Genomic DNA, 115,343 nt, shown 5'->3' with positions numbered 1-115,343 from the left:
TGCAATGCTCTGAAAAATTTCCGGATCTCCTGTACAGAAAAATTGATGCACCGGCCCTTCCATGCTGCTCGCGAGTTGGCCTTTATCGTACAGAATCGTGCTGACTTCGCGTGCCGTTTCATCGGCGGAGCTGATCAGCTTCACATTCGGCCCCATGACGGTTTGAATCGTATTCATGAGAAACGGATAGTGGGTACAACCCAGGATCAGGCAATCAATGGAGGTATCCTTGATGCCTCGTAGCGATCGCTCCACCACCTGCAGGGAATCCTTGGACCGGAACAATCCGTGTTCGACGAGCGGTACCAATTCGGGGCAGGCTTGACTCTCTACCCCGATATATGGTGACAGCTGTTTCAGAGCCGCTGTATACGCTCCGCTGCCAATGGTTCCGACCGTACCGATCACGCCGACGTGTCCGGTCTTCGTAGCGCTTATGGCGGCTCGTGCCCCTGGATGAATGACACCGATGACCGGCACGGGCACTTTGGACGAAATATAATCAAGCGCCGCCGCCGTTGCCGTATTACAGGCGATAACGATCATTTTGGGATCATATTGAATTAAATAATCTACGATTTGCTCCGTAAATAAACGGACTTCTTCCGGTGTACGGGGTCCGTAGGGTGCGCGAGCTGTATCTCCGAAATAAATAATCTTCTCTCTCGGGAGCTGTCTCATCACTTCTTTGGCGACAGTCAGCCCGCCCACACCCGAGTCTAGTATTGCGATTGCTTGCTGCACGAACCCACCGCTTCCTTCTTGTCAAATTCATGGTTTACAGTGATACCATATGTCATTTCGGATCGAAATGTACCTTAAATCTTACCCCAATTCCCCCCTATCTTCAACAAGGGCGCCGTTGTGAAAAACCTTGGATACGATGTTCAAGCAATTGTAGGACTCTTGCTCCAGATGTGGAGCTTAGGTAGTTTATACTATAGTAAGCGCGCGTATAGAAAAGGAGAATCTCACGTGAATGACAGCATACATCGCACGGGCCTTTTTCAGGCTGCGGAGCAGTTTATCGGGCTCTGTTATGCAGAGTTAAACCGGACCGGGGAAGAAGTGCAGTCCCGGATCCGCGACATCCGCTCACAGATCGAGCGGACAGGTACATATGAACATACGATAGAGGAACTGACGCACGGGGCCAAAATGGCCTGGCGAAACAGCAACCGCTGTATCGGGAGACTGTTTTGGGATCGCCTGAAGGTCATTGATGCCAGACACTTAACGAAGACCTCCGACATCTTTTCGGCGCTTCTCCACCATATCGAGAGTGCCACCCATGGCGGAAAGATCATACCTACGATTACCATTTTCAGAGCTGCGCGTCCCGGGGAAGCTCCCCTAATGATCAAAAACCATCAATTGATTCGGTATGCGGGTTACGAAACGCCGGACGGCACGATTGGCGACCCGGCTTCGATCGCCTTCACGAAGGAATGCATGGAGATGGGTTGGCAGGGTGACTTGACCGCCCATGATGTGCTGCCGCTGGTGGTGCAGCAGGGGAATGAGCCGCCCGAGTGGCTGCCGATACCGAAATCCTCCGTGCTGGAGGTCTGCCTGGAGCATCCTGATCTTCCGGAGCTTAAAGAGGAAGGGTTAAAATGGTACGGGGTGCCTCTCATCTCGGACATGCTGCTTGAGATCGGGGGCGTTACGTATACGGCCGCTCCGTTCAACGGATGGTATATGGGAACCGAAATCGGTGCCCGCAACCTCGCAGATGAGGCCCGTTACAACAAGCTTCCGCTCATCGCCAAGCTGATGGGACTGGAGACTTCAAGCGAAGCCACCTTGTGGAGGGATCGTGCCCTGGTCGAACTCAATGTGGCCGTGCTCTATTCCTACAAAAAGGCGGGCGTCAGCATCGTGGACCATCACTCGGCTGCAGCCCAGTTCGGTCTGTTCGAACGGCGTGAAGCGCAGGCCGGGCGCGAGCTTACCGGAGACTGGAGCTGGCTGATTCCTCCGGTTTCGCCGGCCACCACGCATATTTTTCATGCATCCTATCATAATGACATGCATTCGCCGAATTTCCATTATAGGAACAAGGGACAATAATCCCGCCTGACCATGCTAAACACCTAAACGCAGCAAAGCCGGGGCGTTTGGCGCCGCCCCGGCTTTTCATGTATTTTGGCGTGATCCTTATTCCCGTAATCGATGTGCTGAAGACTGATGATCCTGGTTTTAATCGTTGATCTTCTCTTCCGAAACAGAGGGCACATACGCCTCTTCTTCAAAATCCTCATCAAACGAGGACACCTGTGCGATTTCCTCTTCTGCCAGCCAGCTCTCCTGCCGGTTCCGCCAGGACTGAATGTCGGAGATGACATGCTCGGCACGATCCGTCATGATGCCGATCAGATTAACTCCCTGCTCTCCTACCTTCTCCGCTGCCTCCTGCACCTTAGCACCGATTCCGCGTGCGCCGTCAGCAATGTCATCCCGAAGCTCTTTGCCGGATTTCGGAGCCAGAAGAAGTGCGGTAATAGAACCTGCAACACTGCCGATCAATACTCCCCAGAGGAGTCCTTTGCTCTTCTCTTTCATATCCCATCTCTCCTTCTATTTGGCTTGCCCTTCGCCGGACTTGGAGGCATATTTGTTCCAGGAATGCCAGAGCGTCATCCCGGCATCCACCCAACGGAACATCTCCCCGATCTGCCGTTCATTATCGAGGCGAGCACGTTCCAGATGCTCAATGGCCGTTATGGAAGCTTTTTTCCCAACAGCATGAACCGCATCGGCCGTCTTGGCTAAGGCTGTCGCTGCACTGGACATGGAAGCGGCAAAAGCTTCGCCGGCTGCCAGCTGACGCTGTATCATCTCCAAAGAGACGGAAGCCTGCTCAAGCACTTGCGAAGCCTCCTGTGCCAATCGGGCGCTGTCTTCTTCAAGCCGGCCCAGCATGGTCTCAGCCCGCCGCATCAGCTTTCTAATCGACAGCATCATGACCACCGCGGCAACCGCGATCAGCACGATGCCGGCGGCAGCGGCCAGCGCACTCCATTCTGTCATCGGGAACTCCTCCTTTCGTCCGACCGGGCGAATGCCTAGTCGCTTGATGCATTATAAGCAGGTTGGGCTTGTCTTGACACAACATCGGCGATCTTTTTATTTCGGCCAGAGAACAACGAATATTCCCGTCCGCTCAAGGAACATGCCGGCAACGGTACGAATTCAACAAAAAACAGACCGTTCAGAGGATTCCCTGAAGGTCTGTTCTTCCATGAGTCATATAGATGAGAGAGCCCATGCGGGCATGGGAGAAATCATTCAAGCTAAGCTAAGCAGCCATCAGTACAGTTCGTTCTTTAAATATTCGCGAACGTTTCCCGCAAACTGCTCCAGCACATCGGGAAGTACGGGCGTTAAAGAATGCAACGCCTGCCGGTCCCAATCATAGTAGTCCTGTACGAGCGGCTTACGTAAACGAACCAGCTCCATCAGAACCTTATGAACCTCTTGCGGAAACACCTTTTCCTCATGATTGATATCCATGATATCTTCGTAACTGCTGGCATCCCGCATAATAAATCCGTCGATCAGGTAGCTGCCCACATCCGTGACGACCTCGATCGCCAGATGAAGCGCACGCTCCTGAACCAGGCCCAGCACCAGGCCTCCGTCCCAAGATTGCGCCGCGGCCCGCAAACCTTCCGCAATGTCCGGAATTGCGTTCAGCCGCCGTTCAATTTGCTCTTGATTCACATAATACACCGCAAATCTCCTCCAGCCTGTTGTTGTAAGTCTATCTACGCCTACACTTCAAAATCAACGCTAAGCGTATGATCTTTCACCGTATTGATGTATTGGATCACTTCCTGGTGTACGGGGTGAACGGCATAAGCCTGCAAATCTTCAAGATTGTCCACTTCAACGATCAAAGCCAAATCATAAGAGCGCTCGGAGCGGATCACATCGGCACCCGCTTCAAGGGATTTCAGCATCGGAATTTTCCCGTCCATGTCACGCAGCACCTGCACGGTTTTCTCAATATTCTCTGCGGTTGGATCCTTCAATTTAAAAAAAACAATATGTTTAATCATCGTCCGTTCCTCCATCTCTAGCATATATGTAAAACTAAAACTCTCGTATCTATCATACCCCGTTCGACCGGAAAAAGAAATCGCTCCCACGTACATGAGGAACATACAAGGCTCTCCAGTTATAACCAAACAGGAGCATCGACTGGACGGCGCCAGAACGTGCTCCTGAATGAACATCCTATTAAAAAAGCCGGTCATTTGGATTTATGCGCTAAATATGGTTCAGCATGTTCCGGGCAATCCAGACCCCGGCGGCTCCTGCCTGAGCAAGCCCTCGGGTAATTCCGGCGCCATCCCCGCCGCAATACAGCCCCTTGATCTCCGTCTCGAAGGAATCCGACAGCTTCGGCCTTGCGGAGTAAAACTTGGCCTCGACGCCATAGAACAACGTGTGCTCCGACGCGATCCCCGGCGTGACTTGATCAAGCGCTTCAACCATCTCGATCAGACTTTTCATCGTGTTGTAAGGCAGCACCAAGCCAAGATCGCCTGGAACGGCTTCCTTCAGCGTCGGCTCAAGAAACCCTTCGCGGATTCTGCCCTCGGTGGATCTCCGGCCGCGAAGCACGTCGCCGAATTTCTGCACGATGACCCCGCCGCTGGACAGATCATTCGCCCGCTTGCATATTTCGCGCGCGTATTCGTTAGGCTTATCAAACGGCTCCGTAAACTTATGGGATACCAGCAGCGCAAAGTTCGTATTGGCCGAGCCCAACGCCGGATCCTTGTAGGAATGGCCGTTGGCGGCCATGACGCCGCTGTGGTTTTCCACCACGACATGGCCGGAAGGATTACTGCAGAATGTCCGCACGCGGGTCCCGACCGAAGTGTTGAAGATGAATTTGCCTTCATACAAATGCTCGTTGATTTCACGCATGACCACATCCGAGGTTTCGACGCGCACGCCGACATCCACTTGGTTATTATGCATTTTCAATCTGCGTTTTTTAAGAATGCCGGTCAACCAGGCAGACCCGTCGCGGCCGGGGGCAACCATCACCAGATTCGCCTCATGGACCTCTCCGCCCTTCATCGCGATGCCGGTGACGCGGTGGGTGCCGTCCTCCTTGACGGTGACGATGTCCTCGACCTCCGCCCGGAATGCCATATCAATCCTTGTCTTTAAATATTCATAAATCGACTTCAGGATTTCCAAATTCTGCTCGGTTCCAAGATGCCTTACCTGTGCACGAAGCAGCTTAAGGCCTGCTGCGTATCCTCGCTGTTCAATATCGCGGATCGCATGGATCGTCGGATCTGTAATGGCAGGCGTCGCCCCATGCTCCAGGTTGATGGCGTCCACATATTGAATGAGCTCCATGACTTTGGATCCGGGCAAATAATCGGTCATCCAGCCGCCAAACTCTGTGGTTATGTTGAATTTGCCGTCACTGTATGCCCCGGCTCCACCAAATCCGGCCGTAATCGAGCAGGCCGGCAGGCAACCGGCGAATTCCTTCCGGCCTACCGCCGGAGGACACAGCTTAATCTTCTCCTCCAGAATCGGACAGCTTCTCCGGTAAATATCATGTCCCTTGTCAACCAGCAGCACCCTGCTGCCCGGTGATTTCAATGTCAGCTCATAACATGCAAAAATTCCCGCAGGACCGGCACCAACAACGATAACATCATATTTGCTCATCATATCCCCCTGTGTGTTTGACTGTCGTTTGCGCACACCGATTTCAGGCACAAAAAAATCCTGCTCCGAATAGGTATGCTTGCGCACCCTATTCGTAGTCAGGAATTTAAGGTCCCTTGTAGAAACCCCTGAACCTTATTTTCAGGGATATACGAATAAGCCTATTTTTCTCTTCAACAACCATAGTTAATATAAAACGGAATTACGAATGAGTCAATACGAATATTTGAAATTGTTCGTCTTTTGCGATAAATTTCGATTTATACAGGGGAATGATCGTTAATTTTTATATAAATACGAACAATGTTCCAACAAGACCAAATACACATTGTAGGTCTATCGAACCACCGCACCGGCTCCATAAATCATGTAACAACGAAATGGAAACAAATGTTTAGTGATTGGCTATTGAAAAGCTAGTGTCGAATATTGTAGTATTGTGTTAAAAAAATCGGAGGAATTATGCCTACACAACTGCAGCAAGAAAAACACTCCATTGAGGCGTGGTCCCTGATCAACCGTAAATATTTGGGGAAAGGCGTGCGAGTCAAGCGCTTTCGTCGGCCGACCCGCTGCCAAATTCGTAACCGCGTCCTGCTAGCCGTACTTATGGCCAACGATATCAAATTGTCGCAATTGGCCGAGGAACTGGGAGTATCCTCCCGTAGCGTCAGCGCCTGGGTATATGAGGGACGCGTTCCCGGAAAAAACAACCTGGAGAAAGCCTGCGACTACTTGGGTTATCCCCGCCACATTCTCTTCAGAGAAGAATTGCTGGACAAGTCGCCCTTGATCTGTCAGCCAGCGCCTTCCCGATTCATGAAACGCACCCTGACACGCTCTCCGGTCAGCAATCGGATTCTGACAGGCCTGTGCATGGTTCATGATTTGTCGGTGAGCGATGTCAGCCGCTGGATCGGCGTGCATCCCGGCACGTTCCGCAAATGGCTGCACCAAGGCACCGTACCTTCAGCAGCATTTCAGGAGAAAGCGGAACAGTTCTTTCGAATCCCTAAGTCTGTGTTATTCGCAGATTGCGCACTGAAGCAAGAGTCCCGATAAAACTAGCCGTTAAACCAATAACCATACTTATGATCTCACACAAATGCTCTGCTTGCCGGACTCCATTCGGCCAAGCCGGGCTTATTTTGTGTCATGGCATAGTTCGAGGTTTTCAGGGAATACAAGTAACATCGGGCGTACGAAAGCATCCAGGAATGAGGTGACTGACCAATGAAGCTGCGTCAGAAGGAAATTGGCGCTTCACTGGGATTGCTGGCTGGAACGACCATGGGAAGCGGCATCGGATTCCTGCTCGGATGGCACTCCTACAATCTGATGATCCTGGTTTCCCTCTTCGGTTTTTTCGGTATTGCAGCCGGTCTTTGGGCAGGCTCCCGAAGAATATTCAAAGAACTCCCTTAAAAACCATGTGAGGCTCGTCGTTCTGCCTGATTCTTGCTGAACGTTCAGGCATAAGCTCAAAAAAAGCAGGCCGGTAATGTTCCGGTCTGCTTTGTTATGATTAGTTATGGGTCTTCGTCTCGTTTATAACGTACCATTTCCCAGGCTTAACGCCATCGTTTGTGAAATGTTGAACGACTCCGTCAATGGCGGCTCTTTGGTCATGGCCTCGGGTGGTCGTATCCGGCATATCCTGAATGCTCCAGGTCTTGCCTCCGTCCTCGGTTTTGGCTTGACCGCTGAATCCCGTTTCGGGCGAGATAAAATGGAGAAAGCCGGCATTCGGCGTGCTTCCTATCCGGTTCCATGTTTCTCCGCCATCCGTTGTACGGTACAGATCGTTATTCTCCATCACGGTCCAGGCCTGCTTTCCGTTCAGCGCAAAGATTTGGCGTACTGTGCCCTTCAGTTGAGCTTGAACCTCCCATTCGGTGCCTCCGTCATCACTAAAAGCAATCCAGCCTTCTCCGCCGATCCAGCCTGAGTTATGATTAACGAGCCGGACTGCCGTCACATCCGATAAATCCACATCGGGTTCGGCCGCTGGATCTTCTTGCGTGTCTGCTGCGGAACCGTTTCCTGCGCTGCCATCCGTATGGCCTGAGGTTTTATCCGTGCCGGAAGGCGGCGTTGTCTCAGGAATATCTCCCTTGAGGGAGTTTCCCAATGCCTCAGTCGGCAAAGACCCGGCCCCATTCCCTTTATCCGATGGCTGACATCCGACAGCTACGCTGACTGCGATCAACATCATCAGCATAAAGCCCATCCTGTTTCGAGGTTTTATCATGCGATCACACCCCTTATGTTCTAAATACCAAAACGGCTATTTACGCTATTCGTCCCATTCCATCACCCTCATACGGAACGGTACTCCTATTCAGTATAACGCGATTTCCACATGAAGAGGAACGAAAAAAGCTGTTTTTCAAGTCGAATTCCACTTGAAAAACAGCTTTGCTTCATAGATGCGGTCGAGAGGACTCGAACCTCCACGGGGGTAAGCCCACACGGACCTGAACCGTGCGCGTCTGCCAATTCCGCCACGACCGCATATTATGTAAGTCGTGATCGTGTTGATCACCGTAATTAAGAGTATATTACGCCCCAAGCTAAAAAGCAAGCATTTTTTCAAAAAAAAAAAATGTCGAAACCATCATTTCATCATGGTTTCGACTAATCAGGCCAGTCTCAGATCGTCCATTGATCATGTATGATGCCGGACAATACCCAACGATCCTCATACCGCTCAAACACTAGCCGCAGGCTTTCCCAGTCCATGCCCGCATAATCAGGATCAACTCCATCATAATAATACTCCACGATGCCGGCCTCACTGTACTGGCTGCTGGCATTGTTCACCGTATTTCCTTCGCTCTTCGATTGGTTATATCCGATCCACGGCGCCTTCGCAAAGTCCAGCGAATAAATGAATTTCTTGTAATAGCCATCAAGAGTCATCGAAATCGGTTCTCCGCTGCCGTCAAACTCACCCCATCGGTAAACGGCGTCGTTGTTCAATCCCTGCCGCAGCTGCTGCTTGCTGAGCGTTACGTCCTTCTGCCGGTCGACGTAAGCATACGGAGAGAAGGTGATTCCGTCTGGATGAGCGAGTTCGGCCAGCTTCTCAAAATCCTTGTTTTTCAAAAATGCGATCGCTTCAGCACTGATTTTGGACAGGGCGGCTTCTGCTTCTTTCGGCGTGAGCAGCGGATAAATCATAGCTTCTTTAGCCTTGTTATCCCAGGATACCTTGCCTCCAAGCCCTTCAGCCGAGAAACGGAGCGGGATGTAAACCCGTCCCTCCCTGAGAAGAGGCGGAGCATCCAGGGTCACGACCTTGCCGTCCTTCACGGCACGGGTATGCCCAACGGTATAACTCGTCGTATGTTTGCCATTGCTCACGATCGCCGTCCGATCGGCTTGATTCCAACGCACCTCGGCACCCATAGCTTCAGAAATGCCGCGGAATGGCACCATCACCCTCCCTTGATGAATAAAAGCAGGCGAATCCAGCAGCAATTTGCCGCCATTCACCCTAATTTCAATAGGTTTGTCTGAAGATGTGCCCGAAGCCCAAACTTCTTCTCCTCCAAACAGGAAACCGGCGATCCCTATCGCTGCCGCCATCATACCGGCCAGCAGCTTTTTCACTCCTTGACGTTTCTTCATCACAAACTATCCCCTCCTTCTGCTCAGTTCACTATCTCTTTTTCCATTTCCATTATAAAATGTCTATAACCCATAGACCCATCCATAAAGCAATTGCCGATTACTCCGTGCAGCCACTGGATATGCACTCCCCTCACGCCCCAGGTTCGCTATGCCTAACCCCCCATTTATATTTACTCAACATACCTTTTATACAGTCAAGGATCAGGAAAGAGGAATTGAGTCGCTGAGGAAGAACTTGTCTAAGCATGAGATTATATTTCTACCGGGGGGATTCTTATTGAAACGATATCTGCTGCCATTATTCATCCTGATCATGAGTCTGCTTTACATTTTCTTCATTCCTTCCGAGCCCATGCTCGTCAAACTGCTGTTCAAGCTCATCCCCATGTGGCTCATCATCCTGTTTGCATATCGGCAATTCCCGCCCCGTGCCACGAAAGTTCACTATCTTCTGTTATCGGGACTGTTCTTCTGCATGATCGGTGACGGTACGCTGATCTGGTTTGTCGTCGGCCTTACCTTTTTTCTGATCGGTCACCTGTTCTATACGGCCGGCTTTCTGGGACAATGGCGATATTCGCTTCCCCGCCTCCTCAGCATCGTTCCGATTGCGGCCTATTCCGTCTGGATGGGCATTCAATTGGTGACCTCTCTCAACTCAAATGGGGAGCAGGCTTTGATATTTCCCGTCATCGCTTATATTGCGGTCATTTCGACCATGCTCTGGACCTCCGTCATGACCGGAAACCGGTTAGCCATGCTTGGAAGTCTGCTCTTTGTCATCTCGGACTCGATCCTGTCCTGGAACATGTTTGTTTCCGATATCCTTTATTCGAACGTATGGATCATGACCACGTATTATGCAGCCCAGTTTCTGATAGCCAAAAGCATCTCGGCTTTTAACCGGACGAAAGCGCGGAGCAGGGGCGACTCGTCGCTCAATGCTTCCGCCATCCGTTAGAAAACCAAAAAAAGCCGAGTCCGGGTTCCCCCCCGGGCTCAGCTTTTACAGGACATTTCACCGCTTCATGTTCCATGATATGTCGGTCCATAACTCCCCTATCAAGCAACGAAGCAACGCCGAGTCCTCAATCACGCCAGTTCATGCGAACCTGCTTAATCCCCTCTACCTGCCACAACTGCTCGAACAATCCGTTAATTCCCTTGCTGTTGAACGAGTATACCCGGAATTCCATTGTGACCTTGGTCGAATCGTCTTCCGTCGTGTCATTGTTCACGATCATGCCTTCCACCGTCATATTGGCCTTTTGCAGCAATTCCGTAATCGTGCTCACATGTACCGGACGGTCACCCGCCTCGATGATAATCTTTAAGCTGCCGGACTTTTTGATAAAGAGAAACCTCGATTCCAATTTATTCAGCACCAGCGTGCTGACCAGAACGATCGCTGTCGTGATGATCGCAGGCCAGTAAAAACCGGAGCCCACGCTTAAACCGATAGCCGCTGCCACCCATAAAGTGGCGGCCGTGGTCAGACCTGAAATGATATGATTGGAACGCCGCAATATGGCTCCGGCACCAAGAAAACCGATACCGCTTACAACTTGTGCCGCCAGCCGGGCAGGATCAAACCTCGCATTGGGATGATTGATCAGTGCAGAATCAAACCCGTAGATGGAAGTCAGCATAATCAGCGTCGATCCGACGGCCACCAAGAGATGGGTTTTTAACCCGGCCTGCTTATTCCGGCGTTCCCGCTCCCAACCGATCAAACCGCCGAGCAATGCAGCGAACAGCAGCCGCATCAGCATGGTCTCCGTATCCAGTTGAAACACATCCATTCCTAATCTCCACCCATCTTCATCATGTAAGGCGGCTCTTCGTTATGCCATATGTTCATCCTGCCAGCGCCATAACTCTTTGCTGGAGGTGGATATGCCGATTACACCGCTCTTTAGAGCCGTATCAAAATCCTCCAAATCGATCATGAGCCCCCCAGCAATGACAGGCACGTCCACCTCTGCGCGAATACGTTCCATAATCCGCTGGCACACCATGCCCGGGAGCACTTCAATGGCATCGGGATTGGAGGCCTTAATCATCTTGATCCCGTTGTCCAGGGAGACGGAGTCAAATACGAACAGACGCTGAACCGTTAACAAGCCCAGCTTCTTTGCTTCCACAATCGCCGTGTTTTTTGTCGTGACAATCCCGTCGATGCCAACCTTCTCAGCCAAGTACTTAACTCCCGTCTTATCTTTGCCGATCCCTTCAATCAGATCAAAATGCACAAACGAAAGCTTGCCTGCCTCGCGAATCTCCTCGACGATCGATTCAATGATAAAAATATCGGTCTTGAGAATAAATACGATGTTCGATTCGGTCGCTAACACGGCAGGAAGTTCATCCGCATTCATTAATGAAGTAATAATGGGTTTACGCTTCAAGCAATACGAAATTCGTTGTGCACCTTCAACACTGGTTTTCATGTCTTCACCTCGTTGCCGCCGCAACCTCTCCAATTCTCCCGTTGCCCCGGCATATTTTTGTAGATACTCGTCATTGCGCTTCGTTTGCCTGCTGCAAGGCAGTACCGCTGAGATAAATATCGTGAACCGAATTCAGCACATAGGTGGGCTTCACGCTGCTGTCCATCAGATCCTCCTTGGTCGACACCCCGGTCAGCACCAAAGCCGTGCTCATTCCCGCCTGATTGCCCATCTTGATATCCGTCTCCAGCCGATCCCCCGACATCAGGCAATCCTCGGCCTTCACTCCCAAAATATCAAGAGCCGTCAATGCCGTCAAGACGGAGGGTTTGCCCATGACCGTCGTAATGGTAATGCCGGCAGTGCCTTCGATGGCACCAATCATGCCGCCGCAATCCGGAACATCGCCGCCAGGCATCGGACATGTTCGATCCGGGTGGGTAGCAATAACCTCAGCGCCCCCCTTGATCGCCTGATAAGCAAAATCCAGATGACGATAGTGAAAATCCCGATCCCACGATACGACCACGACGTCGGTTTCCTCCGGGGATGAGGCGAATCGTATCCCATTGTCCAGCAGCTCATCCTTCAATATATCCTCGCCAATGACGTACACTTTTGCGTCCGGATGATGCTTCTGAAGATAATGAATCGTAACAAGCGCGGGATTCAGAATATGATTCAATTCAACCTGAATGCCAAGCTTCGCTAATTTCTTCAAATAATTCTCCCTAGAGTCTATCGTTTTGTTGGTCAAAAACAACAGCCTCTTATCCAATCCCTGCAAGTAATGAATGGTCTCCACCGCACCGTCGATGGCCTCGGCCCCAAGATAAATCGTACCGTCCAAATCAAAAATATACCCTGCAAAATGATCCATACTTCGTTCTCCTCTGCATGTTCAATCTGTAATTTCGCCTGCAAACGTCATGGGACAGGTCCGGTCAAATATCTCTGTTATATCTCCAGCCCTTGTCCGTAAGGTATACATATGACAGCGCCATGTCCTTTAGTCCCTGGACCGGCGGTCCCTTGCGGATACAAAAAAATGAGAAGCGCTTTGCATGGAAGAAACCTTCATTCATGACAAATGAAAGATTCTCGTTATGCAAAGGGCTTCTCATCATCTCTGCCCGCTCTATAACTTTATATGGTTATACTACATCCACATTTTACATTTGACAAGATCATCATGATGATAAACCTTATCGGTTTATCGCCGACACGGCCGATGGATGCCCGGCTTCTTCTTTGGAGACCGCATCATTGACGTGTTCCCGATCCGTCGGAGCTGCAGTCAGCTCCATTCTGCTGCCTTCCGCTACTCCCCATGCCGCCTGCAATTGGTCCTGCAGCAGCTCCCATTGCCTGTCGACTTCCTCATGATCCCACTCTAAGTATTCTCCCATCAAGCTCATGACCGAAGCAATGACTCGCTCGGTTTTGGGCCGGTCGAATAACATCCAGCCTGTTCTTCTTAACAGAAAATCCACGGCACTCATCGTCATTTCGCATTCGATGGAATACTCGATTTCGGCACGCAGCAATCTAAATCCGACAGCTTCTGTTTTGTCGGAAGCAGCCTTGATCCGTTTAAACAGTTCAAGGGTATCGGTACCGTACCTGGTCATAAGGCTCCTCACGTCATCGTGCCTGATGCCGAGGGATTCGCCCTGTTTAATAAGCTTCTCCTGAGCTTCCATATAGGTGAGTCCGTTCAAGTCTCCTCCGTTTATCGGAACCCGATCCGTAGTACAAGGAGGATAGATAGTGCCATCGGCGTCCTGAAGCTGTCTGGCAGCAAGGTTAACGACCTTTTCGGCCATTCTCCGGAATCCGGTCAGCTTTCCGCCTGCAATCGTGATCAAACCGGAATCGGATATAAACAACTCATCTTTTCGTGATATCTCCGAAGGACCTTTTCCTTCCTCTCGAACGAGCGGCCGCAGTCCCGCCCATCCGGATTCGATATCGCTTGGCTTCAGCCCTGCTTCCGGAAACGCATGATTGACCGCATCGATGAGATAGCGCCGGTCTTCCTCGGTAATGCCGGGCGTCTCAATCGACCCTTTATAGACGGTATCAGTCGTTCCGATATACGTCTTGCCCTCCCGCGGAATGGCAAAAATCATACGCCCGCCCGGCACATCAAAATAAGCGGCCTGTCGTACGGGAAGCTTGGCATGATCCACCACCAGGTGAACGCCCTTTGTTAAGAGCAGCTGCTTGCCCTTGAGCGAATGATCCTTCAGCCTGACCTGATCCACCCATGGACCAGCGGCGTTTATGATTTTTTTGGCGTATATCGCATAGGTCTCCCCGCTCAATTGGTCTTCCACCTGTGCTCCTGCTACTTTTCCTCCTCGATAAATGAATTCACGAACCTTGGCGTAATTCGCGATGTGCGCTCCCTTAGCCCTTGCAGACTTTACCACTTCGACCGTCAAACGAGCATCATCGGTGCGGTATTCGTAATAATAACCGGAACCTTTCAATCCCTCCTTCCGAAAGAGCGGTTCAAGGGCCAGGGTGCTCTCCCTCCGAAACATCTTCCGCCGTTCGCTGCGTTTGACACCCGCCAGCCAGTCATACAGATACAACCCGACGCAGCTGGCAAAATAACCATAGGTGCCTTTTTTATAAATAGGGAGCAGCATGGGGATCGGCTCCACCAGATGCGGAGCGCTGCGGTGAAGCAGCGCCCGTTCGGAGCCCACCTCCCGTACCAGGCCGATTTCCCCTTGCTTCAAATACCGGAGTCCCCCGTGGATCAGCTTCGTTGATCTGCCGCTCGTTCCCGAAGCAAAATCATTCATCTCCACCAAGCCCACGCTCATCCCTCTGCAGCTGGCGTCCCAAGCAATGCCCGCCCCCGTGATACCGCCGCCAATCACCAGCACATCCAGCTTTTTTGCCGACATGTCCTGTAAATAACGGGTCCGCATCTTGGCGGATAAGCTTGTGTCCACCTGACATTCTCCTCTCTCAACATATAATAAGAAAAACATCTATCGACGTACCTTCACAGAAGACAGACCGCATTTAGTGGACGTTTTTCTTGCGATTATCGAATGGGTTCAGCTTCGCTGAAAACTTTTACATTCATAATCTAAAAAAAAGAACCGCTTCTGCTCGGAATGCATACCAAATACGGTATGCATGTAAGCAAAAGGGTTCTCCGTCGTCTCCGCCGCTTTATGCAATCAATATGATTACTCATTATATGTCGCTTTTATATTTATGTCTATATGGAACCTGATAGAACCGCAAAACCTCGGGATCACTTTTTCCGCAAAGCCGATGGAGCCATCCGCTTATATTTCTTGAAGGTCCGGCTGAAATAATAAATATCGTTGAATCCGGTAGCAGCCGCGATTTCCGATACCGTAAGCGGGCTTTCGCGGAGCAGGTAATCCGCCCGGTTGAGCCTGGTTTCATTCACGTACTCCGTTACGGTCCGGCCGCTGATTTCCTTGAACAACCGGCTGAAATGAAAACGGCTGAGGCCGGCCATGCCGGATAACTGCTCCACCGACAGATCCTCCCGGTAATGCTCCTCGATATACTTGAATATCGGCGCAAACCGCTCGACGTTCTTCATCCGCTCGACGTATTCATCCTGCGTCAGAACCGTTGCGACATAACCTCGAAGCAGGAGCGTAAGCAATCGGTACAGCTCCGATTTGATAGCCAGCTCATAACCGAATTCCTGCCGTTCCAGCTCCTTGATAATGGATAGCATGGGCGCCAGCGCATCATCCCCGCTGATTCGGTTCTCGAAGATCAGCCGGTTCTGGGTGATCGGCGTGATGAATTTCATCTCGGGCGCATCCAGGGAATGGCTCTGCAGCAGCGAGAAATCTGCGATTAACGCATAATAAAACAAATGGTCCGACTGGCTGAGGCCATAATGCAGTTCATTTCGGTTAATGACGATCATATCGCCTTCCTTGGCGGTAAAGGTGGTCGAGCCGCATTCCAGCGTCGCTTCCCCCGAAACAAAATATAATATTTCAAGATGCTCATGCCAGTGATGATTAAATAATACCTGTCCCCGGCCATCAAACTCGCAACGATGAACCTTGATCGGAAACTGAGGATCCGGCATCGTCATCGGTTCTCGCAGTGTTTTGTCCAATGCTCTGATCTCCTTCCAGTAAGACAGCACAATTGTACAAACAAACAGCACGGTTTATCATGGTGTCTTCCTCTAAAAGCATTATAATACGAAAGTGTAATGCAGTAAATTCAGAGGAGTGAACTCATGAAATCTATTAATGTTGGCGTCATTGGCACTGGATCAATCTCTGCTATGCATTTGCAATCCTATCAAAAACATGCGAACGCGAATTTGCTCGCCGTGTGCGATTTAAACGAAGAAAGAGCACAGCGCGCAGCTGAAAAATACGGCGCTACCAAAGTCTACACGGACTATAAAGAACTTCTGGCCGATCCGGAAATCGATGCGGTAAGCATCTGTACCTGGAACAATACGCATGCCGAAATCAGCATTGCGGCACTGAATGCCGGCAAACACGTTCTGGTTGAGAAACCGCTTTGCCGCACCGTTGAGGAAGCGCTTCAAGTACAGGAGGCCGTGAAATCCTCCGGCAAGATGCTCCAGGTCGGTTTCGTAAGACGCTATGACCCTAACGCTCAAATGCTCCGCGAGTTTGCAGACAAGGGTGAATTCGGGGAGATCTACTTCGCGAAGGCTTCCTCCATTCGCCGCCTCGGCAATCCGGGCGGCTGGTTCTCCGACATCGAACGTTCCGGCGGCGGACCGCTCATCGATATCGGCGTGCACGTCATCGATCTGTGCTGGTACATGATGGGCCGTCCGAAGCCGGTTGCCGTCAGTGCCAATACATACCGGAAGCTGGGCAATCGCTCAAACGTGCGCAACCTGTCCTTCTATAAAGCAGCTGATTATGATGCTGAGAAGAACACCGTCGAGGATATGGCGAATGCAATGATCCGTTTTGAAAACGGCGCCTCTTTGTTGGTGGACGTAAGCTTCACGCTGCACTCGAAGGAAAATCTGCAATCCGTTAAATTGTATGGAGACAAGGGCGGATTCGAGATCGACCCCGAGGTTTCCATCGTAACCGAGAAGCACGATACCATCATCAACATCCAGCCGCAAACCGACAACAAGGGATTCGACTTCGATGCTGCTTTCCAAAGCGAGGTCAATCACTTCATTTCCTGTATCGAGAACGGCACAACACCGCTCAGCCCGGTTGAAGACGGCGTTGAGATCATGAAGATTCTGTGCGGCATCTATGAATCCGCCGAGAAAGGGGCTGAAGTTCTCCTATGAAACTCGGAATAAGCTCGTACAGCCTGTACCAGGCCATGAACAAAGGCGAAATGACCATTACCGACGTCATCGACTACGTTGCGGAGATCGGCGGAGAGCATATCGAGATCGTTCCGCTCGGCTTTAACCTCAAGGAAACGCCGGAGCTGATCGATACGATCAAATCCCGTGCCGCCTCCAAAGGGCTTGAAATCTCCAACTACGCCATCGGCGCCAATTTTGCGGAATTGGATGACGCTGCTTATGAAGCGGAGATTGAACGAGTTAAAGGCGAAGTGGACATTGCGGCTGCGCTTGGCGTCAAGCTGATGCGCCATGACGTAGGCTCTTCCAAGGACTTGTCCATCACGCATTTCCTGGAGGAACTTCCGCGGCTGGCCAATGCATGCCGCATCATTGCCGATTACGCGGCAGAACGCGGCATTACCACCAGCGTGGAGAACCATGGTTACTTCATTCAGCATAGCGACCGCGTCAAAGCTCTGGTTCAGACCGTGAACCACCCTAATTTCAAAACAACCCTGGACATCGGAAACTTCCTCTGTGCAGACGAGGTATCCACCGTGGCTGTCGCGAACAACATCGGCCTCGCGTCCATGGTTCACTTCAAGGACTTCTACTATCGTCCGGCTAACCGCGCGCCCGGATCCGGCTGGTTTAACACCTCCAGCGGCAACTGGCTGCGTGGCGCGATTGTCGGCCAAGGCGATATCGATATGCCGGAAGTCGTTCGCATCGTGAAGGAATCCGGTTACGACGGCTATATCTCGATTGAATTCGAAGGGATGGAAGATTGCCGCACGGGTGCTAAATTTGGTTTGGAATATGTCCGTAAAGCCTGGAACGAAGCTTAAGGCAGAAGGCTTATGGATCACATAAGGATGATATAAGGGGGATATTAGGATGTCGAAGCCTATCATGCCTAACAAAATTGGCGTTATCGTTGACAGCTTTCGGGTTGGCGTAAGAGAAGGTCTTGTCAAAGCGCGGGAGGTCGGCGCGGACGGCGTTCAGATCTATGCCGTTCACGGCGAAATGGATCCAGCCAACCTCTCCGCTTCCGCTCGAAAAGAATTGAAGGATTATATCGATTCCCTGGGACTTGAAATTTCCGCCCTCGTCGGTGACCTTGGCGGACACGGCTTTCAGGATCCTGCCGAAAATGCGGCCAAAATCGAAAAATCCAAGCGGATCATGGAGCTCGGTTTGGAGCTTGGAACCAATATCATTACGACCCATATCGGTATCGTGCCGCAGGATCACAACGGCCGCGTATACGAAACGATGCATAAGGCCTGCGTAGAGCTCAGCACCTTCGCAAACTCGATGAACGCGTTTTTTGCCATCGAGACAGGGCCGGAGCCTTCGGCTCACTTGAAATCATTCCTGGACAGCCTGGGTTCCAACGGCGTATCCGTTAACTTTGACCCGGCCAACATGGTCATGGTCACCGGGGACGATCCAGTACAGGGCGTATACAACCTGAAGGATTATATCGTTCATACGCACGCGAAGGACGGAATCAAGCTGGCAGACTACATCGATCCTCGTGACGTATACGGCGATTTCGGATATGAAGCACCCGCGCTTGACCATGACAAAATTGCCGATATGGCGGAATCCGGCGAAAAGTTCCGTGAGGTTCCGCTTGGCGAAGGCGGCGTTAACTGGAATGCTTACCTGCAAGCCCTTAAAGATATCGGCTATACCGGGTATTTGACAATCGAACGCGAAGTGAAGACCAATCCGGAAGCGGACATCAAGCTTGCCGTGGACTTCTTGAAAACGTTCAGAGCATAAACCGACGCAAGCTTTGAGACCGTTCCAAGCAAACCGCAACGTTCGCTTGGAACGGACTTGATAAACACAAACAACAGGCCGATCAGGAAATTTCCTGATCGGCCTGTTCATTGTCGCACCATGATGTATGTTGGAACTTGAAACTTGTATACCTTAAGATACCGCTTGTTTCCCCGTCACAGTCTCCAAAGCCCCGTTCGCTCTCGCTGAACGGATCTCGGCTTCGATAATTTCCAGCGATCCTGCCGCGCTGTCTGGCGTACATACCGTTACCGGCTTTCCTTGCGCAACATGCTCGATGAAATACTGAAGCTCGCGGTAGTAGCCGGAATCTCCGGACAGTTCGGCTGTAAAGCCCGGTGCGTCTTCAGGATACACCTTCAATTCATTATTCTCGAACACCAGGGTAGCCTCCTCGAAATTTACCCGGTATCCCATATGGAAGCCATGTTCGCCGTGCAGCGTCCAATCCGCATGGGCGTTAATCACTTTCCCGTCAGGGTAAGTGTAATGGGTGGATACGATATCGTACGAGCTTCCTTCAATGATCGTTTTGGCGAATGTGGACACCCGCTCCGGTTTGCCCATCAGCCAGTGGATCATGTCCGCGTCATGCACATGCATGTCCGTGATGCAGCCTCCGCTTTTCTCCCCTTCCAGGAACCAGCCCTTAGGAGGCTCCGATCCCCGGAAGAATTCGCCCGCAACGATGCTGCCGTAGCGGCCGTCCTCCACGCATTCTTTCAAATATTCATAAGCCGGCCAGAAACGCAGGCATTGTCCGATCATCAGCGTTTTGCCCGTGCGTTCCGCTGTTTTCACCATGCGCCAGGCTTCTTCCGAGCTGCCCGCAACAGGTTTCTCGCACAGGACGTGAATGCCGCGCTCCAGCAGCATGCAGGACATATCCGCATGCAAATACGTTGGCAGGCACACATCCACGATATCCAGATCTTCATGCTCGAGCATTTTGTCCACATGGTCGTAAAGACGATAGGGCTCCAGGTCGTAGACATCCCGCTCGGTCGCCATATTCCCGTTGGCTTTGCTGTCTTTAAGCTCATCGATGAGGAGATCGCAAATCGCCACCAGCTCGATGTCCGCGCCTTCTTGAGCCAAACGAAGATAATTGTCGAAATGCATGCGGCCCATGAAACCAAAACCCAATATTCCGATCTTAAGCATTCTCATTCCCTCCGTATCCCTTATGATTATGATTGTCCTTGATGCTGCCGCGCGTCCGGCTTGCGCAAAGACGGCGTCCGTCCAAGAATCGCATCCATCGCATTGGATGTGTTAAATATGATCTGCTCCGAATAATGGGTGTAGGCCGGGATCATCTCTGCCGTGACATAGTTGTCGTAGCCGATCAGGCGCAGAGCTTCCACCACTGCGGGATAATTGACGTCTCCTGCCAGCAGGTCGACAAAGCCGTGCAATCCGCCTGCCTGCCTGCGGTAATCCTTGAAATGGACTTTCTTGATCCGCTCGCCCAAAATCCGAATCCAATGCTCCGGATAACCGTTGTGCACGACGTTGCCTACATCAAAATATGAGCCGACATAGTCGGAACCGATCTCGTCAATGAAGGTCCGCAATTCCAGCGGGGACAACAGGAATTTGTTCCATACATTCTCGAGCGCGATCGAAACGCCGGCGCTTTCCGCGTACGGAACCAGCTTGCGAATGGATTCTTGAGCCCGCTCGTAAGCATATTCGTAATCGATGACTGCCGAACCGGGAACAAAATCGACGCCGACCGCCCCTGGTATCACAAGAATGGCATCCACACCGAATGCAGCCGCGAGCTCCAGCTGCTTTTTGCAAACGTCCATGGCCTTTTCACGGATGGCCGGGTCGTCGCTGGTCATCGGATAGTCCCAATACAAGCCTGTCGCCAATCCTGCAATATCGAGGTCTGCGTCCTTCAGCTGTGCCGTTATGTTCTGCACTTCCTTATCGCCTGCCTGGAGCCCGAGCTCCCCCGTTTGGTTCAGCGACAATTCGATTCCGTCAAAGCCCGCTTCTTTTGCCAATCGGATACAGTCGGAGATGGAAGCCTCTCCCGGGAACGACCAGATATTAATCCCTTTTTTCATCGCAAATCCCTCCTAAAATTCATAGGTTGATGATGTTACAAATGTTTTCTGAAACGCATCATTTGACTTTTTCCGTCAAGTTGTAAATAAACCAATTGGATGTAATAATACTTATATAATAAATAAACATTCCAAGAAATGATTTAGAAAGAAAAGCGATTATTTGGACAATTCCGTTCTATTCTCTTAATAACATTTGGGAGTGAATCTACGATGGCCGATATGGACCCCGATTATCCGGTAAAACGCGAAGCGCCTTTCCGCGAATGGTCGCCCAGCATTCATTATGCACAGTTTCAACGCATGGCGACGGGAGCTCTCCCGCAGCGCAGGTTATATGATTTCGAACTGCTCTATGTATGCCATGGGGAAGCCGTTACCACCATGTACGGGAACCGGCATGTCGTCGAAGCAGGCCAGCTGATCTTTCTGCCGTCCGGCGTTTACCACCAAAATGAGGTGGTTTCCCATCCCGACGCGCGTTTTCTGGGTATCCATTTTGATTTTTTCGATGAGTTGGACATCCAGACGGAAGCCGATATGATCGTGAACGAAGCCGTGGTGGATACGGATAAGTTCGCGCATGAAGCCGTGTCATCCGCCTTCCCTCCCCTTTCTTCCCGGATTATCTATACGCCTCCCCTGCCATGCGTACAGATGATGGAACGCATCGTAGAGGAATTTACCCTGCGTCCCGCCGGCTACGAGCTTGCCTGCAAGGGTCTGATGCTGGATGTGCTGGTTCAACTGTTTCGGACGCACCCCTCCCGGGCATTGACGGAAACGTCGCCGCACGAGGCCAAGCTGATCGAGCTGATGGCTCAAATCGAAAAAGCTCCAGCCAAAGACTGGAGCAACAAAGTCATCGCGGAGCATTTGATGTTAAGCGCGGATCATACCGCCAAATTGTTTAAGCGCCTTGCCGGGATGCCGCCGAGCGAATTCGTGCAATCCGTTCGTCACCGGGAAGCGCGCCGGCTGCTCCGGGAATCCGACATCTCGATCGAGATGGTTGGCGAAGGCGTCGGATACCCGGACATTCATTATTTCAGCCGCATCTTCCGGAGGCTGGAGGGGATTACCGCTACCGATTACCGGAAGCTGTCAAGAATTCTGTAAGGCATGAAGACCTTCGACACGTACATGCGTTTGAAGCCAGCGTTCCATTCGTTCGAGCGCTTCGCAGAGTCGAGCGGACGAAGCAGCATACGAGCAGCGGATGAAGCCTTCGCCCCCGGCACCGAATACATGGCCCGGCACAACGGCTACTTTGGCCTCCCGAAGCAATCGCTCCGCGAACTGCTGCGAGCCGAGGCCGGTTCCGGTTATGCTGGGGAATGCATAGAAGGCTCCCTGAGGATCGCGGCAGCTCAGGCCGATATCGCTCAGTCCCTGCACAAACATTTGTCGGCGCTCATCGTAAGCCTGCCTCATCACGTCCCGATCCCCGAGCCCGTTCTTTAAACATTCTATGGCCGCAATCTGTCCCATGATGGGCGCGCAGAGCGCGGTATACTGATGGATCTTGACCATAGCGCCCACCAGCCCGGCATCGCCGCAGAGGTAGCCGACCCGCCAGCCCGTCATGGCGAAGGCTTTGGAGAATCCGCCGATGATGACGGTCCGCTCCCGCATCCCCGGCAGGGAAGCGACGCTCGTATGCGTGCCGCTATAAGTAAGCTCGGCATACATCTCGTCTGATATCACCACCAAATTGTGCTCGACCGCAAGGCGCGCGATCGGAAGCCAATCCTCATGGGTCATGACGGCTCCTGTCGGATTGCTCGGAAAGTTAACAACGATCGCTTTCGTCCGGGGCGTGATCGCCTGCTGCAGGGCATCCGCCGTCAACTTGAAGCCATGCTCGGCGGATAGCTCCAGCTCGACGACGGTGCCGCCGTTCAATTGCACAAGAGGAGCATAGGCGACATATCCCGGTACGGGAATGATAATTTCATCGCCCGGCGAGATGAGCGCCCGCAGCGCAAGATCAATCGCTTCGCTGCCGCCGACCGTGACCAGGACTTCCCTCGACGGCTCGTATTGCAGCTGGAAGCCGGCATGCAGATAGTCTGCAATTCCTTCCCTCAGCTCCATCAGCCCCTCATTCGGCGTGTACATCGTGCGCCCATGCTCCAGCGCCTGTTTGCATGCATCGATCGCACACTGGGGCGTCACGAAATCCGGTTCGCCCACGCCGAGCGAAATGACCTCGTCATCCGCTTCCGCAGCATTAAAAAATTGCCGGATGCCGGATGGCGGCATGACTTGCACCGTCGATGTTAGAAAGCTGCTCGTTGTCTTCATATCCTTCTACTCCTTGCCTTCGCTTTTTCGTTCCGATAATGAGATTTCAATCAAGGCATCCAAAAGTCCGCTGAACGAATATCCCGCCGCTTCCGCGCTTCTTGGCAGCAGACTGGTCTTCGTTAAACCCGGAAGCGTGTTGACCTCCAAAATATAAGGAATCTTTCCCTTCAGGATGATATCGATCCGGGCATATACACTGCACTTCATCGCCTTATAGCATCGAAGCGCGGCTGTGCGCACCTGCTCCTGAAATTCTGCGGGAAGCTCGATCACCTGCTCATCCGCTTCACCTTCTTCGTATTTGGATGCATAATCGAAAAACTCCGAGTTCGGCTTGATCGACACAATCGGAAGCATATCGCCGTTCAGGACCGGGCAGGTGATTTCTTCTCCCTCGATCCATTGCTCGATCATGACGGAGCGGTCCCACCGCAGCGCCTCTTCGACGGCGGATGCAAGGTCAGCCGAGTCGCGCACGATCCGGGTACCGATGCTGGATCCGCCCGCATTCGGCTTCACCACAACGGGAAAACCGAGCCCCTCCACGTCGGCGGCCGCCAGCTCTTCCATGCAGCTGACCATGATCCAGTCAGCCGTATGCAATCCTTCGTAACGCAGCAGCTTCTTGCTCAAATCTTTATCCATGCAGAGACTGCTGGCCAGAACGCCGCTGCCGGTATACGGAATCCCCAGCGTATCGAGGGTGCCCTGCACCGTGCCGTCTTCCCCGAACGTGCCGTGCAGGGCGAGCAGCGCAATATCGATGCCTTCGGTTTTGCTGATCAGCTCCCGTTTATCGTGAATCTCGATCGGATAGACTTCGTAGCGGCTTTTATCCAAATGAGCGATCATCTCTTTGCCGGTCATGAGTGAAACTTCCCTCTCGGAGGATACGCCTCCCATGATGACGCCAACCTTCATGATGTAGACCTCCTAAATAAATTTCTTCAAGCTGATTGCCTGTACATCACTCCGCATGCGGATTATTCCTCCGATCTCTGTTGCACCCCGATCACACCAGCTTCCTCGCCGCCTCGCCAATAATGCGAATCCCCTTCTCGATGTTCTCGTCGGAGACGCGGGAGAATCCAAGACGCATGGTGTGCTGGCCGCCGCCATCGGTATAGAAAATATCCCCCGGCGTAAACACCACGCCCTGGGCGGAACAGGCCTCCAGCAGCTCCCGCGTCCGGAAGTCCGGACCGAATTCAACGAACAGGTGAAGCCCGCCGTCACCGGACAGCCGTTCCATCGGAATCCACTCCTCGCAGCAGCGGATCGCAAGCTCATATTTTCGCTTGTACTCGGCCTTCGCTCTCTTTAAATACTTCTCGAAGTTGCCATTGTACAGATATTGAAAGAGCAAGGACTGATCCAGAGTCGACGTATGAATGCTGCGGGCCCGCTTCACGCTTTCCAGATAATGAATCAGGGTCTTGTCGGCCAGCACCCATCCGACTCGCAGGCCGGGAAACAGAATCTTGGAGAAGCTGCCCAGGTAAATCACGCTGTTGTTCTCCCCCCCTGCACATGCAACGAGAGGCGCGATGTGGGAGCCCGAATAACGCAGCTCCTCGTTGAAGCCGTCTTCGATCACGGGAATCTCATGCTCGTTCAGCAGCCGCAGCGCTTCCAGCCGCTTCTGGTGGGACATCACGATTCCGGTAGGATTATGATAGGAAGGCACAAGGTACGCCATGTCGTACGACCGCTCCGACAGCTCGCGTGCGAGCCCTGTCAGGCTGATGCCGTCTTGCTCCATCTCGACGCCGGTAATGGCGTACCCGTGCATTTTAAAATTTTTAATGGCGGTATGATGGGTGGGATTCTCGCATAGAATGCGGCCATGCCCTTGGTTCAAGGCGGATAGCACCAGACTTAAGCCTTCCGTAAAACCGCTGGTGATCAGCATATCTTTGCCCTGAACATTCACCCCTTTGTTCTCCATGTAACGGAGAAGATAATCAATAAGCGGTTTATAGCCTTTGGCGTAACCGTAATTTAGTAGGATATCGCCTTCAAGCGACATCCGGTCCAGGAATGCACGCTTGACATTGGGCAGGTCGAACAGCTTCTCGTCGGGAGCGATGCTTGTAAACGATATGGAGCCCTTCTCAGCACGGATCCCGTGCTTCATCAGATCGTTCGCTTCCGCAAGCCTGGCATACTCGTTCAGGCGAGGACCCCAGTCCAGCCGCTTGCCTTCCGGCTGTGCGGATGCCCCGCTGATCGAAGGGGAAACAAAGTGTCCTTGCCCTTTAACCGCGTAGATATAGCCTTCATCCTCCAAATCGGAGTATGCGCTCAGCACCGTATTGCGGCCCACTCGAAACAGCGCGCTTAGCTCACGCGTGGAGGGAAGCTTCTGATCGGCTTGCAGCGCCCCGGTTGTCATCAAGCGCTTCATGTAATCCTTGACTTGAATATACGCCGGGCGGTCATTCGCCAACTTGAAATCCAAATACATCGTTCATTTCCCCCTTGCTCTTATGATGGCATAATTTCGGCGGCACCACTAGAACCACAGCAGGCCTCTTTCGCCACGGGCGTGGTTTGCCGATATCGTTGGCAGAATCCCGGCCATCTCATCCCTAGGATTGGACTGCCCTTTGCGCCGGTATACCTTGATGACATGCACGTTCTCTATATCATGGAACCATACGGGATCATGCACAAGCAAGAATGAAACATTCTTGGTACCCATCTGGCGAAAAAACAGATCGGAAAATCAAAAACTGCCCCACCTTCTCAAAGGAAGATGGGGCAGTGTTATGCAGGATTCGTTCGGCCTAAAAAGGCCCTGATTCGTCTAAATAAGCCGTACGTCCGGCCCGCTTACTTCACAGCCAAGCTTTCCCTGATCTTATCATTGATCCACTGCCGCTTCGACAGCAGCCATTCCGGATCCCTTGGGTACGTCTTGAAGGTGATCGGCTCTTCAAGCCCTTCTTCCAGCGCCTGCAGAACTGCCTCCCTGCCGATCTGGGTTTCCAGCAGTTGAAGCGCTCTCAAATCCTGAAGCGCTTCCTGGAATACCTTCAGCCGAATGGATTCGATCGGCCCTTCTTCACCGGGATATACCACAAAAGCATCTCCGGAAGGAAAACCGCAATCCGCATCCGTCACCTTGAACGGATCAATGGCGCGTTTCGAGTATTGCGAATTCCAAAAGTTATATCCCCAATGGAGAAATCCCTCAATGTTAAACTTATACAGCTGAATCCCGATGATCCGGTTTCTCGCCGAAGGCAGATTGAAGAATCGGTTGGACACTTCCTTGTATTGGGAACAGCAATAATAGGTCCACAGCGGGGTTACCTGCTGATCCAGGAAAGGCTCGATGTGGTTGCTGCCCGGAATCGGACGCTTCACCAGCCCCTGCTCATAGAACGAAATATCGGAGAGCGCGTCAATGATCGGGTAATCCGGCAGCAGCTCGTTCATCAACCGGCTTGCATGCCCGTAAGCCTCCAGATGGGACTCGGACGGCTCATCGGATACATGGAAATAACAGCGCTGCTCAAGTCCCCGGCTTTCGATCCAACCGGTCAAAGCATGAATGAATTGTCTGATGAAGGCATGATACGCTTCTCCAGTCGCATCCGTCTCCCAACCGAACAGCTTCTCCGGCTGTCCGTTCACGTTAGCCATAATCTTCGGCGCATGCCGGGCTCCCCACTGCGTGAAGAGGTGCGAGAATTCCAGATACTGAATGCCATTGGAATCACACAGGTCAGCCCAGCGGTCGAGTTTGTCAAACCCAAACGCATATTTTCCATCTTCGCTCACATCGACATCGACCAGCTGTACCGTCGGCCGCTCTCCGCCCACTTCCGTATCCAGCGGAGGCGTAAACACCGGAGTCAGGATCATATTGATCCCATGCTGTGCCGCGGTCTGCATAAATTGATCGATCAACGTCCAGTGCCGCTCGCTAAAAATCCCCACCTCATAGTAGTTTGCCAGGCAATCGGCATGGAACCATTCCGTATGAATGAGCTTCTGCGCAGGTAAGGCTGCCGGAATCACTTCCAGCGTAAATACCTCTTCCCCAAGCGTATCTCCCGATTCCGCTTCAAAACGGATCCGGATTTCATATGTACCTCCCTGGATCGCTTCCTCAGGCTGTACCGTGATCCAGAGGCTTCTCCACTGGCCCGGGCATCCGGTTATAACAGGATCTGATGCCAGAGGCAGCAGCGGGTCCGGATATAGCCCGGGCGTAGCTCTTAAGATAAACTCGTCATGGTCATGATACGTAGGCAGCTCCGACGGAACCAGGCCTACGGAGCGGACGGTAACCCGTTCGCTTAACTCGGATTGCAGAATAACCCGGATGTTTTTCAACAAGCGATTGGAACGGTAGGCAACTTGAAACGAGAATGTCTCATTGCTAAACGCTGCCCCTGCGTCGTACGAGGCTGGGGACAGTTCTTCATCGGCGAATACTTTGGACAGAGAGCTTAACAGCCGGGTTTCAAACGTTATGGAATGACTCATGCAGATTGCATCCTCTCTACAATGGAATGAGGTACTTTCACGTACATCTTACACTAATCTGGATGGAACGGAAGGTAAATTTTGCGTTTTCGAAAAAAAGGAGCCACCGCTCTTTTGCGATGGCCGCCTTATTACTGCCAATCCTTAGGGGAGGCTGCAGATCTGCAGTCCTCCCATCAATCCCTCGAGCTCCGGTAAACTTCCATGCCGGACAGGCGCGGACACCATCTCGATTCCAAAATGGTAAGGCGGATATATTGACTGCGTACGGCGGGAAAGCGGCAGATGCGCTTGCGCCCGATTACCGTCCCGGATTGGATCGTGTGCCAGTTCCCGTTTTCCATATATTCAAGCTCGAAGCGCTCGATCCGCTGCCCGTACCGGTATTCGGCCAATACGATATGATCGAAATCGATCGCCCGCCCGAGGTCCAGCTCAATCACGGCGTATTCCGTACCCTCCTCGGGGCTCCAATACGTATCCTTGTTACCATCGACCATATTTCGAGCATCCGATCCGGCTTTCGTTTCGGAAGCCGTAATATCCGCGCCGGCTGCCAAATCGGTATCAAACGTTGTTCGGATGGCGTCCCCGAGTTCCTGCAGACGCCGCAGATCGTTCTCATGAACGAGTCCGCGGGTATCCGGCGGAATATTGAGCAGAAAGGTGGCATTGCCGCCAACCGAGCCGTAATAAATATGCAGCAATTCTTCCAGCGATCGAACCTTATCGTCTTCGGACGCATGGTAGAACCAGCCGGGACGGATCGAGGTATTCACTTCGGCCGGATACCATACCAGCTCCTTCTCGCCTTGAATGACGCTCCGGCTGCCGAGATCCTCTTCGCTGGATTCATAGCGGCGCGCGAACTCCCGGTCATCCGTTTGCTGCGACTTTTCCTGGATCGCTTCATTTTGGCGCAGCGACGCCGGAACGACGCTCCACTCCGACTCCCTGCAATGCCCCGCTTCATTCCCGCACCAGCGAATATCCGGCCCGCATACCGAGATGGCGGCATTCGGCTGCAGTTCCCGAATCAGGGCGTAATACGCATCCCAATCGTATTCCTGGCGCTTGCCGTTCGGCCCTTCGCCGCAGGCTCCGTCAAACCAGACGCTGAAAATCTCGCCGTAGCCGGTCAGGAGCTCTCTTAGCTGATTCAGGAAAAATTGATTGTACCGCGGCGAATCCCCATACGACGATTCATGCCGGTCCCATGGGGACAAGTAGATGCCGAATTTGATCCCCTTTCTCCTACAGGCATCGGCAACCTCCTTCACCGCATCCCCATGTCCGTTTCGCCAAGGGCTGCTCTTCACGGAATGCTCCGTATACTGACTCGGCCATAAACAGAAGCCGTCATGATGCTTGCAGGTCAGGATCAGGCCGCGCATCCCGGCGCTGACACAAGCGCTGACCCATTGATCCGCATCCAGCTGCGCCGGATTGAACAGCGCCGGGTCTTCCTTTCCCGTGCCCCATTCCATATCCGTGAACGTATTGATGGTAAAATGAAAGAAGGCGTAGAACTCCATCTCCTGTACGGCTAATTGACGTTCCGAGGGCTCGATGTTGGCAGCGTATTCAATGAAATTGTGCAAGCGATAAACCTCCCATACCTCATCCTTGATTGTCTAATGCTTTCTGATGAATCTCCAGATACTTATCCAGCTGAAGCCCCTTAAATCCGCTGACATAGGCATCCCAATCCTTCTCGATGTCTTTGCTGCCGGTTACGAACTGGGCCAGGTTCGATTTCACGTAATCCTGAATCGTCTTCTGAATCTGCGCGATAAAGGTTGCGTCTTTCGGATCGATGAACACATCGGTCGGGTACACTAACTCCGGTTTGGCAAAAGGCTCGTATTTCTTGGCAGCCAGCCATAAACGATACTCGTAGGCTCCGTTGCCGAGCGGATCTTCAGGAGCAACAAAGGATTCACGGAGGGAATTCACCATCAGCATCGTGCCGAGCTGCCACCAGGTTACGTCAAGGGATCCCTCGGGCACATCCCGCTTCAACGCTTCGTATGCGGCCGGCTCGCCGTTGTAATCAAGCGCACCGGACTCCGCCTTTCGCCATCCGTCTCCCTCGAACCCCCAGGAAGTCATCACGGTGCCTTCTTCAGAGAACAAGTAATCCGCCAGCTTGATCGCTGCGATCCGCTGCTCCTCCGTCGCTTTGTTCGTAATGACAAACGATCCGTCCCCTGCTCCGACACTATAACCTGCTAGCTGTACGCCATTCGGTCCTTTCAGCGGGGGAACGACATCGTATTCCTTATGGCGGGGCTTGGCGTCGGTCGGCTCCAGCACGCTGCTGATCAGCGCATAACCGACGGTGCCGACCACATTCTCCGCTTTGTTGCCAAGCTGCTTGACGGCATCGCCGTTTTGCGTAAAGGCTCCTTTATCGATCAGTCCTTCGCTGTAAAGCTTACGCAGATATTTCAGCCCTTCCCTCCATTCGGGCTCAGCCGCCGACAAAATCACCTTGCCATCCTTCACGCTTAGATAAGTCGTGCCATTGTTGTATATAAAAGCATTCATCAAAAAGGCGTCAACTCCTCCTCCCCATACATCGAGCGAAGTGGTCATCGGAATTTCGTCAGCCTTGCCGTTGCCGTTCGGGTCCTGCTCTTTAAAGGCTTTCAGCACTTCATAGAACTCGTCGGTGGTCGTTGGCATTTCAAGCCCTAACTTCTCGAGCCAGGTCGTATTGATCCACATCCGCTGGCCATACGTGCAGTGCAGGCACTCGTTCACCTTCGGAAGCGCATATATATTGCCGTCCGGGGCCGTCATGGCGGATTTCAAATAGGAAACTTCCTCCAATGCCTTCTTGATGTTCGGCGCATGCTGGTCGATTAAATCATTCAAAGGGATAAAGGCCCCCTGCATTCCGTACTTGATCTGATCCGCCTTGGATATGCCGGCATTCATAATAAGCGCCGGATAATCCCCGCTGGCCAGCATCAGCAGTTTCTTGTCGTTGAATACCGCGTCGGGCGTCGTATTCCATTTGAACGTAATCCCCAGCTTCTCTTCGATATGCTTGGAGAATGGATTGACATCGAGGCTCTCGATGCCGGCGGACTGAGGAGCGAATACCGATAGTTCAACGGGTGCCCCCGACTCCGGAGGGCTTGCCGGATTTCCAGTTCCTGTTTCGCTCGATTTGCCGCAAGCGGATAAAACCAGCACTGCCGCGAGAATCAGACTTAAACCTAATCCAGTGAACCTTTTCAAATCAATTCCTCCCTAATATGAAATGCTTGCCCGTACTTCATAAACGAAACCTAATTTTGCATATACCCCCTATGTGTCCGATCATCGGAATTACCCATTCTATACTGCCGGCCTCACCTCCTTCACAATAAGCAGGAATCACCCTTTCAAGGACCCGATCATCACGCCTTTGACAAAATACTTCTGCACGAACGGGTAAATGACCAGTACCGGGGCGCTTGCCACCACGATCAGCGAATACTTCAGCAGATCCTTCAGCCCTTCGCGGACCAGCAGCTCATTCACGTTGGTCACCATCTCGGCGCTGACGGAATTCAGGATCAGAATATCCCTCAGGAAGATTTGCAGCGGAAACAGGCTGCTGTCCTTTAAATAAATCAGGGCGTTGAAATAGGAGTTCCAATGGCCGACGGCGTACATCAGCGCGAGCACGGCCAGGATCGGCTTGGATAACGGAAGGACGATTTTCAGAAAAAAGGTAATGTCGCTGCTGCCGTCCATTTCGGCAGCTTCGGCGAGCTCCTCCGGGATCGTGGTTTGAAAAAAGGTTCTGGCGATGATGACCTGAAACACGGCTAACGCACCCGGTATGATCATGGCCCAGCGCGTGTCGAGCATGCCGAGCGACTTCACGAGCAGATAGTTCGGAATGAGCCCGCCGTCAAAAAACATCGTGAACACCAGCAGCATCATGATGAGGTTGCGAACGTAAAACGTCTTTCGGGCTAACGGATATGCAAGCATCACCGTGAATGCGACGTTGACAAGCGTGCCGACAACGGCATAGAACAACGAGTTGCCAAACCCGATCAGAATATTGGAATTCTGGAATACCGCTTTGTAGCCGATCAGGGTCACGTCCACCGGCCACAGCCACACCTTGCCCGACGACACCGCGCCCGGGGAGCTGAAGGATGCGCTTACAATATGCAGCAGCGGAAACAGGATGACAATCAGGACGACGGATAGAAACAAATACACGATACCAAGGAAAATCCGGTCTGCAGCGGACTCCCGTACGGTTGATCTGCTCATGCGATTCCTCCTACCATAGACTTGTGGATGAGACTTTTCTGGATACGTAATTGACGATGACCAAGAGAATGAAATTGATAACGGAATTGAACAGGCCGATGGCGGCGGAGAAGCTGAAGTTCGCTCCGAGCAGGCCGACCTTGTACACGTAGGTGGAGATGACCTCGGACGTGTTCTGATTCAGCGGGTTTTGCATGAGATAGATTTTCTCGAAGCCCAGGCTCATCAGATTGCCCAGATTCAATATGAGCAAAATGACGATGACCGGAAACAAGCTGGGAATATCGATATTGATGATTTTTTGAAACCGGGTCGCCCCGTCCACTCGGGCCGCCTCGTACAAATCGGGATTGACTCCCGCCAAGGCCGCAATATAGATGATGGCGCCGTAACCGGTGAACTGCCATACATCGGACCAGACATAGATCGATTTGAACAGCTCCGGCACGCCGAGAAAATCAACGGTTTCCAGTCCCAGCGCCCGGAACAGGTTGCTCATCAGCCCCGTGTTGGGCGAGAGGTTCACGATCAGAATCGAGACGATGACAACCGTTGAAATAAAGTACGGCGCGTAGGTCACCATCTGGACGGTTTTCTTGAAGCGGCCGTTCCTGATCTCATTCAGGGCCAGCGCCAACAGAATGGGTGCAGGGAATCCGACCAGCAGGCCGTACAGGGAAATCTCGAGCGTGTTGCGGACATACTGCCAGAAGAACGGCGCGTCGAATAATTGCCGGAAATAATCGAACCCTACCCAGGGACTGCCGAAGATCCCCTGTACGACGTTGTATTCCTTGAATGCAATCAGTACGCCGAACATCGGAACGTATTTGAAGAGGATGATGTAGACTAACGGGAAGAACACGAGCAGGTAGAACTGCCAGTGCTTCATCAGCTTCTTCCTCGTTCGGTTCATGGGCTTGTTCGATGGTAGATTCGTTGGTGCCTGTGCATCTGCAGGTACTGGAATTGCGCTGCTCATACGAGCCAATGGGGTCACCCTCCTTCGCTTTGTGTTGGTCCCAAGTTTAGAGCGGACGGTTCCATCCGATCAATATACAAGATTCTCCGAATCAACGTATTTCCGCGAGCAGGGGAAAATTTCAGAGCCGGCAGGCCGTAAGAGCGATAAACCTTTTTCCGCCGCTAAACCTCTCTCCGTTGACGGCAAAAAAGCCCGCCGGACAGCATCGTCCGCAGGGCTCTATACTTGGTTCGAGTATGCATGGAAGGGACTCCGAAGGACTCGTTAATTCCCGAATTTCTGCTGCTTGATAGCAGCTTGCTCACGATAATCCCCCGGCGACATTCCCATCAGCTTTTTAAACATCCGGCCAAACGAGATGGCGTTGGAATACCCGACTTCGGTGGCGATATCCTGTACGGGCAGCAGGGTTTCTTCCAGCAGTCTTCGGGCATGGTTCATCCGCAGCTCGATCAAATAATCCACGAATTTCTGGCCGGTCTCCTCCCGGAACAGCTTGCTCAGCGTTTTCCAGTTCATGCCGAAGCGTTCGCTTAAATAATTGAGGGACAGGTCCGGGTTGCTCGAGTTCTGCTCCATAAACAAGCGTACCTTCTGAATCGTGTCCGCATGATTTCGGCCCTCCATGAGAGCGAGGATGCTGTCGTACAGAGCGGATAAAGCCTCCCCGAGTTCCTGTTCCAGCTCCTCCAGCGTATCGGACGACTGAAGCGCGTTCCGTAAGGCAGGCTGCCCCTCCGTAAGCCATAATTCCTGAAATTCCTTCGCCATGCAGGACATTTCGCGTCCCAGCGAGTACATCATGTAATCCGCCAGGTTCACCACGCCGTCCCGGTCCAGCATGTTCTGCTCGATGTTATGGATAAGGGTGCTGTATTTCTCCTGCCAATCCTTGTTGACGAGCCGGAAGGACTGCGCCATCGAGCGGATCAGGTTCAGAAAATCGAATGCATTCCCCCGGTCCTCACCGGATACTTGGGCGTAATGAATGATTCGGTTGTCGCCGAGGATCATTTTGTATTTCAATGCGGCGCGTGCCTGCTCATAGGATTCCGGGATATCCGTATACCGCTCCGCTTTCTCCCCGATGCCAACGGTTATGGTCAGCTTCAGGTGCTCCTCCACCCACTGGCGGGCTTGCTCCAGCAGCGTGGCCACATGCCGATTCGGATCCTGATCTTCCGCTGCCGCGAGAACTCCCAGCTTCGAGGCTGAAATCCATTCCGTCCAAAGCATCGTTTCCCGCCCGGCCGCAATTTCTTGAACGACGCTTTTTAAGGCAAACTTGATCAGATACTGGTCCTGCTGGGGATACTGTTCGCAAAACAGCGGGTATTTATCGATTTCAATGACATTGACGATCTGTGGTTGGGACAGGTCCGGCAGCCCCATGGCTTCACGCTGCTCGTTCCACTGCTCCAGATGAGAAGGATACTGTCCCTCCATCAGCTGCTGAAACAGGTACGCTTTGCGCAGGAGCAAATCTTCACGGTGCTGCTGCTGAAAGCTGCTCGCCTGTTCCAGCAGGCTCTCCAGCGCCGATTCGATAAAAGCAAACTCATCCTGTTTGCCGCCATGGAGCAGAACGCTCGTTTTGGTCTGCGAATATTTCGAAATCCGGGACACGATGGCTTCGATCGGCTTATAGTTCCGGCGCGTGACGAATACGATCCAGACCACGCCGGCCATGCACATCAGAAGGCCGACGATAAACCAGACATTGTACAATTGGCTGACGATACCCACCACCCTGCCTTGGGTAAGCCCCCCTTCGTAAACCCATCCGGTGTAAGGGGATACCGCTTGGGACACAAGTTCCCCGTGCTCAGCGCCCGAGGTGCCGGCGATCAAGGAACGGCCCCCCGTGTCCATCACATGAATGAAACTAACTTCGGGATTAACCATGCCCTGAATCATGTTATGTATGGCGTCTACCTTGATATTGACGGCAATCACGCCTTTGCCATGGGTAACGAAGGGGGCATCCCGTACCAGGGTGACCACCTGCTGCGTGCTGTTAAAGCTGAATTCCCGGAAACTCCGCAGGGCGCTCCATTTTGCTTCGCTATTGACCTGGCTCAGATAAGGCTGGAGAAAGTCATAATCCGCATAATCCTGCAAACGGAAAGTGGACGAAGAGCTTAGGACGAATTCATCCTGGGTTCGAACGAGGACCATGGAATCCACAAGCGGGTTGGAAACCTTGAACTGCTTCATGGCCTTCACGGCCTGCATGTTCAAATAGACGTTGTCCTGATCCTCTTGATTGAAAAATCCCGACATATCAGGGTTGAAAAGCAATTCCTGCACCAGCATCTGATCGATGGCCTTCAGCGAATTGTCGACCGAACGCATCGCCTGCTGAATCATCGTCTCATTAGCCTGGATCGCGCCCTGCCGCGACTGTTCCCCGAGCATTTGGAAAAAGACAAAAAACACAAAGGAAATCACGATAAAGAAGACCGGCATATACGATAAAAGCTGACGGTAAAACCACGCTTTCCTTCCCATAGGCATCCCCCTGAGCGATTAATTCCTTATCTCGTCATCGATTGAAAGTAATTTCATCATAGAAGAACGGACGGGGTTTACCAACACTTTTTTGAACCTCGGAAGAAAAACGCGTCTAAAGCATCATTACTTCCATAGCATTGACTTGGTCTTGATCCTATGGTAATCATACTTATCTTTAGCTGAGGGAAACGTAGAGGATTCGCCGCCGTAAATCTATAAGGGTCTAGGGATTGGGAGGAGTCGGCACAGCGGGTTCACCCTCGCGGCCAAGCCGACGGCTTGCCGTTTCCCTGCGGCCTGTCGCGGATACATGGGCTCCGGCTTTGGCCAAACCGAAGCGCGGCATGTTGTTGTACAGGCATTCATACTGGCCTTCCTGGACCAGATAGGTTTCGTGAAAAATCCCCACGTCTCCTCCCGTTCCGACCTTGCGGTTGAACTCCCGCCATGCCGTCAGGTGGTTGGCTCCGTGGCGGGCATAGTGCTCGAGGTGTTCGAAGCTTCTCCAATATTGGATGAGGGTAAGCCCGCGCCCCGAAAAATGATAAGTACCGTCCATGAAGCCGAGCTCCTCCTTGTTCCGGTACAGCTCCTGCAGCATCGGGGACATGGCGCTCATGACCGGCAGCCACTTATGTACCGCCCACCATTTGTTAATTCGAAACCCGATGACGAATACAACGAAAGAACCGTCCATGTGGGCGGTATATCGACCTGGAATTACTTTGCTCATGCTTGCTCACTCCCCTTCCTTGATTTCGAGCAGACCTAGGTGCGTTTCGTAAAAGCAGCCGATTTCCGTGGAATTGTACAACTGAGCCGTCAGAAACGCCCCGTAAAAAACGGTGAAACAAATCTGTACGGCTTGCTCCAAGGTTAAGGCTTTATTCAGCCTGCCGGCTTGAGCTTCCTCCTTCATGAACCGCTCGAATAGAGCATGCATGTTGGGCGATTCGCTTCCCGCTTCCTCGTGACCGGGAAAGAGCAGCGATACTTCAGCCCGGCTCAGCTCCGGCATGCAGGGCTGCATGTTCTGCTCCGCGAGAAAAGAGATCAAACTCGGCATCATGCCCGGCCTTACTTGATGCTCCTTAGCGACCTCGGACAGCAGATGGCGGAATGCCTGAAACCCTTTTTTCCCTTCCTGGTCGATCTCGATCATCCGCTCGGTCAGCCAAACCCGCATAAAATAAATCAGCAAATCCTCTTTGCGTTGGTAGAACTTGAAAAAAGTGACCTTGGATATTTCGGCGCTCCTGCAGATGTCCTCCAGCATGACCTGGCTGAACATCCGATCCTTCATCAAAGATAATCCCGCTTCGTACAGCGCGATTTTGTTCTTGGCTTTTTTTAACTCCCTTAATGGGATATCCGGATGTTGCAAGGGAATACACCACCTTTTATTAACTCTTGTAAATAAATTAACACAAGTTAATTTATTTTGTCAAAGTAAAGCGCATCGCGCCCACGGTGCGTAGTCCGGGCTTGCTTGATTGGCTGTCGATCATAGTGTGTTTATTGAGATTGGATACACGGGGGAATGACTTGGAAGGGAAAGCGCAGAAATGCCCCTCTTTTTTATGAATAGAGACGTGGGGGAAAATGCGAAAATGCGGTAACTGGTAACGGTACTTTGAGAAATGTGCGAAATAAGGTACAGAGAGAATAGCTGGGAACAGGAACGAGGATGACCCATACTGCCGGGAGTTTTGCTTTTCAGAAGGGTAAAACAAAAAGGCAAGTTTCAGGTTACATTCCTGATCCCGCCTCTGTTCATAATGGGTATGCAAAAAACGGTGATGCACTGTCAGACAAATCGATAACTAACTACTTAAAGGAGCATAGGCGGCAAAGGAAACTAGCGTTTGTCGGTCCACACTCGGCTTCGTTTACTCTGCCGGATCGAAGCTGCGGCGATGGCGGACAAGAACACCCGCCGAACGCCCACGCCGTAGCTAACGGACATCAGATACGTTTTTTCCCAGATAAGAGGCCCTCGTATCGCGCTAACGGACAGCAGATCCGTTATTTTCCAGATATGAGGTCCATTAACGTTCTAACGGACACCAGATCCGTTATTTACTCCGAAAGCAGCCATAATACCGCTCTTTTCAGAGAATAACGGATTCCCTGTCCGATAATTTCGCTCAAACCTCTATTTTCTACGAAATAAGGTCTCCTGTGTCCGCTAAACACCGCGTGTACACTGGGCAGATTACCAAGGCATGGCAGGACGGCAATTACCATTGTTCCGCAAGGCCAGGCTTAGCCGCCACACGGCCAAGCGGCTTTGCCAGGGCTTTGACCGCACCACAAGACCAGCGGCATTGACGGTCTTTGGCCGCGCAACACGCCAAAGCCGCATTGCCGGACTTTAACCGCTCCACACGACCGAGCCGCATTCCCGGTCTTTGACCGCGCCACACGCCCAAGCGGCTTTGCCAGGCTTTCGCCGCGCAACACGGCAAAGCAACATTGCCGGACTTTAGCCGCTCCACACGACCGAGCGGCTTTGCCGGTCTTTGGCCGTGCCACACGGCCAATCGGCTTTGCCAGGCTTTCGCCGCGCAACACGGCCGAGCGGCTTTGCCAGGCTTTCGCCGCACTACAAGACCAGCGGCTTTGCCAGGCTTTGACCACACGCCCAAGCCGCATTCCCGGTCTTTCGCCGCGCAACACGCCCAAGCGGCTCCAGGGCTTTGGACGCTCCACGCTGGCAAATCGCTCCATCGCAATGCCGGATACACCTATACTAGCATCCCCGTCACACCGCCATACAACTCAACTCACAGCACGTTTAACTCGTAAACGGTCGCTAGAGTACCACGATCACTGGCCCGCCAACACGAAGGTATTCATCCCCTGGCTGCGGCATCCGCGTAGAAAATAATCGTGTAAAATTTCGTCGTTTCGTTACCAGGGTTGACGTACCGATGAGGCCGGTTAGCCGAGAAATGGACGGAGCTTCCGGCAGGCACGGTATAGCTTTCATCTTCGCGCCAAAGCTCAAGCTCTCCCTGATGCACAAAAATATACTCCTCCACGCCGTCATTATGAGCTTCGGACCCGTGATCGCAACCCGGATCCATGATGACCATATAGGACTCGAATTTGGTACGCAGGTTGTAGGAGAACAAAGGGTGCACCCGGTACGCGCCTTCCGCCTCGTGAAAAGGCTCCACGTCATCCGGAGAGACCACGGTCACTTCGGTTTCCGCCTCCTCGATGAGCGTGGTGAATGAAATGCCGAGGCCGCTGACGATGCGCCACAATACCGAGATCGTCGGGTTGGAATCCCCACGCTCGATCTGTCCCAGCATGGCTTTGCTGACACCGGTCAACTCGGCTACGTTATCGAGGCTGAGGCCCCGTGATTTACGGATGGCTTGCAGATTTCTCCCTACCTTTTTATGAATGGGTTCCAAGTGTAACCATATCCTCCTTCTGAAACTAAGCCGTTAACTGATCTTGCTCTGATCAGCCCGCCGCTTCTCCATAAGCTTTGACACCATATCATCGGTCATATGGTTCAAATCATATTGTACATCAAATCCCCATTCTTCGCGTGCCGCAGTTGCGTCAATCGAGTCCGGCCATTCGCTTGCAATCGCTTGACGGACCGGATCCACGTCATAGTCGAGGCTGAAATCCGGAATATGCCGGCGAATGCTGGCCGCAATTCCTTCAGGATCGACGCTCATTGCCGTAACATTGAAAGCATTGCGATGCTTCAGCTTAGCCGGATCCGCCTCCATCAATGCAATGATGGCGGAAATCGCATCCGGCATGTACATCATATCAAGGTAGGTCCCTTTATCAATAAAAGAAGTATAGCTTCCGCTGCGGATCGCGGCCACATACATCTCAACCGCATAATCCGTCGTTCCCCCGCCCGGAGGCGCGGAATGGGAGATCAGTCCCGGAAAGCGCAATCCCCGGGTATCCACTCCGTATTTATGGTAATAATAGTCGCACAACAGCTCCCCGGAGACCTTACTGACTCCATACATGGTTAGCGGACGCTGCAGCGTGTCTTGCGGCGTTGCGTTTTTGGGGGTGTCCGCCCCGAATGCCGCGATGGAGCTCGGCGTAAAGAACTGGCAGGACAAGGCCCGCGCCGTCTCCAGCGCACTTAACAGACCGCCCATGTTCAGATTCCAGGCCAGTGCCGGATTGGATTCTGCCTTGGCCGACAACAGAGCCGCTAGATGAATGATCGTATCTGCCCGAAACTCTTTAGCCGCTTCGTGAAATGCATGGTGATCGGTTACGTCCAGTGTTTTGAACGGTCCCGATAGGACCGTTTCATGATGGATTTGGCGAATGTCCGTTGCAAGAACGGCTTCTTCGCCGTAAATCTGGCGCAATTTCGCCACCAGGTCTGAGCCGATCTGACCGAGTGCACCGGTTACCATAATTCGTTTCATAAACTCGTGCCCCCTTATTAGATCAGACCCAGCTCGCGTCCGATGGTTTCATATGCGGAAAGTGCGCGATCCAGCATCTCCTTCGTATGCATGGCGGTTGGCATATTCCGAACTCTTCCCGTACCTTTTGGTACCGTCGGGAACACGATCGATTTGGCATACACGCCTTCTTCGTACAATCTCGTGCTGAATGTCTGGGTCGTTGCTTCATCTCCGATGATGCAAGGCGTAATCGGAGTTTCCGTGCGGCCGACGGAATAACCAAGGCGCTTAAGGCCTTCCTGCAGATAACGGGTGTTCTCCCACAGCTTCGTTTGCAGGTCTTTGCTGTTCTGCAGGATGTCGATAGCGGTAATGCAAGCGGCTACGGTACCTGGAGGCAGCGCAGTCGAGAACAAGAACGGACGGCTGCGAACCTTGAGCCAATCCACCAGGTCGCGCGATCCAGCAACATAACCGCCGACAACGCCAACCGCTTTGGACAGGGTTCCGATCTGGATATCCACCCGATCCGACAACCCGAAATGCTTCACGGTGCCTGCACCGCCGCCAAGCACGCCCGATCCATGCGCGTCATCCACGTAAGTGATCAGATCATAGGTCTCGGCGATCTCCACGATTTCGGGGAGTTTTGCAATGTCGCCATCCATCGAGAACACGCCATCGGTAATCACCATGATCTTGCCGTATAAACCGGATTCTCTCGCTTCTTTTGCTTTCGAACGCAAATCGTCCATGTCCGAATGGTTAAACCGAATAACCTTCGCCTTGGTCAACCGGCAGCCGTCAATAATGGACGCATGGTTCAGCTCATCCGACAAAATCGCATCCCCGGCACCCATCACCGCCGAGATCGCCGCCATATTGCAATTGAAACCGGACTGATACGTCAGCACCGCTTCGGTTCCCTTGAACTGCGCAAGCTTCTCCTCAAGCTCTACATGAAGTGAAAGCGTTCCGTTAATGGAGCGAACGGCGCCGCTTCCTGTTCCGAAATCGGTCGTAGCCCGGATGGCTGCTTCTTTCAGTCGCTCATCATTTGCCAGTCCGAGATAGTTGTTGGAAGATAAATTCACGAATTCACGACCCTGAATGGCAATGAGCGGACCGTTCGGACTTTCAAGAGGCTGGATGGTATTATAGAGCCCTTGCTGCTTGAGTTCCGTTAGATTATCCTGTAAGAAAGCGCTTAACGATTGACTGGACATATGAAATTCCTCCCGTGGATCCGAAGTATCTTAACGTACATATCATTTACCATTCCATTGTATGCAAAAAGTCACACGCATGCAATATCCTGTACATAAATATGTTATATTAGATTTTCTGGCAAAAAAAATCCCCTCAGCATTCATGGTAGGCTGCCTGCCAGCCTGCCGTTATGAGTACTAAAGGGTGAATGAATAATTACGAGACCCAAATTTCGTACACGAAATCTTTAATGAACCTCAGTTTCTCCAACTGCTGTTCTTCCGTTTGGGCGAGTAAGAAAGGTATCCATCATGCTGCTGTTATAAGTAACTCTAATAAACTATAGCCAGCTATAGTATGAAGCTATCCCATCAAAATCAGGTGGCAATCGCTTCATGCAGCGCCTCGACATAAGCTGCGGCAAGCTTGGACAGGGTCGCGTTTTTATGGCTGATCCATCCGACGTTGATCGTCTCATCGCAGGCGAGCGGAACCGGAATAATCTCGTTCCCGTTCAGGTCGGCGCTCAGCACCCCGGTCGAAATGGTATACCCGTTCAGACCGATCAGCAGATTGAACAGGGTTGCACGGTCATTGACCCGGATGCTTTTTTTGTGAGACAGCGTGCTGAGGATTTCCTCCGAGAAGTGGAACGAATTGTATTCCCCCTGCTCGAAGGATAAATACGGATAATTCTGAAGCTCGTCAATGGTCACGATCGACTGCTTGGCCAGCGGATTTTTGATGCTGATAAAAATATGCGGCCTCGCCGTAAACAAGCTGGTAAACTGAAGCCCTGCATCCTTCAGCAGCTTGTTGATCACCTTGGCATTGAATTCGTTCAGGTAGAGAATGCCGATCTCGCTGCGCAGGGTTTTGACGTCCTGAATGATTTCGTAGGTCTTCGTTTCTCTCAGCGCCAATTCGTACTCATCCTGCCCGTATTCCTGGACCAGCTTCACGAAGGCATTGACCGCAAAGGCGTAGTGCTGCGTGGATACCGAAAAATGCTGCGGGGAAGGCTTTGCGTTCAGATAACGCCCTTCCAGAAGCTCTGCCTGCTCCACCACCTGCCGCGCATAGCCGAGGAACTCCGCGCCTTCTTTGGACAAGGATATTCCTTTGTTCGTCCGCTCGAATATCGTAATGCGAAGCTCTTCCTCCAGATCCTTGATCGCGTTGGACAGGCTGGGCTGGGAAATGAATAATCGTTTGGCCGCCTCGTTCATGGAACCACGGTTGGCAACTTCGATGGCATACTTTAATTGTTGTAAGGTCAAAGTGATTCCCCCTTTTTATACTTTCAAGGATAACATTCGCACGTTAAATTTTACTGCTATCATGGCTCCAGGGAAGGATTACCGTAAATTCCGTCCCCTTGCCAAGCTCGCTTTGTACTTGGATGTATCCACCGTGAGCCGCTGCAATCTGTTTAGCAATCGAAAGCCCCAGACCAGAGCCTCCTGTCGACCTGCCTCTTCCGCTATCCACCCGGTAGAATCGGTCGAACACATGAGGAAGCGCATCAGCAGGTATGCCCGTGCCCGTGTCCGTTATGCTTATCGCAATCTGCCCGGACAGGTCCCTCGCATCGATTCGAACCGAAATGTTTCCACCTTCCGGCGTATGCCGCAGCGCATTGGTCAACAAGTTAAGTAATACCTGCTTCAGCCGTTTCGGATCGACCAGAACCCATGCCGAATCCCGATATTCTGGCCCCTTTAACGTAACCCCGCAAGCATCCGCCTCCGGCTGTATGAGCTCCATGAGATTGCCCAATAGCAAGTTCAGATCGGTCTTCTCTTTATATAAGACTAACTCCCCCGCTTCCGCCGTATTCAGAAGATGAAGCTCATCCACCAAATGCACCAGACGCAGCACTTCGTCGTGAAGGGGAAGCAAAACTTCCGGCTTCACATCGGTTGGGGACTGCTGAATCAAATCCAGCTTAGATTGAACGATGGATAGCGGCGTCCTTAATTCATGCGCTATATCTTCGACAAGTCTTTTTCGAAGGTCCATGGCCTCTCGTAATTGGTGCGTCATGGAATTGAACGCCTCCCCAACCTGACCATACTCGTCCTTTCGCTTGATCGGCACTTCCGTTGTCAAGTCTCCATCGGCCACTTTTCGCATGACCGCGATCAGTTTATGGAGCGGATGAATAATTAGACCTGAAAGCCAGTAACCCAAAACGACCACAGCGCATGCAACAAACAACGTCACCATAAGAGCTTTCATCTTCATTTCGCCAAGCACATATTTACTTAATCCCTCGAGATGCTCCCCTCCGAGGCCACCCCCGCTTCCCTCGGGAGCATACCGGGCAAACAGGCTTCCCAAGTAGCCTTGCGTTGTGCCGATATACGCGGCCGTTACAAGCATAACCAGGACGCCCATCGCCAAGAATATTTTGCCGCGCACCGTCATCTCGGCTCACCGAATCGATATCCAAACCCATACACCGTTTGAATGTATTTCATATGGTCAGGATCAGGTTCAAGCTTCTTGCGCAGTTTACTGACATGAGAGTCCAAGGTGCGTTCATAATTCATGAAATCATCATCCATAGCTGCCTTCATAAGCTGCAATCGACTGAACACAACCCCCGGCCTGTTGGCCAGCGTCAGCAAGATCTTGAACTCGGTCGGAGTCAGCGGGATGAGCTCCCCGTTTCGCGTAACCTGGCATTTGGTTTCCGATATCAACAGATCTCCGCGCTGCAAAGGCGACGCCTCAACCTGGATTGGAGCCGTTCGTCTGAGAACCGAGCGAATGCGGGAGGTCAGCTCCCGCAAACTGAAGGGTTTGGTTATGTAGTCATCCGCACCAAGCTCCAGGCCAATAATTTTGTCCGTTTCCTCTGATTTCGCCGTCACCATGATGATTCCACAAGCACTGGATTGCCTCAGCTCCTTGCACACTTCGATTCCGCTCTTTCCAGGCAGCATCCAATCCAGCACCACAAGCGCGGGCTGCTCTCTTCGGGCGCACTCAAGCGCATCTTGACCATTGGTTACGGCAAGAATCCGGAACCCTTCGCCCTCTAAATAAAGCTTCATCGTTTCCAGCATCGCCACTTCGTCTTCCACAAGCAACAGCGTCGTTTCCATTGCGATAACCTCTCACTTTTTAGAACCATTATAACCCGTTTCCAGCATAAGAAGTGATCCTACACAGAATGAAAAGATCATCTCCAACAGTTCTACACATTTGATCTGTACACTGAATGCAAAACAAATGTAAAGGGGCGTACACAATGGTGAGAAGCTGGCTAATGTTTGACTACGTATTAACATTTCTAATTTTTTTTATATGGTGGATCGTCTATTACAGAGCAAAAAAGACATGCCTGCCGCAACCGAAGGAAGACCTGCATAAGCATCTAAACAAACTTCGCTTCTGGTTGTGGCCCGCCAAAATCATGACAGGGCTTAAATTCGCTGCGGGTGCGGTGCTGTGGAATGCCGATTGGGCGTTTGTCGAAGACAAGGTGTTCATCCAGTGGCCGCTCTATGCGCTCTCGATTTCCGCAGTCATTTTCTTCTCGCTGCCCGTATTAACGAGTCGCAAATTATCGGAGCTTCATGCAAAGTTAAACGACGGTTCAAGCGGATACCTGAACAACCGCATCCTTGCGGCGCCTTTTTCGGCAGCGTTCTACGCAGCAGCATGCTCCTGCTTATACATGTTGTTTCTCTCGCAATCTCCACTCCGATTCAGCAGTTTTATAACCGTCTGGATTGCATTCGGTATCCTGATGGGCATGGCGTGGGTTTCCTGCAGAAGACAATTCAAGGAATGGCAGCATTCATTGAACATGGATCACCGTGTAACCTACAAGCAGAGACTTATCCGATTCTCATGGAAGTGCCTGCTCGTCATTGCCATCACCTCCATAATGGTTACCGCCGGCTTGATCTCGTCCCGGCTGCCGGACCGAATGAGTATGATGGACCATCGTCATGACAGCAACGGAAGACCTGGGAACCATAGCCATCATGGAAATCACGCGGAAGCATCGAGCATTTCTGCAGAGAATATTAAATCGATTAGTGTAGCCAGCTTGCGCGGACCGCAGACCTCAAAGCCTGACCGCACATTCGAATTAAGCGCACAGAAAAAGCTGCTCACCTTGCCCTCAGGCGAAACCGAAGAGGTATGGGCTTTTAACGGCCTCGTTCCCGGTCCGGAACTCCGTATTCAGGAAGGCGAGCTGGTCGAGGTTACCCTGGTCAATATCGATGTGGAGGATGGCGTTACGATCCATTGGCATGGACTAAATGTTCCGAACGGAGAAGATGGCGTGGCAGGATTAACGCAGAATGCCGTCATGCCAGGAGAACGGTTTATCTACCGGTTCATCGCGGAACAGACGGGCACATACTGGTATCATTCCCATCAGCAATCCTCGGTGCAGGTTGCCAAAGGGCTGTATGGCACGCTTGTCATCGAACCGGATGACGCTACCGTTTTGGAAGAAGTCGATTTAACCGTGATGGCTCATCCGAAAGGAACGAGCAATGGAACAACGCTCACCTTAGGAGCCACGGGAAAGCTCCAGCGGCAGACCGTAATGCCGGGCAAAACCGTGAGGTTAAGATTAATCAATGCACATAACATGCCTAAAATGTTTTATTTATCGGGAGCATCCTTTAAAGTAACCTCCATTGACGGCGTGGATCTCAACGGTCCCGAGTGGATACAAAATCAAAAGCTGCTGCTGGCTGCCGGCGGACGCTACGATATTTCCTTTGCCATGCCGGATCATGCGGTATCGTTGACGCATACTGCCGATGCGATCAACGAACGGAGCGAAGCGATTGTTATGGCCGGCAATGATCGGGACCTGCCGCTTCCTGGCCGGGAGGGCCCGGTATTCAATCCGGCCAAGTACGGCACGCCGTCCTCGGTTCCTTTTGACGCCGATACCGTCTATGACCGTAACTTTACGCTTGTGCTCGACAACCGCGTGGGCTTCTATAACGGCACGATGACCAATGTGCAGACCATCAACGGTTATGTCTTTCCGAATACGCCGTCTCTCATGGTACGTGAAGGGGATATCGTAAAAATGAAGTTTGTGAATCGGGGCTTCATGGATCATCCGATGCATCTGCATGGTCACCATATTCTCGTCTTGAAGCGTAATGGAGAACCCGTCGTAGGAAGTCCCTGGTGGACGGATACGCTGAATGTAGCGCCAGGCGAGACGTATGAAGCTGCGTTTGAAGCCGACAACCCGGGACTTTGGATGGGTCACTGCCACAATTTGGAACATGCCGCGGCCGGGATGTCGATGCATCTCATGTATGAGGGGGTTTACACGCCTTACGAAATCGGGAGTGCCACCGTAAATAAACACGAATGAACAAAAAACAAGCGCCGATCACCAGGCTTCCGGAGCCAGCGGTAATCGAGCGCTTGTTTGCAATTGTTAATACTAGCTAAGCCTCTAAATATTCACCTTATACCCTAAAGCCAGTTCATCCCCGGGAAGCCCACGGATTCCCCAGTTGTGCTGCGGCGTTTCGAAAATCGTAATCTCCACGTCCTGGGAAGAAACATGCAGCGTATGCTGAATCCGCTCGAACAACAATCGAATCAGCTGTTTCTTAGCCTCCACCGTCCGGCCTTCAAATATGCTGATCTCGATCACCGTGTAACGATCCGTTCTCCCGTCAGGGAAGTAGAAATCCTCCCGACTCATAGGAAAAAAACGATGAAATTTCTTATCCGCCGGAAGTTCAAATGCGTCTACCACGCACGAATGTATCACTTCCGACAGCTGCTCCTTCACCGGGTTCAGCCGCTCCCGGACGCCGTAAATTTTGATCTGTGCCATGCTCTGCTCATCTCCTCTAATCTCATCTAAACTAAAGGCTATGTCACCTTGTCGTTATATTCGTTTCAGGCAGTAAATAATCCTTCCTGCCCCGTCCCTATTCCCCCGTCTGGAACTGCTTCTTTGCCCACTCGACATAGGACGGATGGCTTCGGATCAATTCTTCATGCGTGCCGCTTCCCGTAATATGACCTTTCTCAAGCACAATAATCTGGTCCGCCTCGACGACGGTCGATAACCGATGGGCAATGACCACGGTCGTTCGTTCCACCATCAGATTGTTCAGCGCCTTCTGCACTTCGTGCTCGGAGTCGCTGTCCAGGCTTGCCGTCGCTTCATCCAGCAGCAGGATGTCCGGCTTCCGCAGCAAAGCCCTTGCAATCGCCACCCGTTGGCGCTGACCTCCGGATAACTGGATGCCCCGCTCGCCAACCTCCGTGTCGTACCCTCTCGGCAAGGCCTCGATAAACCCTTCCGCGTACGCGAGCCGCGCTGCTTCCGCAATCTCCTCGTCGGAGACCGTCTCCTCTCGCCCATAGACGATATTGTCCCGAATCGTTCCGGTCATGAGCGGGCTGTCCTGGGACACATATCCGAGCTTTCGCCGCCAGGACTCCAGCGTATAATCGCGGATTGCTTCCGAACCGAAGCAAATCTCCCCGCCGGATGGCGCATAGAAACGCTCGATCAAGGAAAAAACCGTGGTTTTGCCGCTGCCGCTGGGCCCGACCAGGGCAGTGACCTTCTTGGCTGGAATGGAAAAGGTTACGTCGGACAGAATGGTTTCACCTTCATGGTAAGCAAACGTAACCTTTTTGAATTCAACGTCCCGATGACCTTCCGGTGCCGGCCGCACCGCACGATGATCGCTCTCCGGTTCGAATTCAAGGATAAGCCGCAATCTCTCGGTTGCCGCCATCACCTTCTGGAGCTGGGAGTAAAACGTGGCGAACTGGCTGAAAGGAAACATGATTTGGAAGAGCAGCAGGATAAACGATACCAGCTCGCCGGCGCTGAGCGCACCGGAAGAAACGCGAACGCCGCCGTATCCGATGATGACCACCAGCAGAACGACCATGACCATCGACATCAACGGAATCAGAACCGAGTTAATCTTGGCTTCCTTCATGCCGAAACGGTACAGGCTGTCCATATCCTCATACCCGCTTTTCTCCTCCCTCCGCTCTGCATTGGAGGCTTTCACCAGCCTGATCTCGCCGATCACCTGGGTCAGCATGGCGGACAGCTGGGCCAGCTGTCCATACATGCTGATGGAGATTTTGTACATTTTTCCGCCGATGGGCATCAAAATGCCGAACCCGACCGGAACGGCAATCAGGATGATGAGGGTCATCCGCCAATCCAGGTAAAACAGGATCGCAACAGCCCCCAAAACGGTCAGCAGATTCGAGCAAAAAGCGATCAGATGATCCGTGATCAGCGTCTTTACTTCATTCGTATCGTTGGTCACACGGCTCATCGTCTCGGCCGAGCGATGCTTGTCGAAGAACGGAACCGGCAGGGCCAGCACCTTCGTCCAGAGCCGTTTCCGAATTTTGTTCACCGTCTGGTTCCCGACATAGGCAAGCATATAATACGAAAGACCGCTGGCCACGGCTTCCAGCAGGAAGAGGACGGCCAGAAAGCCGACCATGCGAATATTAAACGCATCTGCTGCGAAATTATCGATGAGCTGGCCGGTGATGAGCGGGACGATAAGTCCCGTCACCGCCCCGACCAAACTTAATACGATCGCCAGAAAGAGCACCAGCTTCGGAATGCCCAAAGAACGCAGCAGCTTGATAAAATATCGAACCGTGGTTTTTGTTACCTTGCCTTTCTCATCTACGGTTTGCTCCATTCCAACTTCCTCCCTTCTCGTTCAACCCGTCACATATAGATTTCTTTGATAAAGCGGCCTGTAAACGAGGCTTCCACTGCAGCCACTTCTTCGGGTGTTCCTGTCGCCACCAGCGATCCGCCGGCTGCTCCCCCGCCAGGCCCGATATCGATGATCCAATCGGAATTCCAGATCAGGTCCAGATTGTGCTCAACCAACATCACGGTGTTCCCCGCATCCACCAAACGGTTTAACAGGACGAGAAGCTGCCGGACATCGCCCGGGTGAAGTCCGGTCGAGGGTTCGTCCAGCAAATAGAGCGTGTGCTTTTTCGTTTTTTTACTCAGTTCCTTTGCTAATTTGATCCGCTGTCCCTCGCCGCCCGAAAGGGTGCTCACCGATTGTCCCCACTTCAAATATCCAAGTCCGACATCGCAGAGCAGCCGGGTCAATTCCATGATCTTTGGCTTCACTTCCAGCAGGGCAAGACTTTCCTCAATCGTCATATCCAGAATATCGGAAATGGTGTAACCGTTAAAAGTCACCCGGAGAACCTCTTCCTTGAAGCGCTTGCCCTTGCAGTCCGGGCAGCGTACTTCCAGCTCCGGCAGAAAGTGCATATGCACGGACACGACGCCAAGGCCTTGGCATGTCTCACAGCGCCCGCCTTGCGTATTAAAAGAGAAGTGCTTGGCCGTCAGTTGATTCTGTTTAGCTTCCGGCAAGCTGGCGTACCAGTTTCTGATATGAGTGTAAACATCCGTATAGGTAGCAATGTTAGAGCGCTGCATTCGGGATACCGGCGATTGGTCAACCTTGATCAGCTGTCCCACCGATTCCCAGCCCGTGATGGCTTTGCAGCCGATTGGAGTTGATTGATCGCTTCCGGATTCCGCCAGAAGATCAAATAAAAGCGTGGATTTACCAGATCCCGATACGCCAGTCACCGATATGAGACAGCCTAGCGGGAAAGAGGTCGTAATATGTTTCAGATTTCTCAGATGTGCATCCTTGATCGTCAGCAGGCTGCCGTTTCCGGTCCTGCGCCGACTCGGAGCCGCCAGCATCGTGGGATCCCGGAAATACGATCCGGTCACGGACTCGGGATTCCCTATCAATTCCTCCAGCGTTCCTTGACCGACGACCGTGCCGCCCATCGTTCCCGCACCCGGTCCGATATCAATGATATGATCGGCGGCCCGCATCACTTCTTCGTCATGCTCGATGACAAGCACCGTGTTGCCGAGATCCCTCAGTTGCTTCAGAACCTGGATAAGTCCCCTGGTATCTTTGGGATGCAGACCCGTCGTCGGTTCGTCCAAAATGTACAGCACGCCCGTGAGGCCGGAGCCCAGAATCGATGCGAGCCGAAGCCTCTGAGCTTCCCCGCCCGACATCGTGACGACCTGCCTCTCCATGGACATGTAACCCAGCCCGACATCCATGATGCGCTTTAGTCTCACGACGGAATCATAAATGAGCGGTTCCACGATCGTTAATTGGTCCGCCTTCAGCTTCTTCAGCAGCGCCTCCATCCAATTCAGCGCTTCCCCGATCGACCATGCGTTAACTTCGTTAATGGAAACGCCGTCAATCCGGACGCGGCGGCTGTCCTCCTTCAGCTTCGTTCCGTGGCAATCCGGGCAGACATGCTCATGAAACAGGGACGCTTCCCCGGACTCGCTCCCCTTCTCCCGGTACCTTCTCCATATTCCGGTGACTACGCCCTCGTACTTGCCTTGTCCTACGGACTTCGGCGGCTTCACGTCAGGAAAGTGCCGGCTGAACGGCTCACTCTCCACGCCATAATACAGGAGATCGCGCTGAACGTCGCCATAATCCCGAAGCGGCATAAACTCATCGAACACAAACCCGTAATACTTGGCTGCTGCTTTCAGAATGCTGATGTTATAATCGGTGAGAGCGCTGTACCATATTGCCACCCCGCCGTCTCTTAGGCTCAAATCAAGCTGGAACACGGCTTCCATGTTCAGGCTGACCGTTTGACCGAGTCCGCTGCACGTTTCGCATGCGCCTTCCGGCTTGTTAAAGGAAAAATGCGACATCGTCAATTTGTCGAGACCATGACCGCATCGCCTACAATGAACCGTCTCGTGGGAATCGCTGATTTCTTCCTCGTCAGAAGGACCGTGATAGGCTTCTCCGTCCACACTCGGTATCACCTTGTCGCCGCAGGAAGGACAGCTTCGTTCCCCCAGCTTGGCAAACAGAATCCGGAGCAGCGTATAGATATCCGTCACCGTTCCGATGGTAGATCTCGGGTTCCGGTTCGTAATGTGCTGACCCACGCTGATCGACGGGGAGAGCCCTTCAATCGAATCCACCTTCGGCTTGCTGACCGTGTCCGACACCATGCCCATGGATTCCATGTACTGCCGCTGACATTCCCGCTGCAGCGTATCCATGGCCAGCGTAGACTTGCCCGAGCCGGACGGACCTGTCATGACGACCAGTTTGTATTTGGGAATCTCAAGCGAAACATTTTTCAGATTGTTCTCCCTGGCACCGCGAATCTTAATCGTTCCTTCCATCTTCCCTACCTCCTTCATTTTACAAACCCATCTTACAACATTGATGCAAGTACAAAATTTCAAACCTGCGAAGGTTGCTCCACCACTGTTTTCAACGGCGAAAGCCGTCACGGAGCTTTAAGGTTTATGTACAATGTTTGAAGCCCTGTTGGTTGTCTGTGCACCGCAATTGACTTTATAATAGGCTATGAATATCTACGCTACGTATCGTGTTTTCAGAGGAGAGGTACCCATGCCGAAAAAAATCGCACCCGAATTTTATTTTATTGGCAACCATCCCGTGCTGGATTTCGTGAATACCAAGATCGCTGTCAACGCTCAGCCGCTGGATTTGCTGGATACTTTCGATTCTTTAATGGATTGGATGGTGAAGGCGAACCTGCTGTCGGAGGCGGAACGCAACCTGCGCAAGGCGGTATATAACGGCAACGAGGAGGAAGCCCGGATCGTGGAGTCCGCCAGATTGCTCCGCGACCACATCTTTCACCTGATTCAGCCGGGCAGTGCGAACGAGAGTTCAACCGAAGCAAGCCTGCAGTTCATCAACGGGCTGCTGAAGGAGCAAATCATGCGCACCGTGCTCGTGGCCGAAGGCAGCGCGTACAGCCGCAAAAGCCGGATGCTTTTTCGGAAGCCGCTGGACCTGCTGAGCCCGATCGCCGCATCTGCCGTTGATTTTTTAACTACCCATGACTTGAAGCTGGTGAAAAACTGCGAAAATCCGGCGTGCGTGCTTCGCTTTTACGACAATAGCAAAAACGGCACAAGGCGCTGGTGCAGCCCCAAAACATGCGGAAACCGCATGAAGGTCGCTGCTTATCTGGAGCGTCAGAAACAACAAACGAAGGAATCTTAGATAAACCGTCTAAGATTCCTTTTTTTAATACCCAAAATAAAACTTTACAGGTTAATATTCGGAATATATAATACCCTTAAATGATTTATGATGGTTAATAAAAAGGAGGTAAGTGTTCTACAAGTAAATGACGACCAGTCAAAAGGATCTACATAGCAATCGCTTCATAAAAAAATCGCAGGTATTCAAGGAGGCGTTTATCCAATGGAACATAAAATCCAGTATCATACGGCTAAAATCAACGGTTTGGACATTTTTTACCGTGAAGCAGGAGCTCCCGGCTCGCCTGTCGTATTACTGCTGCATGGTTTTCCGACTTCCAGCCATATGTATCGTCAATTGATTCCGTCCCTTGCCGATCGGTATCATGTGATCGCACCTGATTATCCGGGATTTGGTTACAGCAGCGCGCCAGACCATGATCAGTTCCGGTACAGCTTTGACCATTTCAGTCAGTTCATCGAAGAATTGCTGGCACAATTAAATATCCAGACCTTCTATATGTACTTGATGGACTATGGTGCACCCGTCGGGTTCCGGATCGCGGCGCGACATCCCGAGCGGATCCGAGGCCTGATCATTCAGAACGGGAACGCCTACGATGAGGGACTCGAAGAATTCTGGAATCCCATTAAAGCTTACTGGGAAGATCCGGCAAACCCGGATAAACGCGAGGCTCTGCGCTGGCTTACCAGCATCGAGGCAACGAAGTGGCAGTATACGCATGGTCTCGATGACGCCTCCCTCATCAGCCCGGACACCTATACCTTGGATCAAGCGCTGCTCGACCGTCCCGGCAATCAGGAAATTCAACTGGATTTGTTCCTGGATTACGGATCGAATCCTCCCTTGTATCCGGCTTGGCAGCAATATTTCCGCAATGCTCAGCCGCCAACCCTGATTGTGTGGGGGCAAGGCGACCACATCTTCCCTGAGAACGGAGCCCATCCGTATCTGCGTGATTTGCCTCATGCCGAGCTGCATCTTCTAAAGGGTGCCGGTCATTTTGCATTGGAATCCCATGGACCGGAAATCGTTCAATACATTCGGGCATTTTTGGAACGGCAATGATTCTGAGCATGATTCACACCCAAGGTGACAGGTTATTTTTTCATCCGTCTTTTCTCGGAAACGCACTTCATGATACAATCCCCCAATAAGTAAGGATTCAGGCAGATCCGGATGAAGTAGGGGGGGGCATCATGGGCATCCGACCGATTGATATCGCCAAGAAACTCGGGATTACCACAAGTGCGCTCAAGCACTATGAGAAATGGGGAATTGTCCCTCCTGCCGAGCGTGCGCCGAACGGCTACCGGTTATATACCGAGGAGCATGCCGCTTATTTCGAGTGCATCCGCGCCATGTTTCCCGGTTTCGGCGTAGACGTGACGAAGCAAGTCATGAAGAAGCTGCAGGAAAGGGAGCTGGATGATGCGCTCTGGATCGTAAGCGAGGTGCAAGCCCGCCTCCAGCAGGATAAAATCCTTGCGGAGCGGACCATCCGCATTCTGGAAACGGAGCAGCTTGACGCAGTCGATGCCCGAGGCCGCAAGAAAGAGCTGACCATCGGGGAGGTTGCGGCCGAGATCGGCGTTCCCTCCTCGGCCATCCGCCATTGGGAGAAGGAAGGCGTCCTTATTCTGCCGCGGGATCAGGATAACGGCTACCGGAAATTCGATGGTGCCCAAATCCGGCAGATTATGATCATTCGGATTCTCCGCTCAGCCAATTACCCGCTTGAAGTCATCAAGGACGTCCTGCATGAGCTCGAGCATCATCAGGTTCATAACGCCAGACGGGTGTTCAAGGACACGCTGGTGTACCTCAATCACCTCAATCATAACCAGATACGCGGCGTGCACTACTTATATCAATTGTGCCAAGTATTGAAGTTAATGTAATCCGCTATCCATTCGCACATTGGTTATTGCTGTAACAAAAAAACAAACCCGGAGCCTCATCCGGGTTTGTTTGTGTGTATGTGCCGCTTATGGATTAACCTTGATGGAACCGACCGAGGTCGTCAGGGATATTTTCGCCCCGCCGCCGTTGACGTCGCTCTGTCCCCGGCTTGCTCCTGTAATCTGTCCAAGCTCGGTTTCGGTATTCAGCGTATATTTCATGGACGGCGCGAACGCAGCGGTGATGCTGCCTGCCGATGTGTTGGCCGTCAGCGAGCCGTCCAGGTCGATCTGCCCAATATCCAGCTTGATGCTGCCCGCTTCGGATACGATCCTGGAGCTGCCCGTGATTTCCGTTTGGTTGAGTTGAACTTCCCCGGCTCCCAGCTGCAGCTCGAAAGCCCCCTTCAGCTCGTTCACCCTTACCTTCCCGACATCATTCTTGATACGGATATTCTGCAGGGCTTCCGGTGCCTCGATCACATAATCGATCATGAATCCGGAATCGCCGAACTGCTTCTGCGACCAGTCCCACAGGCTAATGCCGGAGTCGTCTCTAGGATGCGTCCTTAATTCCAGCATGCCATCCTGGAGCGCCAAGGAGGTAGCGGCCTGCTCCGTCACCCGGGTGCGAATGTTATCGTTCTTGAAAAAACTTTCGTTGAACCACACGGTTGTTTTCACGTTGACCTCGCTACCGGGTACCGCGATAAGCTCGATATTGCCTACGGCATGGTCGATGACCAATCCCTCGGCCGTGCCGGCTTCCTGAGCCGTCGTCCATTCGAACTCCTTCCCTTCCCGTTTTACTTGATCGCTGATGGCTATCGCCGATTCGCCGGCTAGGTTCCCGATTTGCGCTAATTTATCAAGCTCCCGGTTTACGGCTTCATCGGCATTTTGGGCAGCATCGCATCCGACCAGCACGGCAAATATCAACAGCGACGAAATTTTCACGGCCAGCATGCTCTGTTTTCTCTTCAAATCCTCCACGTCCATTCCTGTTTATGTATATGTCCATTATATCGCGGAGGAAAAAGTTCACACGCTGCCGCGGACCAGTTTCTTCCTGGACCTTAGTCTGGGACGCCCCCTCCGTCTTTTGTATGACGCTGCACGTACGGATCATTCTTCCAATCGCTGTTGCCCATTCAATCATGGTTTTGTAACGGTAGAAATTCGGGGACAAAGCTAAAAAAAAGAAAAGGGAGTTCCGGCAGTAAAAGATCTACTCTTGGAACAACCCTTTTCTCTGAAATCATGCGCGGATCTCATGGCTGGTCTATCCGCAGCACGACCTTTCCCCGGACATGACCGGATTCCACGGCACGATGCGCCTCAGCCGCTTCGCTCAGCGAGAACGTCTGCGACACATGGATTTTCACCTTCCCTTGTTCATACATTTGGACCAGTTCCGCTAATCGATCCTTGGATCGCTGGCTGCGGATCGGACGCACCCCCAATTCTTCTACCAGATCGAAAGCCACGATCGTTCCGATGCGGCTCCGGTCGCCGACAAGCGCCACCGAGGCCCGCAGCGCTTCTTCGCCGGCGGCATCCAGCGCGGCTGTCACTCCCTCGGGGGCGCAAGCCTTGACCCGGTCTACAAGGCCTGGTCCATAAACAACGGGAACGGCGCCCAGCGAACGAAGATAATCATGATTTCGCTCGCTTGCGGTACCGATGACCCGCGCTCCCCAGGCTCGTGCGATCTGGACGGCAAAAGAGCCGACTCCCCCCGCTGCCGCATGAATCAAAACCGTATCCTTATGGCCAACCCCTAGCATCCCAAGTGCCGTATGGGCGGTTTGCCCCGATGCGGTCAAGGCACCCGCTTCCTCCCATGGCATCGAATCGGGTTTCCGTAAAACTTGGTCTGCGCTGACCACGACATATTCAGCGTAGCAGGCGAGTAATGACCAGCCAATGACGCCATCCCCAATTTCAAAGTTCGTCACTCCCTCTCCGACCTGATCAACCGTTCCGGCGAATTCGTTGCCGAGGATTTGCGGCATCCGCAATGTCACCCCAGGCGGCGCCCAGCCGCTTCCCCTGATTCCGCAGTCGGCCGGCTGCACGCCAGCCGCCTTGACGTTAACTCTTATCTGGCCGTTGCCGGCCTGAGGATCTTCGAAGTCCATAACGCGCAAAACTTCCGGCGGTCCAATCGTACTGAACGCAGCGGCTCTCATATCGATCATCCTTTCATGCATCCCTTGATCTTGTTTCTGAGACCATTCTATAATCATCGATAGATAATAAAAAATACAAAATAATCTATGTATATATATACTGGAGTATATAAGCAGGGACGGTGAACCGTAATGGAAATGTTGCAGCTGAAGTATTTTGTTACCGTAGCAAGGCTTGAACATATGACCAAAGCCGCAGAGGAGCTCCATATTGCTCAGCCGGCACTCAGCAAAACCATCTCCAGACTCGAAGAGAATCTCGGGGTTCCGTTATTTGAACGCCAAGGCAGGCAAATCCGCCTCAATCCGTACGGCAGAGCATTTTTGGCGAAAGCCACCGCTGCCCTGCAGCTGCTGGAAGAGGGACGGCGGGAAGTGGAAGATCTTGCGGGGCTGGAGCATGGGCGCATTCATTTGGCCTTGTCCAACATGGAGCAGCTCCGCGAGCCTTTACGCTTGTTTCTGCGCAAACATCCGAAGGTCAACTTTCATATTATCCAGTCCTCGATGGAGGATATGGTTCAGACGATTGAACATAACGAAGTGGACTTCTTTCTGACCTCCATGCCCGTTCGGCATCCGGATATACGCAGCTTGCCATTGCACGTGGAAGAGGTGTTCTTGGCAGTCCCCCCCACCCACCGCTTAGCCGGAAACAATCGCATCCGCTTAAGCGAGGCTGCCGGAGAATCCTTTGTGGGTTATAAAGAGGGCCATCCGTATCAGAAGATGAATAACGAGTTTTGCAAACAAGCCGGTTTTCAACCGAAGGTCGTCTGCGAGGTGGAAGACCCCGGGACCATCGCCGATCTGGTCCGTTCGGAGTTTGGCGTGGCTTTAATCGGGGAATGCAGAAGCAGCGAGGAATTAAAGCTGACGAAGCTCAGCATTCAAGAACCGCTCGCACGCCGGGTATTCCAAATCGCATGGCTGGAATCCAGATACTTGTCCAAGGCCGCGATTTCCTTCCGCGATTACCTCGTCGAATATTACGCGGATCACGGTAAGAGAGACATAACCACGTCGTAAACGACGTGGTTTTTTATGATATCGAAATTTCAAACGCTGCAGCGCCGTTTCACTCTCTGGCTATTCCACTTGGGCACGTTGTCTGTCCGTGCACCTTGGTAGAACATGACCACAATGAACAGTCCCTGCGGTGATACTTCGAGGGTTGACAATATTTGGAGAGTGATTATACTTTTGAGTAAACACTCAGTATTTTGAATTCATCCCTCATGACTATTTAGCATCCATGGAAACCGGAAGCTCCACAAGGAAGATTTGCCTATTTCATTCCAAAGGAGAAAGACATCTGCCTATGCCTACAACAACCCGTCGAAATGCCAAGAAGGAACGGATATTGAACGCCGCTCTGAAGCTGTTCTCCCAGCAGGGATTCCATGCAACGACAACCAAAGAGATTGCGGCCGAAAGCGGCGTGGCCGAAGGGCTGATCTTCTACCACTTTGGAGATAAACGGAAGCTGCTGCTCTTTCTTGTGAACAATTTTTCCTTTGCTGCGCAGCTTCAAGAGGATGCAGGTGAATTGTCGAAGCTTCCTGCGGACGAGGCCCTGTTTCAATACGGCATCGCATATCTCCAGTTCCTCAGGACGAACATGGATTATCTGATGCTCATCTGGTCACCTGAACTCATGAAGGATGCCGAGGTATCAAAAGAGGTTTTGCGGCTGATCGGTGGTCTTGGGACAGCAGGCAGCAGCATGCTCGAACAGGCGGCGGGATCGAGTCGTCAACCGGAACACACGGTTCAGGTTGCCATGATGATGATGACCTCGTCCATCCTGGTCTATGGCATGCTCCATTTCCGTTTCGGAGAGGAAGCGCTCCCGCTCGGGGACGAATCCTATATTCGCGAGCTCGTCCGGCTGCTGCTGCATGGGATGAACGAAGAACCCGGATCATGACGTTTTTTCTCCGTGAAGAACGATGTATAAAAATAGCTGATGGCCGTATAGAACATGCTGCATCGGCTTCTTTTATCCTCTGAATTTGAGTGTTTACTCAGTTTTTTTCTTTAGGCATCGCTAATATGGTTAGATTGAAGGGAGAAATGAGGATTATGCTGTCATTCATGCCGGATTGGAATTTCGTCATGTTGTTGTGGCTGCTGCCGGTTGTATTTTTCATTCACGACGGAGAAGAGATTGCCACGATGGAATGGTGGCTCAGGAAGAACAAGAACAGCCCCTGGATCACGAAATTTTCGCCCGTCTCCATTCCGTGGGATAAGAACATCACCCTGCAATTCTCCTTTGCCGTACTGCTGATTGGCTTCGTTCTCACCTGCGTAACGTTTCTAACGGCGCGCGCCTTCGATATCGGCAGCCCGTTCAACGGCCTGTTCGCGGGGTTCGTTACGGTGTTCCTGCTGGACGGCGTGAAACATGTGGGGGCCTCAATCGCGCTGAAGGCATACACCCCTGGCGTCATTACAGCTGCGGTCCTTGAAATTCCATACGGAATTTATGCGCTCAACCGCCTGCTGTCCACTGGAATCGTGGATGCCACGGCATTCGCGATGGGAACCCTGATCTCCCTGCCTCTCATTCTGTTTCTGGTCTGGTTTGGTTTAACGCTTGGGAAACGAATCGCGCCGCACCGCATAAATACGTAGGCTCCGATAACTGTGCATTTCAGAAAAAAAACAGCGACTGCTCGACATTTCAAGCTGCAGCTTGCAGAACTATACAAGAATCGTCTATCGACGTACTTTCTCGGCAGTCAGGCCGCATTTAGCGGTATTTTTCTTAAAACAATAGAGTTGGATAGCCTCGCCAAAAACTGCATTACAAGAAAAAATGCCGCCGGATCCGATCATCCGACGGCATTTCGATTCGTTACGAATTGGCGTTATCCTACAAGCTCCAGTTGCGCCTTGGCTTATAACCTGCCTTCTCCAGGAAATCCCGCTCCGTCTCTGGGCCAAGACCCTGAATTCCAACCTTGGCGCTCATCGAAGTAATCAGCATCCGGCTGGCCACTTCCAAGGTCTGCAGGGCCATCCGCGCTTCGCGAATGGTCGTATCGTACACCACCACGCCATGATTTTCTAACAGCAGCACGTTGGCAAGCTTGGCCTTTTCCCGAACGCCCTCGCCCAACGCGTCGCTCCCCGGATGATAGTAAGGCACGCGTTCGATCCGCTCGAGATAATACATCGTCTCGACGAACATATTGGAGGGGAGCTCCAGGTCGGAGCAGGCAATCAGCGTTGTGTAGAACGGAGAAGCATGAAGCACCGCCCCGATCTCCGGACGGCTCTCGTAAATCGCCCGATGCATGGGCGTTTCCTTGGAAGGTTTGCGCCCCTCTGCGCCATATACGTTTCCGGACAAATCGCATTCGATCAAGTCCGCTTCCTCCAATTCGCCAAGGAACGTCCCGCTCGCCGTAACGATGTAACGGTCCCCTTCCGTTCTGGCGGAGATATTCCCCGCATTGCCCCAAGCAAGGTCATATTGCATCATATATTTGCCGGTGTGCTGCAGTTCTTTTCTAATCGTTTCCGCGCTAGCCATGATCAATACCTCCTGTATTTCAATACCTAATTTACAACCAATAACTACTTATAAGACGAGTACCCGCATGCTGCTATTTGCCGCCTAACAGGTTTGGCAGGAACATCGACAATTGCGGAAGATACGTAATCAGCATCAGGTCAATGATCAACACGATATAGAACGGCACCATGCCCCTTGTGATTTGATCCAGCCGGATCTTCGCGATTTGGGCCGATATGAACAGATTGATGCCGAGCGGCGGCGTGCACATCCCGATCGCCAGGTTCACGATCATGATGATGCCGAAATGCGTCGGGTCGATGCCGAATTCGGCCGCTACCGGCGCCAGCAGTGGTGCCAGAATGATGATGGATGCATTGGACTCCATGAACATGCCCACGATGAGCAGGAACACGTTGACCAGCAGCAGGAACACGATCGGGTTGTCGGATATGTTCACGAAGAAGCCTGCAACCGCCTGCGGTATTCCTTCCCGCGTCATGATCCAGCTGAACAATCCTGCGCTTGCAATAATGAACATGATGACGGAAGTCGTAATCGTGGATTGCGTCAGAATGTTGATCAGCTTGGAGAATTTAATCTCCTTATACACAAATACGCCAACGATGAACGCATACGCTACGGCTACGCCCGCAGCTTCGGTCGGCGTGAAGATGCCGCCGTATATTCCGCCGAGAATGATGATCGGCATAAGGACCGCCCAAAAGGATTCCTTGAAAGCCTGCCATACTTCAGCTGGGGTCTTTCTCTTCTCGCGTGCATAGCCTTTTCGTTTCGCAATGATATAAACGGCAATCATCAGCGATAAACCAATCATAATTCCTGGAATAAGCCCCGCCATAAACAGATCACCGATCGAGGTTTCGGCAGCGACCCCGTATAGAATCAACGGGATGCTTGGCGGAATGATAACCCCCAGCTCACCGGACGTCGCTTGAAGGGCACCCGTAAAGTTCTTATGATAGCCCCGGGAGATCATAGCCGGGATCAGGATGCTGCCAAGCGCCGCGGTTGCCGCGGCGGAGGAACCGGATATGGCGGCAAAGAACATCGAGGTTACAATCGTTACGAGTCCAAGTCCGCCCGGCAAATGGCCTGTAAGTGCATTCGCCAGATTCACCAGCCGTCTTGAAATTCCGCCGAATTCCATCAAGGTGCCGGCGAATACGAAGAACGGAATCGCCATAAGCGGGAATGAATCCGTTGACGTGAACGAACGCTGGACGAGTACAAGCAGCGGCGTGCCGCCTTCCCACCAGATCGCTACCGCAGACGCCATTCCCATCGAGACGGCAATCGGAACGCTGATGGCGAAGAATAGGATCAAACATCCGAATAATACGATAGGCATTATAGACCTTCCTCCTTCGCTGGCGGGATGGTATCGGAAACGATCGTTTCCAAAATGACCGCTACCGCATTGATGATGAGCAGCACCGCGCCAATCGGAATAGCTGCATATGGAACCGACATGCTAAGCCCCATCGCTGCCGACGATTGCACGGAGACCCGGTTCAAAATATCGATGCCCTGGACCAGCAAAAGAACGAAAAACACGATGCATATCGCCATGACGGTGATGCGAATCACCTTTCGGTTGACTTCACTCACGAGCTCCGGCAGCAGCTCGATCGCTACCAGCCGATGATGGCGCAGCGCCAGTGAGGAACCCAGGAAAACAAGGTATACCATCAAGTATCTGGCCAGCTCCTCGGACCAGTGAAGCGGATACCCGACAATCCGGTAAATAATCTGCATGATAATCAGGATGGACATGACACCCAGGATCATGGCCACTGCGATGCCCACGAGTTTGTTGAGCGTATCGATCGCTTTTAATGTCTGCCGCATGGCTTATCCCCCCTCTTGAAGAAAAAATGGTTATGGCGTGTTGATGATTTTGTCGTACAGCTCTCTTCCGTACAGGTTGGCAAAGCGTTCATGCACCGATTTGGCCGCCGCTTCGAACGGTCCCTTATCCACTTCCACGAACTCCGTGCCGAAATCCTTAAGCTCATTGATGATCTGCTCTTCCTGTTCAAAGACCAGTTGATTCTCGTATTCCGTCGCTTCTTTGGCCGCTTCTTCAATAGCCTGACGCTGAGACTCATTCAAGCGTTGATACGTCACTTCACTCATCGCGAGCATCACGTAACCGTATACATGATCGGTCATCATCATATACTTCTGGACTTCCTGAATCTTGGAGCTGGCGGTAAAAGCAACCGGATTTTCCTGCGCGTCAATAACCCCGGTTTGAAGCGATGAATACACTTCGCCAAAAGCCATAGGCGTCGGCGTCGCGCCCATCGCCTCCCAAGCCGCAATGGAAGCCGGAATTTCCGGTACGCGGATTTTTAAGCCGCGCAGATCGCCGGGCGTTTCGATCTTCTTGTTGGCCGTCAGCTCGCGCGGGGTTCTCATCCAGAACTCCAGGCCGCGGACCTCGGCATTGTCAAGCAGGCTCTGCTTCAGTTCATCGCCGACGTCTCCATAGAGCACGTTCTCCAAATGCTGCTTGTCCCGGAACAAATACGGCAGCTCCAAGATGGCGTAAGGACTGTAGAAATTCGATAACACGCCCGCCGGCAGGGCAAAATCCACGGACCCGATCTGCATCCCCTCGATCAGGTCACGGTCATTCCCGAGCATCGAGCTGGCGTACACCTCTACCTCAATCTCGCCGCCCGTTTTCTCCTTGACCAGTTCCGCAAACTTGAGCGCGCCCAGATGCCACGGATCGGATTCACCCGTAATGTGACCGAGCCTTAGCTTGAGCGGGCCATCATCCGTATTCGGCTTCGTCATAAATAAAGCGCTTACAATGAGCAATGCAGCCACCATGACAACTGCGAGTCTTTTCCACATTTGTCGTTCCCCCAATCTGATATGAAGTTCCTGCAGCCTCCGCCACTGAAAGCAGAAGCTGCGGGGACATGTTGGTAATTAAAAGGTGACGATGACCTTCAGGGATGAGTCCTCTTTCTTGTCGACCAGGCGGAACCCTTCCGCGGCATCTTCATAAGGCAGCCGGTGGGATATGACGGCTCTGACGTCCACCGCACCGCTTGCCAACAAATCGATGGCGGAAATGGTATCCTCGCGTGTGTATGTCATGCAGCCCACAATCTCCTTCTCGGTTTGCTGCAGATTCACGATATCGAAGGTTTGCGTGCCATGGAACATGGCGATCGTTACGCAGCGGCCGCCTTTACGAAGCAAGGCAAGGGCATCATCCACGATCCCGGGTACCCCGGCAGCAATCAGCACCTTATCGAACTCGCCGGCAATCTCCTTCTTGGCTTCCTCGGTCCAATGTTCTTTGCCGCGAATGTTCAGGGTATGGGTCGCCCCCATATCTTTCGCGGATGCCAGCGCATAATCCATGACGTCCGTCACCATGAGCGTGGTAGCGCCGGCAGCCTTGGCAGCCGTCATGGCGAGCAGCCCGATCGGTCCTGCACCGAGGATGGCGACCTTGTCTCCGACTTCGATCCCGGCCTTGCGTACCGCATGGACCCCTACCGCGAAGGGCTCAACCAGCACGCCCAGCTCATGGTCCAGCTGATCCGGCAGTTTGAATACGCATGCCTCCGGCGCCGCGAAATACTCGGCCATCGAACCGTACCATCCCTTGAGGCCCGGCGCTCCCCGTTCGGCGCAGTAATTCGTCCTTCCCGTCAGGCAGTAATCGCATTTGCCGCAGCCGACCTGGGGCTCCACTGTCACCCGATCGCCGATTCTGAAAGATGTGACGTCCTTGCCCACCTTCACGATTTCGCCGGACACTTCGTGGCCGATAATGACGGGCGGCTTCCGGAACAAGTGCAGTCCTTTGTAGGTATGAATATCCGATCCGCAAATACCGGCGGCTTTGACCCGGATCAGAACTTCCCCTGCCCCGATCTCCGGTACGTCTACGTCTTTAACGACAACTTTGTACGCATCCTCCACATATACAGCCTTCACTGTCTCTCCCCCTCGTAGTAATTCAAGATGGCGGTCTGATCCCGTATCTCTCTGTTATATAAAAAGCGCTTGCTTCGATTCCTGCAGATGCTTGCGCATCACGTCGGCGCTGCTCTCCTTGCCGGTTTTCAAGGCCTCATAGATCTTCCAATGATCCTCAAGGAACTTCTCCATCCTGTGCGGATCCTTCCGCAGATGCCGGCGGGTGATTCGCTGAAGATGATCGTGGTAGTTCAGGAGCACCCTGTGGATTTCCTGATTGCCCGTACACTCGCAAATGATCAGGTGGAAATCATGGTCGGCCTGTGCGAAATTCTTGACGTCAAGCCGGCTGACGATATCGGCGGTTTCGGCTAAATTGCTCTCCAGCTCCTGCATCTGCTCAGGCGTAAGCCTAGATTCGACCTGCTGGCAGTTGAACGTCTCCAGCGCGATCCGAAGATCGTAGATATCCACGATCCGGTTCACGGACAGATCGTTGATGATAATGCCCTGTTTTGATGAAACGGTGACAAAGCCCTCGGCTTCCAGCCGCGTCAACGCCGCTTTAATCGGCGTCTTGCTCATTCCCAGCAGCTCAATCAATTCCCGCTCGGACAAGAAACGCCCCGGCTCGAACTTCTCGTTCAGAATGCTTTCCTTGATTTCATTGTAGGCCACGTCTTTTAACAGAAGTGAAGAAGCGGTCCCTTTGCTTTTATCCATCGTCATTCGTTGATTCTCCTATCTTGGCAATTGATCCGTGCTATTGATCCGGTTCAAGGAACCCGGCATCCCGTACGCTGATAAAATAATCCGGTGATCCCAGCTGCCCGCCCTTGAGAGCCAATTCAAGGCCGTCAAGGCTGGCGTCGTCCGAATATACCCTGCAGAGCGGAGCTCCCGGGGATACGTCCCATATCATCTCCAGCCCGTAGGCGCCCATTTCGCTGGTGACAAAACCGGAGGTGTCCCCTCCAGCGACGACAATCCGGCCGAGCTTGGCTTGCCCCATGATCCGCTTGGTTAACTTCCCGAGGCTTCTGCCGATAAACTCGCCCGCTTCCGCTCCGGTGAAACCCATGGCCTTCAATCGCGTTCGGGTCTCGCCGATCGCTTCATCCTCCGGGCCAAGCGCCGTATAGAGCACAACGCTTTGTCCTTCTGCGAGAACGTCTACAGCTTGTCGAACAAGTTCCGACCGGGCCGTTCCCTGGGTATCTTCAATGGCGTCCGGCGTAATGCGAATGCCGCGGAAACCTGCGGCTATCGCCCGCTCAATCTGAAGCCGACTGACCGGCGAAGCACTCCCGGACACTGCCAGAATCGTATCGGTAGGCTGGACGGGCGCTGCGGGCGCGATTTTCTCAGACGAAGGGGCAGCGAGCCCGAGCTCATCCCAATGGGCAGCCAAAGCGTATTCGACGCCGGACGAACCGACAACGAATGCCCCCGCCCCTTCGGGTTTGTCCTGAATCAGCTGGCCGCACCGCTTGAGCCTGTCCTCATCCAAGGCATCGAACAGCAGAATTCCCGGCTTCCCTTCCAGTTTATCACGATATCGGCCAAGAACCGCATCCGCGTCTCCATCCAGTTCAACGATATCCATCAATGCAATCGTATCGGCCGTCTGCTCCGCGAGATGAAGTCGCAAATCCGCCTCATGCATCGGCGTGGATGGATGCTGCGACATGACGGGATGCCGGTCCAAGCGGTACACCGTATCATGCATTTTCGCAAAATGCTGTCCGAACAGCGTATAGCGTCCGAGGCGTGGCGCTCCGACCAGCAGCGGAACCGTAACCTGATCGGAAAAATAGTCTCTGGCCACCCCAATCGCGCGGCCTATACTGCCAACCTCCGGTGACGAATCGAAGGTAGAGCACGTCTTATAGTGAACGAGCGGCGCGCCGCTCATGGACAGCTTCTCAAATACCGGCCGGAGCTCGGCCTCCATATCCTCCGGGGATTTGGCTCTGCTGGTGCCCGCTACCCCTATGCAGCGCAGGCCTTCAAACTTCTTGAGCCGATCGAGTGAAGGAGCTTCCAAAAACAGCACCGTGCGGTAACCGCTTCGGGCCAGCGCCTCCATCGCATCCGTCGAACCCGTAAAATCATCGCCATAGAAAGCAAGCAGCAGCTCATTATCGTTCATGCTCGTCCCTCCTGAATCTATGATAGATCTATCATAGATCTATTTGAGACCTATTGTATGTGCAGCGCTTTCAAAAGTCAACACTCTTTTCGATTAAATGTGAGATATGTCATTGCGAATCTCCCCCTGGACGACTTCGTTTTCCTCAACATATTAGCCAAGCGCCGGCTCATAAGCTTAATGGATGGCAGTTAAACCGGATACGTTACGTTAACCATATGGAGGGAGATACCGATGATGGAGGATCAGAACCAGAAACGAGGAAATGCCGGCCGTATACCCCAGCCGATTCGCAGCGACGGTGCAGGCGGGCCGGACTATGGTCCGCGGGATGTGATGAGGGATATCGAGAATCCCGACATGCTTATACCTCCGGTCACGGATGCGGGCTTGATGCCGAATCTGAAAATGTCGTTCTCCGACACGCATATGCAGCTGAATCACGGCGGCTGGTCGCGGGAAATTACGGTACGGGACCTGCCGATTGCGACCACGCTGGCCGGCGTAAACATGAGCCTGACGCCCGGCGGGGTTCGGGAGCTGCATTGGCATCAGCAGGCGGAATGGGCCTACATGATATGGGGCAGCGCCCGGATTACGGCCATGGATGCAAGCGGCAGGAATTTTATCGCGGATGTGGGACCGGGCGACCTTTGGTATTTTCCGGCCGGCCTCCCCCACTCGATCCAAGGACTCGAGGAAGGCTGTGAATTTCTGCTGGTCTTTGACGACGGCCACTTCTCGGACCTGAACACCTTATCGATCTCCGACTGGTTTGCCCACACGCCTAAGGACGTGTTGTCCGCCAACTTCGGCGTCCCGGAGAACGCCTTTGCCCATATCCCGAAGGAGCAGGTTTATATTTTTCAAGACCAGGTACCGGGTTCGCTTGCCAGCCAGGAGGTGCAGTCTCCCTACGGAACGGTGCCGCTCAGCTTCAAGCACCGGCTGTTGGCGCAAGAACCGGTCATAACCCCCGGCGGAAGCGTAAGGATCGTGGATTCCCGCAATTTCCCGATCTCCAAAACCGTTGCAGCCGCGCTGGTCGAGATCAAACCTGGCGCCATGCGGGAGCTCCATTGGCATCCGAATCAGGACGAATGGCAGTATTACTTGACCGGGCAGGGAAAAATGACCGTATTCGCCGGCAATGGAGCAGCTCGGACCTTCGATTACAGGGCCGGCGACGTCGGTTACGTGCCTTTTGCCTTCGGCCACTACATACAGAACACGGGGACGGAATCCTTATGGTTTCTGGAAATGTTCAGAAGCGACCGGTTCGAGGATATATCCTTGAATCAATGGATGGCCTTGACGCCTCGGGACCTGGTCCAGGATAACCTGAGAGTCGGAAACGAAGTCACCGATGCTTTGCGCAAGGAGAAGTGGCCCGTCGTGAAGTATCCGGGATTTTCGTATTATCCGCGATAAGGCCTCATCCCCCTGTTTAGTCGCGGATATTTCCCCTTTTATCAACTGGTCATGCAGACCCGCCAAAGGGCATGATTCCGTGGAGGTCTGCATGTGCCGTTATCCTGAGATTGACTTTTCCTTCCTTCTGCCATATAGTTCAATAATGAAACTGTTTCATACGTGAACTATTTGAGAGGAGAACTATCATTGAACGACAAAGCAAGGCAGTGGATCGACCGGTATGTCGATGTCTACCTGCTGGTATCGCGGCGGATCAATGCCCAGATTCGAGAGCAGCTCGGCGAAGACCTGACCAGCGACCAGTTTCAGGTGGTACGCTTGATCAACGGCATGGATCGCTGTACCTCATCCTATCTGGCGGAAGCGCTCGCGGTCGGCAAAAGCTCGGTCACGGCCATCGTAAACCGTCTCGTGGATGCCGGCATTATCGACAGAACCCGGGACGAAGCGGATCGCAGGCTGGTGTATCTGACTTTAACGGAGTATGGACATACGATTTTTGAATCGGCCCAGGAGCAGATGAGGGAGATCATCTCCCCTTACCTGCAGCATTTTGAAGAAAAAGATATCGAAATGTTTATCTCGATGTTCGAGAAACTGGGGCAATTGATGTTTGAATCAGGGGGGAGAAAGAATTGAGAGCTATACTGAAAGCAAGATGGGCCATCATCGTGCTGTGGCTGGTGGCCGCCGTCGCGCTGTTTATGTTCGCGCCTTCCATGGCGGACCTGGTGCGGGAGAAGGGCCAGCTATCCGTACCGGATGGATATACCTCTTCGCGCGCGGCTGAAATCCTGAAGGAAGCTTCCGGGGGCGAGGGCGGGGAAACCCTGAACCAGGTTGCGCTTGTCTTCAACAAACCCGACGGGTTAAGCGAAGCGGATAAGGAAAGCATCCGGCAGGGCGTTCAAGCTTTAAACGACAATAAAGACAGCCTTCACATCGATTCCATAAATGAACCGTTCACGCAGACGGAGCTGGAAGACACGCTGATCGCCAAAGACGGCAAGACCATCATGGTCGCGCTTCAGGTCAGCGGAGGCGAGGAGGCCGTGAAAGAGCTGCCCGGGAAGGTCGATCAGGTGCTCGAAGGCGTTCAAGCCGACCATTACCTGACCAGCGAAGGTCTCATCAACGAAGATACCATCGTCAGCTCCGAGGAAGGCCTGAAGAAAACGGAGTATATTACGGTCATCTTTATTCTGTTGATCCTGTTCGTTGTATTCCGTTCCTTCGTGGCACCGTTCGTGCCGCTGTTGACCGTAGGGCTCAGTTATCTCGTGTCCCAGTCGGTCGTGTCCTTTCTCGTGGACCAGTTCAACTTCCCGATATCCACTTTCACCCAGATCTTTATGGTGGCCGTCATGTTCGGGATCGGAACCGACTACTGCATCCTGCTGATCAGCCGGTTTAAGGAAGAACTCACCACGTCCGAAGATACCCAATCGGCCATTATCGAAACTTATCGGAAAGCCGGCGGCACCGTGCTTTATTCCGGTCTTGCCGTATTCGTCGGCTTTGCAGCCATCGGTTTATCCAAGTTTATTCTGTATAAATCCGCGGTTGCGGTCGCGATCGGCATCGCGGTTATGCTTCTTGCGTTAGTCACGGTCGTGCCGTTCTTCATGGCGGTCCTCGGTAAGAAACTCTTCTGGCCGTCACGCGGCAAGCTGGAACACAGCGAAAATAAACTATGGGGAGCGGCCGGTTCCTTCTCCCTCAAGCGTCCTTGGGCCGCCATGCTCGTCGTGGCCGTCATCGTCGGGCCCTTCCTCGCTACGTACAGCGGCAAGCTGTCGTTTAACAGCCTGGAGGAAATCGGTCCGAGTTATGATTCGGTCAAGGGCTTTAATATCATTTCGGACAGCTTCGGTCCCGGGCAGTCGCTGCCTTCCACCATCGTGATCAAGAACGATGACCGGATGGATACGGCGGAGTACATGGGACTCGCGGAAAAAATCAGCCGGGAAGCGGAAAAGGTTGAAGGCGTTTCGAGCGTTCGCGGACTTTCGCGTCCAACCGGCGAGCAAATCAACGATTTCCTCATTCCGACTCAAGTCAAAACGTTAAATGAAGGATTGGGAGAGTCCAAAGACGGGCTGACCCAAATTCAGAACGGACTTTCCGAAGCAGGCAAGCAGCTCAGCGAGAATGCGCCGAAGCTGGATGAGGCTGCTGCGGGAGCGCAAGAGCTGACGAAGGGAACGGCCGACCTGAAGGACGGCATCACTGAGCTTGGTCAGGGTCTCAGCGCCATTCAAAAAGGGATTCAAAGCGGAAGCGCCGGTGCCGGCGAGCTCAAAGCCGGACTCGCCAAGGCAGCGCAAAGCGCGAAAGAGTTGGCCGCTGCCCACGACCAGCTGCTTCAAGGCTACAAGCAGCTCGACACCGGATTAGCGGCCCTAAACGGCGGCGTTGCCGGAATCCAGGAACAGCTTGGCGGCGTTGCCACGGCTCTGATAGGACTTGAAGGCTCCTTCACGGGATTGGAGAGCAGCCATCCGGAACTCGTTCAGGATACCGATTATCAAACGATTAAAGGCACCGTTACCCAAACGGCAGCAGGCACGGCAGAGCTGGCCGCGGGGCTGGGACAGATCTCCGAGCAGCTTAAGGGCGCATCGGCAGGCTTGTCGGAAGCCAACGCCGGCTACGCCAAGGCAGCCGCAGGGCAAACGGCGCTTGCCGACGGTCTGCAGCAGCTTGTGTCCGGGATCGCGGAGCTTCAATCCGGCCTCTCGCAAGCCGCTAACGGGCAGGGCCAAATCGTAAGCCAGATCCCTTCCATTACGGGCGGGCTGGACCAGCTGCAGGGCGGCCAGAAGCAGCTTGCCGACGGGTTCGGCGATCTTACCGGACAGATCGGAGAGCTGACGGAAGGTCTGAATTCCAGCGCCGACGGGCTGAAACAAATTTCGGACGGACTGCATTCCGCTCAGGATTACCTGCAGCAAATTCAGGACGTTCAGGATGAGGACCTCAGCGGATTCTTCATCCCGCAGGAAGCCCTGGAGAACGAAGAATTCCAGACGGTATTCGATACCTACTTGTCCGATGACCGCAAAGTGATGACGCTGGATGTGGTGCTGTCAACCAATCCGTACAGCGAAGAAGCGCTGGGCAGCGTCGAACAGATTCAGGCAGCCGTCGACCGTGCAGTAAAAGACACGAAGCTGGAGAACGCCGAGGTTGCCATCAGCGGCATTACCAGCACCAACAACGATTTGCAGAGCATCTCGAATGAAGATTACACGCGTACCGTGATTCTCATGCTGAGCGGAATCTTCATTATCCTGGTCGTGCTGCTGCGATCCATCGTGATGCCGATCTACCTGATTATTTCGCTTGTCATCACGTACTTTACCGCCGTCGGCGTTACGGAGATGATCTTCGTCCACGGCTTCGGGTATTCCGGCATTACTTGGGCCACTCCGTTCTTCAGCTTTGTCATGCTGATCGCGCTAGGGGTGGATTACAGCATCTTCCTGATGGCACGCTTCAACGAGAACAAAGCCTGGAACGTTCAGGATGCCATTCTCCATGCCATGCGCAACATGGGCACGGTCATTCTGTCCGCGGTGGTCATTCTTGGCGGTACCTTTGCGGCCATGTATCCATCCGGCGTATTGTCCATGATGCAGATCGCCACGGTCGTCTTGGTAGGACTTGTGCTTTATGCACTCCTGTTCCTGCCATTCTTCGTGCCGGTGATGGTTCGCATCTTCGGCCGGGCCAACTGGTGGCCGTTCAGCCCTAAGGAACAGGGCGACGCTTCCAGAACGGGGCATGACCTAAAGATGTAATTAACATATTATGTTGAATACGATAAAAAGGGCTGCACCCTCGTTAGGCATATGGGGGATGCAGCCCTTTTGTCGCTCCCTCCCAAATATCGGAATCTTCATGCCATTCTTCCGTAAGGGCAGGGCTATCGCATTCAGAGCATGGTACGGGCCGTTATGTCCTCTACTGCACAATTCCGATATAAAACCCGTCATATCCCTTGCTTCCAACCGTTTGAATGGCCGTGCCGGCAATCGAGGAGTCTGCCGACAGCATATCCATGAATTTTCGGATGCCATGCACCCGAGGGTCTGTGCTGTGATAATCGACGACTTCTCCGTTCCGGATGACATTATCGCTAATGATGACGGTGCCGGCCTTGGAGAACTGCAGCGCCCACTTCAAATAATTCGGATTGTTCGGTTTATCGGCATCGATGAAGATCAGATCGAACGGATCCGCCTTTTCCTTAGCCAGCTGCTCCAGCTGCGCCAATGCATCGCCTACGCGGATGCTGACCCTATCCTCCAGTCCAGCCAACGCTACGTTGGATTTGGCAACCTTCGCATGATGCGGATCGAGCTCCAATGAAATCAGCCGCCCTTCTGCCCCGATCCCCCTAGCCATCCAGATCGTGCTGTAACCACCAAGCGTACCGATCTCCAAGATTCGTTTCGCTCCCTTGATCTGAACGATCACGTTCAGCAGCTTGCCCTGAGCGGGAGATACATCGATCTCAGGCAAGCCTGCCTCCCGGTTTGCGGCCAACACCTTCTCCAGCACCTCGTCATAAGGAATCAAATGTTCCGTCACATAATCGTCCACTTTACCCCAAGTCGCAGCATCATTCGCATTCGCTTTCATGCCTGTTTCCTCCCTTAAACTTCAAATTGGATTTTACACATTCATTGTATGTGATTTAGTATTATAAAAATAATATATAATTAAATGGGTTATATAAATATAATATATAAATTAGACAGGAGTGCGGCTCCATATGAATTTACATGCCTTACGGCTGTTTCACGTCATTGCCACAACCGGCAGCGTCACCCGGGCTGCCGAATTATTAAATATAAGCCAGCCGGCCATAACGGCACAGGTTAAGAAATTCGAAAAGGAGCTTTCCCTTACCCTGTTCAAGCCGCAGGGCAGAGGCATCGGATTGACGCAGGCTGGCGCCGAGCTGCTCCCCCTTGCCAAAAGGCTCTTCTCGGTTGAGCAGCAGATCGAACAATTCTGCCGGGATTACCGCAGCGGTTCGAGGGGGCATATCCGACTGGCCGCAACCTACCTCCCCTCCCATTTTCTTCTGCCGGCCTGGCTCGCAAAATACAAGCAGCGGTACGAAGACGTCGAAATGAGCATTACCACCACGAATTCCAGCGATGCGCTTAAGCAGCTGCTGAACATGGACGTGGATCTTGCGATATACGGCGGCCTCCCTGAGGAATCGCCGGATACGATACAGACCGAGGAGCTGTTCCGGGATGAGCTGTGGTTTGTCGTCTCCCCCGACCACCGTTATGCCAATCAGCATATCTCCCTGGACGAGATGATGAGAGAGCCCTTTGTCATGCGTGAGGAAGGAAGCTCGACGCGGGAACGGTTATTTGCCTTATGCCGCACCCACAGCGCGCCTTCGCCCCGCATCACGCTGCAATTCAACGGCCTGCACGAAGCGATCACGGCCGTCGTTGCCGGATACGGAGCCAACTTCGTGTCTTCGCTCGTAGTGCGGGAATACGTGGAGCGCGGTGAGCTCAGCCAGGTATACGTCGATGGCATCGTGCTGCAAAATATCATTGCGGTTTGCACCCGCAAGCATGAAGCGTTATCCGCTGCCGCCATGAATTTCGTGGAGATGATCCGGGAACGGCCATAAGATAATCGTATGTCGTTTGGGAAGATGGAGCTGCGCTTTTTGGAGCTTGCCTGCATTAGTTCCTTTGGGCCTTATCTGAGAAAACAACCCGTATGCTGCTATTCATGTGAAGGATGACCTAAACATTCATTTATGACGATAATAATCTGTTTAATACCGACCTCATCGCCTCCGTGTTCCACGACTTGCGCGAATGCGGCACGCAATGCCTCCGCCAGAATGATGCCCAATTCTACGCCAGCCACTTCAACGTGGAATTGATGGTTGGACAAGTATCGGAAGGAAGCCAGGATGCTGCCGGACCTGTTTTTCTCGTGCCCTCTGTCCGGGATGTATACGAGAACAACCCCGGCAAGCTGCAATTGATCGGCGAACCGGGCGAAACTCCCGACGGCCTCTGGTTGAGTGCCCAGGATGATTCCGGCAACGGAATCTACTTTACGGATGAAAGCAAGCACGAATCCTGATTTTCATTTATGCATGAGGCACCTCCGGTCTTAAATGCCGGAGGTGCCTTTTCCCGCTATTTGACATAACATAAGGGCTTCCCGCCAGATCCAGGATCAAGCGGGACAGCCCCCTTTTATTGTCTTTCATCCAAATGTAAATCGCGGCGCGTCACCCTTTAATGGAGCCGATCATGACGCCTTTCTCGAAATATTTTTGCATAAACGGATAAATGAGCAGAATCGGAAGCGTCGAGACGATAATGACGCCGTACTTGATCTGGTCGGCATATCGCTGCGCGTACCCTCCGGCATCCCCGCCCGTTCCCGCACCGCTCGAGAATACCTGGTTCGACAGCAGGATATCCCGCAGAACGATCTGCAGCGGCTGGAGCTTCGTATCCCGGATATAGATCAGCGCCGTAAAGAAATCGTTCCAATGCCCCACCAAATAATAGAGCCCGATGACGGAGACCAGCGCTTTGGACAGCGGCAAAGCCACTTTGAAGAAGAAGGTAAAGTGAGAGCAGCCGTCCATGACGGCGGCTTCATGCAGCTCCTGCGGCAGCGAGTTTTCAAAGAACGTCCTCGCAATGATCAAATAAAACACATTCACGGAGAACGGGAGAATAAACACCCAGATCGTGTTGGTCAAGCCAAGACCCTTCATCAATAAATAGGTCGGAATCAGCCCGCCGTTGAAGAACATCGTGATCACGAAAATAAACATGATGATGCGCCTGGCGCGAAATTCCTTTCTGGACAGCACATAAGCTGCCGGAAGCGTGAACAGCATGTTCACCAGGGTGCCGAACACCGTGTAAAACAACGTATTTCGGTACCCGGTCCAAATCCGCATATCCTTGAAAATTTCCTGGTAACCGAAAAAACTAACATTTTTGGGGATAAACATGACCTTCCCCGTAGAGACGAGCGTTGAGTCGCTGAACGAAGCAATGATGATAAAATACAGCGGATACGCAATCAGCAGAAAAATCAATACGCACAGAAAACCCAAGATGATCTTAAATCCCAGCTCCTTGCCGTTGATGCGCATTCTGGCAGTTTCATGTTCCACAACCGTTTCTCCTTCCCCGATCATTAGAATAAGCTCGTTTCCGACATTCTCTTCGATATCGTGTTCATCGCATACAGAAATACGAAATTGATGAGCGTGTTAAACAAACCGATGGCCGAAGCCAAGCTGAACTGGTTGGAGATGATCCCGATTTTGTAAACATAGGTGGCTATGACCTCCGAGACGGGAAGGTTCAGCGAATTCTGCATCAGGAATATTTTCTCGAAGCCGGTCCCGAGGATATTCCCCATGCTGAGAATGAACAGGATGATGATGGTTGGAACGAGTGCGGGAATGTCGACGTACCGGATCGTCTGCCAGCGGCTGGCCCCATCGATCTTGGCGGCATCGTACAGCTGGGGATCCACGGTGGACAAGGCCGCAAGATAGATAATGCTGTTCCAGCCGCAGTGCTGCCATATGTCGGAGAGCACGTACACCGGAATAAAGGTCGAGGTGGAGGCTAGCAAATTGATATGCCCCAGCCCCACGGCCTTCATAAAGTGACCGACAACCCCGGTTTCGGAGGACAGCAGCACGTTCAGCATCCCGACCAGCACGATGATGGATATGAAATGGGGCAGGTATACGGTGGTCTGCATCACCTGCTTCATTCTTTTTCGGCGAATCTGGTTTAGAATGAGCGCTAAGATGATCGGGGCCGGAAAGCCGAGCACGATCGTGGCCAGACTGATCAGAAACGTGTTTCGCATCAAATCGGTGAACAGGTAACTGTCGATGAATTGCTGAAAGTAGGCGAGCCCGCGCCACTCTCCGCCGGTCAAGCCTTGGCTGAAATCGTAATCCCTAAACGCAAGCTGGATGCCGTACATCGGCACGTAGTTAAACAACAGAATGACGGCAATCGCCGGAAAAATCATAATCCACAGCTGGTAATCACGTCTGAAGGTGTTCAATCTTTTGCGAGGCCCCATATCCTCCCTCCTAGTTTTGATTCATGTAATCGTCGTAATATTTTTGCATAATCTCAAGATTCTGCTTCAGGCCTGCCTTCTCGCTTTCCTTGATATACGCGTCCCATTCGGCTTCCACGCCGCCCTTGGTGACCCATTTCGCAAAGCTGGATTCCGCCAGATTCATTACGTTCGTATTGTTCAGGCTCATGGCGTTATTGTCCATGGTGGAATACTTGATGAACATGCCGGGGAACACGTCTTTATCGGGATCCACCTCCAAGGCCGCCTCCAGCGGCTCCGATTGACCCAGCACCTCCTGCATATCGGTGCCAAGCGTCAGCTTTAAGGTATCGGGAATATAAAATGCGCCGTGGTCCGCCATCGTCGAGGTCCATTTCCACGTGCCCGGATCCATCTTGGCATCGGCCGGAGGCAGAACGGCATATGTACCGTCTCCGTTATCTTTAATGTTCGGTCCGAGGGAACCGAACAGCACCTGCATGCCCACCTCGGGCGCATAAAGCTCGTTGATGAATTTCATGGCCGCTTCTTTGTTCTTGGTCTTGGCGGACATGACGATATGGTTGGTGCCGTAATTCAGGGAGTAATGATCATAGCTCCAGGACAGCTTCCCTGCATAATCTGCCGATGCCTTCATCGGCGGCATGGAAGCGTACTGCGGTACCAGCTGCTCGCCGAAGCGGTCGGACGCCACCCATCCCCAGGTAAAGCCGACCTTGGCCGTATCCCCTTCCCCGCGCGCGATGGATTGAAATTTCGTATAATCATGCGTGAACACTTCCGGGTTGACCAGACCCGCCTTGTACAATTTATTCAGAAACGCGACCATCGTTTTGTACCGTTCATCCGTCAGGAAGTTCTTCACCTGACCGTCTTCCACGAAATAACCTTGTCCGCTGCCGTCCGTCAGCGTAATGCCCATGCTGCCCAGGAGCACCGCGGGGTTAAAATATCCGCCGATGCCTCCCGGCCAATCCATCGGAATCTCGTCATTCGGATCGCCGTTGCCGTTGGCATCCTTCTCTTTGAAAGCCACCAGGACTTCATACAGCTCATCCCATGTGGTCGGCATGCTCAGACCGAGGTGATCCAGCCACTGCTGGTTAATGAACTGCCTGCTGGCGGTAGCGGGCCAGAACCGCTGATATTTCGGGAGACCGTAGATTTTGCCGTCCGACTGCGTGGCGATTATTTTCGTATCCGGTTTTTCATTAAACATGTTCTGTACGTTGGGCGCCTGCTCCAGCATGCCGGATAGATCCTGGAACAAACCCTGGAATTGCGCAAAGTCTGCATCCGTAATGACGTTCGGCCCGATGAACAGATCCGGAATATCGCCGCTGGCCAGCATCGTCCCTTTCTTCTGTCCCCAATCCGCGGTAATCTCCTGCCATTCGATGTCCACGCCCGCCGTCTCCTCAACCTTTTGCAGCCACTCCATTTCGGCCAGCGGCTTCGTGAGCGGGTGCTTGGTAATGATGGCGGTAAGCTTTACTTTGCTGCCGGTTTGGTCTCCGGGAGTCTCCGCCGAGTCGTTCTGGCCGTCTCCGGCCCCGCTGCAGCCTGTTAACAACATGGCCGTCATGGCGACAAGCGAGATGAAAACGTTTACCCTTTTCTTCATTCCATTACCTCCTGGTTTCGTTTGTTGGTCTGGTCCATGGGGGTATACGGCCTTGAGTCGGCCTTGCCTTGGGACAGTTTTCACTCTAAATGAAGGCGGCGGGCACCGTAAACGGACAGTTTTTCAGGCATCCTCATTTTTTGAAGGCGCCTATCATCCCATAAATGTAAACGCATCCATTGCAAACCGGCGCTTGGAATTCAAATTTTGTATATGTTCAAAAATTGAAACGTCTTAGCCTGTGAAACAGCTGCCTAGGAATGGCTTCTAAGCAAGCAGGTTTATAAAAGACCGCTGTAATCGGCCTTGTCATCGGCATCAGCGGTCTTTCGTTTTAAGCTTTATGCGTATTTCGATATTGCCCCGGCGTCGTGCCCACCATTTTTTTGAAGGATCGGATAAAACTCGAGGTATTGGTGTACCCGACCTGTTGGGAGATGGCTTCGAGCGTCTCCTCGCTGTCCCGCAGAAGCTGAATGGATTTCTGGATCCGAAGCTGATCGATATGCTCTTTGAAATTTTGCCCCATCGTTTTTTTGAAGTGATGGCTGAAGTTGGAGACCGACATATCAAAATAATCGGCCATCATCTGCAGCGAACAGTTCGGATCCATCCCTTTCTCCGCAATCAGGGACAGGATCTCATCCTGGGTTGCCGCCCGGGAAACGGGGAGGGTTTCCTTGATCATATCGCACAGCTTGGCATAGCTTTCCCTTATGATCCCGATCATCTGTTCCAGCGTATAACGATGGTTAAATGCCGCATCCGTAAGCCGCAGCAGGCTCTGATCGTCATGACGGAACCGCTGGAGGCCGTTGAAGATGACGGTAACGGTATTGAGATACACGCTCTGAATCATATGTGGCGGCAGGCTGTCATTGCTTAGGTAACCGATCATTCTCTCTGCTAGAGAGGCCAGCATGGCTGCATCATTCTTGAGGATCGCAAGCTCGAGGGATTGCAGGATTTCGGCATAATAGGAGACGGCTCCGGTCTGGGGAATCCCGATGTTATCAAAGACCAGCACGGCGTCGGTCTTTCGGATGCGCAGAAACTCCGCCGTTCGGAGTGCCTGCAGATATGAGAGATGGAGGTCCTGCGGAGACGGGGCTTCGCCAGGCTTGCCGATGCCGATCACCGTTCGCCGGCCCGTGTGCTCCAATATTTCATCCTGCATCCGTTCTAGGCAGGATGTGAGCGGGACATTCTCCGCATGGGAGCACACCAGAATCAATTCCTGCGGATAGATGCTTTTAAAGAAATAACCTTGGATATCCTCCGGCAGCCGTCCTTCATAGCGCCGGCAGTAATCCAATATCTTCTCCATCTCTGCTCCATCCGCTTCGCAGCATAGTACGGCAACCGAGAAGCAATCATGCTGAAACCGGAGGCCGACCTTTCTTGCTTCCCGTTCGAAATCATCCCAGCCTGCAAGATGTCCGCTCACCAGTTCAAACAGCAGGTTATCCCGCATAATCGGCAGCGATCCCTTCACATGCTCGTCAAGCTTGCTGTTGGCCATCGAAAGCTCCTCCAGCGTATATTTGATCGTATCGATCTCGTTCATGGGCTTGCGGTCCCGCGGTTCGAAGACTTGAACGGCAAGATCAACCAGACGGCGAATCGGCTGATAGTTGTTCCGGATCGATATATAGATGATAAACACTTCAAGCAGCAGGATCAGGCCGACCAGGATGGCCGTATTCAACTGAATCGTCCGAATGCCCTGAAGGGATGAGGATACCGGCAGCAGGCTCACGTATTTCCATCCATTCTTGTCCGAAACCGAGGACGATACCAGATAATCCGATCCGCTGATCGCATAAATGCCCGAAGAGGAAGATGTCTCATCCCCTATGCCCTGTACAAGCTTCCGGAAGTCATCGGAGGATTGGTATGACGTATCATGGGAAGATACCAATCGCCTTCCCTGGCCGTCAAACACAAAAAAATCGCCGCTATAGGTTTCCGAGACGGACTTCATCATCCGGACGATCGTATCTTCCCTTACCATGATCATGACGGCTCCGGGGGAATTCGTGCCTCCTACCGGCAGCGGCTGCACGAAGGTCAGCATTCGAACCCGGTTATTGCCGGGCACAATCACGTTCTCAACAGGCCTGACGACGGGAGACTCGAGATCATTCAAGGTCTGGATCATATCTTCGCCGGCCCAGTTTTCATAGTAGTAACCGACGCCCGGAATGGACAGGTCGTCCAAACTGTATGCGCTTCCAGTTTTGGAAAACAAATAACCGATGTTCTTTACATACAGCAAGGTGTTGTAAATAAATGCATCGGTTGCATTGTATTTTTTCATCTCATTGGCAATGAGGACACGCTGGTAGTCGCTTTCCTCGGCCTTGTACATCTTGAATTCCCGATTCTGCACCAGCTCGAACGGCAAATTGTATACATACCGGGTAAACGTATCCATCGATGTCATGAACTGCTCCGTAATATGCGCATTCCAGTCCATTTCCTTCTCTTTCACAACGTCCGCCGAATAGGGATAGTAATAACACAGGATGACGATCACGGGAAACATCAGCACGAGCAAATAGGAAATCAACAACTTGGTCAGCAGGTTAATCTTATGGATTCGCAAACGGCAACCACCTCCCTATCACTTCATTCCCATTTTGGAAAATGTTATCTATAAGAATACGAAATTTTCAAAAAAAAGAAAACTCATTTCCGCTGTATACGCGTCGGAAATGAGTTTTCTGATATCATACCATTTTGGCGGCAGCGGGAACGTCAGGAGGATTGTTCCACTCCCCATTTTTCGGCCCACTTCTCCATCTCCTTCAAAGAAGCCAGGAAGTCCATCCCCTTCTCGGTCAATGAATACTCCACGGTGACCGGAACGGTAGGGAATACCTCGCGTCTCACGATGCCGCTGCTTTCCAAATGGCGCAGGACATCCGTCAAGGATTGCGTCTTGATGATGGCTGCATCCCGGTGAAGCTGATTAAACCGTTTCGGTCCTTGGGCTAATTGCGCGATGACAAGGAACGCCCATTTGGCTCCAAGAATTTGCAGCACTGAGCAGATATGATTGAACCCTGGCTTTTCCTGAAAGTCTTCTTTAACCGGCTCCATTGCCTCACCCCATCACTAACTAATCGTAAGTTAGTCAAAATGACTGGATAATATCCAAATACTTTGCCTTCTTACATCATATATGCGCGCTGCTTATAATACAAACACAAAGAGATTTCATGCTTTACTATCCGAAACGGCATGTGCTAGCCATGATCCGATTGAGGATATCGATCTCCCAACGGAAAGGATAATGGATATGAATCGATATACGATATATTTATTGGCGCTCGGGGTTTTTCTTACCGCTACTTCGGAACTGGTCGTCTCGGGTATTCTGTACGCGATTGCTGACGATCTTCATATTTCCTTGGCTTTTGCCGGCCAGCTGATTACCGCCTATTCGCTTGCTTTTGCGATCGGAACACCGTTTCTGGTCTCGCTTACTGCTCGAATCAATCGAAAAAAGGTGCTGCTCGGCTCGCTTCTGCTATTCATTGCCGGCAGTCTTGTTTCTTTTTTTAGCACCGGGGTATGGACGCTCATGGCTTCCCGTGTCATTCTGGGCGTAAGCTCAGGCGTCTATCTCGTTGCCGCAATGGGTACCGCAGCCAAAATGGTGCCCCCGGCAACGTTAGGCCGTGCGATCGGCACCATCGTGCTGGGTTTCAGTAGCGCCATGGTGCTGGGCGTTCCGATCGGCATATGGATCACGAATCTGCTGAACTGGCAGTCCATTTTTCTGCTGCTGGCTCTGCTCAGTCTGTTGGTCGCCTTTGTCCTTATCAGGCTCCTGCCGGATGTTCAAGGGGATGCCCCCGTACCCTTCCGCCAGCAATTCAAAGTGCTGGGAAGTCTCGTGATCGTCAGCGCCCTGCTGCTTACGTTCTTCCGGGAATCGGGCAACTCGGTACTGTTCACGTATGTGACGGCGTTTATCCAGGATATTTTTCGCATCGCGCCGTCCGGCATCAGCATCATTATGCTCGGCTTTGGCCTATTGGGAGCCATCGGCTCCAGGCTCGGCGGTTATGGCGTCGACCGTTTTGGGGCGGGGAAGGTAATTGTCCTCAGCACGCTCGTTCATATTGCGGTATTTGCGCTGCTTCCGCTGCTCGCCGGTCAATCGGTCATGGGACTATCGCTGATGGGAGTCATGGTGATGTCCATGTTTGCGGCGGGCCCGGCGGTCCAGAGCTATTTTATCCAGCAGGCACCGGGTTCTTCCAATCTGGTTCTCAGCATAAACACCTCCATTGTCCATCTGGGGTTAGCCGCAGGAGCGGGTGCAGGAGGCTTCATGGTCAATACGTCATCCACGCTTCAATACCATCCATGGCTCGGGGGAATCGTGCTCGCGCTTGGCTTGGCGGCAGGATTGGTCAGCTTCTCGGCCGGAAGGAAGTCGCCGGTTTCCATCCCGAAATCGGCCTGACCTCGCCAGCTCCACCCTATGAGTGTTTAACGCAAGCCGCCCTGTCAACGGGCGGCTTGCATCCTGCTGATTCTTAAAAATGGGCTCACGGATGTTTGCCCATAGGCATAACGTATGTTATGGGTCAACGCCTACTACATGATGAAGGGCAGGAGTCACAGTGGCAGTCTCTTATATGGATTTCACCTCGCCGTCCGTTCGGTTTACTTACGATATGAGCAATAATCCGTTTTTCAAAAAAGATAGTCAGAATTACATCAATTCTCTCTCCGTAAAAGAATTGAACACGCTCGGCAACGCTTCCCTGCTGGATATATATCTCAGTACCGGAAACGTAGTGGAGCCGCATATCCATCAAAATGCATCGGAGCTGGTATATGTCGTTTCCGGCTCAGCCATCGTTTCCCTTGTCAATCCGTTTACGAAAGAGCTGCTGAACTTCACGGTAACGCCCGGTCAAGTTGCGCTCGTGCCCCAAGGCTGGTGGCATTATGAAATGGCGACGGTCGACAATACGCATCTGATCGCGGTCTTTGACGCGCCGGTGCCTGAATTCATTGGAGGTTCGGATCTCTTGAGATTGACGCCGGCCAGCGTGTTCGCTCACACCTACTGCCTGGATGAAGCCAAAGTCAAAGAGACCTTGGCGCCGATCACCGACACGGTTGTCATCGGGCCGCCAAAAAACTGCCCGCAGCAAGGGCCAGTGCAAGGACAAATGAAACATCAGCCTCACGCATCTCATCTTAATCAGCACTATTATCATCAAGGAGCGCCTGGCCATCGAGATTATGAGCTTCTTCAGCAGCAGCAGCAACAGCAATTCCAGCAACGGCAGCAGTTGTTCCAGCAGCATTTCAATGCGAAGGATCAAACGCAGCATGGAACGTATGCTGCTGAACCGCAGCGAACCCCAACTCAAGCACAAGAGCAGTTCCGTTCGCAACAGCAATTACATGAACAACAGCGTCAGCAGTTCATCCAACAACAGCAGCAGTTGCCATTCCTGCAGCGCCAGCTAATTGGAAACGGCTGGGATAAATTCTGATTAGCCCTTCGGTGATGGAGGGTCATCCATTGAAATACGCAGCATCATGATTCGTCATGATGCTGCGTATTTCTTTTTAATATGGAATTATATGATTTAGGAAGACCGGATGCTCCCGTTATTCTCAGCTTCCGGCTGGGATACGGCATGATTGCGGAAGCCGCGATACAAGAGGTGTGTTGCAGAGGGAAAGCTGCATACACGACCTATTCCGTCCTGGGTGCCTGAACGCCGGATTTATGCGGTTCGACACCGCAAAAGCTGATCAGTCCGGCACTGCGCATGTTCTGGAGAACCTTTTGGACAATTTTGCATGACAGCTGCCCGATTAGATTCAAGACAGGTTTCCGATTTGATCCGGCTGTATTTCGTATTCTCCGAAAAACGGTTAGAATAGTAAGATACGGCATCTTTTCGAATGCCAATGTAAATCGAAGGAGGATCCATATTCATGAGCGTTGATTATAAAGCGTATTTCGCTGAACACCGCGAAACCCATCTGAATGAATTGAAGGAATGGTTGTCCATTCCGAGCATTTCCGCCTTGTCCGAGCACAAAGGCGATGTCGCCAAGGCTGCCGAGTGGCTCGCAGGCAAGCTGACCGAAGCGGGACTTGAGCATGTGGAGGTTCACCAGACGGCCGGGCATCCGATTATTACGGCAGACTACCTGCATGCCGAAGGCAAGCCGACCGTGCTCGTTTACGGCCACTATGACGTTCAGCCCGTAGATCCGCTTCATCTATGGGAGACGCCGCCGTTCGAGCCGGCTGTCCGCAACGGCAAATTGTACGCGCGCGGAGCAACGGACGACAAAGGCCAGCTCTTCCTGCATGTCAAAGCAGTCGAAGCCATTTTGAAGCAAGAGAAGGAGCTTCCGGTCAACATCAAATTCTGCATTGAAGGCGAGGAAGAGGTATCCAGCCCCAACCTGCCGCTCTACCTTGACAACAACAAGGACAAGCTGGCGGCAGATGCCATCGTGATCTCGGATACATCCCTGCTCGCGCCTGGCAAACCGGCCATTTCCACGGGCCTTCGCGGGCTGTGCTCGCTGGAATTGTCCCTAGAAACAGCCAACACCGATCTTCATTCCGGTACATACGGCGGCGGCGTGCCGAACGCCCTGCACGCAATGGTGTCCTTGCTCTCCTCGCTCCATGACGAGCAGGGCCGCGTCGCGGTTGAAGGCTTTTATGACGGCGTACTCGAACTGTCGCCCGAAATGCGCGAGGAATTTGCCAAGCAGGAGTTCGACGAGGATAAACTGAAGCGGGACCTCGGCCTTGATTCCTTGTACGGCGAAGAGGGCTTCTCCTTCGTTGAACGCGTGGGAGCGCGGCCGACCCTTGAGCTGAACGGCGTATACGGCGGGTTCCAGGGAGAAGGCAGCAAAACGGTCATTCCGAAGGAAGCCCATGCGAAAATCACCTGCCGCTTGGTCGCCGATCAGGATCCGCAGGCTGTTCTTGACGCGATCGAGAAGCATCTGCATGCGCACACCCCGGTCGGAGCCAAGATCACCTTCCAGCCGAAGGAAAAGGCATTCGCCTTCAATATCGATCCGTCCCATCCGATGCTGCAAAAAGCCGCAGACGCCTTCGAGAACGTGTACGGCACGCGTGCACTGTTCACGAAAGACGGAGGATCGATTCCGATCGTGGAGAAGCTGTCCAGCACGCTGAACGCCCCTGCCGTCATGATGGGCTTCGGCTTGCCGGACGAGAATCTGCATGCGCCGAACGAGCATTTTAATTTGGAGAATTTCGATAAAGGCTTGCTGACGATCGTAGAATATTTGAAGCTGGTGTAACGGTGACGCCGACAATCCGAAAGTAACATAGTAACATCCTAAATAAGAACGCGTATGGCGGGATAATTGAATCCCTTCCAATACGCGTTCTTTTGTTTTAGTGAGAGTCCCTTGCCATTATTAAGCCGGCCATTGGCGTGAGAGCCACTTGCCATTCTTAAGCCGGTTATTGGCGCGGGAGCCTCGATTTACCGACGAAAAACGGCCATGGACGTGTCTACGCGACTAAACACCTGCAAATCCCCAATCAGACGGTGCCATATTAAATGGTTGCCGGTCCTATGTATGCGGTGGTTTCCCTACCAACAGACAGCTCTTCACCACGCATGTGGTTTCCACACCAACAGGCAGTTTCTTCAACACACTTGTGGTTTCCATTCTAAACAGGTAGCTTCTTCCCATCACATGCGGTTCCCACGCCAAACAAGCGCCGTTATCCCCATACCCATCGGACTACAGATCCGTTATTTACCACAAATCAGGCCATTCTCTAAGTGCAACGGACACCAGTTCCGTTATTTAACCCTTTCGCCGCCAAAAAACGGACTTTTTATGCAATTAACGGACCTCATGTCCGCAAGCATCAAAGTTTAGCTCTTATCAGAGCAAATAACGTATCCTGTGTCCGCTAAATCCCGAAGTATACAATATGGTAGACAGCCGTTACATGTCTCGGACCACGTACCGTTCGAACAGGGTGCAGGGCGCCTGAAGAATATGACGATATGGGCGAATACATTCGAGAGATTACCAAAGGCGGCACGGATATCGTGATCGACTGCGTCGGCATGGACGGGAAGAAGTCGACGATGGAAGCCATCGGCCAAAAGCTGAAGCTCCAGGGCGGAACATTGAGCGCGATTGATATCGCCATCCAGGCTGTGCGCAAATTCGGCACCGTCCAGCTGACCGGCGTATACGGTTCGCTGTATAATATGTTCCCGCTCGGCCATATTTTTGAACGAAACATTACCCTTACCATGGGGCAGGCCCCCGTTATTCATTACATGCCGGAGCTGTTCAAGAGGATCACCGCCGGCGAATTTGATCCGAAGGAGATTATCTCCCACCGGCTTCCTCTGGAACTAGGCAAGCGATGCCTATCGGATATTCAGCGATCACGAGGACGAATGCACCAAGGTCGTTCTAAAGCCGTAGCGTAATTCCACAGAAAAAAGATAAACCAAGCATTCCCTGTCACATCCTTTATCTTGGATAGGAGATGCTTGGTTTTTTGTGTCCCGGTTCATGGAATTTAGGGAGTGAGCCTAAAATTTCGCCGGGTGCGAGTTAGGCGCTTCGACATAACTTCGCACGTCTAAGGGGTGCGTAGTCAACGGCAACCACATTTACCGGGTAGGCTGTCTATTCACTCGCTTTTCTGGGATTCACCCGGATGATCGTCCCGCACGGATCCGATATCCAGTAGCCCCGCGAGTTCTCGTAAACCTCCACCTCATCCCTGCGGTCCACCCGGTGCTCTCTCAAATATCGGGCAGCCTCCTCCGGATCCTCCGTGTTGACCTCGAGCCAAACATCCTGCTGCGAATAGTTGAGCATGCAATCCAGCCATAAGGTATTCGGGCCGTGCTGAAAAGCATGCGACCCGTCCCTGAAGCCCAAATATGGCAGCCTTAAAACCTCTTTGTAAAAATGCACGGTCTCCTCATACTTGTGCTTCGGAATTTTAATGGCAACATTATTTCCGCCGATAAACTGAATGTCCGCTGATGTCATGAGTACAAACCTCCATTGTGGTTTTTTGCCATTGTATCATGCAGCAGCTTGGTTAAATTCTTCCGGATTGCTGTTATTCGCGGCGATTTGCCATAACCTCGGCATTCGTTATATACCAATTGGGCACATGCGTCCGGAATCCATCATACCAATTCAGCACGGTTTGGGCCTGGTTCATCATAACCTCCACTTCCTGCTCTCCGAACGGGATGGCCCAATGAATGGAGGATATCTGATTGCTTGCGATATAAAGCGCCATTAATCTGAAAAATGAATCCGGCACCTCTAGTCCTTGGAAATAACCGTGAATACGACCCGAAGCGAACCACGGGCTAATCGCGGCATCCCACGTAATCCGGTTAAACTCCTCCCAAGGATCACCGTAGTCCGCCCGGTTGAAATCAATGATGCCGAGTTCCCCTTCAGGCGTAACCACCATGTTGCCGACATGATAATCCCCATGTTGAAAAGCAACGGGACGCTCTTCTAGCAAATACCGGTGCGCCTCCATAAATCGGACGATGTTCTCAGCGCCGGCAAGCCGGATGCCGCAGCTCTCATAATTTTTTATGTATCGATCCATTTTTGAATTATAGTAAGACGCCCACGTATCCAATCCGCTGTCGGCCGGAACGCCATGCATCCTGTTCAAATATGCGCCGGCCTGAACGCCAAGCCGGTACTGCTCCTCTGAATCCAGCAAAGGAATCGCCTCCCTTGCATCTTCTCCCGGAACCCAGGTGAACAGGGAATACACTTGCCGGCCACCATGACAGACGCCAAAATCAATCGGGCGAGACGTTCGCATTTCGATGGGATCCAGCTTTTTAACCGTTTCAAACTCCCATTTCTTCCTCTCGAACTGAGAGATATCGGATAGCCGGAGGAGCCGCTCCTCGCCTTGCATATCCTGAATATAATATTTACGATCTGCCGACCAGCCCTTGTCAACCGCTTGAATGGCAATCCATCCATCAGCCCCCGGGATATCACGAATCGCTTCCTGCATGCCATGCACCTCCTGTATCCAAAATCCTTAACGATCCTTGAGCCTTATTCATTATAAATGAAGATGGATACTTAGGGCATACAATCCCATTTTTTTATTTTGGCCCATAATCACTGACCGTAACTGTCAGGAATGATGTAATATACTCGTTTTGCAGCACACATCCTAAACCAAAGCGAGGGTTAACACATGAACATGAGCAAAGCGGATTTTACGACAGAATGGTTAAAAGAGGCGCATATAACGGAACAAGTCATGAACGCTTTAACCGACGATTCGCTTAAAACCGCCATGACGGAGCAGCATCGCACGCTCGGTCAGCTGGCATGGCATTTGGTCATGTCGATTCAATACATGACCATGCTCGGTTTGCAATTTGAGGGCCCGTCCCGCGAGCAGAAAATTCCCGATTCGGCTGCCGAAATTACCGACAGCTACCGCCGGATCCGGCATGCCCTTCTGGATGCGGTTCAGTCGCAGTGGAGCGAGGAGGATCTTCGCGCTACCCGTGAATTCGACGGAGAGCCCTGGACCAATGCGGCATTCCTGCATTTTACCCTGGTTCATCAAGCGCATCACCGCGGACAGATGACGGTGCTGATGAGACAAGCCGGCCTGCGGATTCCCGAGCTCTACGGTCCGACCTACGATTCCTGGATCGACAAGGGCATGGACCCGCTCGTATAAAAAAGATACAATCTACTTAAAAGTAAACGGTCGGGATCGTCCCTAAGGAAGGAGCGCGTTTTGATGTCCAAAGCGGATAATATGCTGTCGATCCTGTGGATGCTTCGCTCGGGCAAAAAGATGACCGCGCAGCAAATCGCCGATGAGCTGGAAATCCATGTTCGAACGGTGTACCGCTGCATCGATTCGTTATGCGCCAGCGGCGCGCCCATCATCGCCGATTCCGGGCCGAACGGCGGCTTTCGGATTCTCGGACCGTTCGCCGAGTCCCCGCTGATGTTTGATGCGGAAGAGCAGAAGGCTTTGGTGCATGCCTCGATTTTTGCCAAAGAAACCGGCTATCCGTTCACGGACGCGCTGGAGCGGGCGATCGGCAAGCTGAAGCTTTATACGAACGAGGAGCAGCTTCATCAGATCGAACGGCACAGCAGCGGCGTCGCGGTTTTGCAGCCTCCGGTCCATGACGGGCTTCGCCCGCTGCTGCAGACGCTGGAGAATGCCGCGGCACAGGGACAAACCCTGAAGATGACGTATTCGAAGGGCCGGGAAGGCTCCGGAACCGTCCGAGACTTCGATCCCTACGGCATTATCCATTGGAAAGGCCAATGGTATGCTGCGGGCTACTGCCGTCTGCGCCAAGAGATTCGCAATTTTCGCGTGGACCGGATCCTCGGTCTGGAGACGACAGACCTGGTCTTTGAGCGGCCCGTTGATTTTTCTGCCAAGGATGTCTTGCTTGGCAGTCTTCTCCCGGATCCACGCAGCACGGAACCCCTGGTCGATGTTGTCATCCAAGCCCACGAGCATGTTCTGAATGAATTGAGCCAGCATTGGTTGTTTGGGCATACCCTCGTGTCGCGTCATGATGGCGAGGCTCGTTTCGGGCTGGACACGTCTTCGCTGACGTCCTATGTGCCCTACTTCCTTCTCCCCTACGGCAAAGCTTTAACCATTCTGGAGCCAGCTTCGCTCGTCCTGAAACTGTCCGAGATCACGACAAGCCTAGCACTCCATTACGAACGCATGTTAATCGGCATGACCAAAAAGGAAGGATGATATCCATGGAGAAATTTGCAATGTACGGGAAACTGATCGCCCATCCGGGCAAACGGGATGAACTTGCGGAGATACTGCTTGAAGCAGCCGCGATGCTTCACGATAACGAAGACTGTGAGCTTTATATCGTCAACGTATCGGACAGCGATCCGAATGCCGTATGGGTCACGGAATTGTGGAGCAGCCAAGACGCGCATGCCGCTTCCTTGCAGGGAGCGGATACGTCCGAGCTGCTGCAGCGCGGGCGGGCGCTGATTGCCGGCGCAGAGCCGCTCAGGCTTAAGCCGCTTGGAGGCAAAGGGTTTTAGGCAATTCAATTCCGGTTAGGAATAAAAGAGGCCGTTCCCGAATCGAAATTCAGGAGCAGCCTCTTTTTTGCTATATATTGTTACGATATTCCGAGGGGCTGTAGCCTACCTCTTTCCGAAAGGTTTTCGAGAAATAGTTCGCCGATTCAAAGCCGGTGGCATCCGCAATTTCCTTGATGCTTAGAGACGTCGTCCTCAGCATGAGTTTGGCCTGCTCCATCCGTTTGAGGCTTAAATATTTTTGCGGCGTGATTCCGAAATGCCGTTTGAAATACTTAATAAAATAATTCGGGTGCAAATGCAGCGTTCCCGCCATCTGCTCCAGCGTAATTTCCTCATGCAGATGATTTTTGATGTACTGCTGCACTTTGTGGAGCCTGCCCATATCCTCCATTTTGTCCGCATGAATCTGCGGCTGCTGGTGTTCGAACACGCGGGAGAGAATGTCCAGCATCACGGACTTTTCCCTCAATCGCGCGGCGAGGGTATCGGAACGATGCGCATCGACGAGCTGCTGGAATAATGCCGGCATCTCCGCGTTCCCCGATAAATCGTAGCAATGGGGCACGTTCAGCCAGGAAAACACATCGGAATCGCCCACGGTCGCCGAGAAGTGAGACCAGTATTTCAGATAGGGACGGCCGCTGATGACAGAGTAGGATTGCCGGGTCCGTGCCGGCATCAGAACCAATTGACCCGGTACGGGATACAGCTCCTCATCGCCGATCTTCACCCACCCTTCCCCATCCAGGATAAAATAGAGCTTGTTGTACGACACGGTGTAGTCGAATTCCTTCCATTCCGGCCAGCACTGCGTTCTTTCGGCCTCCCAGATCTGAACCTGCATGTTCAGGAGCATCTGCTGAATGGCTTCATGTTCATTTCGTTCATTCTTCATCTTCAATTGTCCTCTAAAGTTATTATAATACCCGTCGGAGTTAAGTAATTATCTATTCATACTAACACATTCTTGTTAAAATCAAACTCGACAATTCCAAGAATCGGAGGTTTGAATCCATGACAACGACTACCACTCCAACCAATCAAGTCATCCATGATCGAAACCAGCGCGTGCAATGGTTCCAGAACGACCGTTTCGGCATGTTCATTCACTGGGGGCTTTACTCCATCCCGGCCCGAGGCGAATGGCTCCGAAGCACGGAACAAATGAGCATCGAGGCCTATCAGGCCTATTTCGATGAATTTGATCCCGTTGACTATAATCCTCGGGAGTGGGCCAAAGCGGCCAAGAAAGCAGGCATGAAATATGCGGTGCTGACGGCCAAGCATCATGACGGATTCTGTTTGTTCGACAGCAAGCTGACGGAATATAAGTCAACGAATACCAAAGCCGGCCGGGATCTCGTGCAGGAGTTCCTGGAAGCTTTCCGTGAAGAAGGCCTTAAAGTCGGCCTCTATTTCTCGCTGATCGACTGGTATCATGAGGACTACCCGGCTTATGGAGACCGGATTCACCCGATGCGGGCGAACGAAGCCTTCAAGCGCGATCCGAAAAACTTCGACCGATACCTGGATTACATGCATGGACAAGTGCGTGAGCTGCTCACAGGCTACGGCAAACTCGATATCATGTGGTTTGACTTCTCTTATGATAACATGCGCGGCGAGGTGTGGCGCGCCACCGAGCTGATGAAAATGATCCGCGAGCTTCAGCCGCACATTCTTATCGACAATCGGCTGGAGGGAAGCGGCGAGAGCGGGGGCAGCATCTATACCACCGATCCGTCCGTATACAGCGGCGACTTCGCGTCGCCGGAACAGATCATTCCGCCGCACGGGGTTGTGGACCAGACAGGTGCCCCGATTCCATGGGAAGCCTGTATTACGCTGAACAACAACTGGGGTTATGCCGCAGCTGACCGCAATTACAAATCGGCAACCACCATCATCCGCAAGCTGGTGGAATGCGTCAGCAAGAACGGCAACATGCTGTTGAACGTCGGTCCTGACGCGAAAGGCTCCATCCCGAAGGAGAGCCTCGACGTGCTGGAGGAGATCGGCGACTGGATGAGCAAGAACGGAGACAGCATCTATGGCTGCGCGGCTGCCGATTATCCGAAACCGGAGTGGGGCCGTTATACCCAAAAAGGCAATACACTGTATGCCCACGTCTTTGAGGAGTCCATCGGACCGATCAATCTCATCGGCATGGCCGACAAGGTGAAGAAGGCCCGGCTGCTCGCGGACGGATACGAATTGTTCCTCAGCCGCCCATGGAGCGCCGCCGAATTCGTCGAGGACGCATTCGTGAACTTCGCGCGTCCCGAACACTTTACCTATCCGCTCCCCGACAAACGCAATACCGTCATTGAACTGGAGCTTTATGACGAATCGGATCGTTCGTAACGATAAGATCGCTTATACATGAACTAATCCCTATAAGAGCCTGACTCGATGTTTCGTTACATCGCGTCAGGCTTTTTTATGTCCGGACGCCTCGTCCTCCCAAGATCATCATGCCGTTTTCAAAACGCAAAAAAATCGTATTGCACAATAACTGTTTATGCAATATACTAATTATCAAATAAACTGTTTATATAATATACAATTATTTAAAGGAGATGTTCGGTTCATGATTACCTATGCTGTTGAAATTCGTCAGCTTCGCAAAAGCTTTGGGCACCAGACCGTTCTGGACGGGATCGACCTGAGCGTGCCGCAAGGAAACGTATTTGCTCTTCTCGGTCCTAATGGGGCCGGCAAAACAACCTTGATTCACATCCTGTCCACGTTGGTGACGCCCGATGCCGGGAGCGTGAGGATCAACGGGTTCGATCTCCGCGATCACAAGCAGGAGGTTCAGCAGTCCATCAGTCTGACCGGCCAGTTCGCGGCCGTTGACGAAGTGCTGACCGCCGAAGAAAACCTCAGGATGATATGCAGGCTGTCGGGTCTATCCGCGGCGGAAGCCGGGCGGAGAACCGCCGAGCTGTTGGAGCACTTCGATCTGGCGGCCGCGGCGGCCAAGCGCGTGAAGACGTATTCCGGCGGGATGAAGAGACGGCTTGATCTGGCGATCAGCCTTGTCGTACCGCGGCCCGTGTTGTTCCTTGATGAACCGACCACAGGACTTGATACGCGCAGCCGCCGTGCGCTGTGGGATATCATCCTGCAATTGAAGAGCCAAGGCATCACTATCCTGCTGACCACGCAGTATTTGGAGGAAGCCGACCAGCTCGCGGACCGGATTGCGGTTCTGGATGGGGGACGAATCGTGGCTGAAGGTAGTCCGGCCGAGCTGAAGACCCGGGTCGGTGGTGAAATGCTGGAGCTTCGCGACGCACGCGACGAAGTGATCCACAGGATTCCGACAAGCGGAAGCATCGGCGACGTCGCACATACGCTTCAGGAGTTCATACGCTTGCTCCCGAATGAGACGCGCGTAAGTCTTCACAGACCCAATATGGATGATGTATTCCTGTCGCTTACCGACAAGAAAATGGAGGGAATTGTATGATAAGAGCAACGGCAACGGCTACGAAAACAAAAACAACGTCCTTAGCAGTTACCCAGTCTGTCTTTATCGGCCGCAGCCTCCGTCACAGCATCCGCAACGCGGAGGCGATGATAACGGCAATGGTGCTGCCGATCATGCTGATGCTGCTGTTCACCTATGTATTTGGCGGTGCCCTCGATCCCAGCGGACAGTATGTTAACTACGTGGTTCCGGGGATCATCCTGCTATGCGCCGGCTTCGGATCGTCCAGCACGGCCGTCGACGTCTCCCAGGATATGACTAATGGCATCATTGACCGCTTCCGCACGATGCCCATTCAAAGCTTGAGTGTCATCACGGGGCATGTGGTCGCCAGCCTTGCCCGGAACATGCTTGCGACAGGCGTTGTTATCGCAGTGGCTCTGCTCGTTGGATTCAGGCCATCAGCAGGGCTTATGGATTGGATACTCGCCATCGGCTTAATCGCGCTCTTCATCTTTGCCTTTACCTGGCTCTACGCCGCTATCGGTCTCGTTGCAGGCAGTCCGGCAGCGGCCAGCAGTTATGGATTCATCCTGCTCTTTCTCCCTTACCTCTCCAGTGCTTTCGTTCCCACCGAGACGATGCCGGCTTGGCTGCAAGGGATCGCAAGCAACCAGCCGATTACGCCGGTCATCGAATCCATTCGCGGATTACTGACGGGAGGCTCCATCCAGGATCAGATCGGCTGGGCGATCGGATGGTGCCTGTTCATCCTGATCGGCTCGATGGTATGGAGCATGTGGACGTTTAAGAGGAAAGCCGGACGACGCTAAATACGGGTGGCTGCTTTACTAAGGGCGCGCGAAGGATACTCCATCCGATTCCAAAAGGCTGCCGTGTCCTTCCTATCTCATAGTCGGTCATTCCACCAGTACCCCCGTAACTAACGTTAATGAAAGTCCGGCCGGAACGATACCAACCAACCGGGCGCTGAACAAGTCGGGCTTGGGCCGACTCAATCAGCAAAAAAAACGATCCTCATGAGAGGATCGTTTTTTTTGCTCGGCTGTTGCTGCACTTTTTGGATCGACCAAGCCCCGTAACTTGGCCGACATCATGGCTTGTCCGAGGGTTCCTGTTGTTTCTTGGCTTGAAAATATTGCTCGATGCCATCCAAAATGCGTTCTAACCCGAAATCAATGTCATTACCTATCGGATTCACTTCCTCGCTGTCTTCCGTATAGACCCCCGACATCACAACCGGGTACAGGAACGGAAACCGATCCGGCTTCATAAGCTGTTTCAGCGCTTCCGTATAATCGAGTCCACTGAACTGTTCCGGGGTGGAGCCTGCCTGTATGGCGCGGTCCATATCCCGCTGCATCATGCCGCTCGTTCTGGCATAATTGCTTAACAAGAGAATCAAGGACATCCGCTCATAATCATTCAGCGGAAGATCCTTCATGAACCGCAGACCCCAATCGATAAATCGCAGATTGTTCGGCGTAATGGGAATACCCGTAATCGGAATGTCTCCGAACCAGGGGTGATCCCGGAATACCTGCATCGTCGATTTGACGTAGACCCGCATATTCTCGCGCCAGTCAGCAGAATCTTCCGCCGGAATAGGAATATCGCACGCGGCGTTCTGCATCAGCACCAAAAGGTCGTCCTTGCTGGATATGTACCGGTACAGCGACATGGCGGTAAAACCCAAAGTGGACGCAATTCGATTCATGGAGACAGCTGAAAGCCCTTCTTTATCGGCGATGTCGATGGCCGTATCTACAATCTGGGAAAGGCTCATCTCCCGTTTCGGTCCCCGCTGCGGCGGCTTAACCAATCCCCAGCTGAGAGCCGCCCCTCTGGGCAGCTTGGATCCAATATCCGGATCTATCGTCTCATCATTAGACATGATCATGTTTCCTTTCTGCATCCTTGCATCTGATAATAATTGTTTATATTATAAACAGTATAACATATCTCATCATCCATAGGTAAAGAGGGCGAATCAGAGTCTTAGCAGAGAGCTGCCGGCTTCGCCGCCCCCCTCGGAAGCAAAGCTGATCTGAACGATCTTCTCCTGCGAGCCATAAGTAGTGATCCAGCCGTGAGCCATGATCATATCCAGTCCCAACACATCTTGATAAAAAGCATAACAAATCCTTCCATCATAAAAAGCTGTTGAGATTGAACTCAACAGCTGATTCGTTAGCTCCCTGATGCAGTTGGCCTAATGATGATTTCATTCACATCGACTTCCGGCGGCTGCTCGATGGCATACACAATCGCTTGCGCAATCGATATCGCCGGGATCGATATTCTTCGATACTCCTTCATGACTTGTCTGGCCGTATCATCGGAAATGCTGTCGGCCAGCTCCGACTCCGTCACGCCCGGCGATATTTGCGTAACCCGGATACCTTTGCTCCCGACCTCCTGTCGCAGCCCCTCCGAGATTGCGCGAACCGCATGCTTGGTGGCACAATAAACGGCCGCGGTAGGCGATACCTCATACGCACCGATGGAAGCGATATTGATAAATTGACCTAAGCCCTGCTTCTGCATCACCGGCAGCCCTGCCGCAATGCCATGCAGGACGCCGCGGACGTTCACGTCGATCATCCGGTTCCATTCGTCCACCTTCAACGCTTCCAAGGGCGATAGAGGCATGACGCCTGCATTGTTGAGGATGACATCCACCCGCCCGAATCGGCTCACCGCCAAGTCGATGAAGGATTCCATCTGATCGAGATGAACGACATTCAGCGATTGGTAAACGGCTGAGCCGCCTTCCCCATTCAATGCGGCAGCCAGCTTCTCCAGCCTGTCCGTTCTTCTCGCCCCGAGCACCACATGTGCGCCATGCTGAGCGAGCAGCCGGGCCGCCGCTTCGCCGATCCCGCTGCTCGCGCCTGTAATGGCCACGACTTTTCCTTTTACGCTAGACATGCAACAACGCTCCTCCCGTTCCTGTTCTGTATTTCGAAATCCATTCCGCATTTTTGCCATGACACAATGTTAGATTTCCCGATACAATACCATTCCGGCATGATAGAGAACGCCGTCCCGAAAATCGCCGTCGGCCGTGAACCCGGTATCATCCACATATTCGATGTGATCGCCTTCCATGAAATAGCGGCCTTGATAGGCGCTTTGCCGCGGTCCTCTTGCTTCATCATAACGCCCGTTCGGGAGGAGCTCGTGGCGGATATATCCGTCCTTCGTAACCCACATGCCTGCATAGGGATGCTTCGCCCCATTCGCATCAAGAGCTGGATTCATTCCATTCCCTCCTCTTCGCTCTTATCTAATCCTCTTGAGTTTCATTTATAGCTGTCTGCCTTTAACCATTGAGGATAGTTCTATTATGCCTTCACACCGCATTCATCCGGTAGCCGAATCCACCACGATTCTTGCCTATTCCTGCATGATTGATTAAGATTGAACCATATACCATCGGAGGAGGATACCGACCCTGAATGTTCAACTATGAAGGAAGCCATCCGCACAACGAACTTGCAGGATACATAGAAAAATACACGGGCATGGACGGTACATATAGTACGTCGATACCCGCTCTGCATTTTATACGGGCATCCAGCGAGACGGAATTGGTCCACACGATTCATGAACCCGCGCTATGCATCGTTGTCCAAGGCCGAAAATTAATCATGCTGGCACAAGAATGCTATGTTTACGACCCGTCCAGCTATCTTGTCGTCTCGCTGCAGCTGCCCATATCCGGCCAAGTAATCCAGGCGGCACCCGAGCGGCCTTATCTGTGCCTTCGGCTGGACTTTGACAAGCATCAGATTTTCGAGCTAATCAAACCCGGCCAAGAGACCCCTCCCAAGAAATCCGGCTCCCAAAAAGCCCTGTTTGTCAGCCCGATGAATCAAGCGCTGCTGGATGCCGTCGTCCGCCTCGTGCGCCTTCTGGATACGCCGGAGGATATTCCCGTCCTAGCCCCCCTGTTCACGAAGGAAATTCTTTATCGAATCCTTCAAGCCGAGCAAGGGCAATCCCTGAAGCAGTTTGCCGTCAGCGGCAGTCATGCGCAGCGCATCGCGGCGGCTGCCCAGTTGATCGAGCGTGATTATAATCAGCCCTTGCACATCGCCAAGCTGTCCGCAGCCGTCAATATGAGCCCTTCTTCGCTTCATCATCACTTCAAGGAAATCACCGCCATGAGCCCGCTTCAATATCAAAAGCAAATCCGATTGCAAGAGGCCAGGCGTCTCCTTCTCTCGAAAACCTCCGCGGCGGCCGACGCCGGATTTCAGGTCGGCTATGAGAGCCCCACCCAGTTCAACAGGGAATATGCCCGCATGTTCGGATTGCCTCCGATCCGGGATATCAAACGTCTTCGCGACTCATTGGACTTCGGCACGCACGAAACGTAAACCCGATCGGATACGAACAGCAAAACGGAAGGGATTCGCCAGTCAAACATAAAAAAACGGCATTTCTGCCGTTTTTTTATGTCGGGCACCAAGCGGCCCTGCCTTTTATTCGCATGCTATCCTTTCGTTCCGCCCTGCAGCCCGAAGCCCTTGGACATGAACTGCTGGGATAGAATATACATGATGATCGCCGGGATGGCGTACAGCACCGAGAAGGCCGCGAGGCTGCCGTAGTCGACCATGCCGTACTGCCCGAAGAACTGGTACAGCTTCAGGGATGCCGGGAACTTCTCGGGCGATTGCAGCAAGATATACGGAACGAAGAAATTGCCCCAGCTGCCCGAGAACGTAAAGATTGCCACCGTGCATATCCCCGGAACCATCAGCGGCGCCACTACCTTGCGGATCCCCGTAAACACCGAGGCCCCGTCCACCCATGCGGCTTCCTCCAGATCGCTCGGCACGGAATCCATGAAATTCTTCATCATCCATATCCCGTACGGCATGGACGACGCTACATAGAACAAGATGACGCCAAAAATGTTGTCATACAGCTTTAACCCCAGGAACAGCTGGTAGACAGGGACCATAACGGCCGTAATCGGCAGCGAGGTCATAAACAGAATGGTGAGCATGAAGGGTTTCTTATATTTCATCTGATAACGGGATAACGGGTAAGCCGCTAGCAGCGCCAGCAGGACAACCAATACGGCTTGGCCAAGCGACATCACCAGGCCGATCAGATAAGCGCGCTGGTTCTCGCTGCTGGTAATCACCTCTACGTAATTGGCGCCGGTAATCTTGCTGGGCACTTTCAGGGATTGCATTGCATTCGGATCGACGGAAGCCACAAGCACCCAGAGCAGCGGCAGCACGAAGCAAATGCCGATCCCCGCAAGAATCGCATACGGCAGAATTCGATAGACTAATTTACGTTGTTTGGCATTCATATGATTTCACCCCTGGTTACTCTTTCATCGACCTGATATACAGGAGGCTTAACACAATCCCGATCAACAGCAGCAGCAGCGAAATAGCGGTTCCATAGCCTAATTGATAGTTCACAAACGCCTGATTGTACATAAAGATCGGCAGGGTCGTCGTGGAGTTGCCGGGACCGCCTCCGGTCATCGCATAGATGAGCCCGAACACCCCGAGCGTCTGCAAAGTAACCAGCATCATGTTCGTGGTAATGGTGCTTTTGATGTAAGGGATGATGATGCGCGTGAAGATTTTCCACTTGGAGGCTCCATCCACTACCGCCGCTTCCTCGATTTCGTTCGGCACGTCATCCAGCGCGGCTTGAAATACCAGCATCGAGAAGGCCGTACCGTGCCAAATATTCGCAAGAATGATCGTCAGCATCGGTACGGTAAACAGCCAGGTCACTTCCGAAAATCCGAAAAATGTGATAATCGCATTCAGCGTGCCTTCATCCCCGAAGAAGCTGTACAGACAAAGGGCGCACACGATCTCGGGCGTTACCCAGCCCGCAAGCACAATCGTTCCAATCACGCGCCGAAACGTCTTGTTCCTCTGCTTCATCAGCAGCGCAATCAGAAATCCCAACACCTGCTGCCCGATCACCGCCGAACCGATAAGAAAAACCAGCGTGTTCCAAATACTGATCCGAACCGTGGGATCCTGGAACATCCGGGAATAGTTGTCAAGGCCGATAAACTTGAGCTCCCTCGCCGCTTCCCCGGTCAAGGCCAGATTGGTGAAGGAATAGAAGAACGTTAACAGGATGGGATATATAAAAAACACGAGCATAATCGCGATTGAAGGCAGCAAAAAAAAGAGCCAGGTATACGTTTTTCTTCGTTTCGGGTAAACGTCCACGGACAGACTGCTCATGTGTGGTTCTCCTTCCATACGGATGATCTGAAAAACCGCTTGCCCAAGTCTCCGCGATGACGGGAGCGCTTGAGCAAGCCGGTTTTGCTTATAGCAGGTTATTTCTCCACGATATGATCCGCACCAACGATGCGGGTAACATCCTGCGCGTATTTATTCATGGCATCCGCAGGCGATGTTCCGGTTGCTACGGATTCCACCATCGTCTGGATCTGCGTCGACACTTCCGGATACTTCTCCTGAGCTGGTCTAAACTCTGCGTTCTGCAGGTATTCGGTCGCGATTTCGTTAAACGGCATTTTCGTATATTCCGGATCCTTGGCAACATCGGCACGCACCGTAATATTGCCGGAGGACATGACGAGCTTCTGGGTATTTTCCTTGCCCAGCGCATACTTGATAAATTCCCATGCCTCGTCTTTGTTCTTGGAATTGCTTGGAATCGACAGCGCCCAGCCTCCGGCAAGCGTAATCGAGCCGGGCTCCTGTCCTTGGCTGGTCGGCATCGGCGCAAAGCCGAGCACGTCTTTGTATTCTGGCCATGGCGCCGCGCCTGTTTCCATGTAGTTGCCCGTGATCCAGGAGCCGTCCAGCGAAATCGCCAGCTTGCCCTGCGGCAGGTATTCGCGGGAAGCCGTGTTGCCTGCCTGGCCGTTCAATACTTTGGAGAGCGGCGGTCCCAGCTTCTCTTTGTTGACCGTTTCCACAAAAGTCAGCGCGTCCAGAATGCCCTGGCTTTTCGTAATCCATTTGCCGCTGGCATCGTCATACAGCCTTTCGCCCGTTCCGTAGAGCAGCATCTCGTAGGTTTGCATGGAGGTAGCTTCGCCTGTAGCCTTGCCCATGTTCATCCAGATCGGTACAACGTCGGGCGCCTTCTCCTTGATCGTTCGCGCAGCGTTTAAGACCTCCTCCCAATTCTTAGGCTGCCAATCCTCGGGAAGACCCGCTTGTTTGAAAATATCCTTGTTATACCAAAGGCCCCTGGAATCCGTGTTATACGGCACGCCGTATACCTTGCCATCGCTGGCAGTGACGCCCTTCTTCATCGCTTCGATGAAGGAGCCGTTGCCCCAGTCTTCCCATCCCGCCAATTTATCGTCGAGCGGCTCCAGATAGCCCGCGCTGGCATCCGAGTTCAAGATGAAGGTATCTTCCGTCACGATATCGGGCGCCGTATCTTTGGATTTCAGCGCCAGGGCCACCTTGGCAAAATAATCGCCTTCCGATGCCTGAATCGGTGTCGGCTTAATCTCTACGCTTTTGTCAGGGTAACTGGCCGACACTTCCTTAAGCCATTTATAGAACGCTCCGTTCTCGCCGATCCCGTCATCCCGAAACGTAACGGTAATGATTTTCTTGGCCGTCTCTCCGTCCTTTCCCGGCTCCGGATCGCCGGTATCGGCCGGCGTTCCCTTGCCACCGGTACAACCGAACAACAAAGAAACGCTTAATAAAGCCGTCGTTACTAGCCAAATCCCCCTCTTGCCTGACTTCATACGGATCCCTCCTTTTGGCTGAACACATTGAATATATGATCCAAATTTTGGATACGCTTACGAAAGCGTATATTCAACTCTATTTAGTAAATAGCGTAGATATGCTTATTACCATATATAGTAAAAACAAGTATACAGATCCCTCTTTATCTTCATTCCTTCAATTTTAGGTCTTTACTTTTGCCGAAAACGCCAATATATTTGTATGTACAAACAATTATTAAGTGGATATACATGGAATCAAATGTCAGAATCACATCTAAAACTGGAGGTAACCTGCCCATGAGTGATCGCTTGATTTTTTTGCTGGCTCTATTTTCAGTGACAGGCTCAGGCCTTATAGCCGGCCTGTTCTTCGCCTTCTCATCCTTCATGATGACCGCTTTATCGCGGATTCCGAACGAACAGGGGATCAACGCCATGCAGTCCATCAATGCAACCATACTCAACCCCACGTTCGGTGCACTGTTTACAGGTACCGCCCTAACCAGTATCGTTCTTGCAGTCCTATCCATCCTCCGCTGGGGAGAACCGGGATCCGTCTACTTGCTGGCCGCCGGTCTGCTGTATCTGACGGGATTCATCGTAACGATGGCCTTCAATGTCCCGCTCAATGACGCGCTGGCTGCCGTTGATCCTGCGAGCAGCGCAGGAAGCGAGGTCTGGAATGCCTACCTAAGTAAATGGACGGCCTGGAACCATGTACGGACGGTCACCTCCATAGGGGCCATGATCCTGTTTGTTTTTGCCTTACGGCATATCCCTTAAGACTCGATTAACCTGAAAACTAGATTTAAGGGCTGCCTGTTCAAACTTTCTAACACATAACCCATACCAACTCTACCGATTCTTCATTAGATATACTATCAATCTAGTAAAGGCGGTGGAGATTATGGGGATTTCCACGACAGGTCAGTGGAATCACACATGCCAACTTGACACTACAGCCAAGCCGCGTCGTAACATCGGATGGATATCAAGCAATTGGAGCGGATACTCTATCACTGGAAAAAAAGGGGCTTTCAAACGGGTCTCCGCCAAATGGAATGTGCCGTTTGTTCGGCCAAGCCGCGGGACGTCCTACTCCTCGGCCTGGATCGGCATTGACGGATTCAGCAACAGCAATTTGATACAGACCGGAACGGGTCATGATTGGATAGACGGCAAGGCTTATTATTATGCTTGGTGGGAGATTCTCCCCGCCTCGGTTACGTTCATTCCGCTGCCCATTCAGCCGGGTGACCGCATGCATGCCAGCATCATCAAGTGCAGCGGGTCGAACTGGCTGATCTGCCTTCGCAACGTATCCCGGAACTGGACCTTTCGAACATTGCAGCGGTATAGCGGTCCGCAGACCTCGGCGGAATGGATCGTCGAAGCGCCGCAAATCAATGGGGCGCTTGCCACGATGGCACGATTGTCCCCCGTTGTCTTCTCCTGCTGCCGCGTCAATGGGAAACGCCCCAAACTCACGGCGGATGATGGGGGCATTATGCTCCAGAATTCAACCGTTACCTCCATTCCCTCCAATCCGAACCGGGCGGGAGACGGTTTCGTTGTCAAAGGCGTTCATCAATAAGGGACCTGGCGCCTTAAAGCCTATAAACCAACAACAGCCGCTGCACGCCGGAAAAGTCCGGCATGCAGCGGCTGCCCCTTTATCATATTCCGTAAACCGGGTTTCCCTTAAACAGCACGGCATGGCGGCGGGACCGCCTGGCAACGGCTTCTGCGGAGCAGCTGGCTTCCACAATCACCGCATCCGCCGCATCCCCGACGTTTGGCCACGCATAGCGGCCGTCCTGGTCTAGCGGCGTCACGCCTCCCGTAATAAACCCGAGGGCCTGTCCGAGCGAACGCTCATCGCTCATATGGAAGCGTTCGGCCAGCGTGCCCGCCTTGTCCAGATTATCCCCTTTGCCGAACGGGGACCAATGGTCCATAATGCTGTCTTGCCCAAGCGAGATGTTCACGCCGCGGCGGTGCAGCTGCGGGATCGGGATGGTTCGGCCAAGCGGTACGGAGGAGGTGATGGAAATACCCAAGTCCGCTAACCGAATCGCCACTTCATCCACCTCGCTTGGTGAGACGTCCGCGAAAGCGAGGGCATGGCTGAGCGTGACTCTTCCGTTCCAACCCGCCTCTTCCGTAAGATCAGCAACCCGTTTAAAGGCATTCAGTCCGATCTGGGACGACTCATGCAGGTGCAGATCAATGCCGGCGTTGGCTTCCACCGCCAGCTCCATCACGGTGTTCAGCGATTTCTCCATATCCTCGTCCACCGTCGTGGGATCCAGCCCGCCTACCAGCGCGGCTCCGTTCCGGAGCGCTTCCCTGACCAGGGATACGGACTGGCTGCGAAGCAAGCCGTGCTGAGGAAAAGCAACGATCTCCACAAAAGCTTTTTCCTTATATCCTTCAACCGCCTGCAAGGTGGCTTCCAAATTTTTCAGACCGACGACGGGATCCACATTGCAGTGGGAGCGGACATGGGTAGAACCGTAACGCAGCAGCAGATCCAGCAGTCCCTCCGCTCGCTCCTTGGCGGTGGGAAGAAGCTCGGGAAGCAGCCTCTCTTCCTCCTCGATCCGGCTGAAGATTCCGTGAGCCGGACGAAGCGGTGCCTTCCATGGTCCTCCATAATAGGTTTTGTCCAGGTGGATATGCATATCTCTAAAAGAGGGCAGCATCAGATTCCCCTTCATATCCCATGTCGGCAGCAGCGAATCCGGCAAAGCCTCCGCGGGACGAATCTCAGAAAAAGCCCCATTCTCTATCCTCACATGAAAAAGTCCCGTTTCGGTTCCGGTCACCACGTCATCCTCGTAGCGGTAACCCGTTTCCAGTCGGACATGCAGCAGCCAGTATGCCTTGCTGTGTTTGTTCATATAACCTTCATCCCCTTCTCGCTTATATCTGCCCACTTTTCGATATCCCTTAGTTCGCAGCCTCCATTAAGATGCGTTCGATTTCTTGATATCCCCGCTCCTGGGCGTGCTGCAGGGGAGTTACGCCGTTCCCGTCCGGAAGCTCAGGGTCTGCCCCATGATCCAGCAGCAGCTTCACGATACGCTGATAGTTCTCGCTGCCGTCACCGAGAATGACAGCCTCCAGCAGCGCTGTCCAGTTCAAATTATTAATATGGTTCACATCGACGCTGGTCCGGGTCAGCAGCTCCTGCACAATCTCCACATGACCGCGGTCGGAGGCCGGAATAAGAGCCGTACCGCCAAAACGGTTCGTGAGCGTCACATCCGCATCGGCATCAATGGCCAACCTCAGGATGTCCAGCATTCCTTCAGCACCGGCATACAAAAACACATTATTCAGTTGATGATCCCGAATATTGATATCGGCGCCAGCCTGAATCAAGGCGTCTACCGTATCGACATGATTGCGGTAGGTTGCCGCCATCACCGCCGTTCTTCCCTGTTCATCCGTCGCATCGATGTTAGCGCCGGATTGAAGAAGCTGTCGTACTTGCTCCGTATTCCCTTGCTCGGCGGATTCAATGAGTTGACGATCCATATTCTTCTTCACCTCGTGTTTCTCCGAATTTGGTTGACAGGCCGACAGGAAAAGGATCAATAGCATAGCTGTTATACGCAGCACCCGATACTCCCCCTCTTTCTATCGTATATATGGGTATGCTACCATGAGACAGAACCATATGAAAAATACTTAAAAAATTGAATTTATGAAGGTTTTTCATATACAAGGAGGTTTGCATAAGCATATGGATATCAGGCAGCTCCGCTATTTTATTGCCATCGTGGAGGAAGGCACCATCTCGCTCGCCGCCAACCGGCTTCATATATCCCAGCCGCCGCTCAGTCAGCAGCTGAAAGCCATGGAGGAAGAACTCGGATCGGTCTTGGTATATCGAAGAGGGAAGCGGCTGGAAATCACCGAATCGGGGAAAGCGCTGTACAAATACGCGCTCCAAATGACCCAGCTCATGGAAGAGGCTAAAGCCGAAGTGAAAGAGGTCGGGAACGGAGATAAAGGAACGCTGAGCCTTGGCATCAATACCCTGTCTTCGGTAGAGCTGCCGTCATGGCTCCATGAGTTCAGGGCAAGATATCCCCAAGTCTCGTATAAAATTCAGCAAAACGAGTCGTATCAGCTCTGTGAGCTCGTGCGAAACCGGTCGCTCGAAGTAGCGATCGTTCGCCTGCCGCTTGAATTGGACGATTTCTCGATCCTTCATCTGCAGACGGAGCCTTTTTACATGCTCACCTCGGAGCCATCCATCGAACAGGAGACGACCCTCCCCCATATCGCGCAGCATCCGCTTATTCTGCCAAGCACGGAAGGGCTGGGCGTGTATTATACGATCCAGATGGCTTTCTCGGAGCAGAAGCTGCAGCCCAACATCGTAGCCGAATGCTCCGACATTTCGCTGCTCCTGCGCTTGGTCTCTTCGGGGTTCGGCGTGGCGATCGTTCCCGAGACCCTGATCAAACAGCAGCTGCCCGCAGCGGTGCATGCCTTCAAAATCAAGGACACCCCGGCTGCGGCCTCCACGGCCTTAATCTGGCTGAAGGATCACCATGTCTCCAGAACGGCGCTCAACTTCATTGACCTGTTGGCTACCACCTTATAGATTTGCGCACCTCATCGGATGTCCAGCAGCAAAAAGAGGACAGAGCTAATGAAGCTCCGTCCTCCAATCGGGTGCCGTTTATTTCGTGCGATACAACGAGCCTGCGACCCCCTCCCGCTCCTGCTTCTGTCCTTGGGAGTGAAGATACAGCTCTTCGTAATACCCATGGGAATCCAGCAGTTCCTCATGGGTCCCTTGCTCCACGATTCGGCCTCTGCTCATGACCAAGATTCGGTCCGCCCCCATGATGGTGGATAAGCGGTGGGCAATGACAAGGGTCGTCCGCCCCTCGGCAACGAGCTGCAGCGCATTCTGGATGAGCTGCTCCGTGTGCGAATCCAGGTTGGCGGTCGCTTCGTCCAGAATGAGAATTTTGGGCTGGAACACGATGATTCGCGCGAAGGAGATCAGCTGCCGCTCGCCGGCGGACAAGCCGCTGCCCCGCTCCGACAGCCGGGTGTCATATCCCTCCTTCATCCTCCTGATGATTGAATCCGCGCCGATAAAGCGGCAAGCCTCGATCACCCGTTCCCTGGATATGTCCTCATCGAACAGCCGCACATTGTCCAGCACCGTTCCGGAGTAGAGATAGGGCTCCTGCTGCACAAGGCCCACGATCCGATGCAGATCGGACTGCGCCAGCTCCCGGATGTCGATTCCATCAATCCGAATGCTCCCTTCGTTCACGTCGTAGAAACGGCACAGCAGGCTAATGAGCGAGCTTTTTCCCGCGCCGGTGGTTCCGACGATCCCGATCATTTCCCCGGGTTGGATATGAAGATCCAAATCCCGAATGACCGGAGCCCCGCCTTCGTAACCGAACGTGACCCGGTCAAAGTCGACGCGGCCCTGAACCTTCGACTTCTCCAAGGCCTCCGGCATGCGTCGATCCGTAACCTCAGGCTGAATCGCGAGCAGGCTCCATATCCGGTTAATCGCCACCGTCGCCGATTGCAGCGTATTCCACTGCTGGGTGATCGTATTGATCGGCTGGAAGAACAAACGGATATACGTAATAAAAGCATACAGCACGCCGAACTCCAGCGTCGTCCCCAGAACGGCTTGCCCGCCGAGCCACGTCACGAACGCAATCGCCAGGTTGTTCAATATCTCGTAGGAGCGGTTAAACAGCACATTGGTCCGGATCTCCCGGATGTTGGCTTTGAAATAAGAGTCGTTCCGCTCCTCGAACTGCTTCTCCTGCTCCTTCTGCTGATGGAACACTTGGATCAGGTTCATGCCTGAGAGATTCTCCGCCACGAAAGCCACCAGCCGGGATAACCGCGTTCTCGCCATCTGGTAGGTGTGGCGCATATACCGCCGGAACGCAATCGCGATCCCTGCAATGATCGGCAGCAGGATGAGGCAGTATAAGGTCAGCGTGACGTCCAGCTGGAACATCATCACCAGGATGAAGATCAGCGTGAAGCCGTCACGAAACAGGCTGAGCAGCACCTGGTTAAAAAACTGGTTGATCGCTTCGGTATCGCTGGATACATGCGTAATCAAGCTGCCGCTCGGCACCTTGTCGAAATACGACATCGACAGCCTCGAGATATGGGCAAACAGCCGTTTGCGAATGCTCGCTACAATGCTCTGCCCCGCTTTTTGCAGCAAATTATTTTGCAGATAGGTAAACATCATGCTGAGCAGCGATAACGAAAAATAGATGCCGCAGATGATCATCAGGCTCTTGTAATCGTTCTTGCCGACCATCAGATTATCGTCGATCGCGATTTTCATCAGGTACGGCTGCAGCAGCTCTGCCGAGATGGCAATCAAGGTGCAGCCGATAAACCCGGCAAAGGTCAGCCGGTGTTCCTTCATATAGCCCGACAAAGCCCGGAACGTGGATATATACTTTGGCTTGGACTGCGGGGCGTTCAAATCCGCCTTCTGATCCAGCTGCCAATTGTTAATGGCCTGTGCCATGATGCTTCATCCCCTCTTCCTGAATGTCATGCAGCGTCCGGTACAGTCCGTCCGTAGACAGCAGTTCTTCATGCGTACCCCGCTGGACGATCTCTCCCTGATCCAGGACGATGATCTCATCGGCATGCTTCAATGCACTAATCCGGTGGGCAATGATGATCGTGGTCTTCCCCTGGCGGATATCGCGAATCGTCTCCATGATTTCCGTCTCCGTCACCGCATCGACGGCGCTTACGCTGTCGTCCAGAATGAGGATGGGCGCATCCTTGATGATTCCCCTCGCCAGGCTTGTCCGCTGCCGTTGTCCGCCTGAAAGGGTAATGCCGCGCTCCCCTAAGCGGGTCTCGAACTTGTCCGGAAACTCCGCTATGTTGTCATGCACCCGTGCCTTTCGCGCCGCTTCCTCGACGACGGCCGGTTCCGTGTCCCTTCTATAGAAAGCAATATTCTCGCGGATGGTCGAGCTGAACAGGAAGCCGTCCTGGGGAACGTAAGCGATTCCTTCGCGCAGGCTTTTTAATGTAAGCTTCCGAATGTCCTCGCCGCCGATCAGCACCTTCCCCGGAGGCGGGTCGTAGGTGCGCAGCAGCAGCTTCATCAGCGTGGTTTTGCCGCTTCCCGTACGGCCGATGATGCCCAGCGTCGCGCCGGGTGGAACGCTCAGCCGAATGCCGCGCAGCACCTGCCTGGAACCTCCCTCATGGCCGTCCAAAGCATCGTAGGAAAAAGATAAATCCCGCACCTCAATCCCTGGATACTCCAGATTCAGCTCCTTGGCGCCAGGCAGTTCCTTAATGTCGGCCTGCTTATCAAGCAGATCGTTCAAGCGGTCAAGCGAGGCCCTCGCTCTCTGGACGACATTAATGACATTCCCGATCTGCTGCAGCGGGTTCATCAGCATGCGAATGTAAAGCGTCAATGCGACAAAGTTACCGACCGAGATGCGTCCCATGATCGTTAAGTAACCGCCGAATGAGAGGGCGATAATAAGAGAGGATGCGCCTAGAAACGGAATGATCGATTGAAAGAGCGACGACACGCGCACCAGCCGCAGCTGCTTGTCCCGGATGCTGTCCACCGTCGTCCCGAACCGCCGTTTCATCGTCTCTTCCACCGCAAACTTCTTCGTGACGCGGATCCCGCCAAACTGCTCCTCCGCCGATTCCGTCATCACGCCCAGCGCTTCCTGAACCTGAAGCGATCTTCTCCTGATGATCGGCCCGAGCCAGACAACGATGATCGGTATCAGCAGCAAAGGAACGATGCTTGCGGCCACCAGATACAGCGGAACATTCGTTATCAGCAGCATGACTATCGTGGAGACCAGCAGGATCGAGGCGTTTGCCGTCTGATTGATCCCCATCGAGATCGCTTCCCTTACCGTCGTCACGTCGTTCATGAAATAACTTAGCAGCTTGCCGACGCCGTTCTTGGAATAAAACCGCTCGCTGAGCCCCGTAAAATGGACAAACAGGCGGCGCCGGTTCATAAATTCGAAATAACGTCCCGTGTACATGACCAGAAACTGGCCGATCCCGCCGATGACGGCAAAGCCGACGCCGATACCCAGCAACGTCCAGCTGTACTGCACAACGCCGCCGACCGACAATAAACCATCCTTCAATTCATCCGTGAAATTGCCCAGCACCCTCGGGAAATTCACGTGGATGATATTGGCTACCAAGTGACAGCAAATCGACAACACATAAAATGGCCACGTCTTCCTGAAAAAGTCTCCAAGTATTCGATGAGAGTCCAATGTCCCATATCACTTCCTGTCCTGTTATTGGATTATTCAGTCCGTTACGTTCCCCCTTCCATACGTTTGCTGTGATGCTCCCATATTAATAGTTTCTAGATATAAAGGAGTCCTCCTTCCTAAACCGCCTGATGTTTTATTTAAATTTAGACATAACGTCAATCAAGGTCATTCGAGTCCAATAATCTAAAGATAGAGCCGCGCCCATGGGGCGCGACTCCGGATAACGATATATTCTTACGCATGGCAAAATCCTGATCCGGTTTACGCCGAGCCGGCCAACCATACCGCGGGCTCGCCGGAATAGGTCAGCAGCAGCTTATGCATGGCCCGGGTACAGGCAATATAGAGCAAGCTTCGATCCATCTCGGTACGATAGTTTGCGGCGCCCGCAAAAGGAACGATAACCTGGTCGAATTCCAGCCCTTTGGCCATATGGGCGGAGGTAATCGTGATTCCCTCCGGAAAGCGGTCGCTGCTAAAATCGAGCAGGCTCACGTTGTCCGTTAACCCCCTGACCGACTCGTACACCTGCCGGGCTTGCGATGACGTTTTGCATATGATCCCCATCGTCTGCATCCCGGAATTCGGAAAGTTTCGGGTGAGCTCTTGAATGAACGCCAGCTCCTGCGCCGCATCATGACACCGGATCAGCAGCGGTTCTTCACCATGCCGCTCCACGGGAATCATGGTGCTGCGCGGATGGATCCGCTTTGCAAGCTTCATGATTTCCAGCGTGGAACGATAGCTTTTTACCAGTTCGATCGTATCGGCTTGAGGAAACACGCGCTGGATATCGGGCAGCGAGGTTGAAGTATACACGTTGACCGATTGGTTGCTGTCGCCGAGAATCGTCTTTTTGCAAGCAAACCATTTGGAGATGACGGCATACTGAATCGGAGTATAATCCTGCATTTCATCGACCAGCAGATGCTTTACCATATCGTAGGAGGCACTCCCTTCCAGATGCATCTTGAGGTAAATCAGCGGAAAAACGTCAGCGTATTCGATCGTTCTCCTCCCCTTCATGATGAACAGATCCGGTATGTTCCGATATGAGAAGAATGCCTTGTACAGGCTTAACGCATTTTGATATTTGAACATTTTTCGGATCGCGGCTTTGACTTTATTGGCTTCCGCCGAAGTCAGCCTCTCGCCGTCCTCCGTACGGGCCTGCCCCGACAGGACCGAGGCGGTCTTCTCCAATCGCTGCCTGACCGGCAAACTCATGCTGCCCAGGTATTTATCCATGACCTCCGAGGCCGGTATGAGCACCCCCTTCATCTGAATATCCGTTGGCTGGAAAAATTGCTGATCACCATATTCCAGATAAGCATCCAGCTCATGCACAAAATCCAAACCGGCCTTGTACCGGATCCGTTCGATGGCCTGCTCGTCATGGGCGTGTACGATTTCGTCCACCTGTTCGGAGAAGGCCTGGAACTGGCATAATCCTCGGAGCTCTTTGGCAGCAAGCTCCTCCATCGTGACCTCCATGATTTTCTCTTCGCCAAGCTCCGGCAGCACGCTCGATATATAATCGGAGAACACTTTATGCGGGGATATGATTAGCACGTTGCTGGAAGTCAGGGTTTCCTTATGGCGATACAGGAGAAAGGCCACCCTGTGCAGGGCCACCGAGGTTTTGCCCGAGCCTGCCGCTCCCTGAATGATCAGCTCATGCGCTGTTTCGTTTCGGATGATGGCATTTTGCTCCTGCTGGATGGTAGCCACGATATTCTTCATCTTCTCGTCCGAGTTGCTGCTGAGCTCCTTCTGCAGCACGTCGTCATTGATGTTCATGGAGCTCTCGATCATATATTCCATTTGGCCGTCTTTGATTTTATACTGCCTTTTGACGGTAATTTCGCCCTGCAGCCTCCCCATGGGCGCTTCATACGACGCAGGGCCGGCATTGTAATCATAAAACAGGCTGGCCACCGGCGAGCGCCAATCATAGATGAGATGCTCCTGACTCTCCGGGTTCGTGAACGAATGGGTGCCGATATAGTAGGCGCCTTCTTCTTCCTTCGGTTCATTCGTACGAAAATCCACCCTCCCAAAATAAGGCGAGGCAAGCAGCTTGCGCATCCTCTGCAGCCTGGCCGCCTGTTTCTCTCCGGTATCGATCGACAAAGAAATATCAACCCGGTTGGCCGCACGCTCCGCCGCATCCAATTGGGCCATGTTGACCCACAGGTATTTCTTGGCTTCAATGATATCCTTATACGAATCGGACACCTTCCCCTCTAATTCCTCCGATGCCCGTTGAAGCTCCTTTAATACCAATGCAAGATATTCCCGCTCTGCGTTTTCGTTTGGATTCAGCACTCCGATTTCCCCCTCTTCGCTAAAGAATAGCTCTAAGTATAGGGGTTTCCCGAAAAAAATATAGACTTATACTTTCCGTTGTAGTATTGTGTATTTATCGTGGGTCCAAAAATAGCGATACGATGGACATAGACTGCAAATGACGTACCATAGATAAAAACCAGGCTGCATGTTCATGCAGGCCTGGTTTTTTTGTGCTTGTTACCGCTCGTTTTTCGTCTGGTACAGATAAAGCGTAAGCGGGGCAAATATCCCCATAAACAGCACGCAGACTCCGATTCCGGTCATGATCACGGCCGGGCCTGCCGTACCGCTCATCAGCGCCCTGACGGTGGTTGCCGCCATACTGACGGGATTCAGATCAATGAGGGTCGCTGTCCATTTCGGCATCGTCGACGAATCCACCAGAATGCTGCTGGCGAACAGCAGCGGATATATCGCGATCATGCTGGACCCCGACACCGTCTCCGGCCGCTTGGCCACGACGCCGACCAGCGCAAATATCCAGCTGACGCTGAAGGCAAACAACAGGATGAAGGCTATGGCGCACAACACCTGAACGGCACTGCCTTCGGGGCGGAAACCCAGCGCCACGCCCGTACCGAGGGCAGCAGTAACGCCGGCCGCATAACGCAGCCCATCCGTAAGGATGGAGCCAATCACGGATGCGGGCTGCCAGAAGGGCAGCGTTCGGAAACGATTGTACACCCCTTTGGTAATATCCGAGCATATCGTGGTTCCGCTGTACACTGTCATGGGAACGACCGTCAGGATCAGGATGCCGGGCAAGAGGAATTGAATATAAGCCCCGGTTGACCCGGCCATGGCACCGCCGAACAGGTAACTGAAGATGAGCAGCAGCAGAACCGGCGACAGAACCGCATCCATCACCAGACCAAACCCGTTATGCTTGGTATGCTGCCAGGTTCTCCACATAAAGATTCGGATCGACGTCAGGATAGAGGGAGGATCGATGACCGCTCGCCGAACCGTCGGCAAGCCGTCCTTATTCGCTGTCGCTGTATGCTGGTTTGCACTCATGGAGCGCCTCCTTTCGACTTTGCGTCGGTCAGGGACAGAAAGACCTCATCCAGACTCGGCTCGCTTAAGGCAAAATAGTCAATGGCGAACCCGTTCTCCATCAGCGTATGGATGGCCTGATGGGCAGCAATCGCATCCTTCACCGGGATCTTATGTACCAACGGATGATCGTCCTGCAATACGGTCAGGGCGTGCGCCTCGTATAACCACGTACCCAATTTATCCCGATCGGCCTGCTCGTTGAATTGGACGGTTAACGTCCTGTCGCCAATCGAAGCCTTCAATTGCCGGGGCGTCCCTTCGGCTATCAGGTTCCCTTTATCCATCACGGCGATCCGGTCCGCCAGTTGATCAGCTTCCTCCAAGTATTGGGTTGTGAGCAGCACCGTAGTCCCCCGTTTCAAGAGCGACCTTACAACATCCCACACTTGAACACGGCTTTGCGGGTCCAGTCCCGTGGTCGGCTCATCCAGAAAAATAACATCGGGCTCGGTAACGATACTGGCGGCAATATCCAGCCGCCTCCGCATCCCGCCGGAGTAATGCTGCACCGCGCGATCCTTCGCTTCGCTGAGTCCGAAGGCTTCGATCAGCTCCTCGCTTACGGACCGGGCCGCTTTTGCCGAATGACCGTATAGCCTGGAGATCAGCTTTAAATTCTGAAGACCGGAGAGTCCTTCATCCAGTGCCGCAAACTGGCCCGTCAAGCTAATCCTTCTCCGAACGTTTCGGGCATGGCCCACGATATCAAATCCGGCTACGCTGGCGCACCCGCCATCCGGCTTTATCAGGGTGGATAACATATGGATGGTGGTTGTTTTTCCGGCGCCGTTCGGACCTAACAAGGCAAAGAGCTCTCCTTGTTCGACTCGCAGATCGATTCCTCGAACGACCTCCGTTCCGTTATAGGATTTACGAAGCCCTTTCGTTTCAATGGCGTAAGACAAGTATCACATTCCCTTCTCTTCCTTTATCATCGCGGTCTCCATCATCTTAAGAAGGCCCGCTCTTAAAAATCGTCCAGATGATCACGGACCCAATCGGCAAGCGTTGCAGCTGGCCGCCCCGTGACCTCCTCCACCGTCGGCAGTACCGTATAACCGATCTCGGGCGGATTTTTTCCCATTTGCACAAAAAACTCAATCGACTCTTCGTCGTAGCCCTGCTCTCTCCATTGCTCTCTCGCCTGTACCTCGGTCAGTTCGACAAAACGGATCTCCTTGCCTGTTACCTCGCTTATGATCCGAACCGCTTCCGTTCGCGAGAGGGCCTCCGGTCCCGTAAGGAAATATTCTTGGCCATGGTGACCTTCCTCCAGAAGTGCGGCAACGGCCACGCGAGCGATATCGGCTTCATGGATTCTCGCACTCAACGCATGGCCGAACGGCTCGCGGACAACGCCTTCGTCACGGATCGATTCCTGCCAATCGGTCCGTATATTCGCCATAAACTCACCGGGCTTGAGCAGGGTCCATTCCATTCCGCTGTTTCGCAGAGCTGCTTCTACGGGACCTTCTTCATAGCCCACCAATACCGTTACCCGCTTTACGCCCGCCTTCTCGGCCAGCTCGATAATCCGCGGATCCGTCTGAAGGGTTCCGTAAGCCTCATCGCTGGAAATGATCAGATGCATCGCGGTTACGCCTTGCAGGGCGGGGATCAGACTATCCGGGTCATTGAGATTGCCGGCATACATCTGAACGCCCTCGGGCACTTTCGCCTGCTGCGGATGGCGTGAGATCGCTCTCACTTCGTTTCCTTGCAGCATAAGCTGCTGCACGATGTGTTTTCCAACGGTTCCGGTAGCGCCTGTTATTAAAATGGTCATATGGAAATCCTCCTTGTGCGTTGATTAAAGGTACGCGTATATTTGTTGCGTCATGGTTCGTAACGTTTACGGATGTCCTCCAGCTCTTTCAGCAAATCTTCCTTAAGCTCCGGCGGCGAGAGGATCTCCACCTTGGCACCGTAGCTTAGGATCACCGAGACAGCATACGCTTTGGTGTAGAAGATGGTTTGGACATCCAAGCATCCCTCGCTGGAGGCGCATGCATCCGGAAACTGCTCGATCACCCGCGGACCGGCGGACGGATCGAAACGAAGATGCGCCTCAATTCCCTGCACTTCCTCTTGCTCCTCCCGCTCCAGGCCCTCTCTTCGGAGGAACGTGTTCTCGGATATTTCAAGACCGGTTATGCGAGATACCCTGAAAATTCGCTTCGACTCCTGGAGCAAGCAGTAAGCCTCCAAATACCAGACGCCTTGTTCCCAGTACAGCTGCAGCGGCTCCACTTGCCGCTCTGAGCGGCTGCCGGATGCGCTGGTATAATGAAGGGTTATCAGGTTCGAGCCTTCAATGGCTTTCAACATTTGCCGGACCCATGTCCGCTCATGTTCCGACGTGCTCATCTCGACTATGATTTGTTCATGACATCCTCCGTTCAACAGGGCAGGCTGCAGGGTTCCGAGCTTATTCATGATCGCTGTATATCTCCCTTTCACAGTCCCTTCGATGCCCTTTAAGAGATTATAGATAGCCAAAAAGTCATCCACGGAGAAGTGCTGCCTCGTCAGGTAGAACCCGCTCATCAGTTCAAACCCGCCATCCGCACCGGGATAGGAAGCGATTGGAATGCCGGCCTGATTGATGAGGTCCACATCGCGGTAAATCGTGCGAACCGAAACCTCGTACCTAGCAGCCAGCGCCGTGGCGGTCACTCTTCTTTTGGTCAACAATTCCATCGTAATGCCAAGCAGCCGGTCCAGCTTCATCGTTTACACTCCTTGCGTTTTCGTCCTTTTTGACTTCTGAATCGAATGTTAAACCATAAATCTTGACATCTAGCATGTCAGGATTAAATTACGTTCCCGTTGAAATAGGGATTATTTTTATGAAAAGCAGTAGATGAGGCGGGACAACAAAAAAGCTCCGTATCACGGAGGGGACTGCCCCCCGTTTGTGAGACAGGGATCAAAACACCTTGCAAGTTTAAGCAGCCAGTTGCCGGAAATGAAACGGCGACTGGTTGTTTAGTTTTGTTTGAATGCGAATTGAGTTATAGTAAGTAATGTAGTCTCGAATG

The 115,343-nt window shown here is 52.7% G+C and carries 104 protein-coding genes, 1 tRNA gene, 1 pseudogene and 1 riboswitch (1 of these 107 running past the window's edge); of the genes and pseudogenes, 33 read left to right on the top strand and 73 right to left on the bottom strand.

Going from position 1 to position 115,343, the window contains the following annotated elements:
* A protein-coding gene (racE, locus tag RB298_RS18555) for a glutamate racemase (protein ID WP_009593789.1) crosses the window boundary here: on the bottom strand, positions 1-744 show its 5' portion. Its footprint begins 63 nt before the window's first position; only the first 744 of its 807 coding nucleotides appear in the window; it begins with the start codon at positions 742-744; the stop codon falls past the left edge of the window.
* 231 nt (positions 745-975) lie between these two features.
* Here racE and RB298_RS18550 point away from each other — a divergent pair, with 231 nt between their 5' ends.
* On the top strand, positions 976-2,073 hold the full coding sequence (locus tag RB298_RS18550; RefSeq protein ID WP_486047937.1) for a nitric oxide synthase oxygenase: 1,098 nt from the start codon (positions 976-978) through the stop codon (positions 2,071-2,073).
* 129 nt (positions 2,074-2,202) lie between these two features.
* Here the strand turns inward: RB298_RS18550 and RB298_RS18545 are convergent, their stop codons facing one another.
* From RB298_RS18545 to RB298_RS18525, 5 genes are all read right to left on the bottom strand, one after another.
* Complete coding sequence (locus RB298_RS18545; protein WP_375120488.1) at positions 2,203-2,565, bottom strand: YtxH domain-containing protein; 363 nt, start codon at positions 2,563-2,565, stop codon at positions 2,203-2,205.
* 15 nt (positions 2,566-2,580) lie between these two features.
* The gene (locus tag RB298_RS18540) at positions 2,581-3,033 is read right to left on the bottom strand and encodes a DUF948 domain-containing protein (RefSeq protein WP_096776074.1); all 453 of its coding nucleotides are present in this window, start codon (positions 3,031-3,033) and stop codon (positions 2,581-2,583) included.
* A 279-nt stretch (positions 3,034-3,312) separates the two neighbouring features.
* Positions 3,313-3,735 (bottom strand): DUF86 domain-containing protein, encoded by a 423-nt coding sequence (locus RB298_RS18535; RefSeq protein ID WP_009593787.1) that lies wholly within the window; start codon positions 3,733-3,735, stop codon positions 3,313-3,315.
* A gap of 41 nt (positions 3,736-3,776) precedes the next feature.
* Entirely contained in the window at positions 3,777-4,064 is a 288-nt protein-coding gene (locus RB298_RS18530) for a Dabb family protein (RefSeq protein WP_486047935.1), read from the bottom strand.
* A 211-nt stretch (positions 4,065-4,275) separates the two neighbouring features.
* Entirely contained in the window at positions 4,276-5,706 is a 1,431-nt protein-coding gene (locus RB298_RS18525) for an NAD(P)/FAD-dependent oxidoreductase (RefSeq protein ID WP_486047934.1), read from the bottom strand.
* A gap of 75 nt (positions 5,707-5,781) precedes the next feature.
* Positions 5,782-5,881: riboswitch (purine riboswitch) on the bottom strand.
* 287 nt (positions 5,882-6,168) lie between these two features.
* Between RB298_RS18525 and RB298_RS18520 the strand changes: the two genes are divergently transcribed.
* The gene (locus RB298_RS18520) at positions 6,169-6,768 is read left to right on the top strand and encodes a helix-turn-helix domain-containing protein (RefSeq protein WP_009593788.1); all 600 of its coding nucleotides are present in this window, start codon (positions 6,169-6,171) and stop codon (positions 6,766-6,768) included.
* Between the two features lie 171 nt (positions 6,769-6,939).
* Positions 6,940-7,131: a hypothetical protein gene (locus RB298_RS18515; protein ID WP_213579402.1), complete on the top strand. Its 192-nt coding sequence runs from the start codon at positions 6,940-6,942 to the stop codon at positions 7,129-7,131.
* Between the two features lie 100 nt (positions 7,132-7,231).
* Here RB298_RS18515 and RB298_RS18510 read toward each other — a convergent pair whose 3' ends face one another.
* The 3 genes from RB298_RS18510 to RB298_RS18500 all read right to left on the bottom strand — a co-directional run bounded on the left by RB298_RS18510 (position 7,232) and on the right by RB298_RS18500 (position 9,339).
* A complete protein-coding gene (locus RB298_RS18510; protein ID WP_486047932.1) occupies positions 7,232-7,957 on the bottom strand; it encodes a WD40/YVTN/BNR-like repeat-containing protein in 726 nt (241 codons plus the stop codon).
* Positions 7,958-8,136: 179 nt separating this feature from the next.
* Positions 8,137-8,220, bottom strand: a tRNA-Leu gene (locus RB298_RS18505).
* A 138-nt stretch (positions 8,221-8,358) separates the two neighbouring features.
* Positions 8,359-9,339: a copper amine oxidase N-terminal domain-containing protein gene (locus tag RB298_RS18500; RefSeq protein WP_486047930.1), complete on the bottom strand. Its 981-nt coding sequence runs from the start codon at positions 9,337-9,339 to the stop codon at positions 8,359-8,361.
* 280 nt (positions 9,340-9,619) lie between these two features.
* Here RB298_RS18500 and RB298_RS18495 point away from each other — a divergent pair, with 280 nt between their 5' ends.
* Entirely contained in the window at positions 9,620-10,303 is a 684-nt protein-coding gene (locus RB298_RS18495; protein WP_096776078.1) for a lysoplasmalogenase, read from the top strand.
* A 127-nt stretch (positions 10,304-10,430) separates the two neighbouring features.
* Here the strand turns inward: RB298_RS18495 and RB298_RS18490 are convergent, their stop codons facing one another.
* The 5 genes from RB298_RS18490 to RB298_RS18470 all read right to left on the bottom strand — a co-directional run bounded on the left by RB298_RS18490 (position 10,431) and on the right by RB298_RS18470 (position 15,930).
* The gene (locus RB298_RS18490) at positions 10,431-11,144 is read right to left on the bottom strand and encodes an MgtC/SapB family protein (RefSeq protein WP_009593619.1); all 714 of its coding nucleotides are present in this window, start codon (positions 11,142-11,144) and stop codon (positions 10,431-10,433) included.
* 42 nt (positions 11,145-11,186) lie between these two features.
* A complete protein-coding gene (locus RB298_RS18485; protein WP_009593577.1) occupies positions 11,187-11,792 on the bottom strand; it encodes a glycerol-3-phosphate responsive antiterminator in 606 nt (201 codons plus the stop codon).
* Between the two features lie 70 nt (positions 11,793-11,862).
* Entirely contained in the window at positions 11,863-12,672 is an 810-nt protein-coding gene (locus RB298_RS18480; RefSeq protein ID WP_015736729.1) for an HAD-IIA family hydrolase, read from the bottom strand.
* Positions 12,673-12,997: 325 nt separating this feature from the next.
* Positions 12,998-14,761 (bottom strand): glycerol-3-phosphate dehydrogenase/oxidase, encoded by a 1,764-nt coding sequence (locus RB298_RS18475; RefSeq protein ID WP_486047927.1) that lies wholly within the window; start codon positions 14,759-14,761, stop codon positions 12,998-13,000.
* 311 nt (positions 14,762-15,072) lie between these two features.
* Complete coding sequence (locus tag RB298_RS18470; protein WP_096776080.1) at positions 15,073-15,930, bottom strand: AraC family transcriptional regulator; 858 nt, start codon at positions 15,928-15,930, stop codon at positions 15,073-15,075.
* A gap of 126 nt (positions 15,931-16,056) precedes the next feature.
* Here RB298_RS18470 and RB298_RS18465 point away from each other — a divergent pair, with 126 nt between their 5' ends.
* Genes RB298_RS18465 through RB298_RS18455 form a run of 3 tightly spaced genes read left to right on the top strand, consistent with a single transcriptional unit; the run spans position 16,057 to position 18,915 of the window.
* Positions 16,057-17,115, top strand: coding sequence for a Gfo/Idh/MocA family protein (locus tag RB298_RS18465; protein ID WP_015736732.1), 1,059 nt, complete (start codon positions 16,057-16,059; stop codon positions 17,113-17,115).
* On the top strand, positions 17,112-17,969 hold the full coding sequence (locus RB298_RS18460) for a sugar phosphate isomerase/epimerase family protein (RefSeq protein WP_015736733.1): 858 nt from the start codon (positions 17,112-17,114) through the stop codon (positions 17,967-17,969). Before RB298_RS18465 ends, RB298_RS18460 begins: the two co-directional genes overlap by 4 nt.
* 49 nt (positions 17,970-18,018) lie before the next feature.
* Positions 18,019-18,915 carry a sugar phosphate isomerase/epimerase family protein gene (locus tag RB298_RS18455; RefSeq protein WP_096776081.1) on the top strand — a complete coding sequence of 299 codons (897 nt, stop codon included), beginning with the start codon at positions 18,019-18,021 and terminating at the stop codon, positions 18,913-18,915.
* A 153-nt stretch (positions 18,916-19,068) separates the two neighbouring features.
* Here RB298_RS18455 and RB298_RS18450 read toward each other — a convergent pair whose 3' ends face one another.
* Both RB298_RS18450 and RB298_RS18445 read right to left on the bottom strand, forming a co-directional pair.
* Positions 19,069-20,100 carry a Gfo/Idh/MocA family protein gene (locus tag RB298_RS18450; RefSeq protein ID WP_096776082.1) on the bottom strand — a complete coding sequence of 344 codons (1,032 nt, stop codon included), beginning with the start codon at positions 20,098-20,100 and terminating at the stop codon, positions 19,069-19,071.
* Between the two features lie 26 nt (positions 20,101-20,126).
* Entirely contained in the window at positions 20,127-21,014 is an 888-nt protein-coding gene (locus RB298_RS18445; RefSeq protein WP_036660164.1) for a sugar phosphate isomerase/epimerase family protein, read from the bottom strand.
* A gap of 213 nt (positions 21,015-21,227) precedes the next feature.
* Between RB298_RS18445 and RB298_RS18440 the strand changes: the two genes are divergently transcribed.
* Positions 21,228-22,133: a helix-turn-helix transcriptional regulator gene (locus RB298_RS18440; RefSeq protein WP_015736737.1), complete on the top strand. Its 906-nt coding sequence runs from the start codon at positions 21,228-21,230 to the stop codon at positions 22,131-22,133.
* Here RB298_RS18440 and RB298_RS18435 read toward each other — a convergent pair.
* The 19 genes from RB298_RS18435 to RB298_RS18345 form a co-directional block, all read right to left on the bottom strand.
* Complete coding sequence (locus RB298_RS18435) at positions 22,119-23,321, bottom strand: aminotransferase class I/II-fold pyridoxal phosphate-dependent enzyme (protein ID WP_486047923.1); 1,203 nt, start codon at positions 23,319-23,321, stop codon at positions 22,119-22,121. The genes RB298_RS18440 and RB298_RS18435 overlap by 15 nt on opposite strands.
* A 6-nt stretch (positions 23,322-23,327) precedes the next feature.
* Complete coding sequence (locus RB298_RS18430) at positions 23,328-24,245, bottom strand: D-alanine--D-alanine ligase (protein WP_486047921.1); 918 nt, start codon at positions 24,243-24,245, stop codon at positions 23,328-23,330.
* 91 nt (positions 24,246-24,336) lie between these two features.
* Positions 24,337-25,791, bottom strand: coding sequence for an aminotransferase-like domain-containing protein (locus RB298_RS18425; RefSeq protein WP_192571009.1), 1,455 nt, complete (start codon positions 25,789-25,791; stop codon positions 24,337-24,339).
* A gap of 48 nt (positions 25,792-25,839) precedes the next feature.
* Complete coding sequence (locus tag RB298_RS18420; protein ID WP_162939100.1) at positions 25,840-26,004, bottom strand: hypothetical protein; 165 nt, start codon at positions 26,002-26,004, stop codon at positions 25,840-25,842.
* 155 nt (positions 26,005-26,159) lie between these two features.
* The gene (locus tag RB298_RS18415; protein WP_096776086.1) at positions 26,160-27,824 is read right to left on the bottom strand and encodes a DUF4091 domain-containing protein; all 1,665 of its coding nucleotides are present in this window, start codon (positions 27,822-27,824) and stop codon (positions 26,160-26,162) included.
* A gap of 176 nt (positions 27,825-28,000) precedes the next feature.
* Positions 28,001-29,425 (bottom strand): alpha-L-fucosidase, encoded by a 1,425-nt coding sequence (locus tag RB298_RS18410; protein WP_096776087.1) that lies wholly within the window; start codon positions 29,423-29,425, stop codon positions 28,001-28,003.
* Positions 29,426-29,444: 19 nt separating this feature from the next.
* Positions 29,445-31,073: an ABC transporter substrate-binding protein gene (locus RB298_RS18405; RefSeq protein WP_096776088.1), complete on the bottom strand. Its 1,629-nt coding sequence runs from the start codon at positions 31,071-31,073 to the stop codon at positions 29,445-29,447.
* A 138-nt stretch (positions 31,074-31,211) separates the two neighbouring features.
* Positions 31,212-32,108 carry a carbohydrate ABC transporter permease gene (locus tag RB298_RS18400; protein WP_096776089.1) on the bottom strand — a complete coding sequence of 299 codons (897 nt, stop codon included), beginning with the start codon at positions 32,106-32,108 and terminating at the stop codon, positions 31,212-31,214.
* A 10-nt stretch (positions 32,109-32,118) separates the two neighbouring features.
* Positions 32,119-33,090, bottom strand: a complete 972-nt coding sequence (locus RB298_RS18395; protein WP_015736745.1) for an ABC transporter permease — start codon at positions 33,088-33,090, stop codon at positions 32,119-32,121.
* Positions 33,091-33,357: 267 nt separating this feature from the next.
* Positions 33,358-35,604: a helix-turn-helix domain-containing protein gene (locus RB298_RS18390; RefSeq protein ID WP_486047917.1), complete on the bottom strand. Its 2,247-nt coding sequence runs from the start codon at positions 35,602-35,604 to the stop codon at positions 33,358-33,360.
* Between the two features lie 226 nt (positions 35,605-35,830).
* Positions 35,831-36,340: a DUF4188 domain-containing protein gene (locus tag RB298_RS18385; RefSeq protein ID WP_213579414.1), complete on the bottom strand. Its 510-nt coding sequence runs from the start codon at positions 36,338-36,340 to the stop codon at positions 35,831-35,833.
* 6 nt (positions 36,341-36,346) lie between these two features.
* On the bottom strand, positions 36,347-36,991 hold the full coding sequence (locus tag RB298_RS18380; protein WP_375120497.1) for a TetR/AcrR family transcriptional regulator: 645 nt from the start codon (positions 36,989-36,991) through the stop codon (positions 36,347-36,349).
* 856 nt (positions 36,992-37,847) lie between these two features.
* The gene (locus RB298_RS18375) at positions 37,848-38,354 is read right to left on the bottom strand and encodes a hypothetical protein (RefSeq protein ID WP_486047915.1); all 507 of its coding nucleotides are present in this window, start codon (positions 38,352-38,354) and stop codon (positions 37,848-37,850) included.
* Positions 38,355-38,462: 108 nt separating this feature from the next.
* On the bottom strand, positions 38,463-39,032 hold the full coding sequence (locus RB298_RS18370) for a helix-turn-helix domain-containing protein (RefSeq protein WP_090909377.1): 570 nt from the start codon (positions 39,030-39,032) through the stop codon (positions 38,463-38,465).
* Positions 39,033-39,065: 33 nt separating this feature from the next.
* Positions 39,066-40,034, bottom strand: a complete 969-nt coding sequence (locus RB298_RS18365) for an NAD-dependent epimerase/dehydratase family protein (protein WP_192571001.1) — start codon at positions 40,032-40,034, stop codon at positions 39,066-39,068.
* 17 nt (positions 40,035-40,051) lie between these two features.
* Complete coding sequence (locus RB298_RS18360) at positions 40,052-41,242, bottom strand: glycine C-acetyltransferase (RefSeq protein WP_486047914.1); 1,191 nt, start codon at positions 41,240-41,242, stop codon at positions 40,052-40,054.
* Between the two features lie 360 nt (positions 41,243-41,602).
* Entirely contained in the window at positions 41,603-42,505 is a 903-nt protein-coding gene (locus tag RB298_RS18355; protein WP_009593611.1) for a LysR family transcriptional regulator, read from the bottom strand.
* 43 nt (positions 42,506-42,548) lie between these two features.
* Entirely contained in the window at positions 42,549-43,655 is a 1,107-nt protein-coding gene (locus tag RB298_RS18350) for a HAMP domain-containing sensor histidine kinase (RefSeq protein ID WP_486047913.1), read from the bottom strand.
* Positions 43,652-44,338, bottom strand: a complete 687-nt coding sequence (locus tag RB298_RS18345; RefSeq protein WP_096776104.1) for a response regulator — start codon at positions 44,336-44,338, stop codon at positions 43,652-43,654. The genes RB298_RS18350 and RB298_RS18345 overlap by 4 nt, the downstream gene beginning before the upstream one ends.
* Before the next feature lie 146 nt (positions 44,339-44,484).
* On the opposite strand from RB298_RS18345, the gene RB298_RS18340 reads away from it, so the two are divergent.
* Positions 44,485-46,596 (top strand): multicopper oxidase family protein, encoded by a 2,112-nt coding sequence (locus RB298_RS18340; protein WP_486047910.1) that lies wholly within the window; start codon positions 44,485-44,487, stop codon positions 46,594-46,596.
* Positions 46,597-46,680: 84 nt separating this feature from the next.
* Here RB298_RS18340 and RB298_RS18335 read toward each other — a convergent pair whose 3' ends face one another.
* The 3 genes from RB298_RS18335 to uvrA form a co-directional block, all read right to left on the bottom strand.
* The gene (locus RB298_RS18335; RefSeq protein ID WP_096776105.1) at positions 46,681-47,070 is read right to left on the bottom strand and encodes a tautomerase family protein; all 390 of its coding nucleotides are present in this window, start codon (positions 47,068-47,070) and stop codon (positions 46,681-46,683) included.
* Positions 47,071-47,167: 97 nt separating this feature from the next.
* Entirely contained in the window at positions 47,168-48,931 is a 1,764-nt protein-coding gene (locus RB298_RS18330; RefSeq protein ID WP_486047908.1) for an ABC transporter ATP-binding protein, read from the bottom strand.
* A gap of 29 nt (positions 48,932-48,960) precedes the next feature.
* Positions 48,961-51,462, bottom strand: a complete 2,502-nt coding sequence (gene uvrA, locus RB298_RS18325) for an excinuclease ABC subunit UvrA (protein WP_486047906.1) — start codon at positions 51,460-51,462, stop codon at positions 48,961-48,963.
* A 232-nt stretch (positions 51,463-51,694) separates the two neighbouring features.
* On the opposite strand from uvrA, the gene RB298_RS18320 reads away from it, so the two are divergent.
* The 3 genes from RB298_RS18320 to RB298_RS18310 all read left to right on the top strand — a co-directional run bounded on the left by RB298_RS18320 (position 51,695) and on the right by RB298_RS18310 (position 54,222).
* On the top strand, positions 51,695-52,318 hold the full coding sequence (locus tag RB298_RS18320) for a CGNR zinc finger domain-containing protein (protein ID WP_375120505.1): 624 nt from the start codon (positions 51,695-51,697) through the stop codon (positions 52,316-52,318).
* Positions 52,319-52,522: 204 nt separating this feature from the next.
* Positions 52,523-53,389 (top strand): alpha/beta fold hydrolase, encoded by an 867-nt coding sequence (locus RB298_RS18315; RefSeq protein ID WP_486047904.1) that lies wholly within the window; start codon positions 52,523-52,525, stop codon positions 53,387-53,389.
* A gap of 131 nt (positions 53,390-53,520) precedes the next feature.
* On the top strand, positions 53,521-54,222 hold the full coding sequence (locus RB298_RS18310; protein WP_486047902.1) for a MerR family transcriptional regulator: 702 nt from the start codon (positions 53,521-53,523) through the stop codon (positions 54,220-54,222).
* Between the two features lie 87 nt (positions 54,223-54,309).
* On the opposite strand, the gene RB298_RS18305 is transcribed toward RB298_RS18310, so the two are convergent.
* Both RB298_RS18305 and RB298_RS18300 read right to left on the bottom strand, forming a co-directional pair.
* Positions 54,310-55,215 carry a DUF4097 family beta strand repeat-containing protein gene (locus RB298_RS18305; protein ID WP_486047900.1) on the bottom strand — a complete coding sequence of 302 codons (906 nt, stop codon included), beginning with the start codon at positions 55,213-55,215 and terminating at the stop codon, positions 54,310-54,312.
* Positions 55,216-55,493: 278 nt separating this feature from the next.
* Positions 55,494-56,414, bottom strand: coding sequence for an NADP-dependent oxidoreductase (locus tag RB298_RS18300; protein WP_486048018.1), 921 nt, complete (start codon positions 56,412-56,414; stop codon positions 55,494-55,496).
* A gap of 132 nt (positions 56,415-56,546) precedes the next feature.
* Here RB298_RS18300 and RB298_RS18295 point away from each other — a divergent pair, with 132 nt between their 5' ends.
* From RB298_RS18295 to RB298_RS18285, 3 genes are all read left to right on the top strand, one after another.
* A complete protein-coding gene (locus RB298_RS18295) occupies positions 56,547-57,443 on the top strand; it encodes a LysR family transcriptional regulator (RefSeq protein WP_486047899.1) in 897 nt (298 codons plus the stop codon).
* A gap of 292 nt (positions 57,444-57,735) precedes the next feature.
* Positions 57,736-58,344, top strand: coding sequence for a TetR/AcrR family transcriptional regulator (locus tag RB298_RS18290; RefSeq protein ID WP_486047898.1), 609 nt, complete (start codon positions 57,736-57,738; stop codon positions 58,342-58,344).
* 155 nt (positions 58,345-58,499) lie between these two features.
* Positions 58,500-59,054, top strand: a complete 555-nt coding sequence (locus RB298_RS18285) for an HXXEE domain-containing protein (protein ID WP_486047896.1) — start codon at positions 58,500-58,502, stop codon at positions 59,052-59,054.
* Positions 59,055-59,295: 241 nt separating this feature from the next.
* Here the strand turns inward: RB298_RS18285 and RB298_RS18280 are convergent, their stop codons facing one another.
* The 7 genes from RB298_RS18280 to RB298_RS18250 all read right to left on the bottom strand — a co-directional run bounded on the left by RB298_RS18280 (position 59,296) and on the right by RB298_RS18250 (position 66,064).
* Positions 59,296-59,958 carry a class II aldolase/adducin family protein gene (locus RB298_RS18280; RefSeq protein WP_486047894.1) on the bottom strand — a complete coding sequence of 221 codons (663 nt, stop codon included), beginning with the start codon at positions 59,956-59,958 and terminating at the stop codon, positions 59,296-59,298.
* A 73-nt stretch (positions 59,959-60,031) separates the two neighbouring features.
* On the bottom strand, positions 60,032-61,312 hold the full coding sequence (locus RB298_RS18275; RefSeq protein WP_426198117.1) for a TRAP transporter large permease: 1,281 nt from the start codon (positions 61,310-61,312) through the stop codon (positions 60,032-60,034).
* Positions 61,312-61,812, bottom strand: coding sequence for a TRAP transporter small permease (locus tag RB298_RS18270; RefSeq protein ID WP_090909365.1), 501 nt, complete (start codon positions 61,810-61,812; stop codon positions 61,312-61,314). The genes RB298_RS18275 and RB298_RS18270 overlap by 1 nt, the downstream gene beginning before the upstream one ends.
* 30 nt (positions 61,813-61,842) lie before the next feature.
* Positions 61,843-62,829 (bottom strand): TRAP transporter substrate-binding protein, encoded by a 987-nt coding sequence (locus RB298_RS18265; protein ID WP_486047892.1) that lies wholly within the window; start codon positions 62,827-62,829, stop codon positions 61,843-61,845.
* Between the two features lie 78 nt (positions 62,830-62,907).
* Positions 62,908-63,930, bottom strand: coding sequence for a zinc-dependent alcohol dehydrogenase (locus RB298_RS18260; RefSeq protein ID WP_304146240.1), 1,023 nt, complete (start codon positions 63,928-63,930; stop codon positions 62,908-62,910).
* Positions 63,931-63,984: 54 nt separating this feature from the next.
* The gene (locus RB298_RS18255) at positions 63,985-64,641 is read right to left on the bottom strand and encodes a GntR family transcriptional regulator (protein ID WP_090909362.1); all 657 of its coding nucleotides are present in this window, start codon (positions 64,639-64,641) and stop codon (positions 63,985-63,987) included.
* Between the two features lie 34 nt (positions 64,642-64,675).
* Positions 64,676-66,064, bottom strand: coding sequence for a four-carbon acid sugar kinase family protein (locus RB298_RS18250; protein WP_486047889.1), 1,389 nt, complete (start codon positions 66,062-66,064; stop codon positions 64,676-64,678).
* A gap of 234 nt (positions 66,065-66,298) precedes the next feature.
* Here RB298_RS18250 and RB298_RS18245 point away from each other — a divergent pair, with 234 nt between their 5' ends.
* The 3 genes from RB298_RS18245 (at position 66,299) to RB298_RS18235 (ending at position 71,301) form a co-directional block, all read left to right on the top strand.
* Complete coding sequence (locus tag RB298_RS18245; protein WP_486047887.1) at positions 66,299-67,495, top strand: oxalate decarboxylase family bicupin; 1,197 nt, start codon at positions 66,299-66,301, stop codon at positions 67,493-67,495.
* 189 nt (positions 67,496-67,684) lie between these two features.
* Entirely contained in the window at positions 67,685-68,137 is a 453-nt protein-coding gene (locus tag RB298_RS18240) for a MarR family winged helix-turn-helix transcriptional regulator (RefSeq protein WP_090909359.1), read from the top strand.
* Positions 68,134-71,301, top strand: coding sequence for an MMPL family transporter (locus RB298_RS18235; protein ID WP_486047886.1), 3,168 nt, complete (start codon positions 68,134-68,136; stop codon positions 71,299-71,301). Before RB298_RS18240 ends, RB298_RS18235 begins: the two co-directional genes overlap by 4 nt.
* Before the next feature lie 163 nt (positions 71,302-71,464).
* Here the strand turns inward: RB298_RS18235 and RB298_RS18230 are convergent, their stop codons facing one another.
* Positions 71,465-72,145: an O-methyltransferase gene (locus tag RB298_RS18230; RefSeq protein ID WP_486047884.1), complete on the bottom strand. Its 681-nt coding sequence runs from the start codon at positions 72,143-72,145 to the stop codon at positions 71,465-71,467.
* A gap of 133 nt (positions 72,146-72,278) precedes the next feature.
* Here RB298_RS18230 and RB298_RS18225 point away from each other — a divergent pair, with 133 nt between their 5' ends.
* Positions 72,279-73,166: a LysR family transcriptional regulator gene (locus RB298_RS18225; protein WP_486047882.1), complete on the top strand. Its 888-nt coding sequence runs from the start codon at positions 72,279-72,281 to the stop codon at positions 73,164-73,166.
* Between the two features lie 98 nt (positions 73,167-73,264).
* Here the strand turns inward: RB298_RS18225 and RB298_RS18220 are convergent, their stop codons facing one another.
* The 6 genes from RB298_RS18220 to RB298_RS18195 all read right to left on the bottom strand — a co-directional run bounded on the left by RB298_RS18220 (position 73,265) and on the right by RB298_RS18195 (position 80,357).
* Positions 73,265-73,624: a hypothetical protein gene (locus RB298_RS18220; RefSeq protein ID WP_486047880.1), complete on the bottom strand. Its 360-nt coding sequence runs from the start codon at positions 73,622-73,624 to the stop codon at positions 73,265-73,267.
* A 160-nt stretch (positions 73,625-73,784) separates the two neighbouring features.
* Positions 73,785-74,714, bottom strand: coding sequence for a carbohydrate ABC transporter permease (locus RB298_RS18215; protein ID WP_015736778.1), 930 nt, complete (start codon positions 74,712-74,714; stop codon positions 73,785-73,787).
* Positions 74,714-75,625, bottom strand: a complete 912-nt coding sequence (locus RB298_RS18210) for an ABC transporter permease (RefSeq protein ID WP_375120518.1) — start codon at positions 75,623-75,625, stop codon at positions 74,714-74,716. Before RB298_RS18210 ends, RB298_RS18215 begins: the two co-directional genes overlap by 1 nt.
* Before the next feature lie 10 nt (positions 75,626-75,635).
* Positions 75,636-77,252 (bottom strand): ABC transporter substrate-binding protein, encoded by a 1,617-nt coding sequence (locus tag RB298_RS18205; RefSeq protein ID WP_486047878.1) that lies wholly within the window; start codon positions 77,250-77,252, stop codon positions 75,636-75,638.
* 334 nt (positions 77,253-77,586) lie between these two features.
* Positions 77,587-79,860, bottom strand: coding sequence for a helix-turn-helix domain-containing protein (locus RB298_RS18200; protein WP_375120520.1), 2,274 nt, complete (start codon positions 79,858-79,860; stop codon positions 77,587-77,589).
* Positions 79,861-80,012: 152 nt separating this feature from the next.
* Complete coding sequence (locus RB298_RS18195; protein ID WP_375120521.1) at positions 80,013-80,357, bottom strand: winged helix-turn-helix transcriptional regulator; 345 nt, start codon at positions 80,355-80,357, stop codon at positions 80,013-80,015.
* A gap of 199 nt (positions 80,358-80,556) precedes the next feature.
* On the opposite strand from RB298_RS18195, the gene RB298_RS18190 reads away from it, so the two are divergent.
* The 4 genes and pseudogenes from RB298_RS18190 to RB298_RS18175 form a co-directional block, all read left to right on the top strand.
* A complete protein-coding gene (locus RB298_RS18190) occupies positions 80,557-81,732 on the top strand; it encodes an MFS transporter (RefSeq protein ID WP_375120522.1) in 1,176 nt (391 codons plus the stop codon).
* A gap of 160 nt (positions 81,733-81,892) precedes the next feature.
* Positions 81,893-82,780 carry a cupin domain-containing protein gene (locus RB298_RS18185; protein WP_375120523.1) on the top strand — a complete coding sequence of 296 codons (888 nt, stop codon included), beginning with the start codon at positions 81,893-81,895 and terminating at the stop codon, positions 82,778-82,780.
* Positions 82,781-83,231: 451 nt separating this feature from the next.
* Positions 83,232-84,593: a dipeptidase gene (locus RB298_RS18180; RefSeq protein WP_036660112.1), complete on the top strand. Its 1,362-nt coding sequence runs from the start codon at positions 83,232-83,234 to the stop codon at positions 84,591-84,593.
* A gap of 710 nt (positions 84,594-85,303) precedes the next feature.
* Positions 85,304-85,751, top strand: a pseudogene (locus RB298_RS18175) (MDR/zinc-dependent alcohol dehydrogenase-like family protein); the annotation flags it as partial.
* A gap of 207 nt (positions 85,752-85,958) precedes the next feature.
* Here RB298_RS18175 and RB298_RS18170 read toward each other — a convergent pair.
* Together RB298_RS18170 and RB298_RS18165 are read right to left on the bottom strand one after the other, a co-directional pair.
* Positions 85,959-86,330, bottom strand: a complete 372-nt coding sequence (locus tag RB298_RS18170) for a VOC family protein (protein WP_375120524.1) — start codon at positions 86,328-86,330, stop codon at positions 85,959-85,961.
* A gap of 73 nt (positions 86,331-86,403) precedes the next feature.
* Positions 86,404-87,339 (bottom strand): aminoglycoside phosphotransferase family protein, encoded by a 936-nt coding sequence (locus tag RB298_RS18165; protein ID WP_375120525.1) that lies wholly within the window; start codon positions 87,337-87,339, stop codon positions 86,404-86,406.
* A 189-nt stretch (positions 87,340-87,528) separates the two neighbouring features.
* Here RB298_RS18165 and RB298_RS18160 point away from each other — a divergent pair, with 189 nt between their 5' ends.
* From RB298_RS18160 to RB298_RS18150, 3 genes are all read left to right on the top strand, one after another.
* Entirely contained in the window at positions 87,529-88,026 is a 498-nt protein-coding gene (locus tag RB298_RS18160; protein WP_015736790.1) for a DinB family protein, read from the top strand.
* A 63-nt stretch (positions 88,027-88,089) separates the two neighbouring features.
* Positions 88,090-89,082, top strand: a complete 993-nt coding sequence (locus RB298_RS18155) for a helix-turn-helix transcriptional regulator (protein ID WP_375120526.1) — start codon at positions 88,090-88,092, stop codon at positions 89,080-89,082.
* 5 nt (positions 89,083-89,087) lie between these two features.
* Entirely contained in the window at positions 89,088-89,390 is a 303-nt protein-coding gene (locus tag RB298_RS18150; RefSeq protein WP_486047873.1) for a putative quinol monooxygenase, read from the top strand.
* Between the two features lie 70 nt (positions 89,391-89,460).
* On the opposite strand, the gene RB298_RS18145 is transcribed toward RB298_RS18150, so the two are convergent.
* Entirely contained in the window at positions 89,461-90,288 is an 828-nt protein-coding gene (locus RB298_RS18145; protein ID WP_015736793.1) for an AraC family transcriptional regulator, read from the bottom strand.
* A gap of 119 nt (positions 90,289-90,407) precedes the next feature.
* Between RB298_RS18145 and RB298_RS18140 the strand changes: the two genes are divergently transcribed.
* The 3 genes from RB298_RS18140 (at position 90,408) to RB298_RS18130 (ending at position 93,662) form a co-directional block, all read left to right on the top strand.
* Positions 90,408-91,757 (top strand): alpha-L-fucosidase, encoded by a 1,350-nt coding sequence (locus RB298_RS18140; RefSeq protein WP_375120527.1) that lies wholly within the window; start codon positions 90,408-90,410, stop codon positions 91,755-91,757.
* A gap of 226 nt (positions 91,758-91,983) precedes the next feature.
* Positions 91,984-92,868 carry an ATP-binding cassette domain-containing protein gene (locus RB298_RS18135; RefSeq protein WP_213579437.1) on the top strand — a complete coding sequence of 295 codons (885 nt, stop codon included), beginning with the start codon at positions 91,984-91,986 and terminating at the stop codon, positions 92,866-92,868.
* Positions 92,865-93,662 carry an ABC transporter permease gene (locus RB298_RS18130; protein ID WP_096776130.1) on the top strand — a complete coding sequence of 266 codons (798 nt, stop codon included), beginning with the start codon at positions 92,865-92,867 and terminating at the stop codon, positions 93,660-93,662. Before RB298_RS18135 ends, RB298_RS18130 begins: the two co-directional genes overlap by 4 nt.
* Positions 93,663-93,943: 281 nt before the next feature.
* On the opposite strand, the gene RB298_RS18125 is transcribed toward RB298_RS18130, so the two are convergent.
* The 3 genes from RB298_RS18125 to RB298_RS18115 all read right to left on the bottom strand — a co-directional run bounded on the left by RB298_RS18125 (position 93,944) and on the right by RB298_RS18115 (position 96,114).
* Positions 93,944-94,744: a TetR/AcrR family transcriptional regulator gene (locus RB298_RS18125; RefSeq protein WP_096776681.1), complete on the bottom strand. Its 801-nt coding sequence runs from the start codon at positions 94,742-94,744 to the stop codon at positions 93,944-93,946.
* A gap of 296 nt (positions 94,745-95,040) precedes the next feature.
* Complete coding sequence (locus tag RB298_RS18120; protein WP_192570971.1) at positions 95,041-95,781, bottom strand: SDR family oxidoreductase; 741 nt, start codon at positions 95,779-95,781, stop codon at positions 95,041-95,043.
* Positions 95,782-95,850: 69 nt separating this feature from the next.
* On the bottom strand, positions 95,851-96,114 hold the full coding sequence (locus RB298_RS18115) for an Atu4866 domain-containing protein (protein ID WP_096776132.1): 264 nt from the start codon (positions 96,112-96,114) through the stop codon (positions 95,851-95,853).
* A 197-nt stretch (positions 96,115-96,311) separates the two neighbouring features.
* Between RB298_RS18115 and RB298_RS18110 the strand changes: the two genes are divergently transcribed.
* Positions 96,312-97,235, top strand: a complete 924-nt coding sequence (locus RB298_RS18110) for an AraC family transcriptional regulator (RefSeq protein WP_486047869.1) — start codon at positions 96,312-96,314, stop codon at positions 97,233-97,235.
* A 116-nt stretch (positions 97,236-97,351) separates the two neighbouring features.
* On the opposite strand, the gene RB298_RS18105 is transcribed toward RB298_RS18110, so the two are convergent.
* The 3 genes from RB298_RS18105 to RB298_RS18095 all read right to left on the bottom strand — a co-directional run bounded on the left by RB298_RS18105 (position 97,352) and on the right by RB298_RS18095 (position 100,591).
* Positions 97,352-98,185 (bottom strand): carbohydrate ABC transporter permease, encoded by an 834-nt coding sequence (locus tag RB298_RS18105; RefSeq protein WP_009591022.1) that lies wholly within the window; start codon positions 98,183-98,185, stop codon positions 97,352-97,354.
* A 16-nt stretch (positions 98,186-98,201) separates the two neighbouring features.
* Positions 98,202-99,092 carry a carbohydrate ABC transporter permease gene (locus RB298_RS18100; RefSeq protein WP_096776134.1) on the bottom strand — a complete coding sequence of 297 codons (891 nt, stop codon included), beginning with the start codon at positions 99,090-99,092 and terminating at the stop codon, positions 98,202-98,204.
* Between the two features lie 98 nt (positions 99,093-99,190).
* Positions 99,191-100,591 carry an ABC transporter substrate-binding protein gene (locus RB298_RS18095; protein ID WP_213579440.1) on the bottom strand — a complete coding sequence of 467 codons (1,401 nt, stop codon included), beginning with the start codon at positions 100,589-100,591 and terminating at the stop codon, positions 99,191-99,193.
* A 282-nt stretch (positions 100,592-100,873) separates the two neighbouring features.
* On the opposite strand from RB298_RS18095, the gene RB298_RS18090 reads away from it, so the two are divergent.
* Together RB298_RS18090 and RB298_RS18085 are read left to right on the top strand one after the other, a co-directional pair.
* Complete coding sequence (locus RB298_RS18090) at positions 100,874-101,359, top strand: anthrone oxygenase family protein (RefSeq protein ID WP_096776136.1); 486 nt, start codon at positions 100,874-100,876, stop codon at positions 101,357-101,359.
* Between the two features lie 124 nt (positions 101,360-101,483).
* On the top strand, positions 101,484-102,170 hold the full coding sequence (locus RB298_RS18085; RefSeq protein ID WP_452520107.1) for a G1 family glutamic endopeptidase: 687 nt from the start codon (positions 101,484-101,486) through the stop codon (positions 102,168-102,170).
* 82 nt (positions 102,171-102,252) lie between these two features.
* Here RB298_RS18085 and RB298_RS18080 read toward each other — a convergent pair whose 3' ends face one another.
* Both RB298_RS18080 and RB298_RS18075 read right to left on the bottom strand, forming a co-directional pair.
* Positions 102,253-103,479, bottom strand: a complete 1,227-nt coding sequence (locus RB298_RS18080) for an amidohydrolase (protein ID WP_486047865.1) — start codon at positions 103,477-103,479, stop codon at positions 102,253-102,255.
* A gap of 49 nt (positions 103,480-103,528) precedes the next feature.
* The gene (locus RB298_RS18075) at positions 103,529-104,185 is read right to left on the bottom strand and encodes an ankyrin repeat domain-containing protein (RefSeq protein ID WP_277749087.1); all 657 of its coding nucleotides are present in this window, start codon (positions 104,183-104,185) and stop codon (positions 103,529-103,531) included.
* Positions 104,186-104,327: 142 nt separating this feature from the next.
* Between RB298_RS18075 and RB298_RS18070 the strand changes: the two genes are divergently transcribed.
* Positions 104,328-105,197: a LysR family transcriptional regulator gene (locus RB298_RS18070; protein ID WP_486047863.1), complete on the top strand. Its 870-nt coding sequence runs from the start codon at positions 104,328-104,330 to the stop codon at positions 105,195-105,197.
* 78 nt (positions 105,198-105,275) lie between these two features.
* On the opposite strand, the gene RB298_RS18065 is transcribed toward RB298_RS18070, so the two are convergent.
* From RB298_RS18065 to RB298_RS18030, 8 genes are all read right to left on the bottom strand, one after another.
* Entirely contained in the window at positions 105,276-107,129 is a 1,854-nt protein-coding gene (locus RB298_RS18065) for an ABC transporter ATP-binding protein (RefSeq protein ID WP_486047862.1), read from the bottom strand.
* Complete coding sequence (locus RB298_RS18060) at positions 107,113-108,888, bottom strand: ABC transporter ATP-binding protein (RefSeq protein ID WP_486047861.1); 1,776 nt, start codon at positions 108,886-108,888, stop codon at positions 107,113-107,115. Before RB298_RS18060 ends, RB298_RS18065 begins: the two co-directional genes overlap by 17 nt.
* Positions 108,889-109,152: 264 nt before the next feature.
* A complete protein-coding gene (locus RB298_RS18055; RefSeq protein WP_486047859.1) occupies positions 109,153-111,219 on the bottom strand; it encodes a HelD family protein in 2,067 nt (688 codons plus the stop codon).
* Positions 111,220-111,420: 201 nt separating this feature from the next.
* The gene (locus RB298_RS18050) at positions 111,421-112,260 is read right to left on the bottom strand and encodes an ABC transporter permease (protein ID WP_277746666.1); all 840 of its coding nucleotides are present in this window, start codon (positions 112,258-112,260) and stop codon (positions 111,421-111,423) included.
* The gene (locus tag RB298_RS18045) at positions 112,257-113,207 is read right to left on the bottom strand and encodes an ATP-binding cassette domain-containing protein (RefSeq protein WP_332296272.1); all 951 of its coding nucleotides are present in this window, start codon (positions 113,205-113,207) and stop codon (positions 112,257-112,259) included. The genes RB298_RS18050 and RB298_RS18045 overlap by 4 nt, the downstream gene beginning before the upstream one ends.
* 62 nt (positions 113,208-113,269) lie before the next feature.
* Positions 113,270-114,088, bottom strand: a complete 819-nt coding sequence (locus tag RB298_RS18040) for an NAD(P)H-binding protein (protein ID WP_486047855.1) — start codon at positions 114,086-114,088, stop codon at positions 113,270-113,272.
* Between the two features lie 50 nt (positions 114,089-114,138).
* On the bottom strand, positions 114,139-115,032 hold the full coding sequence (locus RB298_RS18035) for a helix-turn-helix transcriptional regulator (RefSeq protein ID WP_096776146.1): 894 nt from the start codon (positions 115,030-115,032) through the stop codon (positions 114,139-114,141).
* Positions 115,033-115,249: 217 nt separating this feature from the next.
* Positions 115,250-115,343 (bottom strand): IS3 family transposase (locus RB298_RS18030; RefSeq protein ID WP_486048016.1); only part of this gene is annotated, 94 nt, incomplete at its 5' end.

The organism is Priestia sp. BR_2, assembly GCF_041954005.1.
GTDB lineage: Bacteria > Bacillota > Bacilli > Paenibacillales > Paenibacillaceae > Paenibacillus_AQ > Paenibacillus_AQ lautus_A.
The sequence above is the reverse complement of the archived record's forward strand: the minus strand, read 5'-3'. Positions and strand labels throughout refer to the sequence as shown.

Coding starts and splice junctions, on each gene's coding strand:
- RB298_RS18545 (WP_375120488.1), bottom strand. CDS start 2,565: ATGAAAGAGAAGAGCAAAGGACTCCTCTGGGGAGTATTGATCGGCAGT.
- RB298_RS18540 (WP_096776074.1), bottom strand. CDS start 3,033: ATGACAGAATGGAGTGCGCTGGCCGCTGCCGCCGGCATCGTGCTGATC.
- RB298_RS18530 (WP_486047935.1), bottom strand. CDS start 4,064: ATGATTAAACATATTGTTTTTTTTAAATTGAAGGATCCAACCGCAGAG.
- RB298_RS18525 (WP_486047934.1), bottom strand. CDS start 5,706: ATGAGCAAATATGATGTTATCGTTGTTGGTGCCGGTCCTGCGGGAATT.
- RB298_RS18520 (WP_009593788.1), top strand. CDS start 6,169: ATGCCTACACAACTGCAGCAAGAAAAACACTCCATTGAGGCGTGGTCC.
- RB298_RS18515 (WP_213579402.1), top strand. CDS start 6,940: ATGAAGCTGCGTCAGAAGGAAATTGGCGCTTCACTGGGATTGCTGGCT.
- RB298_RS18510 (WP_486047932.1), bottom strand. CDS start 7,957: ATGATAAAACCTCGAAACAGGATGGGCTTTATGCTGATGATGTTGATC.
- RB298_RS18500 (WP_486047930.1), bottom strand. CDS start 9,339: ATGAAGAAACGTCAAGGAGTGAAAAAGCTGCTGGCCGGTATGATGGCG.
- RB298_RS18490 (WP_009593619.1), bottom strand. CDS start 11,144: ATGGATGTGTTTCAACTGGATACGGAGACCATGCTGATGCGGCTGCTG.
- RB298_RS18485 (WP_009593577.1), bottom strand. CDS start 11,792: ATGAAAACCAGTGTTGAAGGTGCACAACGAATTTCGTATTGCTTGAAG.
- RB298_RS18480 (WP_015736729.1), bottom strand. CDS start 12,672: ATGGATCATTTTGCAGGGTATATTTTTGATTTGGACGGTACGATTTAT.
- RB298_RS18465 (WP_015736732.1), top strand. CDS start 16,057: ATGAAATCTATTAATGTTGGCGTCATTGGCACTGGATCAATCTCTGCT.
- RB298_RS18460 (WP_015736733.1), top strand. CDS start 17,112: ATGAAACTCGGAATAAGCTCGTACAGCCTGTACCAGGCCATGAACAAA.
- RB298_RS18455 (WP_096776081.1), top strand. CDS start 18,019: ATGTCGAAGCCTATCATGCCTAACAAAATTGGCGTTATCGTTGACAGC.
- RB298_RS18450 (WP_096776082.1), bottom strand. CDS start 20,100: ATGCTTAAGATCGGAATATTGGGTTTTGGTTTCATGGGCCGCATGCAT.
- RB298_RS18445 (WP_036660164.1), bottom strand. CDS start 21,014: ATGAAAAAAGGGATTAATATCTGGTCGTTCCCGGGAGAGGCTTCCATC.
- RB298_RS18440 (WP_015736737.1), top strand. CDS start 21,228: ATGGCCGATATGGACCCCGATTATCCGGTAAAACGCGAAGCGCCTTTC.
- RB298_RS18435 (WP_486047923.1), bottom strand. CDS start 23,321: ATGAAGACAACGAGCAGCTTTCTAACATCGACGGTGCAAGTCATGCCG.
- RB298_RS18430 (WP_486047921.1), bottom strand. CDS start 24,245: ATGAAGGTTGGCGTCATCATGGGAGGCGTATCCTCCGAGAGGGAAGTT.
- RB298_RS18425 (WP_192571009.1), bottom strand. CDS start 25,791: ATGTATTTGGATTTCAAGTTGGCGAATGACCGCCCGGCGTATATTCAA.
- RB298_RS18415 (WP_096776086.1), bottom strand. CDS start 27,824: ATGAGTCATTCCATAACGTTTGAAACCCGGCTGTTAAGCTCTCTGTCC.
- RB298_RS18400 (WP_096776089.1), bottom strand. CDS start 32,108: ATGAGCAGATCAACCGTACGGGAGTCCGCTGCAGACCGGATTTTCCTT.
- RB298_RS18395 (WP_015736745.1), bottom strand. CDS start 33,090: ATGAGCAGCGCAATTCCAGTACCTGCAGATGCACAGGCACCAACGAAT.
- RB298_RS18390 (WP_486047917.1), bottom strand. CDS start 35,604: ATGGGAAGGAAAGCGTGGTTTTACCGTCAGCTTTTATCGTATATGCCG.
- RB298_RS18385 (WP_213579414.1), bottom strand. CDS start 36,340: ATGAGCAAAGTAATTCCAGGTCGATATACCGCCCACATGGACGGTTCT.
- RB298_RS18365 (WP_192571001.1), bottom strand. CDS start 40,034: ATGAAACGAATTATGGTAACCGGTGCACTCGGTCAGATCGGCTCAGAC.
- RB298_RS18360 (WP_486047914.1), bottom strand. CDS start 41,242: ATGTCCAGTCAATCGTTAAGCGCTTTCTTACAGGATAATCTAACGGAA.
- RB298_RS18350 (WP_486047913.1), bottom strand. CDS start 43,655: ATGACGGTGCGCGGCAAAATATTCTTGGCGATGGGCGTCCTGGTTATG.
- RB298_RS18345 (WP_096776104.1), bottom strand. CDS start 44,338: ATGGAAACGACGCTGTTGCTTGTGGAAGACGAAGTGGCGATGCTGGAA.
- RB298_RS18340 (WP_486047910.1), top strand. CDS start 44,485: ATGGTGAGAAGCTGGCTAATGTTTGACTACGTATTAACATTTCTAATT.
- RB298_RS18335 (WP_096776105.1), bottom strand. CDS start 47,070: ATGGCACAGATCAAAATTTACGGCGTCCGGGAGCGGCTGAACCCGGTG.
- RB298_RS18330 (WP_486047908.1), bottom strand. CDS start 48,931: ATGGAGCAAACCGTAGATGAGAAAGGCAAGGTAACAAAAACCACGGTT.
- uvrA (WP_486047906.1), bottom strand. CDS start 51,462: ATGGAAGGAACGATTAAGATTCGCGGTGCCAGGGAGAACAATCTGAAA.
- RB298_RS18320 (WP_375120505.1), top strand. CDS start 51,695: ATGCCGAAAAAAATCGCACCCGAATTTTATTTTATTGGCAACCATCCC.
- RB298_RS18315 (WP_486047904.1), top strand. CDS start 52,523: ATGGAACATAAAATCCAGTATCATACGGCTAAAATCAACGGTTTGGAC.
- RB298_RS18310 (WP_486047902.1), top strand. CDS start 53,521: ATGGGCATCCGACCGATTGATATCGCCAAGAAACTCGGGATTACCACA.
- RB298_RS18300 (WP_486048018.1), bottom strand. CDS start 56,414: ATGAGAGCCGCTGCGTTCAGTACGATTGGACCGCCGGAAGTTTTGCGC.
- RB298_RS18295 (WP_486047899.1), top strand. CDS start 56,547: ATGGAAATGTTGCAGCTGAAGTATTTTGTTACCGTAGCAAGGCTTGAA.
- RB298_RS18290 (WP_486047898.1), top strand. CDS start 57,736: ATGCCTACAACAACCCGTCGAAATGCCAAGAAGGAACGGATATTGAAC.
- RB298_RS18285 (WP_486047896.1), top strand. CDS start 58,500: ATGCTGTCATTCATGCCGGATTGGAATTTCGTCATGTTGTTGTGGCTG.
- RB298_RS18280 (WP_486047894.1), bottom strand. CDS start 59,958: ATGGCTAGCGCGGAAACGATTAGAAAAGAACTGCAGCACACCGGCAAA.
- RB298_RS18275 (WP_426198117.1), bottom strand. CDS start 61,312: ATGCCTATCGTATTATTCGGATGTTTGATCCTATTCTTCGCCATCAGC.
- RB298_RS18270 (WP_090909365.1), bottom strand. CDS start 61,812: ATGCGGCAGACATTAAAAGCGATCGATACGCTCAACAAACTCGTGGGC.
- RB298_RS18265 (WP_486047892.1), bottom strand. CDS start 62,829: ATGTGGAAAAGACTCGCAGTTGTCATGGTGGCTGCATTGCTCATTGTA.
- RB298_RS18255 (WP_090909362.1), bottom strand. CDS start 64,641: ATGACGATGGATAAAAGCAAAGGGACCGCTTCTTCACTTCTGTTAAAA.
- RB298_RS18250 (WP_486047889.1), bottom strand. CDS start 66,064: ATGAACGATAATGAGCTGCTGCTTGCTTTCTATGGCGATGATTTTACG.
- RB298_RS18245 (WP_486047887.1), top strand. CDS start 66,299: ATGATGGAGGATCAGAACCAGAAACGAGGAAATGCCGGCCGTATACCC.
- RB298_RS18230 (WP_486047884.1), bottom strand. CDS start 72,145: ATGAAAGCGAATGCGAATGATGCTGCGACTTGGGGTAAAGTGGACGAT.
- RB298_RS18225 (WP_486047882.1), top strand. CDS start 72,279: ATGAATTTACATGCCTTACGGCTGTTTCACGTCATTGCCACAACCGGC.
- RB298_RS18215 (WP_015736778.1), bottom strand. CDS start 74,714: ATGATCGGGGAAGGAGAAACGGTTGTGGAACATGAAACTGCCAGAATG.
- RB298_RS18210 (WP_375120518.1), bottom strand. CDS start 75,625: ATGGGGCCTCGCAAAAGATTGAACACCTTCAGACGTGATTACCAGCTG.
- RB298_RS18205 (WP_486047878.1), bottom strand. CDS start 77,252: ATGAAGAAAAGGGTAAACGTTTTCATCTCGCTTGTCGCCATGACGGCC.
- RB298_RS18195 (WP_375120521.1), bottom strand. CDS start 80,357: ATGGAGCCGGTTAAAGAAGACTTTCAGGAAAAGCCAGGGTTCAATCAT.
- RB298_RS18190 (WP_375120522.1), top strand. CDS start 80,557: ATGAATCGATATACGATATATTTATTGGCGCTCGGGGTTTTTCTTACC.
- RB298_RS18180 (WP_036660112.1), top strand. CDS start 83,232: ATGAGCGTTGATTATAAAGCGTATTTCGCTGAACACCGCGAAACCCAT.
- RB298_RS18170 (WP_375120524.1), bottom strand. CDS start 86,330: ATGACATCAGCGGACATTCAGTTTATCGGCGGAAATAATGTTGCCATT.
- RB298_RS18165 (WP_375120525.1), bottom strand. CDS start 87,339: ATGCAGGAAGCGATTCGTGATATCCCGGGGGCTGATGGATGGATTGCC.
- RB298_RS18160 (WP_015736790.1), top strand. CDS start 87,529: ATGAACATGAGCAAAGCGGATTTTACGACAGAATGGTTAAAAGAGGCG.
- RB298_RS18155 (WP_375120526.1), top strand. CDS start 88,090: ATGTCCAAAGCGGATAATATGCTGTCGATCCTGTGGATGCTTCGCTCG.
- RB298_RS18150 (WP_486047873.1), top strand. CDS start 89,088: ATGGAGAAATTTGCAATGTACGGGAAACTGATCGCCCATCCGGGCAAA.
- RB298_RS18145 (WP_015736793.1), bottom strand. CDS start 90,288: ATGAAGAATGAACGAAATGAACATGAAGCCATTCAGCAGATGCTCCTG.
- RB298_RS18140 (WP_375120527.1), top strand. CDS start 90,408: ATGACAACGACTACCACTCCAACCAATCAAGTCATCCATGATCGAAAC.
- RB298_RS18135 (WP_213579437.1), top strand. CDS start 91,984: ATGATTACCTATGCTGTTGAAATTCGTCAGCTTCGCAAAAGCTTTGGG.
- RB298_RS18130 (WP_096776130.1), top strand. CDS start 92,865: ATGATAAGAGCAACGGCAACGGCTACGAAAACAAAAACAACGTCCTTA.
- RB298_RS18125 (WP_096776681.1), bottom strand. CDS start 94,744: ATGTCTAATGATGAGACGATAGATCCGGATATTGGATCCAAGCTGCCC.
- RB298_RS18120 (WP_192570971.1), bottom strand. CDS start 95,781: ATGTCTAGCGTAAAAGGAAAAGTCGTGGCCATTACAGGCGCGAGCAGC.
- RB298_RS18115 (WP_096776132.1), bottom strand. CDS start 96,114: ATGAATCCAGCTCTTGATGCGAATGGGGCGAAGCATCCCTATGCAGGC.
- RB298_RS18110 (WP_486047869.1), top strand. CDS start 96,312: ATGTTCAACTATGAAGGAAGCCATCCGCACAACGAACTTGCAGGATAC.
- RB298_RS18105 (WP_009591022.1), bottom strand. CDS start 98,185: ATGAATGCCAAACAACGTAAATTAGTCTATCGAATTCTGCCGTATGCG.
- RB298_RS18100 (WP_096776134.1), bottom strand. CDS start 99,092: ATGAGCAGTCTGTCCGTGGACGTTTACCCGAAACGAAGAAAAACGTAT.
- RB298_RS18095 (WP_213579440.1), bottom strand. CDS start 100,591: ATGAAGTCAGGCAAGAGGGGGATTTGGCTAGTAACGACGGCTTTATTA.
- RB298_RS18090 (WP_096776136.1), top strand. CDS start 100,874: ATGAGTGATCGCTTGATTTTTTTGCTGGCTCTATTTTCAGTGACAGGC.
- RB298_RS18085 (WP_452520107.1), top strand. CDS start 101,484: ATGGGGATTTCCACGACAGGTCAGTGGAATCACACATGCCAACTTGAC.
- RB298_RS18080 (WP_486047865.1), bottom strand. CDS start 103,479: ATGAACAAACACAGCAAGGCATACTGGCTGCTGCATGTCCGACTGGAA.
- RB298_RS18075 (WP_277749087.1), bottom strand. CDS start 104,185: ATGCTATTGATCCTTTTCCTGTCGGCCTGTCAACCAAATTCGGAGAAA.
- RB298_RS18070 (WP_486047863.1), top strand. CDS start 104,328: ATGGATATCAGGCAGCTCCGCTATTTTATTGCCATCGTGGAGGAAGGC.
- RB298_RS18065 (WP_486047862.1), bottom strand. CDS start 107,129: ATGGCACAGGCCATTAACAATTGGCAGCTGGATCAGAAGGCGGATTTG.
- RB298_RS18050 (WP_277746666.1), bottom strand. CDS start 112,260: ATGAGTGCAAACCAGCATACAGCGACAGCGAATAAGGACGGCTTGCCG.
- RB298_RS18040 (WP_486047855.1), bottom strand. CDS start 114,088: ATGACCATTTTAATAACAGGCGCTACCGGAACCGTTGGAAAACACATC.
- RB298_RS18035 (WP_096776146.1), bottom strand. CDS start 115,032: ATGAAGCTGGACCGGCTGCTTGGCATTACGATGGAATTGTTGACCAAA.